The following is a 90610-nucleotide window of genomic DNA, read 5'->3' on the forward strand; positions in this document are numbered from 1 at the left end:
CCGGAGGTCTTCGCCATGTTCAAGACCTGCCGAGTGTCAACAACGCTCGTGATCAATACAGCTAGGCCGGGCGGGTGGCGGGCAGGCGGACCGTGACGAGGAGGCCGCCGGTGGGGCGGGCGGCGAGGTCGAGGGTGCCGTCGTGGGCGCGGACGATGCTGTCCACGATGGCCAGCCCGAGGCCGACGCCGGCGTGCTCGTCGGTGCGTACGCGGTCCGTGCCGCGCCGGAAGGGCTCGGTGAGGGTCGCGACCAGGTCCGGTGGGAGCCGGCGGCCCGTGTTCTCGACCCGCAGCACGCTCGTGTCGCCGTGCTCCTCGGTGCGGACCGTCACCGTGCCGCCGGAGGGGAGGTTGTGGACGACGGCGTTCTGGACGAGGTTCGTCACCATCCGCAGCAGGAGCTCCGCGGAGCCGCTGGTCCGGGCCGCCCCGCCGGTGACGTCGAGCGTGATCCGGCGCTGCTCGGCGAGGGGGAGCAGCGTTTCGGCGGCTTCTTCGGCGACGAGGGACAGGTCGACGCTCTCGCGGCGGAAGTCTCCGCGGTCGCTGCGGCCGAGCAGCAGAAGGGCCTCGGTGAGGTCGATCGCCCGGGTGTTGACGGCGTGCAGGCGTTCGATGAGTTCGCCCCGGTCCCGGGCGGGGTCCTTGCGGGCGACGTCGAGGAGCGTCCGCGAGATCGCCAGCGGGGTGCGCAGTTCGTGGGAGGCGTTCGCGGCGAACCGCTGCTGCTCTGCGACGTGGGACTCGAGGCGTTGGAGCATCGAGTCGAACGCGTCGGAGAGTTCGCGGAACTCGTCCTGGCGGCCCTTCATGCGGATCCGGTGGGACAGCGACCCGTTGCCGGCCTTCCGGGTCGCGTCGGTGATCTGTGTGAGCGGTGCGAGCATCCGGCCGGCGAGGATCCATCCCCCCGCGAGGCCGAACACGAGCAGGAACGCCATCGCCACGGCCGCGGCGGGGGCGAAGGTCCGCACCAGGAGGTAGCGGTTGGGTGAGATCCCGAGCAGCCCCTTGGAATTGTCGGGTACGTAGCGCAGCAGGAACACCCACACCACGGCCAGCAGGAGGGCGCCCGCGACGGCGAGGAACCCGGCGTAGCTGAGGGTGAGTTTCAGTCGGGCGCTGAGCCCCGGGCGTCTAGGCACGCGCCGTGCCGGTATCGATCCGGTAGCCGACGCCGGGCACAGTGGCGATGATCCATGGTTCGCCGAGCCGTTTGCGCAGGGCGGAGACGGTGATGCGCACGGCGTTGGTGAGGGGGTCGGCGTTCTCGTCCCAGGCCCGTTCCAGCAGTTCCTCGGCGCTGACGACCCCGCCCTCGGCGGCGACGAGGACCTCCAGCACGGCGAACTGCTTGCGGGTGAGCGCGACGTAGCGTCCGTCGCGGAAGACCTCCCGGCGGAAGGGGTCGAGCCGCAGTCCCGCGATCTCGCGGACCGGGGGGCGGGCGTACGCGCGTCTGCGGTCGAGCGCCCTCAGCCGCAGGACGAGCTCCCGCAGCTCGAACGGTTTGGTGAGGTAGTCGTCGGCGCCGAGCCCGAACCCGGAGGCCTTGTCGTCGATCCGGTCGGCGGCGGTGAGCATGAGGATCGGGATGCCGCTGCCGGAGGCCACGATGCGCCGGGCGACCTCGTCTCCGGAGGGGCCGGGGATGTCCCGGTCGAGGACCGCGAGGTCGTAGGAGTTGACGCTGAGCAGTTCCAGGGCCGAGTCGCCGTCGCCCGCGATGTCGGCGGCGATCGCCTCCAGCCGCAGACCGTCACGGACGGCCTCGGCCAGGTAGGGCTCGTCCTCCACGATCAGTACGCGCATGTCCGCAGCCTAAGCAGCCCGGCCTGCGGCCGGTGCATGCGGGGACGCGGACACACCGGGCGCACGGCTCGGCGCCTGCGCCGCGGTGCGCCACCGGCGGCGCGACGCCAGCCCGGCCAGCACCGCGCCCGCGGCGTTGACCAGGACGTCGTCCACCGACGACACCCGGTCCAGCTGCAGGACGTACTGGGCGCTCTCCACCAGGACCGAGCAGCCCGCCCCGAGCGCCAGGATCCGCGGCACGGACGCCAGCGCCGCGAAACGCATCGGGGCGAAGAACCCCAGCGCCGCAAAGACCAGCAGGTTGCCGCCTATCCCGAGGGCCCCCATCGTGACCAGGTCCCGCAGCGGTACCAGGGACACCCGGGCGGGCACGATGCCGGCCCCGCCGCCCGGCATCATGGTCATCCACACGAACGGCACCGTCCCGTGGACCATGCCCACCTCGGCCAGCGACATCCGCCACGCCGACGTGCCCGCGGCGGCCCGCCGACCGCGTGCCAGGGCCCACGCCACCAGCACGGCCAACGGCAGCGTGACCAGCGTCATGAACACCACGCCGTTGAAGGTGTCGAGGCAGCCGTGCCAGCGCCCGGCCATGCACCGCGGAGCGGACATCATGAGCGGCCGCCGCAGGACGAACAGGGCGCCCGCCGCAGCGAGGATCGCCAGGCCGAGTAGCACGATCCCGCGCGCGCGGCGAGGTGGGGCCGGCAGGGATGCGTTGTGGTTCATGCCCCCATGACAGACGCGGGGCCGTTGCGGTGGCGTATGCGGTTTTCGATACGCCCGCGATACACGGGGATCACCGGCTCGCCCCCGGCCCGTGCCGGACGCCAACTGCCTTACGCATCCCGGACGGTGGAGGCGGTGTCCGTGAGCGGCGCCGAGCGTGCGCGCCGGCTACGGGAGGACCGCGATGCCGTCGAGTTCGATCTGGGCCTGGTCGTCCCAGAGGCGGACCACGCCGATGACGGCCATCGCCGGGTAGTCGCGGCCCGCCGACCGCCGCCAGATGCTGCCCAGTTCGGCCGCGCGGGCCCGGTACGCGGCCACGTCCACCGCGTACACCGTCACCCGCGCCAGGTCCGCCGGGGTGCCGCCGGCCGCCGCGAGGGCCGTCAGGAGGTTGGCGAGGGCGGTCTCGAACTGCTCCGGCAGGCTCTCGCCGACCACCTTGCCCGCGCCGTCCAGAGCGGTCTGGCCCGCCAGGAACACCAGCCGGGTGCCGGTCGCCGCGACCGCGTGCGAGAAACCCGTCGCGGGCGACAACTCCGCCGGGTTGATCCGGTCCAGGCTCATCGCGGCGCCACCGCCCCGTACAGCTCCTTGGCGATGATCGTGCGCTGCACCTCGCTGGCCCCCTCGTAGATCCGCGGTGCCCGCACCTCCCGGTAGAGGTGTTCGAGCAGGTGACCGCGCTGGAGGGCGACCGCACCGTGCAGTTGGACCGCGTGGTCCACCACGTACTGGGCCGTCTCCGTGGCCAGCAGCTTCGCCATCGCCGCCCGGCGCGGGACGTCCGCCGCCCCGCGGTCGTGGGCCCCGGCCGCCGCGTACACCAGCAGCCGGGCCGCCTCCGTGCGGGTGGCCATCTCGGCCACCCGGTGCGCCACCGCCTGGAGGTCGCTCAGGGTTCCGCCGAACGCGGTCCGGTCCGCCGTGTAGCTGAGCGTCGCGTCCAGCGCGGCCCGGGCCATGCCCACCGCGAAGGCGCCGACGCTCGGCCGGAAGAGGTTCAGCGTGTCCATCGCGACGCGGAAGCCCCGCCCCGGCTCACCGAGCAGGTCCCGCGGGCCGACCGGCACCCCGTCGAAGGCGAGGGAGCCGATGGGGTGCGGGGAGAGCATGTCCAGGGCCGCGCCGGACAGCCCCGGGCGGTCCGCCGGGACCAGGAAGGCCGAGACCCCCTTCGCGCCCGGCCCCTCGCCCGTTCGGGCGAACACCGTGTAGAAATCCGCCTCGGGGGCGTTGGAGATCCAGCACTTCTCACCGCTGAGCCGCCAGCCTCCCCCCTCCGCCGGATCGGGCGTCGCAGCCAGCGCCAGCGCCGCCGCGTCCGAGCCCGCCCCCGGCTCGCTCAGCGCGAAGGCCGCCACCGCCCGCCCGGCCCGCACCTGCGGCAGCCACCGCTCCCGCTGCGCCTCGCTGCCCGCCTGCAGGACCGGATACGCGCCCAGCCCCTGCAGGGCGAGCGCCGTCTCCGCCTCCGTGCAACCGTAGGCGAGGGACTCCCGCAGCAGGCACAGTTCCAGCGCGCCCGAGGCGAACACCCGCTCCAGCAGGCCCAGCTCCCCCAGTGCCGCCAGCAGCGGCCGGTTGACCCGCCCCGGTTCCCCCTTCTCGGCCAGCGGCCTCAGCCGCTCCGCCGCCAGTGCGCGCAACTGCCCGCACCACTCCTCCTGGTCCACCCCGAGCGCGAATCCGGTCATCCGAACATCCCCGCATCTATCGCGTCCTGTTGACTGCCGTCACCATCACGATACGCTCCTGGGAGGACCTTCCGGCCGCGGCCGGGGGAACTACCGCACGGCCGGCTCCACCCCACCCCGGACCGCTGCAAGGGGGGCGACCCGCCTTGGACCTCAAGCCTTCCGCTCACACCGACACCTTCGCCCGTGACCATCTGCCACCCGTGGACACCTGGCCGGAGCTCGTCTTCGATCTGCCCGAACTGGCCTACCCGGACCGCCTGAACTGCGGGGCCGAGCTGCTGGACGCCACGATCGCCCGGTTCGGTCCCGCGGGCGCCGACCGCCCGGCCTTCCGCAGCGGGGCGGGCGAGGTGTGGACGTACGGCGGGCTGCGCGAGCGCGTGGACCGCCTCGCCCACACCCTCACCGCCGACCTCGGCGTGGTCCCCGGCAACCGGGTGCTCCTGCGCGGGCCCACCGGCCCCTGGCTCGCGGCCTGCTGGCTCGCGGTGATGAAGGCGGGCGCGGTGGCCGTCACCGTGCTGCCCCAGCAGCGTGCGCAGGAGCTGGCAACGGTGTGCGCGATGGCCCGGGTGGGGCACGCGCTGTGCCATGCGGACGTGCTGGACGACCTGGTCAAGGCGGAGGTCCCCGGGTTGCGGATCACCGTGTACGGGGGCACGTCCCCGGACGATCTGCTCCGGCTGGCCGAGAGACATCCGGAGCCGTTCCCGGCCGCCCCGACCTCCGCGGACGACGTGGCCCTGATCGCCTTCACCTCAGGGACCACCGGACGGCCCAAGGGCTGCATGCACTTCCACCGCGACCTGCTCGCCGTCGCCGACACCTTCTCCCGCAACGTGCTGCGGCCCCGCCCGGACGACGTGTTCGCGGGCAGCCCGCCGCTCGGGTTCACCTTCGGCCTGGGCGGGCTGGTCGTCTTCCCGCTGCGGGCCGGGGCCTCGGCGCTGCTCCTGGAGGAGGCGGTGCCGCGCCGGCTGCTGCCCGCGCTCGCGGAGCACCGGGTGACGGTGCTGTTCACCGCGCCCACCGCCTACCGGACGATGCTGGACGCCCTGGGCCCGTACGACGTGGGCATGTACGACCTGTCGGCGCTGCGCCGCTGCGTCTCGGCCGGGGAGAACCTGCCGGCCGCCACCTGGCAGGCCTGGTACGAGCGCACCGGGCTGCGCATCATCAACGGCATCGGGGCGACCGAGCTGCTGCACATCTTCATCTCCGCCGCCGACGAGGACATCCGGCCCGGTACGACGGGCCGGGTGGTCCCGGGCTGGGAGGCCCGGGTGGTGGACCGGGCCGGCCGTCCCCTCCCGGACAACGAGCCGGGACTGCTGGCCGTGCGCGGCCCGGTGGGCTGCCGCTACCTGGCCGATCCGCGGCAGGGGGAGTACGTACAGGGCGGCTGGAACCTGACCGGTGACACCTACGTACGCGATCCGGAGGGCTACTTCCGCTACGTCGCCCGGGCCGACGACATGATCATCTCGGCGGGCTACAACATCGCGGGCCCCGAGGTGGAGGACGCCCTGCTGCGCCACCCGGACGTGGTGGAGGCGGCCGTGGTGGGCCTCCCGGACGAGCGACGCGGGCAGATCGTGGTGGCGTACGCCGTGGCACGCGACGGTGCGGTGCTGACGGAGGAGATCCTGCGCACCTTCATGCGGGCCGAGCTGGCCCCGCACAAGTGCCCGCGGTCCTTCGTCTTCCTCCCCGCCCTCCCCCGCACCGCAACGGGCAAACTGCAGCGCTTCCGGCTGCGCGATCCCGGCGCCCGGCAGGATCCGCAAGAGACGGCCTAGAGTGAACACGTGGTCGAGCAGCACACTCCGCGATCCCTGATCGTCACGTTCTACGGAGCCTACGGGCGGGCCTTCGAGGGGCCGGTCCCGGTGTCCGCGCTGATCCGCCTGCTGGGCGCGGCCGGCGTGGACGCCCCGTCGGTCCGCTCGTCGGTGTCCCGGCTGAAGCGGCGCGGCTTCCTGGTGCCCGGCCGCGCGGCGGACGGCTCCGCGGCGTACGGGCTCTCCGAGGAGGCGCGGCAGCTGCTGGACGACGGCGACCGGCGGATCTACGGCAGCCCGCAGCTGTCGGACGAATGGCTGGTGGCGGTGTTCTCCGTCCCGGAGCAGGAGCGGCACAAACGGCACCTGCTGCGCTCGCGGCTGGGCCGGCTCGGCTTCGGCGCGGTGGCACCTGGCGTGTGGATCGCCCCGGCCCGGCTGCACGAGGAGACCGCGCACACGCTGGAGCGGCTGCACCTGACCCCGTACGTGGAGCTGTTCCGCGGGGCCCACCTCGGTTTCGCCCCGACGCCCGAGGCGGTGGCCCGCTGGTGGGACCTGGCGGCCCTGGCCAAACAGCACGAGGAATTCCTCGACCTGCACGAACCTGTCCTGCGCGCCCTCCAGTCGGGACCGGAGCCGAGCCCGGAGGAGGCCTACCGCGGCTACCTGCTCGCGCTGGACACCTGGCGCCGGCTGCCGTACGCCGACCCGGGCCTGCCGCGCGAGCTGCTCCCGGCGGGCTGGCCCGGCGACCGGGCGGCTGCCGTCTTCGCCGAGCTGCACGAGCGGCTGCGGGACGTCGGGGCCGGTTTCGCGCAACCGTAGGCGGCCGGGGCCGCGTCACGAGGTGTCGTGACGCATTCCGATCTCCCTCCGCATCCCCCGCAGTCGCCGTCCTCGGCGCGGCCCCCGTACCGGTCGCAGACCTGGTACCAGGCGCCCTGTGCCGTTCCTGCTCGTGCTCGCGCTGGTGGTGCTCGTGTTCTTCGCCACGAAGGGGACGCTGGACGGATACCCCGGGAACCCGGAGCGGTGCGGGCCGGACAACGTGCCGCCGTGGTGGCCGGAGTGGCTGCCCGCGTAGGGGCAGTCCCGTCGGGTTGCCCGCCGGGTTGCTTGTCGGGGGCCGATCGGGGGCCGGTGGAAAACGGGGTGCGGGTGCGCCGTGCGCCGCGCCAGGATGGGCCATGACCTGGACCTTCACCACCGACCTGGCGGCCTACTTGAGCGCCGCGGGACCGGCCGTGGCCGCGCGGCCCGTCTCCCACACCATGATGCTGACGGTGACCGACGCCCTGCTGCGGCGCGGGACCGGCGCCTACGGCGACGCCACCCCCTTCTTCGGCTGGTGGACCGGCCCCGACGGCACCGTCGCCGGCGGCCTGTTGTGCACCCCGCCCTTCCCGGTGCTCCTTGCCGTCCTGCCCGAGGAGGCGGTCCGGGAGCTCGGGGCCGCGCTCGCCACCGAACCGCTGCTCGCCGGGGCCCACGGGTTCAACGCCCTGCGCCCGGACGCGGAGGTACTGGCCGAGGCCTGGGGGCGGCCCACCCGGATCGCCGAGGAACTGCGCCTGTACCGGCTGGACGGCCTGGCCGCCCCGGACCCGGCCCCGGCCGGGAGGGTACGGCCCGCCACCGAGACGGACCTCCCGCTGCTGCTGGAGTGGCTCACCGCCTTCAACGCGGAGGCGGGCGTTCCGGGCAAGGCCTCCGAGACCTTCCTGCGCGACCGGATCTCCTACGGCGGGATCCTGCTCTGGGAGCACGCCGGCGCTCCCGTCTCCCTGGCCGCCTTCTCCCGCACGATCGGCTCGGCCGCCCGCGTCGGCCCGGTCTACACCCCGCCCGGGCACCGCGGGCGCGGCTATGCCGCCGGGATCACGCACGCGGCGAGCGAGGCGGCGTACGCGGCCGGGGCCACAGAGGTCCTGCTGTTCACGGACCTGGCCAACCCCACGAGCAACGGCATCTACCTGCGGCTGGGTTACACCCCGGTGGAGGACCGCGCCGAGATCGTCCCGGCGTGACGGGCGGGCCGGGCCGGGCCGGCCGCGACAGGGCCCGTCACCCGCAGGGGAGCCGGGTCTTGACCTCAAGGGCACTTGAGGTCGGATCGTGATCCGCATGACGACAGAGAGCGCAGCCCGGACCACCGACATCGAGGCCATCCACCGGGTGGTGGCCGCCGTCGAGGCCTCCCAGCAGGCCAAGGACCCCGACGCCTTCCTCTCCCTGTTCCACCCCGACGCCCTGTGGACCACCGGCGGCGGCAAGGTCCTCATCGGCCTAGATGCCATCTCCGGGTTCACCCGCGAGGTCCTGCCCGGCGCGAGCTGGGAGGGCCGGGTCAGCTACACCGTCACCCATGTCCAGTTCCTCCGTCCGGACGTGGCCGCGGTCAAGGTCAGCCAGCTGTACCACTCGGCCGACGGGCCCGGGGACGAGGGCGTGCCGACGTACGTGATGACCAAGCAGGACGATGGCCGCTGGCTCCTGACCGTCTGCCAGAACACCCAGGTCCAGAAGGACCGGGTCCACAAGACCTGACCGGCCGGGCCGCAATGATCGGGGGGCGGGGGACCTCCCCCGTATTCGGGTGAACCTCGGCCCGGGCGGCGGTGCGGGGACGGACCTACCGGCGTGGCGCGATCCCTGCCGCGGGATACAGGGCGGGAACCCCCACAGAGAGGCCCACGTTCCCCATGCGCCGTCGTTTCCTGCTCCCCGCCTCCGCCGCGGCGACCGCCTTCACCGCCACCGTCTCGCTCGCCCTGACCGCACCCGCCGCCTCCGCCGGGACGGGCGGGGGCGGGCACGAGCACGAGCCCTGGGTGGTGCGCTCCGCCGCGCAGCGCACGGACGCCGAGGCGCTGCGTTCACTGTGCGGCGAGCAGAAGGAGGGCAGACCCGAGCGCCGCACGTTCCCGCTCTTCGGGCGTGGCAAGGGCTTCACCGCGGTGCAGGACTTCCAGCGCCAGGAGCCGGACGGCACGGTGTACTGGGGCGGCCACGACCCGAAGAACCCGCAGAACACCATCTCCGTGTCCGCCATCGGGGCCTGCACCGAAGGGCCGGTCACCCTCTCCGGCGTCATCACGATCGGCTTCCGCCAGTACGCGTACCAGCCGCTGGCCAAGCGCCCGGGCTGGTACGAGCTCCAGGAGATCGACTCCCTCGCGCTGCCGCCCAGCGGGCGCGGCATCGACACGGTCGAGGTCCGCCGGAAGAAGCCGCACCACCCGCACAAGCCGCACAAGCCGCAGAGGCCGGGCCTGAGGGCCGCCACGCCCAACGACCCGGCCGCCATCGACATCGTCGTCGCCTACACGCCGGCCAGCGTCGCCGTGATGGGCAGCGTCCAGGCGGTCCTGGGGCAGATCACCTACGGCGTGAACCAGCTCAACAGGGCGCTCGCCACCGACAACGTGCCGGCCAGCGTGCACGTCGTCAACACGTACCGGACCGCGGCGACCGGTGTCCCCCGCGAGAACGTGAACACCCTGCTCGAGATGATCCGCAACCCCGCGAACACGGTCCTCGGGGCCACGGCCGCCGCCCAGCGGCAGACGTACGGCGCCGACCTCGTGGCGCTGCTCGCCTCCGTCCCCTTCGAGGACAGCTCCGGGGCGGCGACCCTGCCCGAACCGGGCCCGTCGTCGACGACCGACAGTGCCGCGTTCTCGGTCACCAGCATCGGGTCCGTGACGGCCTGGGAGAACCTCGCGCACGAGATCGGCCACAACTTCGGTATGAAGCACGACCGTCTGACGGTCGCGCGCCAGAACGGAACCACCCCTCCGGGCACGTTCAACTACGGCTGGGTCACGCCCAACGGCCAGCACCGCACGCTCATGGCCTACTCCAACGCCTGCCCCCAGGCGTGCAACGTGGTCAACTCGTACTCCACCCCCGACCGCACCTGGAACAACCAGCCCCTGGGCAACGCCCTGAACGACAACGCCGCCGTCGCACTGCAGAACGCGGACATCCTGGCCGGGTACCGCGCGTCCACGGTGACCAACCGCGTCTCCCTGACCCTGCTCCACGGCCCCGCGGGCGCGGGCACGGTCCGGGTCAGCGAGTACGGTCCGTACGACCCCGGCACGCAGGTCACCGTCACCGCCGTCCCGAACCCCGGCTTCCGGTTCGACGCCTGGGCGGTCGACGGTTTCGAGCTGGAGGGCAACAACCCGAACTACCAGCTCACCATGAATGCGGACCGGACCATCAACGCCCTGTTCGCGCCGATCGCGCAGCCGTAGGCCCCCGTCCCGGCCCCCGAGGGTGCCCTGCCGATCGGGCCGGGCACCCTCTAGCTAGGGGCGGAGAGCGCCTGGGCCATGGCGACGCCGGTTTTGACGGCGTCGCGCCAGATTCGGCCCGTGGTCAAGACCTGGGCGGCCAGCCTCGTGTACTCGGCGTATTCGTAGGGGTCGCATCCGGGCCGGTTCGGCCGGGTCTGTGTGGCTCCGGGGTTGCGCTCGTGCCACTTGTGCAGGGCGTCGGTGGCCGGCCGGGAAACGTGGTAGCACCCCGCCTTGGCACGGACGACAAGGTCGGCGGGCAGGTCGACCGAGAGCTGCTCGCTGAAGCCGAAGTTCGCGGAGCCGACCCATCGTCCTCGGGACTGGCCCGGAACGGCCGGCAGGTCCTGGCGATCCCATCCCCGTTCGGTGATGACCTGGACCAGTCCGGCGGTGACGAGCGCCCTGCGGCTGTCGAACAGCTGCCCGGCCCGTCGCAGCTGTTCCTTCTGCAGCTCCCACCGGGCCCTGCGGGCCGCAGCCGTGCGGCGGTCGAGACCACACGTGTCGGCCATGTTGTCGGCCTTGGCACGTTTCAGCTCGCCCGTGAAGTACGGCGCGAGGCTGGATAAGCCGCTGAGGGTCCCCTCGGCCAAGTACACCGTGACCTTGATGCTTCCGACGCCGGCCGGAAAGTTCTCCATACCGTCCCCCGCCCTGGTCACGTCTCGATGTGCTTCGCAGAGGGGACGCCGAACAGCTCGCGCAGGGTCTGCAGCGCACGCGAGTGGGCACGCCTGAGTAGGGGCACCGGGATGGACAGCTCCTGGGCAGCTTCCTGGTACGACATCCCGTTGATGTAGATCAAGACGACGGCCTCGCGCTGGCGCACGGGCAAGCTCCTGATCTTCAGGAGCAGCTCCTCGCGGAGGTAGTTCTCCACGACGATGTCCTCGGCCGAGCGCTCGGTCTCCTGCGGCAGGACGTCCCAGTCGTCCCCGATCAGGACCTCGGTGTTCCTCCGGCGCACCCGCAGGAGATCCTTCAGGGCGTTCCTGGCCGTCATGGTCAGGTAGGCGCGAGGGTTGTCGATGTCGCGCTCGGGGCGGAACCTCGCGTAGCGGGCCGCGGCCTGGCTGAGCGCATCTTCGATCAGCGTGTCCTCCGCGGCTTGGCGCCGCAGGTAGTTGCGCAGGAAGTCGTGGTGCTCGAAGAATTCTTGGTACGCCTGCTCCGTCGTCACGTGGGTCCGGCGCTCGGCGAAGTCGCGGGCGGAGGGTTCGGGCAGGGCTGCTGCCCCGACGGCCGGAGCCGTCGGGGCAGCAGAGTGTTCGTTGGCGGGCACGACTACCAGCCGAAGGCGAACCGCGCCTTGCCGTCCGGGCGCTCGAAGACCACGCGCTTGGGGAGCAGGCGCGCGAGGTAGCGGCCGAAGAGGCGCGCCGTGTTGCAGATCATCTCCAAGCTGGAGAGCACGATGGCGACCGCCATGGCGGTGTCCAGCGGGTCGCTCCAGTCGAGCGTGCCGCTCTTCCAGCGCAGCAGCTCGATCACGATGATCGTGATCGAGACGCCGCGCCGGCCGCGTCGGGTCCACGGGGCGGCCTGGGGCTGGGCGCCGCAGGCCGCCGTGTGTACGGCCTGCGGCAGGGTCTTCTTGCCCACGGGTGTCTTCCCTCTGTCGTCGTGTGCCGTTGGGCCGGTGCCGCAGGTGACTTGGGAAGAGTCAGGTACCGGGAGCCGCAGGCGAGTGCGTGGGAAAACTGTGCCACGTCCCCAAGGGGCGGTCAGTACACGGAAAGTGACGCGCCAAAAGGCGGGGAAGTTTGAACGCGGCAGCTCAGCGGCCCTTCGCGCCGCGAGGACTCCCCGACGGGCGCTGAAAACGGTGGCCGACGCCACATCGTGCACTGCTACCACGACAGGGCCCGCCGCCTCGACTCTTCCCAAAGCGGCGGCGGCGGACCCAGAGGGAAGACACCCGCAAGTAGGTGTCTTCGCTCATACGACGCGCCGGTCCCTGCAGACGGGTCGTCAATGTGACTCACATCACTACCAGTTGGCCTACAGTACGTCCCCTTCGATGCCGAAGGCGTCGCCGTCGACGGCCTGACGCACCCCATGGCGGGCCTTGGACCGTGCAGGCGAGCGAAGAAGGCGCAGCTCAGAAGCCTCCAATCCGAGCAGCATGCGAGACCCTCGCCACCGGCCTGCTCCACTACCACGACGTTCGCACAACAGGCTGAACAGCCCTCATGTCGCGTTCGTAGACGGTCTTCCAACTACCGAAACACTCTGGAAGGTCACGCCTGGGTATGCCGGTCCGCACCCGGAAGAGGATCCCGTTGACCACCTGTCGGTGATCGCTCCAACGGCCACCGCGTCGCCCGACAGACGGCGGATGCGGCTCCGGCCGCACCCACTCCGCATTTGTCGGATCACCCCGCCCCATGCCGAGCACAACGACCCACCAGCCCGACAGCCACACGATCCGCCGGACAGAACCTAGCCGCGCCCCGTGGGCGGTGTGCGGCTTCCCGCGCGGTAGGGGGCCGGCCAGACGGCGGCCGGTCCCGCGTAGGACTGCTCGGCGGCCGCGTGCAGGGTCCAGTGGGGGTCGTAGAGGTGCGGGCGGCCCAGCGCGCAGAGGTCGGCGCGGCCGGCCAGCAGAAGGGAGTTCACGTCGTCCCAGGAGGAGATGGCTCCGACGGCGATGACGGGGACGCCGAGCGCGTTGCGGATCCGGTCGGCGTACGGGGTCTGGTACGAACGGCCGTACTCGGGTGCCTCGTCCGCGACCACCTGGCCCGTCGAGACGTCGACGGCGTCCGCGCCGCGGTCGGCGAAGGCGGCCGCGATCCGTACCGCCTCCTCGGGCGAAGTGCCGCCGGGCGCCCAGTCGGTGGCCGAGATGCGGACCGTCATCGGGCGGTCCTCGGGCCACACCGCGCGGACCGCGTCGAAGACCTCCAGCGGGAAGCGCAGCCGGTTCTCCAGGGAGCCGCCGTAGTCGTCCGTGCGGTGGTTGGTCAGCGGGGACAGGAAGCCGGAGAGCAGGTAGCCGTGGGCGCAGTGCAGTTCGAGCAGGTCGAATCCGCAGTCGGCGGCGCGGACTGCGGCGGCCGCGAACTCGGAGCGCAGCGCCGCCAGGTCCTCGCGGGCCAGGGCGCGCGGGAGCGCCGAGACGCCGGGCCGGTAGGGCAGCGCGGAGGCGGCCACCAGCGGCCAGTTGCCTTCCGGCAGCGGGTCGTCCATGCCCTCCCACATCACCCGCGTGGAGCCCTTGCGGCCGGCGTGCCCGAGCTGGACGCCGAGGGCGGTGCCGGGTGCGGAGGTGTGGACGAAGTCGGCGATCCGCTTCCAGGCGGCCGCCTGTTCCTGGGTGTAGAGGCCGGTGCAGCCGGGGGTGATCCGGCCCTCGGCGGAGACGCAGACCATCTCCGTCATCACCAGGCCGGCGCCGCCGAGGGCCCGGCCGCCCAGGTGCACGAGGTGGAAGTCGCCGGGTACGCCCTCCTCGGCCGAGTACATGTCCATCGGTGAGACGACGACCCGGTTGCGCAGGGTCAGCCCCCGCAGGGTGAAGGGGGTGAACATGGGCGGGGTTCGCATCCCGTCCGGCTCGTCCGGTGGGCAGCCGAAGTCCCGTTCCACGGCCCGGGTGAACCGCTCGTCGCGCAGCCGCAGGTTGTCGTGCGTGACCCGGCGGCTGCGGGTGAGGAGGTTGAAGGCGAACTGCCGGGCGGGCTGGTCGACGTAGCCCGCGATCTCCTCGAACCAGTGCCGGCTCGCGGCGGCCGCCCGCTGGGTGCTGGCGACGGCCGGACGGCGCGCCGCCTCGTACGCGGCCAGTGCCGCCGGTACGTCCCCGGGTGCGGCGCCCACGGCCTCGGCGAGCGCGAGCGCGTCCTCCACGGCCAATTTGGTGCCGGAGCCGATGGAGAAGTGGGCGGTGTGCGCCGCGTCGCCGAGCAGGACCACGTTGCCGTGGGACCAGCGCGCGTTGACGACGGTACGGAACTGCGTCCACGCGGAGTGGTTGCCGTGCAACGGGCGGCCGCGCAGGGCCTCGCCGAAAATCTTGGCGCAGCGGGCCGCGGACTCGTTCTCGTCGCACAGGTCGAAGCCGGCCGCCCGCCACACCTCGTCGCGCATCTCGACGATCACCGTGGAGGCGTCGGCCGAGTAGGGGTAGGCGTGCAGCTGCATGACCCCGTGCTCGGTCTCCGCGATCTCGAAGCGGAAGGCGTCGAAGGCGAAGTCGGCGGCGAGCCAGATGTAACGGCAGCGTCCGCTCGTCAGCGTCGGGCCGTAGTGTGCCGCGTCCGCCTCCCGGATGGCGCTGTGCACCCCGTCGGCCGCGACCACCAGGTCGTACGAGGCCGCGAGCTCGGCAGCGGCCGGCGCCCCGGAGCGGAAGCGCAGCCGGACTCCCAGCCCGGCGCAGCGCTCGTGCAGGATCTCCAGCAGCCGGCGCCGCCCGATGGCCGCGAAGCCGTGGCCGCCGGAGGTCAGCAGCCGCCCCCGGTGCACGATGTCCACGTCGTCCCAGCGCACGAACTCCGCGCTCAGGGCCGCGTGGACGAGGGTGTCGGCCCGTTCGATGCCGCCGAGGGTCTCGTCGGAGAGGACCACGCCGAAGCCGAAGGTGTCGTCCGGGGCGTTGCGTTCCCAGACCTCCACCCGGTGGCCCTGCCGGGCCAGCAGTGCGGCGGCGTACAGCCCTCCCGGTCCCCCGCCGACGACGGCGACCCGCATGGCACCAGGAGTCATGTGGCTACCTGCCCTTCCACTCCGGCGGCCGCTTCCCGGTGAAGGCCGCGTGGAACTCCGCGTAGTCCTGGCCGTGCATCAGCAGGGCCTGCGTGTTGGCGTCCAGTTCCACGGACGCGGCCAGCGGCATGTCGAGCTCGGCGGTGAGCAGGGCCTTGGTCTGTGCGTGGGCGAGGGCGGGGCCCGCGGCCAGGTGCGCGGCGAGTTCGGCGGCCCGCACGTGGGCCTTGCCCTCCTCGGTGAGTTCGCTGAGCAGGCCGATCCGCTCGGCCTCGGCCGCGCGTACGGGCTCTCCGAGCATCAGCAGCCGGGTGGCGTGGCCGAGGCCGACGACGCGGGGCAGCAGGTAGGCGGCGCCCATGTCCCCGCCGGAGAGACCGACGCGGGTGAAGAGGAAGGCGAAGCGGGCGGTGGGGTCGGCGATCCGGAAGTCCGCGGCGAGCGCCAGGACCGCGCCGGCTCCGGCGGCCACCCCGTGGACCGCGGCGATCACGGGGAAGGGGCATTCGCGGATGGCGCGCACCACCTGGCCGGTCATCCGGTTGAAGTCGAGGAGCTGGGCGGTGTCCATGGCGAGGGTGGCGCCGATGATCTCGTCCACGTCCCCGCCGGAGCAGAAGCCGCGCCCTTCGCCGCCCAGTACGAGGGCGCGCACGGATCGCTCTCTGGACAGTTCGCCGAGCAGATCGCGCAGGTCGGCGTAGGCGCCGAAGGTGAGCGCGTTCAGCTTCTGGGGGCGGTCGAAGGTGACGGTGGCGACGCCGTCCTGCCGGGTGACCCGGAGGTGGTGCCACCGTTCGGTCGCTGGGGTGGAACCGGTGAAGGGGCTCACGCCATCGAAGGTATCACCAGATCGTGACTGCCGTCACAGAAGCGCAACATCTTCACCCCGGCGGCCGCCCCGGTCGCGCCGGGGTGCCTCAGTGCCGGGGCGCCGGGGCGCCGGGGTCCCTCAGCGCCGGGGTGCCGCACAGGATGAGAATTCGACTTCGTATCGTTGAAACCGGGAGTTCACCCCCGGCCCGCACCCGAACCCGACCCCGGAACGGATGGTCCTTCCTTGCCCGACGACTCCGCCTGGCGGATCGCCCTGCCCCACACGGCGGCCGCCGTACCCCTCGCCCGCGCCCTCGTCCGTACGGCGCTGGCCGAGACCGACGCGCCCGCCGACCGGGACACGGCGGAGCTCCTGACGGCGGAACTGGTCGCCAACGCCGTGGCGCACACCCGCTCCGGCGCCCCGATCGAGCTGGTCGTGGAGCTGCTGGCGAACGGCTGCCAGGTCGAGGTCCACGACGGCGATCCGAACCCGCCCGGCGGCCTGTCGGCCCGGCCGGACGCGGCCCGGCCCGACGACCGGCCCGACGACCGGCCCGACCCCTGGCAGGAGCACGGCCGCGGGCTACTGCTGATCCGGAGCCTGAGTTCCGGCTGCGGGCACCGCCCGACCGCGCACGGCAAGGCCGTGTGGTTCACCCTGCCCGCGCAGCGGACCCGCCCCACCGGGGCATGACCCGGCGTATGACTATGCGTCACCCCGGCCCGGCCGGCCGAGGGTGGCGACGAGTACGGCCTTGATCGTGTGCAGCCGGTTCTCGGCCTCGTCGAAGACGACGGAGTGCTCCGACTCGAACACCTCGTCCGTCACCTCCAGGGATTCGAGCCCGTGCCGCTCGTGGATCTCCCGGGCCACCTTGGTACCGAGGTCGTGGAAGGCCGGCAGGCAGTGCATGAACTTCACGTCGGGGTTCCCGGTGGCGCGCAGCACGTCCATGGTCACCGCGTACGGGGACAGGGCCGCGATCCGCTCGTCCCAGACCTCCTTGGGCTCCCCCATGGACACCCAGACGTCGGTCACGACGAAGTCCGCCCCGGCGACCCCCTCGGCGACGTCCTCGGTCAGGGTGATCCGCGCGCCGCTCTCCGCCGCGAGCTCCCGCGCCGCGATCACCACCGGCTCGGCGGGCCAGTACGAGCGGGGCGCGACGATCCGCACGTCCATGCCCAGCAGCGCACCGGTCACGAGGTAGGAGTTGCCCATGTTGAAGCGGGCGTCGCCGAGGTAGGCGAAGGCGATCCGCTCCAGCGGCTTGGCGGTGTTCTCGGTCATGGTGAGCAGGTCGGCCAGCATCTGGGTCGGATGCCAGTCGTCGGTGAGGCCGTTGAAGACGGGTACGCCCGAGTGGGCGGCGAGCTCCTCGACGGCCTGCTGACTGTCACCCCGGTACTCGATCCCGTCGAACATCCGGCCCAGCACCCGCGCGGTGTCCTTGACCGACTCCTTGTGCCCCATCTGGGAGCCGGCGGGGTCCAGGTAGGTGGTGTGCGCGCCCTGGTCCGCGGCGGCGACCTCGAAGGCGCAGCGGGTCCGCGTCGAGGTCTTCTCGAAGATCAGCGCGATGTTCCTGCCCTGGAGCAGACGCTGCTCGACCCCGGTCTTCTTGGCCGCCTTCAGGTCGGCGGCGAGCTCGATCAGGCTGCGGAACTCGGCGGCCGTGAAGTCCAGCTCCTTGAGAAAACTGCGGCCTGCGAGGTCGGTGGCCATGGGGTCGCTCCAGCGTCACGGTGACAGGGATGCTGGAAGTCTATACGATCCTCTGTATTGATATACAGACCGGGGTTCTCCCGGGCCCTCCCCGGCCCTCCCCCGCCTCCCCGGTCCTGCCCGGGTCCGGAGCCCCTCCCCCGGACCCGGCCGGCTTCAGACGGCGTCCCGCTCGACGGGACAGCTCATGCAGCGCGGCCCGCCCCGGCCCCGCCCCAGCTCACTGCCCGGGATCTCGATCACCTCGATGCCCATCTTGCGCAGGTGCGTGTTGGTGGTCACGTTCCGCTCGTAGGCGACCACCACGCCCGGCTCCACGGCCAGCACGTTGCACCCGTCGTCCCACTGCTCGCGCTCCGCCGAGTGCACGTCCTGCGTCGCGGTCAGTACCCGGATCGAGTCCAGTCCGAGCGCCCCCGCGATGGCCCGGTGCATATGGTCCTCCGGGTGGTCGGTGACCTTCAGCTCGTGCGGGCCGCCGCCGGGCTCGATCGTGTACGAGGGGAGCATGCCGAGGCCCGCGTACTGAGTAAACGTATCTCCGTCGACCATCGTCATCACCGTGTCCAGGTGCATGAAGGCTCGCGACTTCGGCATGTCGAGGGCCACGATGGTCTTCGCCGAACCGGCCGCGAACAGGCCCCGGGCCAGCATCTCCACCGCCTGCGGGGTGGTCCGTTCGCTCATCCCGATCAGCACGGCGCCGTTGCCGATGACCAGCACGTCCCCGCCCTCGATGGTCGAGGGGTAGTCCGCCTGCCCCTGCGACCAGTAGTGGAAGGCGCCGGAGGTGGTGAAGAGCGGGTGGTGCTTGTAGATCGCCTCGAAGTGGACCGTCTCGCGCTGCCGGGCGGGCCAGCGCATCGCATTGATGGACACCCCGTCGTAGATCCAGGCCGAGGTGTCCCGGGTGAAGAGGTGGTTGGGCAGCGGGCCCAGCAGGAAGCCGTCCAGGTCCAGCGCGTGGAAGCGCACGGACACCGGTTCGGCGTGCCGTTCCAGGAACTCCCGCTTGGTCATCCCGCCGACCAGCGCCTCCGCCAGATCGGCCGAGGACAGCCCGTCGAAGGCCGACCGCAGGTGGTCGGTGGCGAGCGGGCCGTACTCCTTCTCGTCGAAGACCCGGTCCAGAACGAGGTGTCTCGCCTCCGGGATGTCGAGGGCCTCGCACAGGAGGTCTCCGAAGAGGTGGACCTCCACGCCCCGGTCCCGCAGCACGTCCGCGAATCCGTCGTGCTCCTGGCGGGCCCGGCGCACCCACAGCACGTCGTCGAAGAGGAGTGCGTCCTTGTTGCTCGGTGTGAGCCGCTTCAGCTCCAGGTCGGGCCGGTGGAGGATGACGCGGCGAAGCCGCCCGGTCTCGGAGTCGACATGGAATCCCATGACGTACACATTCCCAGACCGAACGGCTTTTTGACGTGGCGTCTGCTCAGCGGGGAGTGGTGAGGCCGAGAAGTGCCGAGGGGGCGCCGGTGAGTTCCGGGGCGGTCAGGCCCAGTTCGGGCGCGGTCAGGTTCGGCACACCGGAGTTGGAGGCGTCCGGCATCGTCAGCAGACCGCCGGCGACCAGCCCGGGGGTCCGGGCCAGCAGGTTCGTGGCCGGGGCCTCCACGGAACCCTCGCCGTCCGTCTCCGGCTTGCCCAGCAGGTTCGGCACCGGGGAGGTGACGAGGGTGCTGCCGAGCTCGGTGCCGAGCGGGACCGAGGGGAGCAGTGGGGTCGGGAGCATGTTCCCCTTGTGGAAGCGGGGCGCCTCGGGCGCTCCCGCGACCGGCACCGGCACGCCGGTGCCCACGCGCGGGGTGTCCACGCCCAGCGTGGTCTTCACGGCGTCCAGCGGGACACCGACCGGCACCGACTGGGCCACGGCCGGGGTGGCCGCGCCGGCCGCGGCCATACAGGTCATGAGCGCCGCAATGCTTCCGCGCGCGGTCATCTTCATAAGTGACGTTCCGTCCTTCCAGGGTCGCGGACATTCCGCTGCCCTGGATGAACGATCCCGCCGGTGGTTTTCCCGGCGTTCTCCGCGAAAGTTCCCCCATACGACCTAATTAGCGGCCGTACGGGGGCCACTCCTTTACGGACCGTGCTGACGCGGCCGGCCCCGGCGACCGTCCCGGCTCACAGCCGCGGGTCGACCGGCTCCGACTCCAGCGCGAGCACGGCGAAGACCGCCTCGTGGACCCGCCACAGCGGCTCCTCGGCCGCGAGCCGGTCCAGCGCCTCCAGCCCGAGCGCGTACTCGCGCAGGGCGAGCGAACGCTTGTGCCCGAGGGACCGGTCGCGCAGCCGCTCCAGCTGGTCGGGACGGGTGTACTCCGGGCCGTAGATGATCCGCAGGTACTCGCGCCCGCGCACCTTCACCCCGGGCTGGACCAGCCGGCCCCTGCCGTCCCGGGCGTACGCCTGGAGCGGCTTGACGACCATGCCCTCGCCGCCGGCGGCCGTCAGTTCCAGCCACCAGTCCGTGCCGGCGCGCACGGAGTCCTCGTCCGCGGTGTCCACCAGGATCCGGCCGGTGCGGCGCAGCAGTCCGGTGCCGGCCGCCTCGTCGGCGGCGACCATGCGGTCCAGCCAGAACAGCTGCTCGTCGTGGGGCACGGCGGCCAGCGACCGCCCGGCCACCGCCAGCAGCTGGAACGGTGCGAAGCGTACGCCGTCCAGCCCGTCGGTGGTCCAGCAGTAGCGGCGGTAGGCTTCGGTGAAGGCGGCCGCGTCGGTGGCCCGGCCCCGCTGGCGCTCCAGCAGTTCGCCGGTGTCGACGCCCCGGGCGGCGGCCGCCTCCAGGGCGGCGAGGGCGCCCGGGAAGACGGCGCCGGAGGCCGCGCCGACGGCGGCGTACTGGTTGCGCAGCAGGCCGGCGGACTTCAGGGACCAGGGCAGGATCTCCCCGTCGAGCAGCAGCCAGTCGGTGCCGAGTTCCTCCCAGAGGCCGGCGTCGGTGACTGCGGAGCGCAGCCGGGTCAGGACCTCCTCGGTGACCGCCGGATCCTTGAAGAAGGGCCGCCCGGTGCGGGTGTAGACGGAGCCGGTCGGACCGTCGACGCCGAAGCGGTTCCGGGCCGCGTCGGCGTCCTTGCAGACCAGGACGGTGGCGCGGGAGCCCATGTGCTTCTCCTCGCACACCACTTGGGCGATGCCGTCCTTGCGGTACTGGGCGAAGGCCTCGGCCGGGTGCTCCAGGAAGTACCCCTCAGCGGCTCCGCCGCGGGCCTCCTCGCGGGAGGTGGCCGTGGGCGCCATGGTCGGCGGCAGGTACGGGACCAGGCGCGGGTCGACGGCGAAGCGGCTCATGACCTCCAGGGCCGCAGCGGCGTTCTCCTCGCGCACGTTGACGTTGCCCAGGTGCCGGGTCTCCACGACCCGGCGGCCGTGTACGTCGGCCAGGTCGAGCGGGCGGCCGTCGTGTCCGCCCGGCGCCTCGGCGGCGAGCGGCTTGACCGGCTCGTACCAGACCTTCTCGGCCGGTACGTCGACCAGTTCGCGCTCGGGCCAGCGCAGGGCCGTCATCCGGCCGCCGAAGACGGCGCCGGTGTCGAGGCAGATGGTGTTGTTGATCCAGGTCGTGTCCGGGACCGGGGTGTGGCCGTAGACCACGGCGGCCTTGCCCCGGTAGTCCTCGGCCCACGGATAGCGCACGGGCAGGCCGAACTCGTCGGTCTCGCCGGTGGTCTCCCCGTAGAGGGCGTGCGAGCGGACCCGGCCGGAGGTGCGGCCGTGGTACTTCTCGGGCAGCCCGGCGTGGCAGACCACCAGCTTGCCGCCGTCGAGGACGTAGTGGCTGACGAGTCCGCGGATGAACTCCCGTACCTCCTGGACGAACTCCTCCGGCTCCCGCTCCAGCTGCTCGATGGTCTCGGCGAGGCCGTGGGTCCGCTGGACCTTGGAGCCCTTCAGGTAACGGCCCAGCTTGTTCTCGTGGTTCCCCGGCACACACAGGGCGTTGCCGGACTTGACCATGCCCATGACGCGGCGCAGGACGCCGGGGCTGTCGGGGCCCCGGTCGACGAGGTCGCCGACGAAAACGGCGGTGCGGCCCGCGGGGTGGACCCCGTCCTCGTAGCCGAGCTCGGCGAGCAGCGTCTCCAGCTCGGACGAACAGCCGTGGATGTCACCGACGATGTCGAAGGGGCCGGTGAGGTGGGTGAGGTCGTTGTACCGCTTCTCCAGGACGACCTCGGCGGTCTCGGCCTCCTCCACGGAGCGCAGCACGTGGACCTTGCGGAAGCCCTCGCGCTCCAGACCGCGCAGGGAGCGCCGCAGGTCGCGGCGGTGGCGCTGGATGACGGCGCGGGGCAGGCCGGCCCGGTCGGGGCGGCCGGCGTTGCGCTCGGCGCAGACCTCCTCGGGCAGGTCCAGGACGATGGCGATCGGCAGGACGTCGTGCTCGCGGGCGAGCTGGACGAGCTGCCGGCGGGCGTCGGCCTGGACGCTGGTGGCGTCGACGACGGTGAGGCGGCCGGCGGCGAGGCGCTTGCCCGCGATGTAGTGCAGGACGTCGAAGGCGTCGCGGCTGGCGCTCTGGTCGTTCTCGTCGTCGCAGACCAGTCCCCGGCAGTAGTCGGAGGAGATGACCTCGGTGGGCTTGAAGTGCTTGCGGGCGAAAGTGGACTTGCCCGATCCGGTGGCCCCGATCAGGACGACGAGGGACAGGTCGGTGACGGGAAGTGTGCGCGTACGGGGGCTCTTGGTGCCGGTCATGCTGCCTCGCCCTCCTTCGGGGTGTCGGTGTCTGCGGCGGCGGTGGTCGTACCGGGGGTGTCGGTGGTGGTACCCGTGGTGTCGGTGGGGGTGTCGGTGGTGTCGGTGTCGTGCTGGGTGAAGACGGCCATCTGCGTCGGCGGCCCCACCTCTGGGTCGTCGTCGCCGACGGGCACGTACCGCACCCCGTAGCCGTGGCGCCGGGCGACCTCGCCGGCCCAGGCGCGGAACTCCTCGCGGGTCCACTCGAAGCGGTGGTCGCCGTGGCGGACGTGCCCGGCGGGCAGGGTCTCCCAGCGCACGTTGTACTCGACGTTCGGCGTGGTGACGAGCACCGTCCGGGGGCGGGCCGAGCCGAACACCGCGTACTCCAGCGCTGGCAGCCGCTCCGGGTCCAGGTGCTCGATGACCTCGCTGAGCACGGCCGCGTCGTAGCCGGCCAGCCGCTTGTCCGTGTAGGCGAGCGAACCCTGCAGGAGCTTCAGGCGCGAGCTCTGCCGCTCGCCCATCCGCTCCAGCCGCAGCCTCCGGGCCGCGATCTGCAGAGCCCGCACGGACACGTCCATGCCGACGATCTCGGAGTACGCCGGGTCCTTCAGCAGCGCCTGGAGCAACTGCCCCTGGCCGCAGCCGAGGTCCAGCACCCGCTGGGCACCGGCGACCCGCAGGGCGGCGAGGATCGCCTCGCGCCGCTGCACGGCGAGCGGCACGGGCCGCTCCTCCGTGTCGCGGTTCTCGTCCACGGCGTTGTCGAGCTCCTCGACCTCGCTCCCGTCGGCCTCGGCGAGGCGGACCAGTTCCAGGCGCTCGATGGCGTCCTGGGTCAGCCGCTTGTGGCGGGCCAGGTAGCGGGAGGTGATCAGCCCGTGCTCGGGGTGGGCGGCGAGCCAGCCGTCCCCGGCGCGCAGCAGCTTGTCGACCTCGTCCGGGGCGATCCAGTAGTGCTTGGCGTCGTCGAGCACCGGCAGCAGCACGTAGAGCTGGCGCAGGGCGTCGGCGAGGCGCAGTTCGCCCTCCAGGACGAGCCGTACGTAGCGGGAGTCGCCCCACTCGGGGAACTGCTCGTCGAGCGGTACCGCCTCGGCCTGTACGAGGTCCCAGCCGAGCGGCCCGAACAGCCGCCGTACCAGCTCGGCCCCGCCGCGGGCGGGCAGTACCGGAACCTCGATGCGCAGCGGCCGGGCCTGCTCCGCGAGCTCCGGGCGGGCGGTGCACTGCCCCTTCAGGGCGGTGCGGAACACTCCGCCGAGCGCGACGGCGAGCAGCGAGGACGCGGCGTACGGCCGGTCGTTCACGTACTGCGCGAGCGCGGCGTCCGGCGCCCCGCCGCGGCCCTTGCCCCGGCCGTGCCGCACGAGCGCGACGGGGTCGACCTCCAGCAGCAGGGCCGCCGTGCACCGCTGGACCGAGGCCTCGGGATAGAACACGTGGGCGTTGCCGTGGGAGGTGGAGAACGCCTGCGTCTTCCCGGGATGCTTGTGCAGCAGGTAGCCCAGGTCGGTGGCGGGTCGTTCGGGGGAGCCGGTGGTGGAGATCGTCAGGAACACGCGACCGATTCTCGCTGGTCACCCTCCCTGCCTGCCTCTGCTTTTTCGGTCCCCTAGGGCCGCCGGTCCGGCAGCAGGGATCCGAGGGCGGCGATGTGCTCCGGGCCGATGCGGCAGCAACCGCCGATCAGGCGGGCGCCGGCGGCGTGCCAGGCCTGCAGGGGCCAGGGGGGAGGGGCTTCGGGGGTGTGCCAGGTCCCGGTGGCGGCGTTCCAGACGGAGCCGTCGTTGGGGTAGGCCAGCAGCGGTTCGGTGGTGACGGCCGCCGCCGCTCGGAGGGCGGGCAGCACATCGGCGGGGTCGCAGCAGTTGACACCGACCGCGATGACCTGCGGGGACGCGGCGGCGAGGGCGAAGGCCTCCGGAAGGGGGCCGCCGGCCCGCGTACGGCCGGCGGCCACCGTGTACGAGAGCCATGCGGGGGCACCGGTCTCCGCGAGGACGGTGAGCAGCGCCTCTGCTTCGTCTGCGTCCGGGATCGTCTCCACGGCCAGCACATCGGGGCCGGCGGCGAGCAGGGCCTCGATCCGGGGACGGTGGAAGGCGGCGAGTTCGCGGACGCTCAGGCCGTACCGGCCGCGGTACTCGGAGCCGTCCGCGAGCACGGCACCGTACGGGCCCACGGAGGCGGCCACCCACACCTCGTGGTCGGCGGCCTCGGCGGCCCGGGCGGCCAGGCGCACGCTGCGGTGCAGCAGGGCGGTGGTCTCGGCGCGGTCGTGGCCGCGGGCCGCGAAGGCCTCGTAGCCGACCTGGTAGCTGGCGGTGATCAGCACCTCGGCGCCGGCCCGCGCGTAGGCCGTGTGGGCGGCCTCCACCTGGTCCGGGCGCTCGGCGAGCACCCGGCCGGACCAGAGGCCGCCGGACAGGTCGCAGCCCTGGGCGGCGAGCTGGTTGCTGAGCCCGCCGTCCAGGAGTACGGCCCTGCGGGCCAGTGCTTCGGCGAGCGGGCCGCAGGCGCGTGGCACGGCTTCCCCTTCAGTGGCGGAGCTGGGCGAGGACCTGGGCGGAGATCAGCTCCAGGTGGTCCAGGTCGTCGAGGTCGAGCAGCTGGAGGTAGATGCGGGAGGAGCCGGCGGCGCCGTAGGCGCCGATCTTCTCCACGACCTCGGCCGGGGAGCCGGCCAGGCCGTTGGCCCTGAGCTCGTCGACGTCGCGGCCGATGGCGGCGGCCCGGCGGGCCACTTCGGCGTCGTCCTTGCCCACGCAGACGACGAGGGCGTTGGAGTAGCGGAGGTCGTCGGCCTTGCGACCGGCCTCCTCGGCAGCCTCCCGGACCCGGCCGAACTGCCGCTCGCTGTCCGCGATCGACGCGAAGGGCATGTTGAACTCGTCCGCGTACTGCGCTGCGAGCCGCGGGGTGCGCCTGGCGCCGTGGCCGCCGATGAGTACGGGGATCCTGGTCTGGGCGGGCTTGGGCAGCGCGGGCGAGTTCTCCACCCGGTAGTGCTTGCCCGCGTGGTCGAAGGAGGCGCCGGGTTCGGTGGCCCACAGGCCGGTGACGATGGCCAGCTGCTCCTCCAGCCGGGACATCCGGTCCTCCGGGAAGGGGATGCCGTACGCCTTGTGCTCCTCCTCGAACCAGCCCGCGCCGAGCCCCAGTTCGACGCGGCCGCCGGACATCTGGTCGACCTGGGCCACCTGGATGGCGAGGACGCCGGGCAGCCGGAAGGTGCCGGCCGTCATCAGCGTGCCGAGGCGGATCCGCTTGGTCTCCCGGGCCAGGCCCGCAAGGGTGATCCAGGCGTCGGTGGGTCCGGGCAACCCGTCGGCGGATCCCATCCGCAGGTAGTGGTCGGAGCGGAAGAACGCGTCGAATCCCAGGTCCTCGGTGGCCTTGGCGACGGTCAGGAGGGTTTCGTAGCTCGCGCCCTGCTGGGGCTCGGTGAAAATGCGGAGATCCATACCCCCATCCTGCCCTCCCGCCCTGGCAGGGTGAATCTTCGTCAACCGGACGGTCCACCCCCCGGCGCGCCAGTGACCGGCCCGGACGGAGATCGTTTGCTCGGACGGAGCCGGACCGCCCGGCCCGCGCGCCGGCGGCGTCCCGCCGGTGCGTCCACCGCCCCTTCCGCCCCGGAAGGGCCAGGGCCCGAGGAGGCCGCCATGTCCCACGAGGCCGTGCCGGATACCCGCCGACACACCGGACCGACCGGACAGGCAGCACACGACGAAGCAGGTCAGGAGCCCGCGGTGCCCGCTCAGGGCGGCGGCGCGCCGAAGGGCTTGCTGCAGCAGATGGAAGAACTGATGGCGGCGCTGAACGCCGACCTGTCACAGCTCGACGCCGATCTCCAGGCCTCCACGGACCGCACCCCCGAGGGCGAACGCCCCTCCTCCCGGTCGTCCTGACCGTGCGGGTCCCGCCCTGCACGGCGGGACCCCACCTGTGTCGCGCCTCAGGCCACGCCCGAGGCCGACCCCCGCTCGCGGACCGTCATGCGGCGCAGGATCGCCCGCACCCGGTCGCTCGACTCGTCCGCCGCGTCGATCGACTCTATGCACTGCCAGTACAGGGATTCGTCGTCCGTCCCGCAGGCCACCCCGACCAGGGCTATGCCCACTTCACCCAGCAGTGCCTGGAGTCCGAGCAGTGCCTGCCGGATGTCCGACACCTCGCTCAACTGCGCCGCCCGCGGCGGATACTCGGGCGCACTGCCCTCTCCGCGCAGAGCCGCCCGGTCGAGCACCCCGCAACCTCTGCTTCCCGCTTCCCCCAGTCCCCGTGCCTCCGATCTCAGCTCCGGCGGTCCGGTGACCGCCAGATAGCTCCCTACGCCCTGTGCGAGCGCCTGGGCCTGCCAGGCCTCGCTCACGATGTCCCACGCAGCCCCACTCTGTGCCAGCGCGTGCCGGCCGGCCGCGATGAGCCGTACCGCATCCATATGCCGTCCCCCGTCCGCACGACATCCGCCATCCTCACCACTACCCAGAGTGAGGGCAACGGGCCAGTAAAGCCAGGGGTATTCGGAAAATGTGGACAGAAACGTGATTGTGGATGAGTCCATCACTCCGAAGAGTGACGATTCGGCCTCGATGGGCCCGGAGCGGGAAAGCGGAGTTCGTTCCTCTCGATCTTCGCGGCGAGCGCATCCAGCACATCCACCCCGAGAACCTCACAGAACTGCAGCAGATACGCCAGTACGTCGGCCACCTCATCGGCCACGCGATGGGCGGATTCCGGCTTCTCCATGACCTTCGCCGACTGTTCGGGAGTCAGCCACTGGAAGATCTCGACCAGTTCGGACGCCTCCACGCTCAGCGCCACCGCCAGGTTCTTGGGCGTGTGGTACGGCTCCCAGCCGCGCGCCGCCGCGAACTGCGCGAGCCGGCGCTGCAGTCGGTCCAGCCGCTCCTCGGGCCGCTGCCCCGACAGCTGCGGCGGCCCCGACGACTGCGACGGCTGCGACGGTTCCGGCGGCCGGGGCGGCTCCTGCGTCTCGTTCATGCCCCCAGGTCTACCATCGCGACGCCCGGGAGGTCGCGGGCTGCGGCCGCGGTCGCCTCCCCCACCGCCGCCACCAGCCTGATGTGGCCCCGGCCGCAGGACAGCAGGGCGAGCCGCAGCAGTTCGGCGCCCTGCCGCCGGTCCAGGCCGCGGTCGAAGTCGTCGGCCAGCACCGTCAGCGCCTGCCGCGCGGAGAGCAGCTCGGCGGCCGGGTCCACGGCCAGCACCCCCGGCCCGGTGAGCAGGACCAGCGCCAGTGCCAGGAAGCGGAGTTCGCCCGCACCGAGCCGGCCCAGTTCCGTGGCGGGCCGGTCCGGCCCGCGGTCCAGGACCGCCGCGACGGGGCCGCCGCCCGCGGGAGCCCGTACGTCCAGCCCCGCGACGGGCCCCGCGCAGCCGGTACGGGCCGCCTCCGCCAGCAGCGCGTGGCGAGTGCCGCATTCGCTGCGCGTCCGGCGCAGCACGTCGGCCAGGTTGGCGCAGTCGCCCAGCAGCCGCCCCTCGCCCGCCGGGACGGCCCCGCGCATGCGGTCCGGGCGGGGGTCGCAGGGGAACACCGCGCGCAGGGCCACGACCACCTGCTCCGCGGCGGCCAGGACCTGGCGCTGGCCCGCCGTGGATCCGGCGACGCGCAGCGGGAGCAGTGCCGTGCCGAGCCGGTCGTCGGGCAGCGGGGCCCGGGTGACGCCGACGGTCCCGCCGGTCAGCCAGGCGGCCTGGACCGAGCTCCTGCCGGGGTCGCGCAGGGCGGTGGCGAGCAGGATCTGCCCGTCCTGCGAGAGCCGTTCGCCGACGATCCGCAGGGTGGGCTCGGCCTGGACCGCAAGGTCGAGCCGGACCGGGCCAGCGGGGCCGTCGACCGTGACGCCGAGGCGGAATCCGCGGCGCCGCTGCGCGTCGGGGACGGCCCGGTCGGGGATGCGGGCGCACGGATCCGGGAAGGCCTCCTCCAGCGTGGCTCCGGAAGCCAGCGCGGCCAGGGCCTCGTAGGCCTCCAGGGCCTGGGACTTGCCGCTGCCGCTCGGTCCGGCGAAGAGGGTGAGGGGGCCCAGCGGGAAGACCGCCGAGCGGTGCGGCCCGAAGGCGGAGAGCCGCAGCTCGGTGACCACGGGCCGCGGATACCGCTGCGCGGGCTCGGCAGGGCGGCCGGCGCCACGGGGACCCGCCTGCACCGGCACGACCGGGTCACCGACGGGCCCGGCCGGTGCCGCGGGAGGCCCGCCCGGCGTCGGGACCGCGGAAGCGGCCGGCGCGCCGGGCACGCCGGGCACGCCGGGCGGAGCGGGCGGAAGGGGCGGAACGGGCGGGGCCGTCGGCACCGCGGCGGGCGCCCCTCCCGCAGCACCGGCCGGGCCGGCCTCGGAGGGGTCGGTGCGGGTGTCGGCTAACGCGACGACGGCGGTCGTGCCCACGGCCGTCGTGTCCGGAGTGGCGTCCATGCGCGGGACGGTACGGCCCGCCGGACCCCCCGCGGCCCCGGCGAACCGTTCCGTCGCGCGGACCTTCCTACGATCGGGGGACGGCCGCGGCCGCAATCCCCTCGACCTCGGTCCCCACCGGTGCGAGCAGGAAGACGTTCCGGTCCACCCGGTGCATGCCGCTGCCCAGACCGAAGACCACGCCGCTGCTGAAGTCGAGGATCCGCTTGGCCACTTCACTGTCCGCACCGGTGAGGTCGAGCAGTACCGGGATCTGCGCGATCAGGTACTCCGCCACCTCCCGCGCGTCCGCGAAGATCTGGACTCTGATCACCACGAAGCGCCGCTGCTCCGCCGCCGACGCCCCGGGCACCGTCGGAATCGTGCGGTGGTCCACCCGGGAGGGCCATTCGTTGCGACTGCGCAGGGGGACCACCTGCGCGAGCCCCTCCCACTGTTCGTCGGTGACGTCGTACCTGCTCACCGGGCCGCCTCGGCCGTGCGCTTCATGTGCATCCCCCCATCCTCTCGCGTTTCACCCGTTCAGCCCAACAACGACACGAGCAGGCCGGGTACTCTCGAAGAGCCAGATAGGTTAGGTTAGGCATACCTAAGTCACCCGGACGATGGAGAAATCCGCATGCGCCTGTTCGGTGCCCCCGCCACCCCGGCCGCCCGGCCCACCGATGCCGAGCGGATCCGTTCGATCCTGACCGCCGCCCACTCCATGAACGTGGTCACCGACGGGCTGCGGTCGGAGGTCCGACACCTCGACGGCAGCGACCCGATGGGACGGTTGCACCTGCACCCGGCCGAGCCCGGCGCCGAGTCCGAGTACCGGCCCGCGATCCGGCTGGAGTTCACCGACGTCGCCCCCACCCCCGTACGGGACCGGGTGCGCGCCCGGGTCACCGTGCTGGGCCGCCTGCTCACCCCGTACTCCGACCTGGCCGACGACACCGGCGTCAACTCCACCTGCATGGAATTCGACCGGGCCGTCCTGGAGACCCCGGAGGGCCGCTCGCACGTCGGCCTCGAAGAGCTCGACGCCGCCTGCCCCGACCCGCTGGCCCCGTACGAGGCGGGCATGCTCACGCACCTCCTCGACGACCACCAGGACCTGGTCACCCTGCTGCTGCGCCTGGTCCGGCCGCTGCCCACCGCCGCCGTGCTGCGCGCGCTGCCGGTCGCCATGGACCGGTACGGGATCACCCTGCGGCTGGAGGAGCGGCGCGGCCACCGCGACATGCGGCTGCCCTTCCCCTCGCCCCTCGACGACGTCGAACAGGCGGGTGCGCAGATCCAGGCGCTCTTCAGCGCCGCCCGCCGGAACTCGCACCGCAACACCCTGCCGGCCTGACGGGCCGGAATACCCGGCTGCAGCCCCGCGTTGGGGACGATCATGAAGGCCATCACATACAGCGCAAATGGAACTCCCGCCACCCTCAAGCTCGTTGATGCACCGAAGCCGAAGGTGGGCCCGGGCGAGGTGCTCGTCCGCGTCAAGGCCGCCGGGGTCAACCCGGTGGACTGGAAGCTCGCCGCCGGATATCTCGACCCGATCATGGAGGTCCGCCACCCGGTCATACCCGGATGGGACGTGGCCGGAGTCGTCGAGGCGGTCGGCGAGGACACCTTCGACCACTCCGTCGGCGACGAGGTCTACGGCTACGTCCGCAAGGAGTGGGTCGAACTCGGCACGTACGCCGAGCTGGTGTCCGCCCCCGTCCGCACCCTCGCCCGCAAGCCCGCCGGGCTGACCTTCGAGCAGGCGGCGGGCATCCCGCTGGCCGGGCTCACCGCCTACCAGTCCCTCAAGCGGGCCGGTCTCAAGGCCGGGGAGACCGTGGTCATCCACTCCGCGGCCGGCGGCACCGGGTCGTTCGGCGTGCAGATCGCGGTCGCGCTCGGCCTGCGGGTCATCGGCACGGCGGGCGCGCACAACCACGACTACCTGCGCTCCCTCGGCGCGGAGCCCGTGCTGTACGGGGAGGGCCTGGCGGACCGCATCCGCGAGCTGGCGCCCGAAGGCGTCGACGCGGGCCTCGACTTCTACGGGGACGGGGTCATCGAGACGCTCCAGTCCCTGGTCAAGGAGCGCCACCGGGTGGTCTCCATCGCCGACTACGAGGCGGCCGCCAAGGGCGCCCACCAGCTGTGGGTGCGCCCCGACACCACCGACCTCACCTTCCTGGCGGAACTGGCCGAGGCGGGGAAGCTCACGGTCAACGTGGAGCACGCGCTGCCGCTCGCCGAGGCCGCCAGGGCCTGGGAGCTGAGCGCCTCGGGCCGCACCCGGGGCAAGATCGTCCTGACGGTCTGAGCACCGCCGGAGGGGCGGGCCGGCCGGGGTCCCGGCCGGCCCGCCCCTCCTCCCCCACGGTCAGGACGTGATCGGCGGCGCCGCCGGCGCCAAGGCCGGGCCCACCGCCCGTAGCGCACCGGGCGTCCGCCCCTCGCCCCAGCCGATCTCCCGCCGGTAGCTCCCGAGCAGCCCGCGCCCCACCAACTCCGCCTCGTCCCGTACGGCCGGGTCCTGCGGCAGCGGCCGGGTCATCGGGGACACGTACAGCGCGTCCACCGGGCAGTTGGCCTCGCACAGGAAGCAGGTTTGGCAGTCCTCGTGCCGGGCGAGCAGCGGAATCCCGTCCGGCCCCCGCTGCGGCCGGGGCCGCCGGCCGGGTCCACACCCGGTCCAGGCCGCCCACCAGGATCCGGTGGTGCTGCTGCGGGTCCTGGTGCGGGTGGTCCAGGCGCTTGGCCATCCCCCGGCTCTCGGTCCGGGCGAGCGCGGCCGCGTACATCCACCGCGCGTGCGCCGTCATCGCCGCGGCCTGCCGGGCCCTGACCAGCTCCGCCCCCTCGCCGTGGAGCGTGGCCCGCAGCTCGGACCAGGCTGCGTCGAGGGTCCGCAGCGAATCCGCCAGGACCCGCCGCGGCGCAGGTAGTTCTTGTCGTACGGAAGGACCTGCGCCTGTACGAGTTCCACGGCCGCCCGGTGCCCGCCGGGGCGGGTCCGGTGCCCCGTCGGACGCAGCCCCGCCCCGCCCGCCCCGGTGACGGTGCGGCGCGCGGCGCGGCCGGAGCCCGGGGCCAGGGCGTGTCCGGCGGCGCCCCGGCCGGCCCAGCTGCCCGACGAGATGGCCCAGGCGGCGTTGTGGCTGCCGCCTGCTGTGGTCGAGGACGCGGACCCCGGCCCGGCGGATCCGGATGCGCATCCGCCGCATGTACTCGGGGCCCTGCAGGCCGCCGCGCAGCGGTTGCCCGTCCGGGCCGCTGGGGAAGGGGTAACGGCCCTGCGTGGCGAGCTCGTTCACCCGGTCGTAGGTCTCGTCGAGGACCCGGGCCATCCAGCGGCGGTCGGCGAGGTACCCGCCGAGTGCCTCCCGGGAGGCCATGGCGGCCTCCCGGGCGGCGGGTTCGGGCGGGACGTACCAGACACCGGTACCGCCTGCGGCCGTGGCCCCGCTCGTCCCGCAGTAGCCCTTGTCGGCGAGGACGACGCGGGCCCCCGCCTCGGCGGCCTTCAGGGCGGCCCAGGTGGCGGCCGGGCCGCCGCCGACCACGAGGACGTCGGTGTCGAACCCGGTCATGAGGCCGGTCATGAGGCCGGTCATGAACTCTCCCGGGCGTACCGGTTGACCGGGCGGGCCAGGCCGTAGTTCTCGCGGAGGGTGGTGCCGGCGTACTCGGTGCGGAAGAGACCGCGCCGCTGGAGGATCGGCACGACGTGGTCGACGAAGGCGGTCAGGCCCGTGGGCAGGACCGGCGCCATGATGTTGAAGCCGTCGGCGGCGCCCTCGGTGAACCACTCCTGGAGCTGGTCGGCGATCTGCTCGGGGGTACCGGCGAAGACGCGGTGGCCGCGGCCCGCGCCGAGGCGGGCGATCAGCTGCCGCAGCGTGAGCCCGTCGCGGCGGGCGAGCTCGGCGACGAGGGTGAAGCGGCTCTTGTTGCCGTTGACGTCCCGCTCCTCGGGCAGGTCCGGGAGCGGGCCGTCCAGGGGCAGCCCGGTGAGGTCCACGTTCAGCATGCCGGAGAGCTGGGCGAGCCCGTACTCCGGCACCTGGAGGTCGGTGAGCTGCTGCTCCAGGGCCTTCGCCTCGGCCTCGGTGGATCCGATGACGGGGGCGATGCCGGGCAGAACGAGGAGGTCGCTCTCGGCGCGGCCGTACCTGGCGAGGCGGGACTTGAGGTCCTTGTAGAAGGTCTGGCCGTCGGCGAGGGTCTGCTGGGCGGTGAAGACGGCCTCGGCGTACTGGGCGGCGAACTCCTTGCCGTCCTCGGAGGAACCGGCCTGCACGAGCAGCGGGTGGCCCTGGGGCGAGCGCGGGACGTTCAGCGGTCCGGCGACCCCGAAGTACTCGCCGCGGTGGGCGGCGGGGTGCAGCTTGTCGGTGTCGGCGTAGATGCCGCGCTCCCTGTCGAGGACGATCGCGTCGTCCTCCCAGCTGTCCCAGAGCTTGGTGGCGACGTCGAGGAACTCGCGGGCCCGCTCGTAGCGCAGGTGGTGTTCCAGGTGCTCGTCGCGGTTGAAGTTGCGGGCCTCGTCGACGGTGCCGGAGGTGACGATGTTCCAGCCGGCGCGGCCGCCGCTGATGTGGTCGAGCGAGGCGAACTTGCGGGCCAGGTTGTAGGGCTCGTTGAAGGTGGTGGAGACGGTGGCGATCAGCCCGATGTGCTCCGTGACGGCGGCGATGGCGGAGAGCAGGGTGAGCGGCTCGAAACCGCCGAGGGCGTTGTGGCGGGCCTTGCCCCAGAGGGCGACCCCGTCGGCGAAGAAGATGGAGTCGAGCAGGCCGCGCTCGGCGGTGCGGGCCAGGTCCTGGAAGTACCGCACGTCGGTGATCAGGTCGGGCCGGCTGTCGGGGTGCCGCCAGGCCGCGTCGTGGTGACCGGCGTTCATCAGGAAGGCGTTGAGGTGGAGGGTCCGGTTCGCGGTCATGGCTGTTCCTCGTGTTCGGTGGTGGTGCGGAGGTGGCGCCGGGCCGTCCGGCGCGGGTCAGGCGGGGACGCGCCAGGTGCTGAGGCGGCGTTCGATCGTGACCAGCAGCTGGTTGAAGGCCACGCCGACGGCGGAGATGGTGATGATCCCCGCGTACATCTGCGGGATCGCGAAGTTGTACTGCGAGGCGTTGATCAGGTAGCCGAGGCCCGCCTTGGCGCCGATCATCTCGGCGGCCACCAGGACGAGGATGGAGACCGCGCCGGCCAGGCGGATGCCGGTGAAGATGGCCGGCACGGAGGACGGCAGGATCACCTTCTGGAAGAGCCTCGGGGTGGACAGGTCCATCGAGCGGGCCAGTCTGACGAGGGTGGGGTCGGCGTTGCCGACCGCGCTGATCGTGTTCAGCAGGACCGGCCACACGCAGGCGTAGACGACGATCGACACCTTCGAGGTCTCGCCGATGCCGAGCAGCAGCACGAAGACCGGCAGCAGGGCCAGCGCGGCGGTGTTGCGGAACACCTCCAGCAGGGGGCCGAGCAGCGCGGCGACCGGCCGGTACCAGCCGATGAGCAGGCCGAGCGGGACCGCGACGGCGACGGCGATGCCGAAGCCGCCGAAGGAACGGGCGAGGCTGGCCCGGGTGTGCTGGCCGAGCTGGCCGTTGCCCAGCAGCTCCCACCAGGCCGTGGCGACCTCGCTGACCGGCGGCAGGAAGGTGGCGTCGACCAGGCCGAGGCGGGGCGCCGTCTCCCAGAGGGCGAGCAGGGCGACGAGGGCCGCCGAGCGCACGGCGGCGGCGCGCAGCCACCGGCCGAGGGCCCGGGCGGCCTGCCGGACGGCGGACGGGGCGCGGCCGGTGCGGCCGGTGCTCCGGCCGGCGCCCGGGGATGCGGCTCTCGATGCCGGCGCGGCACCGGTTCCGGTTGCGGGAGCCTCCGCGAGGGCGGACGCGGGAGCCGTGGGAGCGGCGGGCGCGGAGTCCGCCCGGGCCGTCTCCTGCCCGGCCGGGGCATCGGTGGCGGGGGTGGTGACGTTCGTGGTCATACGGTGGCCTCCTCCTTCTCCAGTTGCTGAGCACGGGCCACCTCGCCGTGGAGCAGGGTCCAGATCTCGTGGCGGTAGCGGGCGAACTCGGGGCTGGAGCGCAGGTCCTCGCCCTGGAGGCCGGCGCCGCGGGCCCCGAAGGAGACCGGAACGATCTCCTTGACGCGGCCGGGGCGGGAGGTCATGACGGCCACCTTCTGGCCGAGGTAGACCGCCTCCTCGATGCCGTGCGTGATGAAGACGACGGTCTTGCCGGTGCGCTGCCAGATGCGCCGCAGCTCGTCCTGGAGGGACTCGCGGGTCTGCGCGTCGAGGGCGGCGAACGGCTCGTCCATCAGCAGCACGTCCGGGTCGTAGGCGAGCGAGCGGGCGATGGCGACGCGCTGGCGCATCCCGCCGGAGAGTTCGTGCGGGTGCCGGTCCTCGAAGCCGGTGAGGCCGACGAGGTCCAGGAACTCCCGCGCCCTGTCCTTGCGTTCGCGGCGCGGGACGCCGGTCGCCTCCAGCCCGAACTCCACGTTGCCGAGCGCCGTCCGCCAGGGCAGCAGGGCGTACTGCTGGAAGACGATGCCCCGGTCCAGGCCCGGCCCGGTGATGGGCTTCCCGTCGAGCAGGATCCGCCCGGACGTCGGCCGGGTCAGACCGCCGAGCAGGTCCAGGAGGGTGGACTTGCCGCAGCCGCTGGGACCCACGACGACCACGAACTCCCCTGCCCCGATCTCCAGGTCGATGCCGTCGAGCGCGGTGAACTCCTCCTTGTTCCTCCTGTTCTTCCTGTCCTTGGTCGGGAAGGTCTTGGTCACTTCCTCGAACACGATCTTCGCCATGCCGGTCAGCCCTTCCCGAAGCCGTTGAACTCGTTCGTGTAGAGGTCGGCGGCCTTCAGCTGCCCCTGCTTGATGTCGCCGCGCTCGCCGAGCCAGTCCAGCCAGAGCTGGAACTCCTTGTCCTCGATCCGGCCGCCCTGCTCGGCGACGCCGTACGAGCGCCAGTACTGGAGGGTCGAGGTGTCCTCGTTGCGGCCGCGCTTCTTGACGATCTCGGTCTGCCGCGCGATGACCTCCTCGCGCGGGGTGGTGCGGGCCCACTCGATGGCCTTGGCCACGCCGGTCACGAAGGTCCGTACGGTGTCCGGGTTCTCCTTGATGAACCGGTCGGTCATGATGTAGGAGCCGGCGCTGAACTTGCCGAGCAGGTCGAAGTCGCTGAACAGCGGTCTGATCCCGCCGGCCGCGACGGCCTTGTCGCGCAGGACGCCGCCCAGCACGCCCACGTCGATCTGCTTCTGGCGCAGCACCTGGTCGGTGTTGACGGGCGGCACGACGAGCGATTCGACCTTGGACGAGTCGGCCTTGGCGAGGCCGTTGCGGCTGAGGTAGATGTCGAGGACGGCCTGGGAGTGCGCGCCCAGGGTGTTCATGCCGACCTTCTTGCCGAGCAGGTCGCGGGCGGAGCGGAGCGGGCTGTCCTCCAGGACGTAGTAGCCGCTGTACGAGTGCTCGTCGACGCCGTAGTAGGAGATGACGGCCTTGATGGGGGCCTTGCTGGAGGCGAGTTTGACGATCGCGCCGTTGAAGGCGCCGCCGAAGTGGGTCTGGCCGGTGGCGGCGGACTGGATGTCCTGCGGACCGCTGATGGTGTTGCCGACCCACTCCAGCTTGAGGTCGCCCAGGTGTCCGAGATCGGCGGCGAGTTCGGGGAGGGTGACGGCGCCGACCGAGCCCTGGTACTTCAAAGTCTTGACCTGAGCGCCGGAACCGCCGCCGCGCGCGGTGGCCGTACCGCAGCTCACCGCGGCCGCCGAGATGCCGAGCAGGGCGAGGAACTGGCGTCGGGAGGTGGTGGTCGAGGTGAAGGCTGCGGGCATGACGGATCCTTGTCGGTGCGGGGTACTGGGTGGCGGCGGTGCTACGGGGTGGTGGTGAGGGCGGCGGACGCGACGGCCACGGGGGCGGAGCGCAGGGCCGCGGCGAACTCGTCGACGGCCTGGTAGAGGTCGAGTTCGGCCTCGGGCCGCAACCGGTCGGGGCCCGATCCGCGTTCGACGGAGGAGTCCAGGACGAACCGGCCTGCGGTGACGTGCCGGGCGCCGAGGGCGGCGAGCACGGGACGCAGCGCGTAGTCGATGGTCAGGACGTGGGCGAGGCTGCCGCCGGTGGCCAGCGGCAGGACGGTCTTGCCGTCGAGGCCGTCCTGCGGGAGCAGGTCGAGGAAGGCCTTGAGCAGTCCGGTGTACGAGGCCTTGTAGACCGGGGTCGCGATGACCAGGCCGTCGGCCTCGGCGACGGCTTCGAGCGCCCGGCGGATCTCGGGCTCACCGCGGCGGGCGGCGAGGAGGTCGGCGGCGGGGAGCTCGCGCACGGACAGGTGGGCGGTCTCGAAGCCGGAGTGGGACAGGCGGCGCAGCACGTGGTCGGCGACGACGGCGGTGCGGGAGTGGGCGGAGGGGCTGCCGGTGATGGCGAGCAGGTGGGGCACGGTGGCGCTCCTTCAAGGTCAGGCGCTGGCGGACGCGGACGCGGTGGAGGTGGAGGCGCCGGAGGCGATGCCGAAGGCGGGGTCCGGGACGCCGTCCGGGCTGATGAGGCGGGAGGGCTCGCCGTCGGGGCCGACCGGGACGTCGCCGTCGACGGTGACGCGGCGCAGGGTGCGCTCGTGGTCGCCGGAGTCGTCCACGCCGTAGTGCTGGGTGGCGCGGTTGTCCCAGATCGCGACGTCGCCGGCTCGCCACTGCCAGCGGACGGTGTTCTCGGGGCTCTCGATGTGCGACTGGAAGAGGTCCTGCAGGGCACGGGAGTCGTGGCCGGTGAGGCCGTTGATCCGCTGGACGAAGTTGCCGAGCAGCAGGGTGCGTTCGCCGGTCTCGGAGTGGACGCGGACCACCGGGTGCTCGGTGAGGAACTTGGTGGAGGTGAACACCTCGCGGTACTGGGCCAGCGCCTCGGGGAGGGCATCGGGCTTGAGGGCGGCGTAGTCGTACTCGTTGGAGTGGACGGCGCGCAGGCTGTCGGCGAGGGCGCGGAGCGGCTCGGGGAGGTTGCTGTAGGCGGTGGCGGTGTTGGCCCAGAGGGTGTTGCCGCCGTACGGGGGGATGGTGACGGCGCGGAGGATGGAGAAGGCGGGGTAGGCGGGGACGAAGGTGACGTCGGTGTGCCACTGGTTGGCGCGGGCGCCGTGGTGGGAGTCGATGCCGAGGGCGTAACGGCCGTCGGCGGAGGGGACGGTGGGGTGCGCGACGGGTGCGCCGAGCAGCTGGGCGAAGGCCTCGTGCCCGGCCTCGTCGAGGTGGTCCTGGCCGCGGAAGAAGACGACCTTGTGGGCGAGGAGGGCGGCGCGGATCTCGGCGACGGTGCCGTCGGACAGATCCCCGCCGAGCTGTACGCCCCCGATCTCGGCGCCGATACGACCGCCGATCTTGGTGACGGTGATGGTGGCAGTGGCAGTGGCAGTGGCAGTGGCAGTGGCCATGAGGACTCCCCGGTCGGGGCTGCGGCTATTTTTTCCGCAGCGGAAGAAATGGACTTACGAAGCGCCGCGGTGTTCGCTGCGCCGTGCGGTGCGGTTGTTCCGTGTGCAGTGCGGGTACGCGGTGGTGCGGGCTCGGCCGGCCCGTGCGGGCTGTGCTGCGCCCTGCGGTGCGGACTGGGCTGGGCTGGGCTGCTGGGACGAGGTCGTGCGGGCTCGGGCCGTGATGCCTACGACGGCCCCGTGGGACCGCCCCGGAGGACACCCCGTGGAACGCCCCCCGGACGACACTTCCGCGGGGAGCGCCGGTGGGTACCCGGGGGACGTCCCTGCGCGGAGGGCTCGGAGGGGCCGCCGACCGGGTCAGCCGCAGGAGGACGCCGCCGATCCGGCCTCGCCGGCGTTCGAAGCGGTCCTCCGGCCCGCCGACGCTCGACGCGCGCTCCCGGTGGCTCCCGACGGCCCGCCCCAGGGGTTTCCCGGTGGACGCCGCCCGAGAGCATGCCCGTGAGGGGCGCCGCGAAAGGCTTGGTCGAAGGACGTCGCCCCCGGGGATCCCCGGGCCGGACGTTCCCCGAGGCCCTCCCGGAAGGCGCCCGGGGGGCGTCGTCCGGGAGGGGCCGGGTGGGGCGCCACCCCTGGGGGTGCCCCGGGACGGGAACGGATCGGTGGGCCGCCGCCCGGTCAGGTGGCCCCGGTGGGGCACCACCTGGAGGTGGCCCGGTCAGGCGTTCCGCCGGATCGGTGGGGTCAGGGGTGGCCGGGGGCCGGACAGCGGCCCGGACACTCGCCCGGCTCGGTACAGAGGCCGGGGGTGTGGAGCCGCGGGGCGAGGTATGCGTTCGCGGACATGTCCCGGAGCGTGTCAGCGGCTCCGGCCCCCGGTCAACCCCCGTCCGCAGCCACCGAACGCTCCCGCACGCGGGCCCCCGGCCCACCCCGATCACCCCCTACGACCTGCACTTTCGTCCGTACCCCGAACCGCCCACCACCCCCTTCCGACGGCCGAAAACCGTGGCCGGATTTCATGCCCCCGCAACGCGGCCGCCACGCGTTCGCCGGGGTACCGGGCCGCCGGGGTGGACCCGGCATGATCGGAGGGCACACACCCCATCCCCGAGGAGACCGCGTGACGCGTATGGCCGGCGACAGCCGGGCCTCCGCCAATGCCGCCACCGTGCTGCGGACGGTGCTCGACCACGGCCCGGTCGCCCGCAGTGGGATCGCCCCGCTGTCCGGGCTGAGCCCCGCCGCCGTGTCCCGGCAGACCACCGGGCTGCTCCGCGGCGGGCTGCTGCGCGAGCTGCCCGGGCCCGGTGGCGGCGTGGGGCGGCCGCGGATCCCGCTGGACCTGCACACCGGCGCCGTCGGCGGGCCGGTAGCCGCCGGGCTGCACATCGGGGTGCCGCATGCGACCTTCAGCCTCGTCGACCTGCGGGGGCAACTGCTCGCCCGCCGGGCCTTCCCGCACGAGGGGCGCCCCGCGGCGGACCTCTTCCCCGCCATCACTGCCGAACTCCGCCGCTTCCTCGACGCGTTCGACTCCGGGCGGCCGCTCCTGGGCGTCGGCGCCGCCCTGGGCGGTTGGGTCAGCCCGGACGACGGGACCGTCGTACGCCACCCCGCGCTGGGGTGGAGCCGCAAGCCGCTGGCCGCCGAGCTGTCGGCCGCGCTCGGACTGCCGGTGCGGGTGGACAACCACGCCCGGGCCGTCGCACGGGCCGAGATCCTCTTCGGCCGCCCCGCGGCCCGCCGGAGCCTCGTGCACCTGTTCATCGGCCGGGTCGTCGACGCCGCCTTCGGGATCGAGGGGACCGTGCACCAGGGTCCGGGCGCGGCCGCCGGCGACGTGGCCCATCTGCCGGTGCCGCGGTCGGACGTCCCGTGCGCGTGCGGGCGTACCGGCTGCCTGGAGGCGACCGCGTCCGACACCGCGCTCGGCGCCGAGGCCGTGCGCCGGGGCATCGTGCCGGACCCTTCGGTCAACCTGCTGGTGGACGCGGCCGCCACCGGTGACCCCCGGGCCGACGGGCTGCTGCGCGAGCGCGCCCGTGCGGTGGGCCGCGCGGCGGCTCTTCTGTTGGATGTCTTCAATCCGGCGGTCATGGTCGTGACCGAGCTGGCGAGCGTCCTGGACGAGGGGTACCTGCAGGAGATCAGGGACGCCGCGATGGAGCTCTCGCACGTGTGCGACGACCCCGAGCGGATCGTCGGCCCGCACGCGGGTCCGGCCGTCCTCCCGGAGGCGGCGGCAACCGTGCTGCTCAGCCAGGTGTTCCAGGATCCCTTCGGCATGGCCCGAGAGGGCGAGATCACACCCACCGGTATGGTGCCACCTGAGCACCCTCCCATAGATTCGAGCCATGACGGTCCTGCCTGACGACGGGCTCTCCCTGGCCGCCGAGTTCCCTGACGCGACGCATGAGCAGTGGCAGCGCCTTGTAGAAGGCGTACTGCGAAAGTCGGGCAAGGAAGTCTCCGGCGAGGCCGCAGAAGACGCGTTGTCCACCCCTATCGAGGACGGGCTCACCACGCGCCCGCTGTACACCGCGCCGCCCGACGGGACGGCTCCCGACACCGGTTTCCCCGGCTTCGCCCCGTTCGTCCGCGGAGGCAGGCCGGAAGGCACCACCGCGAACGGCTGGGACGTGCGCCAGCGCTTCGCGGGCGCCGATCCGGTACGGCTGAACGAGGCGGCCCTCGCCGACCTGGAGAACGGGGTCACCTCCCTCTGGCTCACGGTGGGCCGGGGCGGTCTCCCGGTCGAGGGCATCGCCCGGGCCCTGGACGGGGTCTACCTGGACCTCGCCCCCGTCGTCCTGGACGCCGGAGCGCAATACGCCGAAGCCGCCCGCGCGTTGCTGCGCCTGTTCACCGAGCGCGCGGTGGCCCCCGAGGCCGCTCGGGCCTCGCTGGGCGCCGACCCGCTGGGCCACGAGGCCCGCACGGGTGAGGCACTGGACGCGGCCGGCGCCGTCGAACTGGCCCGGGAGGCCGCCGCCGGCTGGCCCGGGGTGCGCGCCCTGACCGTCGACGCGCTGCCCTACCACGAGGCCGGCGGCAGCGCCGCCGAGGAGCTGGGCCTGTCCCTGGCCACCGGTGTCGCCTACCTGCGCGTGCTCACCGAGGCCGGGCTGAGCACCTCGGCCGCGCTCGGGCAGCTGGAGTTCCGCTACGCCGCCACCGCGGACCAGTTCCTCACCATCGCCAAGCTGCGCGCCGCGCGCCGGCTGTGGGCCCGTATCGCCGAGGCCTCGGGGGCCCCGGAGGCGGGTGCCCAGCTCCAGCACGCGGTGACCTCGCCGGTGATGATGACCCGCCGCGACCCCTGGGTGAACATGCTGCGCACCACCGTGGCCTGCATGGCCGCGGGGGTGGGCGGCGCGGACGCGGTGACCGTGCTCCCCTTCGACAACGAGCTGGGCCTGCCGGACGCCTTCGCGCGCCGGATCTCCCGCAACACCTCCACCATCCTGCTGGAGGAGTCGCACCTGGCCCGGGTGATCGACCCGGCCGGCGGCTCGTACTACGTGGAGCGCCTCACCGACGAACTCGCACACGCTGCCTGGGAGTTCTTCCAGACCCTGGAGAAGGCCGGCGGTCAGGCCGCCGCCCTGCGCTCCGGGCTGGTCGCCGAACGGCTCGCCGCCACCTGGGCCGAACGCTCGAAGAAGCTGGCCAAGCGCCGCGAACCGATCACCGGCGTCAGTGAGTTCCCGCTGCTCTCGGAGAAGCCGGTGGTCCGCGAGCCCGCGCCCGCCGGCCCCACCGGGGGACTGCCCCGCGTCCGGCGCGACGAGGCGTACGAGGCCCTGCGCGCCCGCAGCGACGCGCACCTGACGGCGACCGGGGCCCGGCCGAGGATCTTCCTCGCCGCACTGGGCCCGGCGGCCGCGCACACCGCGCGCGCCACCTTCGCCTCGAACCTGTTCCAGGCGGGCGGCATCGAACCGGTGCACGATCCGGTGTCGGTGGATCCGGCGACGGCCGCCGAGGCCTACGCCGCGAGCGGCGCGGACGGCATGGCCGTGCTCTGCTCCAGCGACGCGCTGTACGAGGAGCAGGCCGCGGCGGTGTCCGAGGCGCTGCGCGCCGCGGGCGCCACGACCGTCTTCCTCGCCGGCCGGCCGGGCACCGCAGAGGCTTCCGTGGACGAGTACGTCTTCGCCGGCTGTGACGCCGTCGCCGTGCTGTCCTCCGTACTCGACCGGATGGGAGTGCCGTCTTGAGCATCCCCGATTTCTCCGAGCTCGCGCTCGACCCCACCGCCGTCGCAGGGGTGTCCGAGGAGCAGTGGCGCTCCGCGGTGAAGGAGTCCACCGGCACCGCGGCCGCCGACCTGCTGTGGGAGACCCCCGAGGGCATCGGCGTCAAGCCGCTGTACACCGGGCGGGACCTGGAGGGCCTGGACTTTCTGCGGACCTACCCGGGCGTGGCCCCGTACCTGCGCGGGCCGTACCCGACGATGTACGTCAACCAGCCCTGGACGATCCGGCAGTACGCCGGCTTCTCCACGGCCGAGGAGTCGAACGCCTTCTACCGGCGCAATCTGGCGTCCGGCCAGAAGGGCCTGTCGGTGGCCTTCGACCTGCCGACGCACCGCGGCTACGACAGCGACCACCCGCGGGTGACGGGCGACGTCGGCATGGCGGGCGTGGCGATCGACTCGATCTACGACATGCGGCAGCTGTTCGACGGGATCCCGCTGGACAAGATGTCGGTGTCGATGACGATGAACGGCGCGGTGCTGCCGGTCCTCGCCCTCTACATCGTGGCGGCGGAGGAGCAGGGCGTCTCCCCCGACAAGCTCGCCGGGACCATCCAGAACGACATCCTCAAGGAGTTCATGGTCCGCAACACCTACATCTACCCGCCCAAGCCCTCGATGCGGATCATCTCCGACATCTTCTCCTTCACCTCGCAGAAGATGCCGCGGTACAACTCGATCTCCATCTCCGGCTACCACATCCAGGAGGCCGGGGCCACGGCCGACCTGGAGCTGGCGTACACCCTCGCCGACGGCGTGGAGTACCTGCGGGCGGGACAGGCCGTCGGGCTGAACGTGGACGCGTTCGCGCCGCGCCTGTCGTTCTTCTGGGCGATCGGCATGAACTTCTTCATGGAGGTCGCGAAGCTGCGCGCGGCCCGCCTGCTGTGGGCGCGCCTGGTCAAGCAGTTCGATCCGCAGAACGCCAAGTCGCTCTCGCTGCGCACCCATTCACAGACCTCGGGCTGGTCGCTGACGGCGCAGGACGTCTTCAACAACGTGACGCGCACGTGCATCGAGGCGATGGCCGCGACCCAGGGCCACACCCAGTCGCTGCACACCAACGCCCTCGACGAGGCCCTCGCGCTGCCGACGGACTTCTCGGCGCGCATCGCCCGCAACACCCAGCTCCTGTTGCAGCAGGAGTCGGGGACCTGCCGGTCGATCGACCCGTGGGGCGGCAGCGCGTACGTCGAGAAGCTGACGTACGACCTGGCGCGCCGCGCCTGGCAGCACATCGAGGAGGTCGAGGCGGCCGGCGGTATGGCGCAGGCCATCGACGCGGGCATCCCGAAGCTGCGCGTGGAGGAGGCCGCGGCCCGTACGCAGGCGCGGATCGACTCGGGCCGCCAGCCGGTGATCGGCGTGAACAAGTACCGCGTGGCCAGCGACGAGGCGATCGACGTCCTCAAGGTCGACAACTCCTCGGTGCGCAGCCAGCAGATCGCCAAGCTGCGGCGGCTGCGCGAGGAGCGCGACGAGGCGGTCACCCAGGACACCCTGCGGGCGCTGACGAACGCGGCCGAGCGCGGTGACGGCAACCTGCTGGCCCTGGCGGTGGACGCGGCACGCGCCAAGGCCACCGTCGGTGAGATCTCGGACGCACTGGAGAAAGTGTACGGACGGCACGCGAGCCAGATCCGTACGATCGCGGGCGTGTACCGCAACGAAGCAGGCGAGTCCCCGTCCGTGGAGCGCACCCGTGCGCTCGTCGACCGGTTCGAGGAGGCGGAGGGCCGCCGTCCGCGCATCCTGGTCGCCAAGATGGGCCAGGACGGGCACGACCGCGGGCAGAAGGTGATCGCGACCGCGTTCGCCGACCTGGGCTTCGACGTGGACGTCGGCCCGCTGTTCCAGACCCCGGCGGAGGTGGCCCGGCAGGCCGTCGAGGCGGATGTCCACGTGGTGGGCGTCTCGTCGCTGGCGGCCGGCCACCTGACCCTCGTACCGGCGCTGCGCGAGCAGCTGGCGGAGGAGGGCCGCGAGGACATCATGATCGTCGTGGGTGGGGTGATCCCTCCTGCCGATGTCCCGACGCTGCTGGAGATGGGCGCGACGGCGGTCTTCCCGCCGGGCACGGTGATCCCGGACGCCGCCCACGACCTGGTGACGCGGCTGGCCGCGGACCTGGGCCACGAGCTGTAGGCGGCCGCCGGTGCCGAAGATCGACATCGAGGCCTACGCGAAGGGGGTCCTCGACGGGAAGCGCGCGTTCATCGCGCGCGCGATCACCCTGGTCGAGTCGACCCTGCCCGCTCACCGGGTGCTGGCGCAGGGCCTGTTGACGGAACTGCTGCCGCACGCGGGCCGGGCCCGCCGGATCGGCATCAGCGGTGTGCCGGGGGTGGGCAAGTCCACCTTCATCGATGCCTTCGGCACGATGCTGACGGGGCTCGGCCACCGGGTGGCGGTGCTCGCGGTGGACCCCTCGTCGACGCGCACGGGCGGCTCCATCCTGGGTGACAAGACCCGGATGGAGCGGCTGTCGGTGGACCCGGCGGCGTTCGTTCGGCCGTCCCCCTCGGCGGGCACGCTGGGCGGGGTCGCCAAGGCGACCCGCGAGTCGATGATCGTGATGGAGGCGGCGGGCTACGACGTGGTCCTCGTCGAGACGGTCGGCGTGGGCCAGTCGGAGACCACGGTGGCGGGGATGGTCGACTCCTTCCTGCTGCTCTCCCTGGCCCGTACGGGCGACCAGTTGCAGGGCATCAAGAAGGGCGTCCTGGAGCTGGCGGACGTCCTGGCGGTGAACAAGGCGGACGGCCCGCACGAGCGCGACGCGAAGGCCGCGGCCCGGGAACTCTCGGGCGCGCTGCGGCTGATGCACCCGGTGGACGCGGCCTGGACCCCGCCCGTGCTGACGTGCAGCGCGCGGGAGTCGACCGGGCTGGACGAGGTGTGGAACCGCCTCGAACAGCACCGGACCCTGCTGGAGGCGGGGGGCCGGCTGGCTGCGAAGCGGGCGGCGCAGCAGGTGGAGTGGACCTGGTCGATGGTCCGCGACGAACTCCTGGAACGCCTGCGGGCGGACCCGGCGGTACGGGACCTCGCGCCGGGCCTGGAGTCCGCGGTCCGGGCGGGCACGGTCACGCCGACCTCGGCGGCGGACCGCATCCTGTCGGCGTTCGGGAGCCCCGGCAGCTGACGTCGGGCCGGCGTCCGGTGGGCGCCGGCCCGTCACAACCAGGTCAGTCGCACGGAGGGCGGCAGGACCTCGGCATCACGGACGAGGTCACGGCTCCCGTGGACAACGACCGACTCCAGCTCGGGGAGTTCGGCCAGGGGGGCGAGGTCGATCTCTCCGGTCGCGTTGAAGTATCCGACGAATCGGAACTCGTTCAGCCAGGGAAACGCTGCGGGCAGTCGCCGGATGGCGGCCTGTACGGCTCCTGCCCCGCTGTCGCCCCTGAGGGTCAACCTGGCGACGTCCGGCAGCTTCGCATCTCCGGGAAGGGCCTGGAACGAGGAGGCGGACACCCCGAGATCGACGAGGGTGGGCAGGTCACGGACCTCCTGCCAGTCCGCCTCCGAGACCGGGCTGGACGCGGCGTTGAGTCGCAGTTTCATCAGCCCGCGCAGCGCGCCGAGTCCTTGGAGCCCGTCCGCGGGACTCGCCTGGCCGGACACACTCAACGCACGCAGCGGGGCAGCGATCGGCAGTGCCCGTACGGACCAGGTCACGCGGGCCTGGCCGCCCACGACGAAGGATTCCAAGTCCTGCAGATGGGCGACGGGATTCAGATCGAGGTCGGGGCGGTTGCTCGTGATGCGCAGTCGCCGGATCGGCAGACCGCTGATCGCGGAGATGTCCGTCAGTTCCGGGCAGACGTGGATGTCGAGGGTCTCCAGGGAGGACTGGCCGCGCAGGAAGCCCAGATCGGATACCGCGCCATGGGCGAGCGTGAGCTCCTTGAGGCCGTACCGGTCGACGTACCGGGCCAGGGCTTCCACGGACACGCCGCTCCTGGCGTCCAAGCGGTTCGGCCGGTCTTCGAGGCGTTCCAGTTGATGCAGCTGCTCATCGGAGCGGACACTGTAGAGCAGGCCGGACGGATCAACGCGTGCGATCACCTCCTCGGCGTAGTCGGCGCAGTCGAAGCGGGACCAGGCCCAGAGGAGCTGGGTACGGACCGGAAGCCCGGGGTGTCGGGCGAACTGTCCGAGGAAGGAAACGGCCGCGTCCGATTTGACGTGTGAGGCCGCGATCACCACGTTGTACGCATCCCAGTCGTCGAGTCCTTCGGGGCCGGGGAGAAGCCCCAGGACCAGCGGACCGACTTCGGCGAGTGCGCGGGCCTCCTCCTCGTCCGACGGCGGGATGAGGGTGGCGGTGCGCTGCTCCACGGCGGCGCGCGTATCGGGGTCGAGGCTGGTGGCATGGTCCAGGCAGGCGGCTGCGAGCAGGTAGACGCGGGCCCGGGTGCGCCGGTCGGAGGATGTGTCTCCCAGGGCGATCAGGTCGTGGAAGAGCGCCCGGCGCTCCCCCGGCCGGGCGAGGGCGACCGCCATCCGGATGACGTCCTCCCACTGGTCGTCGCCGGCGTGGGAGATGAGGAGGCCGAAGTCGCCCTCCTCCACGGCGGCCCGTGCCCCGAGGAAGTCCTGGAAGGTGCGGTGGACGAAGACGACCGTGCCGGGTGCCGGTTCCTGGAGGAGCCCGCTGCGCTGGAGGAAGTGTTCGAAGACCGCGGACGCGTCGCCCAGGGAGGCCGCCTCGGGGACCGAGGGCAGGGCCCGGGTGAGGATGCCCTCGGCGCGGGAGCGGTCCATTTCCGTACGGCCGTTCTTGATCAGCCAGTACGCGAGGCGCTGCAACAGGTCGAGTTGCGGCTCCTCCCGCAGATCCGGGACCTTCATGTCCCGTTCCCGGTCTCGGCGGCTCAGCAGCATGGAGAGCGCCGCCTCGTAGAGGTCCTTGCGCCCGTGGGGGAGGTAGCCGCGTCGGTCCCGGTGCAGGGCGCAGATCAGCCCGCACATCAGGGGGTTGGTGGCCAGCCCTCCGAGATCGGATTTGATCCGCACGGCGGTGAGCAGCTGGGCCTCGTACGTGTCGAGGGCCGCGTCCTCGTCCCCACCGTCGCGGGCCGCGTCGTGCCACCGCTTGATGAAGGTGGCGATGTTCGCGGGTCCCATGGCGGAAAGCGTCAGCTCGGTGAAGCCCTCTTCATCGAGCCAGTCGGCTCCCACGGCGGAGGGACGGGAGGTGACGAGCCAGCGGTTGTCGCCGCCGTAGGTGTCCATCAGGTCCCGCAGCCAGCGGCGGGCCCGCTCGCGTTCGGCGTCGGGAATCTCGTCGATGCCGTCGACGAGGACCAGGCCGCGGCCCGCCGTCAGGACGCGGTGCGCCCAGCCACGGGGTTGCTCGGCACCGAGCGGGCAGCCGGAGGAGGTCAGGAAGTCCGCGGGAGCGGGCAGCCGTTCACCGTGGCGGGTGAGCGTGCGCAGGGGCAGGACGAAGGGAATCCGGTCGTAGAGGTAGTCCATCTGCGGGGTGAGGTCCTGGCGGGCGGCCGTGACGGCCAGCCACTGCACGAGCGTGGACTTCCCGGAGCCGGCTTCGCCCCTGAGCAGCACGCGGGGGCTGCCGGCGAGGGCCTGATCGGCGGGTCGCGGCTCGAGCATCGCCCGGAGCCCCTGCGTCACCGCGCGCAGGAGCACCGGATCAGGCGCACTGAGCAGGTCCGGGAAGGGAACGACGTGCGCTGCCGCGTCGGCGGCGACGGCGGCTGCCGACATGTCCTGAGGCTGCGCGTGGCGCTCGCTCCGCAACCGCTGCCCCGGCAGGGACGTCGCCTCCAGGCTCAGGTACGCCGTGTCCAGCGGCCACCGCGTCGGGGAGTTGCTGAGGTCGATCCCGTAGATGGTCAGCTTGCCGTGCTTCTTCTCCACGTAGGGGAGGTACAGCTGCTCGAACGCGGCATCCTCCGCGCCGGGCAGCGGATCGCGGCGGATCAGTTCGTCGACCTTGGCCGTCAGCTCGGCGATCCCGCGGGTCTGCTGCACCAGCGCGTGGGCCACGAACGTCGAGCGCTGCGTGAAGAACTGCAGGATGTGCAGGCAGGCTGCTTCGACGAACCGCTCGTGGAAGTACGTGGCGTCGGCGCTGAGTTCCCGCTCCGGGCGGCCGCTCACGGCGCGCAGCTCCCGGGCGAAGGCGGCGGAGCCGAGCCGGACGGCGTCCAGGTCGGTCATCGTCAGCTCGCCGAGCCCCCGCAGGGTCTGCGCGAGGGCGTCGGTGACGGCCTGCTGCTCGTCCTCGGGGATCGGGCGCTCGCCGGTGCGCAGGGCCTGTTTCACCAGCTTGGCGGCCAGCGTCCGCAGGTCGGCTTCCGTGAGTGTGCGCTTCTCGCCCGTGAAGGACACATAGCCCGAGATCCGGATCGGTCGGTCGACGAGGCCCGCCCCGCCGCTCTCGGTGACGAACAGTTTCTTGACCAGGGGCCCGATGGCCGCCGAGGCCAGCCGGATGCCGATCGTCCCGGGCTCCATGCAACCCCCCGCAGCGTAGCGACCGTTACCCGGATCGTAGCGGCCGCACACGCTGCCCCGGAGGGTTATGCCCTGCCTCCTAGGCTCCGACGAGTACCGAGCCGCTCGCGCCCAGCGCCTCGCGCAGGATGCGGGCCTGCTCGACCTTGTTGTCCGTGGCGAGCAGCGCGGACAGGACCGCGATACGGGCCTGGCCGGCGCGCAGGGTGCCGGTCGGGACGGCTCCGGCGGCCACGAGGTCCACCGCGCCGCCGTGCGTGTAGATCTCGGTGACCGGTCCGGCCATGACCCGGGTGGTCAGCGCGACCAGGACCCCGCGGCCGACTGCGGCGCGGACGGCGTCCACGATCTCCGGGGTGGCATTGCCCGCGCCGGTCCCGACGAGGACGATGCCGCGCGCGCCGGCCTCGACGGCGGCGTTCAGCAGGACCGGGTCGCCGTCGGCGTGGTGCACGACCACGTCCACGCGCGGCGGGAGCTCCGGCATCGCGGGCAGCGGGAGCGGTGCCGGGCGCTGCGGGGTGCGCAGGATGGTGACCTTGCCGAAGCCGATCTTCCCGAAGAGTGCCTTCGAGGGGTCGGCGAACGCGTCCAGTTCCACGGCCTGGGTCTTCACGGTGCCGCGGGCGGCGTGCACCCGTCCGGCGAAGGCGATGAGCACGCCGAGTCCGCGCGTGTTCGCGGCGGTGAGCAGGGCGTCGTAGAGGTTCCCCGGACCGTCGCCGTCGGCGGTGCCCATGGGGCGCTGCGAACCGGTGAAGACCACGGAGCGCGGGTCGTGGTGGTGGAGGTCGAGGAGAAAGGCCGATTCCTCCAGGGTGTCGGTGCCGTGCGTGACGACGATGCCGTCCACGCCGGGGTCGGCGAGCACCTCGTGCACGGTGCGCAGCAGGGTGAGCTGGTGTGCGGTGGTGAGTCGCGGGCTGTTCACGCTGAACAGGTCGACCAGTTCGACGCTGACGCCCTCGGGGAGCGGTGCGGTGGCGATCACCTCGTTCCCGTCGGCGTCCGCGGCGAAGCCGGAACCCTGCCAGCGGCTGGCTATCGTCCCGCCGGTGCTGATGACGACGATCCGTCCCATTGGCCGTGGCCCCCTTCACTCGTGTCACTCGTATGTCACTCGTACATATGTACTCAAAGCAGCAATGATAGAGCGATCTACGCGCAATGTGATTGCGTTTTCCCCCAACGCCGTTCATACACGCCGGGTGATAATTGCGTCATGGATGCCATTGACCGAGATATCTTGCGCGAGCTCCAGGCCGACGGCCGTCTGAGCAACCAGGAGCTCGCCCAGCGGGTGGGACTGACCCCCTCGCCGTGTATGCGCCGGGTGCGCCAGCTGGAGCAGGACGGGGTGATCCAGGGCTACCGGGCCGTGATCTCCCCCGAGGCGGTCGAGCGGGGGTTCGAGGTGCTCGTCTCGGTCGAGGTGCGCCGCGACCGGGAGGCGGTCGAGGCCTTCGAGGCGGCCCTCCAGGACATCCCGGACGTCATCGAGGCCTACCGCCTCTTCGGGAGCCCGGGCTGCCTGCTGCGGATCGCCGTCGCCGACCTGCGCGCGTACGAGCGCCTGTGGATCGAGAAGCTGACGGCCCTCACCGGCATCACCGAGGTCAACTCACAGATCATCATGAAGCGTGTCAAGGAGGCGAAGGGCCTGCCCGTCGACCACTGACGCACGCGGGGACCGCCGTACGCGCGCCCGGGCACCCGCGCGGGGAGCGGAAGGGCCCGTACACCGGCGGCTCGTGGCCGTCGGCGTACGGGCTGTGCACTCCATGGGCTGTGCGCTCCGTGGGCCGTCAGCCCTGGATGCGGGCCTCCCGCTCCCCGCGCTGCTGGGTGGGCAGAAGCGGGGTGGCGCTCGCACCGCCGAGCTTCTCGCCCTCGACGTCCATGTTCGGCAGCAGTCGGTCGAGCCAGCGGGGCAGCCACCAGGCCGACCGGCCCAGCAGGGCGAACAGGGCGGGCACCAGGGCCATGCGGACGATGAAGGCGTCGAAGAGGACGGCGATCGCAAGGCTGAAGCCGACCATCCTGACGAAGACGTTCGCCTCCATGATGAAGCCGGAGAAGACGCTGACCATGATGATCGCGGCGGCGCCGACCACCCGTCCGCCGTAGCGGAATCCGGTGACCACTGCTTCGCCGGGCCGGGCACCGTCGACGTAGGCCTCCCGCATCCGGGTCACAAGGAAGACCTCGTAGTCCATCGCGAGACCGAACACCACACCGATCATGAAGATCGGCAGGGTGCTCATGATCGGGCCGGGCTGGTCGACACCGAAGACGTCCGCGAGCCAGCCCCACTGGAAGACCGCCACGACCGCGCCGAGGGCCGCGCCGACGGAGAGCAGGAAGCCGAGGGCCGCCTTGAGCGGGACGAGCAGCGAGCGGAAGACGAGCACCAGCAGGAGGAAGGCGAGTCCGACCACCAGGCCCAGGTACGGCAGCATCGCGTCGTCGAGGGTCCGGGAGAAGTCGATGAACAGGGCGGTCTGACCGGTCACGAGGATCTCGGCGCCGTGGTCGGCCCCGAGGCCGTCGGCGATGCCCCTGATCCTGCCGACCAGTTCCTCGGTCGCAAGCTCGGCGGGGCCGGTCTCCGGTATGAGGGTGAGGACCGCGGTGTCACCCTTGTCGTTGGGCGTGGCGGCGGTCACCGCCGCGACACCCTCGACCTTGCCGAGCTCCTTGCCCACGTCGGCGGCGGTGGCCGCCGCGTCCCGGGCCTGGACGGTGACCATCAGCGGCCCGTTGAAGCCGGCCCCGAAGGACTCGGACATCAGGTCGTACGCCTTGCGCTGCGTGGTGTCCGCAGCCATGGTGCCCTCACCCGGCAGGCCGAGCTGGAGGGAGGCGGCGGGCACCGCGACGACGCCGAGGCCGACGACGCCGAGCAGCAGGACGGCCAGGGGGCGGCGGACGACGAAGGCGGCCCAGCGGGTGCCCAGGTTCGGCTTCTGGCGTGCGGCGCGCTTGTCGGCCTTGCTCTGCTGACGCCGGGTCAGGGGCTTGCCGTAGTACTTCCTGCGCTCCCTGCGGGGCATGACCTTGATCGGCGCGAAGCCGAGGAGGGCCGGGACGAGGGTGATCGCGATGAGGACGGACACGGCGACCGTGCCGGCGGCGGCGAGACCCATCTTGGTGAGCATCGGTATGTTCACCACGCCGAGGCCTGCGAGGGCGACGATGACGGTGAGGCCGGCGAAGACGACGGCGGAGCCGGCCGTGCCGACGGCCCGTCCCACGGCGTCCCGGCGCTCCCGACCCTCGGCCAGTTCGGAGCGGTAGCGGGAGACGATGAACAGGGCGTAGTCGATGCCGACCGCGAGGCCGATCATGAGCGCGAGGGTGGAGGTCGTGCTGGACAGGCCGAGCGTGCTGCCCAGTGCGGTGATGGCCGCGCCGCCGATGGCGACGCCCGTGATGGCGGTCAGCAGGGGCATGCCCGCGGCGATCATCGAGCCGAAGGTGAGGACCAGGACGACGGCGGAGACGAGGATGCCGATGCCTTCGGCACCGCCGCCGGGTGCTCCCTCCACCTTGACGGCGTCACCTCCGGCCTCGACGACCAGCCCGGTGGTCCGGGCATCCTCGAGCACCTTGTCGAGGCCCTTGTGCGCCTCGTCGGACACCTTGAGGGCGGAGACCTCGTAAGTGGCCACGGCGTACGCCGTGGTGCCGTCCTGACTGAGGGCGTCGGCCTTGAAGGGGTCGGAGGCGGAAACGACGCCCGGCGCCTTGGAGAGCGCACCGACGAGGGTTTCGACCTTGGCCCTCTCGGCGGGATCGGAGAGCTTCGCGCCGGCCGGTGCCCGGACGACCACGCGGGCGGTCGCGCCGTCCACGCTCATCGTCGGGAACTTCTCCTCCAGCAGGTCGAAGGCCTTCTGCGACTCCGTGCCGGGCATCGAGAAGGTGTCGGCGGGCGGAGGCGGAGCGGTGGCGGCGGCGAATCCGACCCCGACGAGGACGGCGAGCCAGAGCAGTGACACCAGGCCTCGTCGCCGGAAGGCGAATCGGCCCACTTTGCAGAGGAAGGTGGCCATGGAGAAAGCACTCCTGTTCCGTTGGGGCGGTGCGAGCGAAGCGCTGCGACTGACACCATCGTGGCACATTTGTGGCGCCACTGTCGCGCCATATCGGCGCCAGTGTGCCACCTGCCCGAAAATCGCCGCTAACGATGCAGGCACACACGCCCCGGCAAGCCATCGAATCCCGCCTCCACCTGGCCCTTTGCCGGACGACCCGCTCGCAGGACACCAGTCGTTCGAATGGAAGCGGCTGTGCTTATCACCTCAAGGCGTCGACCATCCAGGTGTCGACTTCAGCTGCACGGCACACATGGGGCCATCATGGCGCCACCGCGGCGGGGGGGGAGGAGGAGAACCGCCCGCCCCGGCCGAAAGCGCTCCTCCGTTCGCGGACGGCGGGAAACGACGCCGGAAAACCGGGCTCGCGAACCGGGTTCAGGACATCAAAAATCTGGTGCAGGGTGTCAGTGCCGTCCCGTCAACAGGACCGCTGGGGAGCCGGTGGACGGCTCGATGGGGAGTGGATTCATGAGCAGCAACCCGTTCGACGACGGCGATGGCCGGTTCTACGTCCTGCTGAACGACGAAGGACAGCACTCGCTGTGGCCGTCTTTCGCCGAGGTTCCCGCCGGCTGGCGGATCATTTTCGGCGAGGAGAGCCGCCGGCTGTGCCTGGAGCACATCGAGGCGAACTGGACCGATCTGCAGCCGAAGCGGCTGCGGGGCGGCGCGACCCCGGACCGGGGCTCAGTCGCCACGGCATGAACGCGAACGGGCTGCCCGACGGATCGGGCAGCACGTTCACCTGGTGCTTTCGTACGCCGCGCCGCTAGATCTTCGCCTCGCGGTGGAAGGCCGAGCGGGCCCACAGGAAGCCGAGGACGCTGAGGACGACACCCCAACCGAGCGCGAGCCATGCGCTGTCGCCGATCTCCGTCCCCATGAGCAGGCCGCGGAGGGTGTCGGTCATCGGGGTGAAGGGCTGGTACTCGGCGAACCAGCGCAGTCCGACCGGCATGGACTCCGGCGGGACGATCGCGCTGCCGAGGAAGGGCAGGAAGGTCAGCGGCATGGGCGCGTTGCTGGCCGCTTCCACACTGCTGGAGCCCAGACCGATCGCCGCGGACAGCCAACTGAGGCCGAAGGCGAGCAGGGCCAGGATGCCGAGGGCGGCGAGCCACTCGACGACGGTGGCGTTGGGCCGGAAGCCCACCAGGAGCGCGACACCGATGACCAGGGCCAGGCTGATCATGGTCTGGATGACATTGCCCACCACGTGCCCGGTCAGCACGGAGGAGCGCGAGATCGACATGGTGCGGAAGCGGTTGATGATGCCTTCGGTCATGTCCGTGCAGACCGACACGGCGGTCGAGACCGCTCCGGCGGTGGCTGCCATCAGGAGGATGCCGGGGGCCACGAAGTTGGTGTAGTCGCCGCGGCCACCCGAACCGCCGCCCGGAAGTTCGATGCCGGCGCCGAGCGCTCCGCCGAAGACGTAGACGAACAGCAGGAGCATCAGGACCGGCATCGCGACGATCGAGATCGTCATCGACGGGTAGCGCCGTGCGTGCTTGAGGTTGCGGCGCAGCATCGTCATCGAGTCGCGCATCGCGTACGTGGTGCTCATCGGCGGGCCTCCTGCGCCGTGTCGGCGGGGCCGGGAACGGTGGTCGCGTGGTGGCGCGACCCGTCACCGGTGAGGGCGAGGAAGACGTCGTCCAGGTCGGGCGTGTGGACGGTCAGTGCGTCCGCCGAGACACCGGCGCCCTCCAGCAGGTCGAGTACGGCGCGCAGTGCGGGGATGCTGCCGTCGCTCGGGATCTGCAGGGTGAGCTTCTCCTCGTCGCGGGCACCCTCGTCGAGTTCGAGCCGGCGGGAGGCGGCGTCCAGGCTGAGCACGTCGGAGAACTGGAGGCGGATGTGGCCGCCGGGGATACGGCGCTTGAGCTCGTCCGCGGTGCCCTCGGCAACGATCCTGCCCTGGTCGAGGACGGCGATCCGGTCGGCGAGCCGGTCGGCCTCCTCCAGGTACTGCGTGGTGAGGAAGATCGTCACGCCCTGGGCGGTGAGCTGCTGGATCAGGTGCCACATGGTGCGGCGACTGCGCGGGTCGAGGCCGGTGGTCGGCTCGTCGAGGAAGATCAGGCTCGGGTTGCCGACGAGGGTCATCGCCAGGTCCAGCTTGCGGCGCATGCCACCGGAGAAGGTGGAGGCCATCTTGCCGGCCACGTCGGCGAGTTCGAACTGCCGGAGTAACTCGGCGGTGCGGCGCTTGCCCTCTGCGCGGTCCAGGTGGTGCAGGTCCGCCATGAGCAGCATGTTCTCCTCGGCGGTCAGCAGCCCGTCCACCGCGGCGAACTGGCCGGTGACACCGATCCGGGCACGGACGGCGTCCGCGCTCCGCTCCAGCGAGTGCCCCGCCACGGTCGCCTCGCCGGCGTCGGCGGCGATGAGCGTGGAGAGGATCTGGACCGTGGTGGTCTTCCCCGCCCCGTTCGGGCCGAGCAGCGCGAAGATCGTGCCCGCCTGCACGTGCAGGTCTATCCCGTCGAGTACGACCTTCTCGCCGTACGACTTGCGCAGGCCGACTGCTCTGATCCCCTGGGGCGGGGCCATCCGTTCGGTCGCGGCACTCATTGCGCCCCCTCCGTTTCGTAGCGGTCTCGAGGCAGAGCTCCCACGTCAGGCGCCCGGCGCACGCTGGATGGTGATGTCACCGAGGCTGGTCCTCGCGTGCACCTTGACGGTCTCCGCACCCGCTGCGGGGCCCTCGGCGGACCCCAGGGCGCTGTAGACCGTCCCGGCCTGGGAGTTGATGTCGAGCCAGGCGGCAGTCCCCTGGCGGATCCCGACTTCGACGTTGCCGGCTTTGGTCTGGAGCTCGACCGTGCCGCGTGCCACTTCCTCGATGCGTACGTTGCCGTTCGAGCTCTTTGACGACACCGACCCTTGCGCCCGGCCGACCGTGATGTTGCCATTGGCGACCTTCAGCCGCAGATCGCCCGCCACGTCGTCCAGCCACGTGTTGCCGTTGGAGTTCTTGATGTCGGCATCGCCGCCGACCGTACGGATTCGCACCTCGCCGGACCCGGTGGTGATGTCGACGTCACCCGCCGCCGTGTCGAGGTGCACGTCCCCGTGCTGCGTCTTGAGTCGCGCCGCGCCGGCCCGGTCGAGCCGGATGTCCCCGGCGCTGGTACGGACCTCGCACTCGCCCAGCGTCCCCTTGCAGCTGATGTCACCCATCTCCAGCGTGCCGTGCAGCCGCGATCCCTCGGGCAGGGCGACATCGACCGTGACGGAGCCCCGGGCGGAGAACAGCCCGCGCGCCCTCGGGGTCCGGATCGACAGCGTGCCGTCGGTGAACTCCACCCTGGTCTCCTCGGCGGCGCGGATGTCGTCCTTGTCGCCGGCGGTGCGCGGCTGGATCTCGACCACCGTGTCGGTGCGCTCCGCCGCACTGATCCGGGCGACTCCGACCTCCACGTGGATGGTCGCGGTGATGGGTCCCTTGGTCTCGTAAGAAGGCATGGCTGTCCCGTCCTCGTGAGTCTGGTGATCGCCCCCGCGCCGGGGACGTGAAGAAGTGAGCGAGAGCGATCGGCCTCTCGCACGCCGAAACGGTGCTCCGGCGGAGCTGGACGGCCTAGCTCACCCAGCCCGTGAAGCTCTTGCGCCCGCCGCTCCGCTGGGCCTCCGGCCGGTCGCCCTGCCGGCCGCCACCGGGCTCAAGGGCCCCCGAAACGGCCCTGACGAGCCACGCGTTGAGCGACAAGCCCTCCCGCGCGGCCACCTGCTCCGCACGCGTCTTGACGTGGCCCGGGAGGCGGAGATTGATCCGGGCGGTACTGCTGTCCTCCCCTTCCGGCACGACGGGCACGGCGGGCAGGGCGTGCGCCTCGTCGAAACCCTGCGCCACGAAGGGCTCTTCCCTCGGCGGCGCGGTCACGACGAACTCGGGCTCCAGCCCCCGCAACCGCACGTCGACCGAGCCCGGAGCGAGCTCCCGGGTGACCTCCCCCATCGCGTCCGACAGGGCGTTCAGCAGGGTGAGTCTGGCTGCCGACTCCAGCGGCGCGGTGATGCGCTCGGCAAGAGCGCGAGCTTCTTCGCCACCCGCTTGGGCGGCGACCGCGAGCTCGTTCCGAAGGCTTGCGACATAGGGCGTGAGGTCCATGTCCCCCAGCATGACACACACCTGGCACCACGTCGAGCCAATCTGGCGCCACAATCGCCGAGGTTCACAAAGGTGCAGGTCAGCGCGTGTGCCACACATGCGCCACTCTGAGCCACCCAGACGCCATGCGCCGAAGAATCAGCCCACTGTCCGCGCACGGGACAGGCACGTCTTCCGGCCTTCGCGAATGCCGCGCCCGCCGCCTGAGAAGGAAACGGGAAACCGTACCGATCACCTCGTCCGTCCGGACGGGGTTGCCGCACTCTTTCCTCGGCGCCGACGGGGCGTTGACCGCCCTGGTCACCGCGCCTTCCGACGCCACACCTTGCGGTCGAAGCCGTGCTCGACCGTCCAGCACGACCAGGAGCGGCTCGACAGGCTCGCCGAGGTACGCAACGACAAGGCGGTCTGGGGGCACCGATGCACGTACGAACAGAGCAAGCGCCAGTACCTGGGCGAGGACGTCCTGAAGGACACGGGCAGCGCCGCGGTCCGGTGGCTAGCCAAGAACGACGAACATGTGGAACGGATGGTGGCGGACCTGGGCCTGCTCGCCCGGCGCACCTCCGCGGCCAATGACACCGAGGTTCCCGAGCGCCAGCATGGTCCGCCGGTCGTCCTCACCCGTGAATCCCATGGCGTCGAACAAGCCGGCCAGATGGTCCGCGGCGGTGCGCTGCTGTTCTGCGGGGGCCGGGGACTCCGTCTGGCAGTCCGGGCCGGTCGGCTGCTCGGGGCTGCTCCCTGAGGAGTTCTCGCAGACGAGCACTCTGGCCGCGTCGGGGGCGCCGGGGGCGTCGACGCTGCTCGGCCTCATGGTGACGGACTCCTGGACGCACGCCCGTGGCCTCGTCGCACGGCGCTTCGCACACACCACCACGGGCGGCGCCACCGTCACCGGCCTGGACGACGCCCGGGCCCGGCTCCTCTCCGCGGACACCGCACAGGAGGAGCAGACCGCCCTGGACATCGCTCTTCACCTCCGCCGAGCGGTCGACTCCGGAGACCTCACCGCCGACGAACTGCGCGCCCTCTCGACCGCGCTGGAGCAACTCGCCGCGCCCCCGCCGGCGCACCCGGTCACCGTGCACAACGAGATCACCGGCGGCACCCAACACGGCCCCGTCATCCAGTCGGGCCGCATCACGGGCCTGTCCTTCGGCGGCAGGGAGCCGTGGACGTGATCCCCCCGGGCAGGGCGGCCCGCTCGGTCGGCCCGGTTGCCCGCCGCCCCGTGGTCGCGCAGAAAAGCCCGGTGCGTCGATGAGGGGAGGCGGAGGGTGACGCCGGCCGGACCGCCCGGGTACCCCGGACCCGGCGCATCCGTCGTATCAGCTCAGCGCCGCTGTGAACAGGAAGTTGCGCGGGACCTGCGGTACCTGGCGCGGCAGCACGAGGTAGGGCCAGCGGCCGGAGTCCTCCTCACCCGGCTGCTTGATCTCCTCGACGGCCCAGCCGCACTCCTGGAGCAGCTCCTCCGGTGCGTCGGTGCCGAACAGCCAAGGGGCTCCGTCCTCCTCGAGCGCCTTGATGAACGGCCGGGCCACCGGGTTGTTGAGCGCCGCGGTGCTGATGAGGTCGCCGGCCACCCGGGCTCCCGGGCCGGAGAGCCCGGCCAGGGTCTCCAGGAGTCCGCGCACGGCCTTCTCCTCCAGGTAGTACAGCAGGCCCTCGACGATCCACAGCGTGCGCGCCTCGGTGCTGAACCCCGCTTCGCGCAGCGCCGCTTCCCAGGAGCCTGCGAGGTCGACGCCGACGGTGACGCGCGTCAGCCCCGGGGACGGGGTCGCATCGGCAAGCAGCTCCGCCTTGACGTCCAGCAGCGCGGCGCGGTCGAGCTCGAAGACGCGGACTTCGCGGCCCCAGGCGAGCCGGTAGGGGCGGGTGTCCATACCGGCGGCGACGAGGACGACCTGGTCGATGTCGTGCTTCTCCAGTGCGTTCAGCAGCACCTGGTCGAGATAGGCCGTACGCAGCGCCAGGTAGTCGACCGTGACCGGGCTGGCGTACCGCTTGAGCAGTTCGAAGCCCTTGTCGCCGGCCACTGTGCGGGCGTACGGGTCGTTGAACAGCGCGTCCTCGCGTTCCGTTTCGAGCGCGCGGGCGGCGGCGGTCCACTGGGCGGTGTAGGAAACGGCTTCCATGGCGGTGTGCTCCTCAGGAGGGTGCGGGCCGGGTGTCACTGTGCACCTCGGCTTCCTTCAAGGTCGGGGCGGCCCAGCAGCGTCGACAGCACGGTGGACAAGGTCCTGCCGGGGTCCGGTACGGCGTCCTGTGCACGCCAGGCGACGAACCCGTCGGGCCTGGCCAGCAGTGCGCCGGCGGGGCCGGTGCCGGCGACCCGCGTCCAGTCGGCCGTGGGGTCCTGCGTCTGCGCGCCGGCATCGCCGATTCGGTGGACGGCGAGGTCGAGGCCGGCCGCTTCGGCCTGTTCGGCGGCCGCGTCGCACCAGTCGCCACCGTCGGGTCCGGCCAGCAGGGTCCAGCGGGCCGTCGCCAGGTCGAGTGTGGAGATGCGCTCGCCGGCACGGGTCACCCAGTGGTGCGGCAGCCGTGAGCCGGGAGTGCCGTCCAGGCAGGCGGCGACGTCCTCGGTGGAGGGCAGCTCGGCGCCGCCGTCGACGACGGCGGCCGAGTCGTAGCGGTACCCGAGGTGCACGACCGGGGTGTTGGCCACCCCGGCCTCCTGACGCTGTGCGCCGGCGAAGGGGTTCCAGTGCAGGGCGGGGTGGCGCAGCCTGAGCATTGCCTGGCGCAGGGTGAAGGCGGCCACGGGGTGCCGCTCGGTGTGATAGGTGTCGAGGAGCGCTTCCGCCGCCCCGCCGTGCAGCACCTGGGCCAGCTTCCAGGCGAGGTTGTGGGCGTCTGCGATCCCGGTGTTCATGCCGAACGCGCCGAGCGGCGGAATGGTGTGGGCAGCGTCCCCGGCGAGGAAGACGCGTCCCTCCCGGAACCGTTCGGCGACCCGGGCGGTCAGTCGCCAGGGGGCGGCGCTGAGGACCTCCACGTCGACGGCGGGGTCGCCGATCGCGGCGCGCACGAGCTCCGCGCAGCGCTCGTCGGTGAAGTCCTCGGGCCCCTGACCGGCCTCGGGGTCGAAGTCCACGTGCAGCATCCAGCGTTCTGCGGCGTCGACGGTGATCAGTACGGCCCATGCACCGGGTGCCGTGATGTCGGTCATGAACGGCACGCTGCCGAACCGCCCGTACAGATCCGCCCGGAAGACGATGTTCATCTTGGGCACACCGAGCACACCGGGGCCCTCGACCGCGATGTCCAGCCCGCGGCGCACGGTGCTCGACGCCCCGTCGGCCGCGACCACGAAGTCGGCGTGCACCGTGCTGCCGTCGGCGAACCGGGCGACGGCTCCGTCCGACCGGGACTCCACCGAGGTCACGGCGGCGTCGTAGCGCACCGTGGCGCCCGCGGCGCGGGCGGCGGGCAGCAGCAGCGCGTCGATCCGGTCCTGGGGGCAGTTGCCCACCACCTCCACCGGGGTCACCGCGGCGAGGGCCGGGTTGCGGAAGTCCAGGTGACCGCCGACGGGCGGGAACGCGGACTCCGCCAGAGTGGGTACGGAGTCCTTCCACACGGCGGTACGGGGCCGGACGGATGCGGCGCGGACGGCCTCCTCCAGGCCGGCCTCGCGGAAGAGTTCCATCGTGCGCTCGTTGACGCCGAGCGCCCGGGGGTGCTGCATCGGTCCCGGCTGCCGCTCCACCACGAGCGCGGGCACGCCGTGCCGGCCGAGGAAGAGCGCGGCGGCGAGTCCGACGGTGCCACCGCCGACGACGAGAACCGGAACTCGGGTGGGGACGCGGGTGTCGATCATGGGTTCCTCACTGGTGGCCGGCGGGCGCGGGGCCGCCCTCGGGAGAGGACAGGCCGGCCGGCGGCATTCCGGGGGGCTTCATTCCGGGCGGCGGACCGGGGCGGCGCATCTCCTTGGCCATCCGTGTGCTCACCAGAATGCCGAGCACGCAAATGATGGCGGTGACCATGAAGACGGTGGTCAGTGCCGAGCTGAGGCCGGAGCGGAGCAGCTCGACGACGTCGGCGGGGAAGGCGGACTGCTGCGAGAAGAGCATTTCGCTGACGCCGCGCGGACCGGCCTGGTGCACGAGCTCCGCGGCCTGGCCCTTGAGCTGCTCGGTCTCGTTGACGAAGAGGTAGTACTGGAGCACGCCGAGCATGCTCACGCCGATCATGCCGCCGAACTCACGGGCCAGCTGGGTGATGGACGACCCGATGCCCATCAGGTGCGGCGGCAGCGCCGACTGGACCGCGATCATCAGGACCGGCAGGCCGACGCCGGTCCCCGCGCCGATCAGCAACGTGTAGGACGCCGTGACCCACGCGGAGGTGTGGGTGTCCATCGTCATCAGCGTGCCGAACCCCACGGCGAGCAGGAGCATGGAGAGCATTCCCATGACCCGGATGCCCACCTTGAAGATGGCTCGGCCGGCGACGAGGCTGCCCACGATGCTGGCGACCTGGAAGGGGAAGAGGGTCAGTCCGGTCTTCCCGATCGAGCCGCCCGTCACGCCTTGGGCGAAGACCGGCACGAAGAAGATCGCGCTGTACATCACCAGGCCGATGACGAAGTTCACCACGAACGCCGCGCTCAGGGCGCTGTTGGAGAACAGGGTCAGCGGGATGATCGGCGACTCGTGCCGCCGCTCGACGCGGATGAAGAAGACGAACGCGGCGATGCCGGTCAGCAGGGCCGCCCACACCGACCACTCCCCCAGGTCCCGCTTCTCGCCGGCCTCGTAGAGGGCGTAGAGCACCCCCGCGATGGCGTACGTGACGAGGACGGCACCGAGGATGTCGACCTTCTGCCCGGAGGCCTCGGTCTGGTGCTCCCTGTAGTTGCGGTGGATCAGCCAGGCGGCGAGCAGCAGCAGCGGCGGGTTGATGAAGAATGCCCAGCGCCAGCCCACGTACTCGCCGATTCCACTGCCCACCAGCGGGCCCAGGAGGCTGCTCAGGCCGAAAACGGAGGCGAATACGCCTTGCAGCCGGCTGCGCAGCCGCGGCGGGAACTGGAGGCCGATCGCCGCCATTCCAATGGGAAACAGCGCGGCCGCGCCCAGTCCCTGGAGCCCGCGCGCCGCCACCAGCTCGGGCATGCTCCGAGCGAATCCACACCAGAGGGAGCCCACCAGGAAGATGGCGATACCAATATTGATCATGCGCTTGCGGCCGAAATGGTCGGAGAATTTTCCGTACAGCGGCAGCAGGGCGGTGAGCGCCAGCATATAGCTGCCGAAAACCCAGGCCGATAACTCAACATGACCGAACTCGGCAACAATGGTGGGCGTGACGGTTCCCGCGATGGTCGCGTCGAGCGCCGAGACCGTCATTGCCAGGATAAAACCCCATACCGGGGTGAGTAGATGACCGATGGGTTCTTTCTCGGCAGTCGTCGCAGCACTCATCCGTAACGGTTTCCTTTCCCCTGCCAACATGTCCTGACGGACCTCCCCCCAGCCTGCAGGAGGCTCGCCGGCGACTCAATTTCCCAACGGTGCAGCCTTGTTGCTCCCCCTTCCCGGTTGCGCACTCGGGCGTCCGGCCGGCGGCGTGCCGACCATCACTTACCGGACAGTCAGGGACGAAAGGGGCTGCGCGACGATGACGGACCTCGCCGGCACGCGCACCCGGGGCACGCTCGGCAGGCGGACCCGTTCCAGGTCCATCGAAGCCACGGACCGAGAAGGGAAGAAGGACGATGACCGGGTACTGAATCCATCCCGCCGCCTGCAACTCTTTCACGGAGTCCGGCTGAATCTCTCTTCCCAAAGACGCAAACAACGACGTTTCCCGGCCAGGATGTGCAGCAGAACAACATTGAACCGCGGCCAATACTGGATCCCATCAGCCAGTGGAGGAGCAGGTTTCAGTGGACGTCATACGCGACCGGATGATTGCGGGCCAGTCCTCCATCCTGGGGGTCTACAACTTCCTGGAGGAGAACGAAGGGCTGCCCGATGAACAACTCGCGCTGCGACAACGCCATCTCATGCACCATCAGCTCAAGTGGGCGCGGACGAAGTCCCCCTACTTCGCGAACATCCTGCGCCACCACCGGACCGAGGACCTGCTGGGCCGGCCGGAGATCTGGGGCGACCTGCCCTTGATGGACAAGTCCGTCATGCTCAAGAACTTCGACGAGATCAGGACGCGCAGCGACATCCCGTTCGCGGAGGTCGAGCGGTACCTGTCCGACCGGTCCCTGGTCGACCGGCCGTTCAACGGCTCGGACCTCCTGGTGGTCAGCACCGCGGGCACCTCGGGGAAGCCCGGGTACTTCGTCTACGACCGCGACGAACAGGCCCACATCAGAGCCCAGTACTTCCGGTTCATGCGGGCGATCCTGGCCTCGATCACTCCTGAGGGACCGCTGCGGTCCGCGGCCATCATCGTCACCGGCGCCCACATGATCGGGTACAAGATGCAGCAGCATCTGCCCCCGGAGTTCTTCCGCATGCTTCCCGTCCTGCGGGAGGGCCGTGCGGTGACGGTCGAGGAGACGGCCGCCGAGCTGGAGGGCTTCAATCCTCAGATCCTCACCTGCTTCGGTTCGACGCTGCGCATGCTCACCGAGTACAAGGAGGCCAACCCTGGCTTCTCCTGGCGGCCGCTCGCCCTGATCAACACGGGCGCAACGCTGGAGCGCGACGTACAGCAACGGGCCCTCGCCGCCTTCGAAGGCGTCCGCATCTTCGACCTGTACGGCTCCACGGACACCGGCTACATCGGCTGGACGTGCGAGCGGGGATCGATGCACCTCAATACGGACTGCATGCGCATCGAGATCCTCGACGAGGACAACCGGCCGGTGAGCGAGGGCGAGTTCGGCTCGATCACCATCAGCACCTACTGGCACCGCACCCTGCCGGTCATCCGCTACCGACTCGGCGACCTGATGTCGGTGAGTACGGAGCGCTGCGCGTGCGGCCGCAGCCTCCCGGTGGTCAAGGAGCTGCTGGGCCGGGAGAACACCCTGCTCTACCGGCGTACGGGAACCGGCCTCGCCCCGGTGCCCCAGGGCGTCTTCATGGAGATGTTCGAGACCATCAGCGGCGTCAAGCGCTTCCGCCTGGTACAGGAGTCCCCGGACCGCGTGACGGTGTCCGTCGTGCCTTTGCCGGACAGCGCACCGGGGCTGGCCGAGCGGGTGGCCCAGCAGGTCACCCCGGCCTTCGGCGAGGGCGCTTCCGTGGAAGTCCGCCTGGTCGACGCCCTCGTACCACCCGCCTCGGGCAAGCTCCTCCCGGTCGAGAGGCTCTTCGACCCGGCCGCGGAACGCGCCAAAGCGCCATGAGCGCGGTCAGTGACACAGGATCCCGCGGCTTCGGCACCCCGAAACCGCGCAACATCAAGGGGGAACCAGCTTTGAACGAGGGGAAGAGTCTGCGCGCACGCCGGTTGATGTCCGCGTCGGGACGGTCGCTGATCGTCCCGATGGACCACGGCATCAGTGTCGGCGCGACCACAGGTCTCCGTGACATCGCCGCAACGGTCGGACAGGTGTCGGACGGAGGCGCCAACGGAGTCGTCCTGCACAAGGGCCTGGTGCCCACCGTGCAGAAGAGCCTCCGCCCGGATACGGCGCTGATCGTGCACATGAGCGCCTCGACCTCCCTGGGCGACCACATCAACCGCAAGGTGGCGGTGTGCACCGTCGCCGAGGCGGTACGGCTCGGCGCGGACGCGGTGAGCCTGCACATCAACGCCGGCACGGAGACCGAGCCGGAGCAGATCGTCGACACGGCCAAGATCGCCGAGGAGTGCAATCTGTGGGGCGTGCCCCTGCTGGCCATGGTCTACGTGCGCAGCTCGCCGGAGGACGAGTTCAACCCCGTGAAGGTGGGTCACGCGGCACGGATGGCCGCCGAGCTCGGTGCCGACCTCGTCAAGTGCCACTACACGGGGGACCCCGACGCGTTCTCCGAGGTCGTCGAGGGATGCCCGGTACCCGTCCTGATCGCGGGCGGGGCTGCCCACGGGGACATCCGCAAGCTCTTCACGACCGTGGCCGAGGCGCTCGACGCCGGAGCGGCGGGCGTGTCGATGGGACGCAACATCTTCGAGTCGCCCGACGCCACGGTCCTGACCCGCCACCTCGGGAAGCTGGTCCACCAGGGCTGGTCCGCGGACCGCGTCTACGACGCCTATCAGGAGCACCTCGCGTCCCGGCAGCTCGCGGCCGTCTGAGTGTCACTCCCCGCTCCGCACACTCCACTCACCGAACAGAAGGCGAACATGAGCGACGTCATCGAGGACAAGCCCAAGGCCACCTCCACCAAGCAGCGGGCGCAGGAGCCGCCCAGGAAGACGGCCGCCCCGGAGCCGGCCCCCGTACAGGCGCCGCTGCCTCCCGGCGAGAAGTACACCTGGCACGACTTCCGCAAGGCCGCCGGCCGGCCCGACACCGCAGAGATCTTCGAGGCCGTACGCCGCCTGCACGCCGGCGGCGCGGTGGTCGTCGACGAGGAGCAGCTCGCCCTGGTGCCCGCGGGCCTGCGGAAGGTCAAGCTGTTCTCCGGCGTTCCGTCGCCGGAGAAGCTCGTGAAGATCCGCAAGGAGTACGACGTACTCGTCCTGGACGCGGACGTCGTGGCGAGCAACTGGTTCGTCGAGAACGAGGCGAAGATCGGCATCACGGTCGGCGCCGCGGTCGATGTCGTCGACCCGCCCTCGCTCCAGCGGGCCGTCGAGATGACCCGCGAGGTCAAGCTGCTGCTCGTCACCTTCAAGGACTCCACCAAGATCCCGCTGGAGATCGTCCTCGCCGACGCGCAGAACCACGGCTGCCAGACCGTGATGGGCGTCCACGACAGCGTGGAGGCGAACGTGGTCTTCGGTGTCCTGGAGATCGGCGCCGACGGCGTCCTCGTCGACGTCGACGACCTCACCGCGGTTCACCGCCTGCACGAGGTCCTCGTGGCCGCGCAGCGCACGCACGGGCAGCAGCTGCAGAAGCTCACGGTCCTGGAGACCAAGCACGTGGGCATGGGCGACCGGGCATGCCTCGACTTCACCTCGTACCTCGGGCTCGACGAGGGCGTGCTCCTCGGCTGCTTCTCCGGCGGCGGCATCCTCGCCACCAGCGAGACGCACCCGCTGCCGTACATGCCCACGCGGCCGTTCCGGGTCAACGCGGGCGCTCTGCAGATGTACGTGCTCGCCCCGGACAACCGCACGTGGTACCTCTCCGACCTGCGCGCGGGCATGGAGGTCCTCGCGGTCCGCACCGACGGAACCGCACGGCCGGTCACCGTGGGGCGCGTCAAGATCGAGCGGCGCCCCATGCTGCAGATCACCGCGGAGGCGGAGGACGGGACCCGGATCACCACGATCATGCAAGAGGACTGGCACGTCCGGGTCTTCGGCACCGACTCCAAGCCGCGCAACATCACCGAACTGAAGCCCGGTGACGAGCTCTTCGGCTTCACCCAGGAGCCGGGCCGGCACGTGGGCGTCAAGGTGGATGAGCTGATCATTGAGCAGTGATCCCTGGGACGGCGTGGACGTGGTCGATGCCCATGCCCACGCCAACCCAGCTCTCGTGCCGCGCCTGCTCGCCACCATGGCCGCAGAGCGCATCTCCTCGGCGTTCCTGGTCGCCGGCGGCGTGGTCTCCCCTGCCGAGCTGTCCCACACCATCTTGACGGAGGGCCCGGGGCGGGACGTCGACGCCGACAACAGCGCGCTGCTGGACGCGATCCGGGGCGAGCCCTCACTGGCCGCCTTCTACTTCGCCAATCCGCACCGGGTGGCCGGTGAGGCGGACGACCTCCTGTCCGCGGAGTGCGCCGGGATCAAGTTCGCCCCGGGTGTCCACGGCATCGGACATCTCGACCCGCGGGTCCAGTCGTACGTCGACATCGCGGCGGAGCGGGGGCTGCCCGTGTACTCGCACTGCATCGGCAAGGGGGCGCTCTCCGTCGAGGAGTACGCCCGGCTCGCGCGCCGCAACCCCGGGGTGACCTTCATCCTGGGCCACGCGGGGCGCGGCAACTTCGATCTGGACGCCGCCCAGGAGATCCGCGACACGCGGAACGTGCTGTTCGAGACGTCCGGCGGTTTCGACTTCGTGATCAAGGACGCGGTGGAGACCCTCGGTGCCGAACGCGTGGTGTTCGGCTCCGAGTTCCCCATCCAGCACCCCCGCGTCGAGCTGACCAAGCTCGCGCTGGCCGTGGCAGAGGCGGATCTCCCCGCCGTGCTCGGCGGCAATATCCGGCGCGTCACCACCACGAGGAAGGGAGGAAGCACATGACGGGCCACGACGCGACGGCCGCCATCGTGGCCCACGCGTACCGCAACTCGCCGTACCTGCGGTCCAAGTACCGGGCCGCGGGAGTCGATCCGACCTCCTGGTCGGACGAACTGTTCGGCCGGCTGCCCTTCACCACGAAGGACGACCTGCGGCTCGCCTACCCCGACGGCCTGCTCGCCGTCGACCCCGGCGAGGTCGCCGTCATCCACGAGTCCAGCGGTACCACCGGGGAACCCACCCCGGCGTACTTCACCCGGGGCGACATCGACGAATGGCTGGACCGGATGCTGTTCAACGGCGTCGGGCTCTCCGAGCGGGACGTCGTGCTCGTCAAGACGCCGTACTCGATGCTCACCACCGCCCACCAGATGCACGGCGCGGCGCAGCGGGCCGGCGCCACCGTCATCCCGGCGGGCAACCGGACCGAGCTGATGCCCTACAGCCGTGCCCTGCGGCTGCTTCGTGACTACCGGGTGACGGTCGCCTACTGCATGCCCGTGGAGCTGATGCTCTTCGCACGGCGCGCTCTCGCCGCGGGTCTCGACCCGACGAAGGACTTCCCTGCCCTGCGGGCCGCGGTCGTCAACGGCGAGGTGCTCAGTCCCGCCAAGAAGCGCTTCCTGGAAGAGCTCTGGTCCATCACCCTCTTCCCGGACTACGGCTCGACGGAGACCACCACCCTCGGCGGCGCATGCACCGCCGGGGCCCTGCACCTGTGGTCCGACCGCTTCCTCTTCGAGGTCCTCGACGAGGCCACCGGCCGCAGTTCCCCGTACGGCTCGGGGGAGCTGGTGGTCACCTCGTACCACCGCCGGGCCATGCCGATCGTGCGGTACCGGATGGGCGACATCGTGACCGTGCTGGACGGGGCTTCGTGCCCGTGCGGCAGCGACCGCCCCCGGGTCACCGTCCACGGCCGGGCCGCCGACAGGTTCACCGTCGGCGGTCGGCAGCTGTTCCCCATCGACGTCGAGGACGTCGTGTACGGGGAACTGTTCGGCTGCGAACCCGTCTTCTGGTCCGGCGAGGTGGACGGCGACCGACTCGCGCTGGTCCTGGAGGCCACGGACTCCGGCGCGGCCGAGGTCCGCCGGCGCGCCGACGGTCTGGCCGCCGCGGTCGACAGCCGGCTCGGGATGCGCTCCGCGATCAGCGTGGTCCCGCCCGGTACCAGCATGACGCTCGACCGGCAGGCCGAGCAGGAAGCCATGTTCAAACCCGTCTATCTGCGCATGCGCGGCCAGAACCGACGCGGCCTCGACTACAGCGGCCCCTCCCAGGAGAACTGACGTGACGGACATCAACAGCCGGCCGGCGATGACGGCCGAGGCAAAGGCCGAGATGTGGAAGGCGATGTACTTCCGTGCCCAGGCCGGCATGGAGCGCTACATGGTCTCCCACTACGGCTACGGCGCCATCGACGAGTGGATCGACTTCTCGGCCGAGGCCACCGCCAAGCAGTCGGACCGCTACAGGACGGAGGGCGCGATCCCCTTCACCGAGAACCTGTCCCGGATCCTGGGAGACTGCTGGGGTTCGGACGTCACCGTGCGCTCGGCATCGGTCGACGGGTCCGAGGTGGACATCGAGAACTGCGGCATCCTCTCGTACCGGCAGGGCGCCGCGAAGCTGGGCATCGAGCTGACCTTCGACGACCCGTGCCGCGAGTACTGCACGAAGCTCCAGTCCTCCATCGCCGCCAAGCAGGAACTCACGGCCACGTTCGAGCTCAAGCCCGGTGGCTGCACCTGGTGCTTCACCCGTAACCCGGCACCGGCCGCGGAGGCGTCATGACCTCGGCCACCACGGCACGACACGAGGTCCCGGCCGGCGTGACGGATGCCGACCGGCTGCGGCTCCTGCGCACCACCCTCGTCCAGGCCGCGAAGTCGCCGTACTACGCCCCCGTGCTCGGGGGCCTCGGCGCCGAAGCCCTGCGCGAGGCCGACTTCGACCTCCTGCAACGGCTTCCGTTCACCGACAAGGAGCAGCTGCGCGAGGCGGGGCTGCGCGTCCTGTCCGTGCCCCTGGCCGAGACCGTCCGCTACTACGAGTCCTCGGGGACCACCGGCACACCCACGCCGACGCCGAAGACCAAGAAGGACATCGCCGCCAACACCCGGGGACTGCTGCTGAACTGGCGGCGCATCCTGCGGCCTCGCGAGGACAAGGCGATCCTGCTCGTCCCCTCCGACATCGCACCGGTCGCCGACGCCATGGTCTACGGCCTGGAGGCGATGGACGTCTTCAGCGTCCGCGCGTTCCCCTTCACCCGGGGTGTCTCCGGGTGGGATCAGATCGTGCGGATATGCCGGGAGACCGGTATCACCACGGTCCTCACGACTCCGGGCCTGAGCCTGCACTTCTACGCGGAGCTCAAGACCCGCGGACTGGACCCGACCGCCTTCGGCATCCGCACCGTCCTGCTCCTGGGCGAGCTCCTCACGGAACCCATGCGGGCCATGCTGGAACGGTTGTGGAACGCACAGGTCTACATCAACTCCTACGGCTCTTCCGAGATGGGAACCTGCTCCACCTCCTGCCCCGAGAAGCGCATGCACCTGCTGGAGCACATGTACCACTTCGAGTGGGTGGACCCGCAGACCGGAGCTCCCACCACGGCGGAGACCGCCGAGCTCGTCGTCACCACGCTCACCGCGGACGCCCGGCCACTGCTCCGCTACCGCACCGGTGACCTGGTCAGGCGTGTGTCCGGCGACTGCGCCTGCGGCCTCGCCCTGCCGATGGTCGAGGTACTGGGCCGGGTCACCGACGAACTGGAGATCGCCGGGCGGCGCCTGCGTCCGTACGACGTCGAGGAGATCGTCTACGCGATCCCCGGCCTGCTCGGCTACTGCATCCGGTTCGAGGACGACGGCCGGCCGCTGCTCTGCCTGGAGGTGGAGCGCGACCACCAGGACCCGGCCAGCTGCGCCGAGATCACCCGGCTCGCCGAGGAGGCGCTGCTCGTCCGGGACCTGCCCCTGGAGGTCGAGCTGTCCTTCGACTTCAACGAACTCACCAAGCGGGGAGGAGGGTTCAAGAATTGGAAACTCACCCACGTGGTGCGGAACTGACCGTCCGGAACACCTGGCGGCTCGATGGCTGGGTCACGGCCGTGCGGCTGCGCGACGAACAGGTCGCGGCGGCCGTCGCCCCAGGGCGCCTGGCCCTCGGTGGCTGGGGCAGCGCCGCACCGGACCGACTCATCGACTGCGACAGCGCCATCACCGATCTCGCCGCCCATCCGGACGGCTGGCTGCTGTCCCTCGAAGCGGGAAGCCTCGTACTCGTCTCCGGGCGGGGTGAGGTACTGGAGCGGCGCGACGGAGTGGGCGGCTGGCGGCTGGCCGGCGAACCGCGCGGGTTCGTTGCGGTCGACCGCAACGGCTCGGTCGCCCTGGTCGATCACCGGCTGGGGCCGCTCTGGGTCGAGTCCGGCCCCTCGGCCTGGGACATCTGCCTCGGGCACGGCCTCGTCCTCACCCCGAGCATCGAGGGCTCCGTCAGCTGCCGCGCGGCCGCCACCGGAGAGCTGCTCTGGCAGCACACCGAGCCCTACCCGGTGTACGGATGCGCTGCCGTCGACGGGGGCTTCGCAGTGGGGACCGCCGAAGGATCCCTGGCCGTCCTCGACCCGTCGGGCACGGTGGTGCGCCGCCGGGCCGCCCACGCCGTGCGCATGACCGCCCCCGGCGGCACCGGCGAGCTGCTGGCCGCATGTGTCGACGGGACGCTGCGCTCGTACGACACCGAGCTCACCGAGCGCTGGCGGTTCACCACGGGGTCCTGGGTCAAAGGGGTGGACGTACGGCCGGACAGCATCGCCGTCGCCTCGGCCGACCACCACCTCTACCTCCTGGACCGCGACGGCCGTGAGCTGGGTCGCCACCGGTCCGGTCACACCATGCTGTCCGTCGCCCGCGAGGACAGCCGGCTCGCGGCGGGCTCGGCCGACGGACTCCTCTACTTCCTGACCTGCGATCGAAGGAGCACCATCCATGTCTGAGTACCCAGCGTCGAAGGTGGACGTCTGTGTCGTCGGCGCCGGACCCCACGGCCTCGCCTTCGCGAAGGCCCTCCTGGACGCCGGCCACAGCGTCGCCGTGGTGGACCGCGAGACCGACCGCTCCGGCAAGCGCCAGACCATGCTCATCCAGCCGGGAGCCATCAGCGTGCTGGACTCGCTGGGGGTCCGCCCGGCGGTCGAGAGGCAGACCCACCGCCTCGACGGATACGACTACTACGTCGACGGCGACCGCATCGCCGCACTGCGCTACGCCGACATCGAGGACAGCCCGTTCGGTTACGGACTCGGCGTGCCGTACCGGGTCATGCAGCACGCGTTCCTCGACGAGCTGGTCGCACACCCGGACTTCGAGCTCTTCGACGGGGCCGGGGTCGACGCCCTGCTCAAGGACGCGTACGGCACCCTCAGCGGTGTCGCCTTCACCCAGAACGGCGTAGAACGTTCTCTGGAGTGCCGCCTGTTGGTGGCCGCCGACGGCGAGGGTTCGCCCACCCGCGACCTGGCCGGCATCTCCGTACAGCCCGCCACCTGGGACTACGAGGCGATCACCTTCCTCGCCCCGCGCCCGGACGGCTGGCCTTCGGTGCTGAGCAACTACCGTGCCAGTGACAACCGCTACCTGGGACTGGCGGCCTACTCCCCCGACGAGCTCAGCGTGCTGTGGGGAATCCGCAGCGGCTCCTTCGAGGAGGTCAAGGCCCAGGGCTTCGATGCGCTGCTGGACCGGATCCTGTCGGTGGAGCCCCGGCTGCGCCCCGCCCTGGAGGGGATCAGCGGCTGGGAGGACGTACGCCACCATTCCTTCCCCGGGCACATCGCGGAGACATGGGTGTCGGACGGGGTGATGCTGATCGGCAGTACGGCGCACAGCCTGACCACCTTCGGCGGCCAGAACATGAACCTGGCACTGTACGACGCCCAGGCCGCGGCCCGGACCGCCGTACGCGCCCTGGCCGAGAAGGACCTTACCGCCGCTTCGCTGGCCGAGTACGAGAAGGAGCGTCGGCCCCTGGTGGAGAGCATCGCCAAGTTCCAGTCCCAGGCAGCGGCCCCGGACACCACCGGTTCGGGCGGTCCCGCGGCCGAGGCGGTCGCCGCCGGTCTGCGGCAGATGTTCCGGTCGATGGCGCTCGGCCCGAGCGCTTGGCAGGGAGCCCCTGCCGGCCCGCCGGCGGGCTCGGGCCGGGGCCCCGGGGCGTTCGACCCGTCGATGATCCCGACCGAGATCTACCGGTTCGACTTCCGTTACGACGCCGCGCTCAACTGGGCCTGGAAGAAGGCCCCCAAGAACGATCCGGTGATGACCGAGATCGGCATGTACGCCTGGGAGAAGAACGTACCGATCATCGGCCCGTTGTCCGGCCGGCTGCTGTGGCAGCTGGCGAAGATCTCCGGTGCCAGGCGGGTGTTCGAGTTCGGTTCGGCGGTGGGGTTCTCCACGATCTGGCTGGCACGGGCGGTCGGTCCCGGGGGCAAGGTCTACTACACCGAGTCCGACCCCGAACTCGCCGCCAAGGCCGCGTCGTTCATCGAGAAGGCGGGGGTCTCGGACCGGGTCGAGCTCTTGGTCGGGGACGCGCTGGAGTCCTTCCGTGCGGTCGAGGGCGACTTCGACCTCATTCTGTGCGACATCGACAAGCGCCTCTACCCGGAGGTGTTCGCCATGGCCCTCCCCCGGCTGGTCAGCGGCGGCCTGTTCGTCGCCGACAACATCTTCTGGAACGGGGACGCGCTGACCGGCTACACGCGTGATCCGCTGGGCCGGGCGATCGGCGAGACCGTGGACGCCATGCTCGCCGAGGAATCGCTCTTCACCACCCTGATCCCGCTCGGGGACGGGCTCGCGGTCGGATACAAGGAATGAGCGTACGGCTGGTCGCGATCGGCGGCAGCATCGGGGCGTCGGGCCGCCCCTCCCGGACCGAGACGGCCCTGCGGCGATCGGCCGCCGCGGCGGTCGCCGCCGGCGCCGAGGCGGAGTTCTTCGTCGGGGAACAGCTGAGACTGCCGCTGTACGACCCCTCGTCCGCGGTCCGCGACCTACGGGCCCAGCAGCTCCTGGAGGCCGTACGCCGGGCCGACGCGGTGCTGATCGCGTCACCTGCCTACCACGGCGCGGTCTCCGGGCTGGTGAAGAACGCGCTGGACTACTTCGAGGACCTGCGCGAGGACTCCAGGCCATATCTGGAGCAACGCGTGGTCGGCTGCATCGGAGTGGGGTCGGGGCCGCAGGGCCCGGCCGCCGCGCTGCGCAGCCTGCGGGACATCGTGCACGCCCTGCGCGGATGGCCCACACCGCTCGGCGTGGTGGTCGGCGCAGCGCCGACCGACCTCTCCGGCGGCCCGGACGACCGCACGGCGGCGCAGTTGGACGCGATGGGGACCGAGCTGACCGACTTCGCCCGGATCCGGACAGCGGCGCGGCCGCTGCTCGGCTGACCGAACAGGGACGGCCGCGCGCCACGGGCAGTCCAGCCAGCGGAAGGAGCAGGAAGTTCGATGGAACACCCCATCATCTACGGTGTGTGCCACGACATGCACGTGGCACGGGTGACGGTCGCCGGCGTGCCGCCCCGGCCGGGCATCGCGGCGGAGGTCTTCCGGCGTCTCGCCAAGTCCCACGTCATGTCGGACATGGCACAGAACACCGCCGCGCCCGGCGGCCGCAATGACCTCTCCTTCGTCGTCCGCGAGTGCGACTCGGCGACGGCGTTGGCCGTGCTGGCGCAGGCGGAACAGGGCATGCGGTTCGACTCGGTGAGCGTGGACGTCGGGATCGGCAGGGTGGCCGTGGTCGGCGCCAGTCTGCGCTCCAACTCCGAGGTCATCGCCCGGTATTTCGAGTCGCTGCGTGACGCGGACGTCGCGGTCGAGATGGTCGCCGTCACGGACACCCGCATCTCCGCGGTCACCCGGGAGCGGGACGCGGGGCGGGCGGCCCAGCACCTCAAGTCCACGTTCCAGCAAGGCGATCCGAGTCCGCTGCACCATCAACGCGCGCCGAAATTCGTTATGTTGGGCAAGGGCGCGGACGGGGCCGCCACATGATCGGTTCATGACGAGGGGCTTGAATGCGAGACCAGCACAGCACCGAACGACGGGTCCGGGTACTGATCGTCGGAGGGAGTCTGAGCGGCCTGTCGGCCGCCATGTTCCTGGCCGCGAGAGGCGTCGAGTGCCTGGTGGTGGAACAGCGGCCGGGGACGTCCGTCCATCCCCGGGCGCGACTGGTGACAGCCCGTTCCATGGAGCTGTTCCGTTCCGTGGGGATCGAGGAACAGGTCCGCAAGGCCGGCGATCCCGGGCCCATCGGCTTCGTCGTGGTGAACACGCTGGCAGACCCGCACTACGTGCCGACCGGCAACCACGTGGACGAGACCCTGGACATCAGCCCGACCGGCATGCGCCTGTGCGATCAGCAACAGCTGGAACCGCTGGTGCTGGCGCGGGCACAGGAGCTGGGCGCGGAGGTCCGGTTCGGGACCCGCTTCGAGAGCCTCACCCAGGACGCGGGCGGGGTCACCGCGACCCTGTCCCGCGTCGACACCGATGAGCACTGGACGGTGCACTGCGACTACCTGCTGGCGGCGGACGGCATCCGCAGCCCGGTACGGGAAGCGCTGGGGATCGGCCGGCACGGCCCCGGAGCGCTCGGCCGCTCGGTCAGCGCGATCTTCGACGCGGATCTGGAACCGGTGATCAAGGGCCGACGGGCCATGGCCGTGATCGTCAAAGCGGCCGGCGCCTTCCTCTTCGCCCGCGGCAGCAGCGAGGCCCGCAGGTGGCAGCTCGGCTTTCCGATGTTCGAGGGCATGGACTCCTCCCCGGAGGGGCTGCGGGAGCGGACGCGGGAGCTGGTGCGGGTGGCCGCCGACAGCCCGGACCTGGATCTCACCGTGCACAGCGCCATGGCCTGGGAGAGCGCGGCCCTGGTCGCCGACCGGTTCCGGGCGGGCCGGGTGTTCCTGGTGGGCGATTCCGCGCACGCGATGCCGCCGGCCGGCGGATTCGGTGGGAACACCGGGGTCCAGGACGGCCACAATCTCGCCTGGAAACTGGCCGCGGTCCTGGACGGGACCGCGGGCGAGGAGCTGCTCGACACGTACGACGCCGAGCGGCGCCCGGTCGCGGACTTCACCGTGGAGGAGACCATGGCGCGGATCGGCCAGTCTTCGGCCGAGTCCCGGGCGACGGTGCAACTCGGTTACTGCTACCCGTCGCTGTGGGCCTCGGTCCCCGGCAAGGACGCCCGCGACACGGTGGACGGCGAGGCCGTGATCGCGGAGAACCCTCTCCAGCCGTCGGGCCGTCCGGGGACCCGGGCGCCCCATGTGGTGCTGGAGCACGAAGGACGGAGCATCTCCACGCTGGACCTGTTCGGCGACGGCTTCGTCCTGCTGGCCGATGCCCGCGCCGAGATGTGGCGGACCGCGGTCCCCGGCCTGACGGTGCGGTACATCGTGGGCCCGGACCGGAACGCGTCGGGCCAGGGCCCGGGCTGCACGGACGTCCACGGGACGTTCCTGTCGGCATACGGGATCGGTCCCGGCGGAGCCGTGTTGGTCCGCCCGGACGGTTTCATCGGCTGGCGGACGACAGACGGGTCCGCGACCGCACGTGAGCGGCTCGGTGCGGCGGTTCTGGCCCTGACCGGCCGGGCGGCACCCGGCGGCGGTCCCCGCTGAGCGGGTGCCGCCGCCGCGGCGCGTGCGGGCCGGGGCCTACATCATGATGAAGGTCTGATCGAGGTCCTGCGCGGCGAGCGCGAGCACGAAGGCCAGGATGCCGCGGGTGCGCACCGGATTGATCCCTGTCAGCTGCTCGATCTTTTCGAGGCGGTAGGTCAGGGTGCGCCGTGCCACATTGAGCCGGCGTGCGGTCCTCGTCCGGTCCAGGTCCATCACGTAGAGGGTGCGGAGCGTCTTGAGGAGTTCCGGAGCATCCGCGATCGGGGTGATCAGCGAGATCAGCTCGCGGCGGTAGTCGCCGTCGCGGGAAATGGCGAGCTCGCTGATCACCTGATTGCTCTCGACCGTCTTGCCCTCGAGCCCGGCAGCGTTGGCAAGAGCCTCGATCCTGGCGGCCTCCTGGATGGCCGCCGAGAGTTCGGTGCGGGCCGCGGTGACCGTGCCGGCCGGAGCGGCGAAGGACACGCCCACCCGCTTGAGCTCCTCGACGACCCGGCCCACCAGTTCGACCGGACTCCGGTGCCCTCGGATCGGTACCAGGATGCACAGGTGGTTGCCGACCTGGCAGCTCAGCCCCAGGTCTTCGCCGGTCAGCGCCGCCGAAGCCCGGGCGACGGTCGCGACGCCGGGTACGGCCTCGTCGACGACCCGGCCGACGACGACCGCGTACTGGTCCGCCGGTGCGTGGTGCGCGGCGGCCGCGAGTTCGTCGGTGGCGGAGCCGTTGAGCATGAGGTCCGCCAGGACTCGACGCGAGGTGTCCAGGCCGGCCTGCTTCTGCGCGTGCACATAGGCGAGGCTGATGGCCGCAATGATCTCTTTCACGGTCGTGGACGCCCACTGTGTCAGCGACACGAGGTCACCCTGTTCGCCGGGCCTCGCCGATACCCAGCAGGCCGCGACGGCTACCGAGCAGCCGACTTCCCAGGCGTGCAGCAGGGGCATGATGCGCTCGCCCCGCTCGGCCAGTTGCACTGCGACCGCAGCACACTGCGCGAGAACGTCCGCCGGCAGTGAGCCACCGCCCCGATAGAGCTCAAACCCCCGACCCAGGACCGCACACAGAATCTCCACATATTCTTCAGATTCGAGCGAGCCGCTGCTCTCGACGTATACCTGAATCTTTAACCAGATCTCCTTGGCGATTTCCTCCGTACGTTCGACGAGCCTGTCCAGTACGTCATCGCGAGACATCTCCAACGTGCTCACCATCACATGCCCCCCTTGCATGCAGAACACGCTCCGGCACGTAATCCCCGGCAACGGCGGGGCAAGCACGGAGCGCATAGCCAAGCAGCGACAAATCTCTCATAGATTCGCGCCACACTCCACGAGTCTTCCGGCCACGCCCCCGAGCGTGGCGTGATCTGAATCACATCCAATTCCTTGCGACACCCGGGAATGGGCCTTCGTGCGGGCTTCTGCCGACACTGTGTCTCACAGTTCGGTCAATGGCGACCCCGGACCCGGGCTACCCCCCGGCACTTCCCACATGTGCACACTCCACTGTCTTGTTTCGACACTGAGCACATGTTCCGGCGCCTGTTGAAGCCGATAGTGGAACCGATGCGGCGGCCGCATCGGCGAGGGGAGACCAGTGTTCCTGGATCACGTCACTTTTGCTGTACACGACCTCGACGAAATAGTCCTTCAGATAGAAGGAGCACTGGGTTCCGAATTCGAGGTCCCGACCCGCACCATCCCCGGGATCACGGGCCGGGTCATCGCATTGAACGGCACATTCCTGGAAGTCATGGCGGTGTCGGATCCCGAACAGGCGGGCCTTTCCCCGTTCGGCAAGAAATTCGTCCAGTACCTCGACGAACGGGGCTCCGGAATCTTCTCGGCCACATTGTGCACCAGGGACCTCGCCGGGCTCCAGGAGAACCTGCCGGAAACCGTAAAGAACTGCGGACCCATTTCCACCTGGGTACCCCAGCCCGACGGCTCCAAAATCCAGTTCTCCTCGCTCTTCTTCGGCCAGTACCACCTGATGCCGTGGGTCATCGAGTATCACTCCGAGCTGCCCGACGTCGCCATCGATATGCGCCTGCGCTCCGCCACGATCCAGGTGTCCGACCTGACCGCGGCCGTCGGGCGGTACCGCACGGTGTACGGAATCCCCGAGAGCCGGGTGCAGCGGACCGGGGGCGCGGCCCGGCTGGAACTGGAGAACAGCTTCCTGGAGTTGAAAGAAGCCGACCCGGAGGGTCTGTCGACGGTCGAGATCGAAGCCCCGGGCAGGATCATCCGGCTGGCCTTCGACAACAACTCCGTCGAGTTCGCCGAACTGAGCATTCCGTAGCGTAAGGGCTGTCCCGCTCGGCGCCGTCGAGGTGCACATGCAGCGCGGCCGGGACGTCCTTGGACGCTCTGCTCCTCCGTGACTGCCGTGTCAGAGGTGACGGTGTCCACCACGCCATGCTGGGCATCGCCCAGCTGCAGAATCTCGCCCTGACCCAGTGACCGCGAGGGTCAACCCAGCTCAGCCACGTCAGAGCCACCGGACTTCGGGGGTCTCTGGTGACCGCATTCCAGTCGGGTTCCGTTGGCGTCCGTCACTGTGTACTCCAGGACAGTCTTGGTCGGGTCGCCGTCCTCATACGGCCACACCGTGATGCCTCCCTCCCAGACGACGGTGGAGAACCAGACATCGTTCCCCTCGGCTTCGGGCGCGACCGTGAAGACCTCCCCGGGCTTCAGACAGAAGTCCTCACCGTACGGCTCGATGAAGAGACAGAGATCGCCATTGCCTGCGTTCTCCACAGGTAGCCTGCTGCGTCCCACTCGTCCCCCCAAGACCGCTACTCCGATGAGCCGTTCCACAGCACCCGTGTCTGCCAGGAGCTTCGCGTGCTTGTCTCCCGGGACTACCGGGCGTCGCGCCGCCGACGCGCGCGCTCGAACTCGGCGACATCCGACATCCAGGGACCGTGCTGTTCGAGTGCGGCGCAGCCGCCGCGGACGAAGGCGCTCACCAGGTTCCGGTACCCGCCGATCCCGTCGACCAGGCTGTACTCGACCCGGTACTCCGGATCCGACCCGCCTTCGCCCTCGCTCAGCGTCGTGATCCGGGCGAGGGAATCCGCGTAGAAGTGGAGCTGGATCCCTTCGCCCATCTCCTCGTCCTCGATGGTGCACACTTCGTTGTCCGCGGCAGAGCGATCGCCGACGAACTCCCAGAACTCCGCTGCGGCAGTGCGGGGACTGTCCCGTAGCCACTTCTTCTCGACGCCCTTGTCGTCGGTGAACGACAGGACCGTCTTCCTCGCACTCCCGCCGAAGTCGGCGCGGTGGCCGGCAGCCTCCTCGTCATCCTCCATGGGTGTGCTCCTGGAGCGGTCCGCGGCCTCCGAGCACATCAGGAAGCTCACGGTGCGCAGCGCGTCATCACGGCATCGGGCATCCGCCTCGGAACCGTCGCGCCGTGCAGATACTGGCCCGTGTACCTCAAAATCGCGGCGTCGAGTGGACCGAGCACTGCTCCGCGCTCGGCGCGACGGCGGTCCGCGTGGTACTCCTGGGCTCGCTTCCCGTTTGATGTCTCTGTCGCCGCGCGCATCGCCGGGTCCAGGAGCGCGACGGCAGCGTTCTCGTCGAGTCGACCCCGGGTACCGGCGGCGTCGCACAGCGGAAGGGCCGCACTCCACAGCAGCAGCTGTCTGGCCAGGTCCTCCCGGATCACTGCAAGATGGGCTTCGCTCATCGAGAACGTGAACGTGCGAGGCTCGTGGTTGGCGTCGGCCCCGGCACCGAGCATCAGCTTCAGCTCGCCGTCCTCGCGGATCACGTTCGGGATCCAGCCGCTCTTGCGCGTGAAAACGATGTCTCTCATGGACTCGGTCTTTCCGCGGAACGGCACCGGCCGGCATCACGGCGATGTTGCAGCGCTGCCCCGCACCATGTGTTCACGACCACCGTGCGAATTCGATGTCGAGGCGGGTGTCGGTGCGCACCCAGACTTCGCCCCCGGCGGCCTCGGCCGGGGCGTCGACTCGTTCGACACCGAGGAACTCGATCAACTTGAGCAGTTCGGCTCGTTCGGCTCGGTCATCGTCGACACCGTGCGAGTCGAAGAAGACGTAGTACTGGTCGCTCGGGTCCACGTAGCCCGAATCTGCCCAGATCCGAGCGACTTCCTCGATCGCCGCTGCTTCCGTCGTGATCGCGGCGGCGCGGGCGGCACCGCGAGTCTCCGGGGACGCGTCGAGGTCGGCGAGGTCGGAGAACCACTGGCCGAAGCGGTCGAGGCCGGCGTATCCGTTCTCGAAGAACAGCATCGCGCTCGGAAGGTAGCGATTGGCCCTGTCGACCTGGAGGTATTCCGACCGAGGTCGGTCCGCATCTTTGATCCGGGAGATCACGCCTCGCCCGGGCATGAGTACCAAACTCTGCCCCGACGGTTCATCATTGATGGTGTAGGTGTCAGAATCTCGATCACGGAAGAACGCAGAGAACGCTACGTAGGCTTCCTGAGGGTCGCCCACGGAGACCTGCTGGTCGTTGCCATCACCGGCGGCGAAGACGAACTGTTTCGGTCCGGGGCGGTAGGGGCGAGCCATTCGCGTCCTTCGTTCACGTGTGGTAGTTCCACCAGCGTAATCGAAGCAGAGCACACGGACCTGCCGTCCGACCTGCGGTCCGCGGGCAGCAGGGCCGGGGCACGCACCCGCTGGAAGAGAGACCGTTTCGGCCACGCCTCCTACGCGCTGGGACCGCTACGTCGACCAAATCGCCCCCGTCACCCGCTCGTCCCGCTCCCGCCCGCCGGCGGACCCGGACCGCCGGGAGCCGGTGGCTCCCCCGGCCCGGTGCCCGTGGACGGGCGGTCCCGCCGGGGGTCCCGGTATCAGCCGCGCTGCGCGGGCCACTGGGTCACGCTGGTCTGCCGGCCGCAGTTCGTCCTGCTCTCGTCCTGGCAGATCTGCACGTAGCTGGTGGTGGTGAGCGCATAGGAGATCTTGGTTTCGACGGGCTGGCTGCCCGATCCGCACTGGGTGGCCAGCTTGCGGACGGGGCCGGGGACGAAGTCCCTGACGGTCACGGACCACAGCGAGTAGCAGCCGGGCCCGGTGTTGCGGAGCTCGCCCTTGACCACCAGCGACGAGCCCGGCTCCAGCCAGCGGGTGCCGTCGGCGGTGGCGGTGCCGTGAGAGACCGACCACGGTATCGGGGCCGCCGACGCCGGGGCCCCGGCCAGGAGGAGACCGGCCGCCGAGGCGGCCACGACGGTCAGGGACTTGAGGACGCGGTTACGCATGGAACAGGTCCTTTCGGAAGGGTCATGTGACATGAAAGGTGCAGCAGTCGGTGTTCCCGGACACGATGTGCCGCGCCGGGACGGGACGGGACGGGGCAGCAGGTCCGCGCGAGCACGGGGCTACCCCGGTCCCTGTGCTCCCCGCAGCGGCGCCACCGGCAGGGACGGCTCCCCCGGGGGCGTCAGCAGACGGGTCAGGTGTTGTGCCGAGGCCTCCCAGGACCAGGACTCCTGGGCCCACCGGCGACCCGCGGCACCCATGCCCGCCGCCCGTTCGGGGTCGAGCAGCAGCTGGGTCAGGGTGCCGGCGACCACCTCGGCGTCGGTGCCGTCCACCACCCGGCCCGTGCGGCCGTCGAGCACGGTGTCCGGGGCACCTCCGGAGTCGCCGACGACCACGGGCAGGCCGCTGGCGGCCGCCTCCAGGAAGACGATGCCGAGGCCCTCCGCCTCCAGGCCGCCCCTCCGGGTCCGGCAGGGCATCGCGAAGACGTCCGCGGCCGCGTAGTACGCCGGGGTCTCGGTGTGGCGCTTGCCTCCGACGAACCGCACGGCGTCGGCGTCGTGGCGCAGGGCGAGCTTGCGCAGCCGCTCCTCGTCTGGCCCCTGGCCCACCACCAGCAGGATCGCGTCGGGCACCTGACGGCGGATCATCGGCATCGCCTCGATCAGCTTGTCCTGGCCCTTGCGCGGCACCAGGCGGGCCACGCACAGGATGACCTGCTTGCCCTCCAGCCCCAGTTCGGCGCGGAGGGCGGCTCCCGCCGCGGCGTCGGGGCGGTAGACCTCCGCGTCCACGGCCGGGACGAGCCGGCTCAGCTCGGCACGCGGGCCGAGGGCGGGCCCGATGCGGGCACGCGTGTAGTCCCCGAGGTAGGTGACGACGTCCACGCCGTCGCCGATGCGGCGCATCATGCGGCGCGCACCCGGGACGCGGGACCACCAGATCTCGTGACCGTGCGTGGTGGCGACGATGCGTCGCACCCCGGCGTCACGCCGAAGGGCCGGTGCCATCAGCGCGAGTGGGGCCGCGGCCCCGAACCACACCCGGTCGCAGCCGTGGGCGCGGGCCACCTCGACGGCCCTGCGGGTGACGCGGGAGGTCGGCAGGAGCATGCGGGTGGAGTCACGGACGACGGGGAAGGGGAGCGTCGCGTCGTAGGCGGTGTCGCCCGCCTCGTGCGAGGTGTAGACGACGACGTCGTCGGCGGGCACCCGGGTGGCCATGGCATGCACGAAGGTCTCTATGCCGCCCTGGCGGGGCGGGAAGTCGTTGGTGATGACAAGAGTGGAACCCATGACAGGGCAAGTTCCTTCAGTCGTGGGTGGGCGGACGAGTCGTGAAGAGGTAGTTACGGAAGTCGTCCGTGACCGCGGCCTCGGGGTGCCATCCCCCTTCGCGCCAGCGGTACATGGAGTAGCCGAGCCCTCGCAGGCCCGCGACGAGGCCGGCCGGGCGGGCGTCGTACTTGGCGAGGTGACGGTCCTCGATCTCCAGCAGCAGCGACGGACGGTGCCGCAGCAGAGTGCGGCGGGCGCCCGCGAGCACGGCGGCCTCGGCTCCCTCGACGTCGGCCTTGATGAAGTCGACGCGGTCGAGGCCCAAGTGGTGGCACAGGCCGTCCACGGTCCGGACGGCCGTGGCCACGGAGCGGGACCGGGCGAACTCGGTGTTGGGCCCCGGGCCGTTGGCCCCCTCCGTGAGGTACGCCCGCCCGTGCACCGGCAGCAGACGGCGTCGGGGCAGGCTCATCGTGCCGGGCTGGGCGCGAGCCGCCAGGGCCACGCGGTGCACGGTGACGTTGTCGCAGCCGAAGGCGGATGCGGCGGTGCGCAGCCAGGCCGCCGGACCGGGCAGGGGCTCGATGCTGTGGACGGAGCCTTCGGGTCCGCTGAGTGCGGACAGGGCCCAGGTGTAGAGGCCGTACTCGGCACCGATGTCGAGGCAGACGGCACCCGGCCGCACGAAGGGCCGCAGACCCGCCACTTCGTCCTCGACGAAGGAGAAGCGCGACGAGGCCCAGGAGAGCCCGCCCGCCACGGCCGATACCCGTACGCCCGCACGCGCGGGGGCCGGACGTACGGGTTCGGACGGATACGGCGGCCGGGGTAACCGGCCGGTGGCCGAAACCCTGTTCGTCGCCATGTGATCAGACTCCTACGTTCATCAACGCACGGGGTGCGGCGTACCGCTCGGAAAGGATCTGCGCGTTCGCGCTCTCGCCGATCAAACTATTGATCACACCCTCCGATTGTCATCAGTCCGCGGATGTAACCCCGGAGAACGACAGGCCGGAGCGGATCGGTCGGCCGGAATTCACGTCGCGCGCATCCGAATGGGGATTTCACTCGGCCGAGGCACCGGACGACCGGTCGTCGCCGCGGTCTCCCGGAACGGGAAACCGCTCCCGGTCGGGGGTTTGTCGTGGCGGTGACCGGCCGACGAGCGGGGTGTTTCGGCGGTGTCGGGAAATCAGGAGTCCATCGCTCCGGAAAGGAGCGGCGGGGATGTCTGCCCGTACGCGAACGCATGCCGATTCCGGAGGCCCCCGTGCGCGCGGCCCGTGCTCTTCGCCGAGGGCCGCACGTGGAACGGGAACCCTCGCCGTCGAGGTTCCGAGCGCCGCTGGGCCGTCTCTTCCGGATCCTGCCCGGAGTCGCAGCCCGGTCCGGTACCGGCCACGCGCGGGCTCCGAGGGCGGTGCAGGCGCTCGATCGCCGTCGGGGGTGCGGTCGGCACGCCGGGGTGCGCCGTGCCGGGCACACCGGCCGGCCCTGCGGGCAACGGGCCCGAGGGCCGGCCGGAACCGCTCGGGGGCCGACCGTCAGCAGGCCGCCCGGTGCCCCTCGGGCTGAGCCCCTTCGTCCAGCTCCCGCGCGAACTCCATCCAGGTCTCGGCGACCTGGCGCGCGAGGTCGACCACCAGGGCGCCACAGTGCGACGGCACCACCGTGGTCAGTTCGGACCACTCCCTGGTCCCGATGGCGTTCTGCTGGAGCAGCCTCAGCAGTTGCCGCCCCTCCTGCTTGTGCCGCAGCGACGGGTCCCGCAGCAGCCTCTCCACGACGGCGGCCGGCGGAGACGGCACCGGAGGCATCCCACGCACGGTTCTCGGCCTGTCGGCCCGGGCTGCTCCGCTCATGCCGGTCGCTTCGGCCGCAGCGGGCGGCTGTCCTGAGGCGAGCCGCTTGCGGACGTCGCTGACGGTGGCCGGCGAGATGCCCGCACGCCGCGCGACCTCGCGCAGCGACGTCATCGGATCCTCGGTGATGATCTCGGCGGCCCGTCTGCGGCCCTCCGCACTGTTCAACGGGCGTACCTTGCCGTCGAGTCCGACACGGGCGACCGGCTGCTGCCCCGGCCCGGTCATCTCGCGCCGGATCTTCGCCACGGTCCGCGCCCCGAGGCCCGCGGACCGCGCGATCGCCCGGTCCGAACTGCGCGGGTGGGACCGTATGATCCGCTCCGCGGCTCTGCGCCGGTCCGCGTGCGGCAGCGGCAGGCCGTGCGCCACGTTCGCCTCGACGGCGCGCAGGAACGCTTCTTCAGCAGTGCCGTCGAAGAACTCGACGTCGATCGACTCCTGGCCCTTGAGCGTGGCGGCCATCAGGCGGTGCGTTCCGTCGATCACGCGCATCGTGCGGCGATCGACCAGGATCGGAGGCAGCGGGGCGTCGAGTTCCGCCAGTCTGGCGGCGTGGTCGGCGTCCTTCCCCTGCGACCGCGGGGAGTCCCCCGAGAGAATCAGACCGATCGGCACGGTCACGACGTGCGGGAGGGCAGCGCCTTGCGCTGCTGGGAATGTGGGACCGGTTTCGGTTGCCGCCCCATCGGATGGGCGGGCATAGGACATGCTCAAGTAGTTCACCCCGTTGAATAGCCTGGTACATCTACTGCTCGCGCAGCTCACGGCCCTGGAGTCGACCGCGGGCCGGCAGCGCGGTTCCCCTACCGCACCACGGTCCCGCTCGATCCGGCGCTCGGGCAGTCGTCGGACATGGCCAGTCCCCCCGCCATCCGACCGCCCTCTACACCACCACTCCCTTGGTCGTCGAGAGTGTTGCTCCAGGTTGTGATCAAATCACAACCGGTATCCCGGCGGTACGTCAAATCCGCCTACGCGCGCATGCCGAAGCGCTGCCTGGGCAGGCCGGCTTCCGCGCCCACGGGGCGCATGTTCTCGTCGAGCTCCTGGGCGAATTCCATCCAGGTCTCCGCGTACTGGCGCGCGAGGCCGACAACGCTGTCCCGGGCGTGTGAGGGCACGACGGCGGCCAGTTGGGCCCACGCCCGGTCGCCGAGCGCACCCTGCTGGAGCAGGCGCAGCAGCTGGCGTCCCCCCTCCTTGTGTCGCAAGGAGGGGTCGCGCACCAGCTTCTCCATCAACTGGACCGGGTCGAGCTGCACCGGTCTCGCCTTGCGGACGGGCCGCGCTCTGGACATCTGCCTGGGGATGGACGGCAGGGTCCCGTCCACGTCCGGCGCGAGGGCAACGGGCCTGCGCTCCGCGACGGGCTGCTGCCCGGCCAGCAAACGCCTGCGGACGTCACTCACCGTCGCGGGCGAGATCCCCGCACGCCTCGCCACCTCGCGCAGGGAGGCTTCCGGGTTCTCGGCGATCAGTTCGGCGGCCTTCCGGCGGCCCTCGGCGCTGCTCAGCGGCCGGACCCTGCCGTCCTGCCCGATCCTGACGGCCAGTTGGCCCGCCTCGCCGGCGGAAGCCCGCCGGATGGCGGCCACCGATTTGGCGCCCAGGCCCGAAGCCCGGGCGATGGCGCGGTCCGACATCTGCGGGTGGGCCTCGATGATGCGCGTGGCAGCAGCCCTGCGGTCCTTCTGGGAGAGCGGGAGGCCGTGCGTCACGTTCGCCTCGACCGCGCGAAGGAACGCCTCCTCGGGCGTTCCTTCGAAGAGTTCCGCGTCGATCGACTCCTGGCCCCTGAGACAGGCGGCCAGCAGCCGGTGCATTCCGTCGATCACGCGCATCGTGCGGCGGTCCACGAGGATGGGGGGTAACGGAACGTCGAGCTCCGCCAGCCGGGTCACGTGCTCCGCGTCCTGCCCGTCCAGACGGGGCGACTCTCCGGGAACGAGTAAGGCGATGGGCAGGGAGACGATCTCCCTTCCGCGCGCGTCGGCGCCTGCGGCGGTTCTGCCCGAGTCGGTGGCCGAACCGGGTCCCACGGAATCCATCCCACTTGGGCAGGCCGGACTCATTCTCGTATCCCCCATTGAGTAGACAGGTCCTTCTCTGCTACGAGCACGCCGGGCGCCTGACTGTCAAGCGGTCAGACCTTCGGTCACCAACGGCGCCCGGGCGTGCGACAGCAACGTCCATCACTGTCATAAATTCGACAAAAAGCGCAGGTAAGCCAAGGCTCACCTAACCCCGGATCGCATAAGCAATGTGCGAACTCCGTCATCGTCACCCGCGAGTCATTGCACTGTCGAGAGCTGATCGATCGAAACTTGATCGAACGAACAGCCTTCACATCGCAGCCCGGCCCCCGCGCCCAAGCCGCGTTCGAATGAAATTCGCCATAGGGGATACATCGCGCCAATCAAAGGCGCGTTCAACTGTCGCTTCGCGCTGGTTGAACACCGCTCGTGCCCACGGCACACGGCCGTGGGCCCGATGGCGGTCCACCCGGCGCCCGTAGTGCCGATGCCGTCGGCCATCCGGGGATGGCCGACGGCATCGGCACGGCGGGCTACTTCTGCGCCGCCATCGCCTCGATCAGGCTCTTGGGCCGCATGTCGGTCCAGGACTTCTCGATGTGGTCGAGGCACTCCTGGCGTCCCGCCTTCCCGAACACCGACTCCCAGCCTTCGGGCACGTCGACGAAGACGGGCCACAGCGAGTGCTGGCCCTCGTCGTTGACCAGGACCAGGTACTCGGCATCGGGATCCTCGAACGGATTTGTCACCACGCCGTCCTTTCTTGGGTACATGGGATGCATGGCATCGGTGGACGCGCTCCCGGGCACTTCTCCCGGCCTCGCCCCCACCGCGGACGGCCGTCCGGCGCGGTGCCGGGCCAGCCGGGGGCCACTATGACCTGAAGCCCTGTCGGCGCGTCAATCAGGACTGCGGACGCTGCGCTCCGGGCTGTTCAACTGCCCCCAGCGCGCTGGTTGAACAGGGCCGAGGCGCCGGGCGGCCAGGTCTCACCTGCCCTTGATCGACGCGTCCGCCCGGTGCCATCGTGGAACGCTGGCATGCCACATCACCACCGCGCCGTGTCCCCGTCGGCACTCACCGCCGAGCGCTGGAACGCCCGTACAGGCATGGCCGGGGCGCATCTCGATCTCCGGCTCCGGACCCTTCGCCCCCGAATCCTTCTCCTCGACTTCCAGGAGGCCGTCTTGCCCATGCCCACCGCCCATCAGGGAGCGCCGCCATGCCGTTCGTGAGCACCAACGGGATCCGGCTCTCCTACCAGCGGTCAGGCCGAGGGGAGCCGGTGCTCCTCATCATGGGCTCCGGCGCCGCAGGCCGCGTGTGGACGATGCACCAGACACCCGCTCTGCACCGGGCGGGCTACGAGACGATCGTCTTCGACAACCGGGGCATCGCGCCGTCCTCCACTCCGCCCGGCGACTACTCCCTCGCGGACATGACCGCCGACACGATCGGACTGATCGAGGCACTGGACATCGGGCCGTGCCGCATCGTCGGCACGTCGATGGGAGCCATGATCGCCCAGGAGCTCGCGCTCGCCCGCCCCGAACTGGTGCGCTGCGCCGTCCTCATGGCGACCCGGGCCCGGTCCGACGCCGCGCGGCGCATGATGCGGGAGGCGGACCGCGAACTGCGGGCCTCCGGTATCACCCTCCCGCCCAAGTACGAGGCCGTCCGCACCGTGCTGGAGATGCTGTCCCCGACCACGCTGAACGACGAAGCCGCGGCCTCCGGTTGGCTGGAGATCTTCGAACTGACCTCGGGCAGCTCCGCCCCGGGCCAGGACTCTGTCGACACGTTCGGCGACCGCCGCGAGGCGCTGCGCGAACTCACGGTGCCGTGCCGTGCGATCGCCTTCTCCGACGACCTCATCTGTCCTCCGCACCTGGTCGCCGAGGTGGCGGACGCCATCCCGGACTGCGACTACGTGGAGATCCCCGGCTGCGGTCATCTCGGGAACCTGGAGAACCCGGACGAGGTGAACACCGCGGTCATCGAGTTCCTCGGAAAGTACTGACCGCCCCTCACGAGCACGAAGGACGTTCCATGGCAAGGAAAAAGAGCGCGGCCGAAGACAAGGCGCGACTACGGTTCGACGACGGCTCGATCACCCGTCGGCGGATCAAGCAGGGGACGTTCCGGCGCATCCTCCCCTACGCCCTGACCTACCCCTGGCCGATGACACTGCTGGTGATCAGCACGGTCGTCGATGCCGCGGCCACCGCAGCGGGCCCCCTGCTCCTGAAGATGGTCATCGACGACGGCATCCTGCCCGGCCGGACCGACACGGTGATCTGGCTCTGCCTGGGCGTGACCGGCCTGGCGCTGGTCGAGGGTGCCGCCATGTACGTACAGGCCTGGGCCTCGGGCCGGATCGGCGAAGGAGTCGTCTACGACCTGCGCAACAGGGTGTTCACGCACATCCAGAAGCAGTCGCTGACCTTCTTCACCCGCGCGCAGACCGGAGCCCTCGTCAGCCGGCTGAACACCGACGTCGTCGGGGCGCGGCAGGCGGTGACCGTCCTGCTCTCCCAGACCCTGTCCGTGCTCCTCTCGCTGGCCCTGGTGCTGGCCGCGATGTTCTACCTGTCGTGGCAGATCACCCTCGCCGCCCTGGCGATGATCCCGCTCTTCCTGCTCCCGGCGCGTCTGGTCTCGGGCCGGCTCCAGCGCCTCACGCGGGAGCGGATGGAGCTCGACGGCGACATGAGCTCCCTGATGAGCGAGCGTTTCAACGTCTCGGGCGCCATGCTCGCCAAGCTCTACGGCCGCGTGGAGGACGAGTCCGGCCTGTTCGCCCGCAAGGCGGGCCGCGTGCGTGACATCGCCGTGCTGGGGATCCTCTACGGGCGCACCCTCAGCATCGTCGGCACCGTGCTGACGGCGATCACCACGGCCCTGGTCTACGGACTGGGTGGCGTCCTCACCATCGACGGCACCCTGGCCCTGGGCACGCTCGTGGCCATGGTCGCCCTGCTGATGCGGCTCTACGGGCCGATCAACCAGCTCTCCAGCATGCAGGCGACCGTGATGACGGCCCTGGTCAGCTTCGACCGGGTCTTCGAGGTCCTGGACCTCGAGCCGAACATAGCGGAGCGGCCCGGCGCCCGGGACCTCGCCGACGCCCGGCCCGCGGCCGGGAGCGGCGAGGCGCCGGACATCACCTTCGAGGGGGTCAGCTTCCGCTATCCGAGCGGCGACGAGGCCGCGCTCGCCTCGCTCGGGCCGGCCGGCGGCGATCGCCCCGGCGGGGCGGACGAGGCGTGGACCCTGCAGAACCTCGACTTCCACGCCCCGGCCGGGAAACTGACCGCGCTGGTCGGCCCCTCGGGCGCCGGCAAGACCACCATCACCCAGCTCGTGCCCCGGCTCTACGACCCGGATCGGGGCACCGTCCGCATCGCCGGCCAGGACGTCAGGGACCTCACCCTGCAGTCGCTGCGCGACACGATCGGCGTGGTCACCCAGGACGCCCACCTGTTCCACGACACCCTGCGGGCCAACCTGGAGTACGCGCGGCCCGGTGCGAGCGAGCAGGAACTGATCGACGCCTGCGAGGCGGCGCTGATCTGGGACACCGTCCGCGCCCTCCCGGACGGCCTCGACACCCTGGTCGGCGACCGGGGCTACCGGCTCTCCGGCGGAGAGAAGCAGCGGATCGCACTGGCCCGGCTGCTGCTCAAGGCCCCGTCGGTCGTCGTCCTCGACGAGGCCACCGCGCACCTCGACTCCGACTCGGAAGCGGCGATCCAGCGTGCGCTCAAGACGGCGCTGGCCGGACGCACATCGCTGGTGATCGCCCACCGTCTGTCCACGATCCGCGAGGCCGACCGGATCCTGGTCGTCGAGGCCGGACAGATCCGCGAACAGGGCACGCACAAGGAGCTGCTGGCCGCCGACGGCCTCTACGCCGCCCTGTACCGAACCCAGTTCGCGCAGGACGAACCGCTCGAGGAGGCTGCGGTGCTCGACCCGGCGTAGCACTGACGTGGCTCCCGGGCACGACGAAGCTGCCGTCCG

80 protein-coding genes and 4 pseudogenes are annotated in these 90610 nt (G+C 71.4%); 34 read left to right on the forward strand and 50 right to left on the reverse strand.

Going from position 1 to position 90610, the window contains the following annotated elements; genetic code table 11:
* Positions 1-61: 61 nt before the first annotated feature.
* The 5 genes from IE257_RS35075 to IE257_RS35095 all read right to left on the reverse strand — a co-directional run bounded on the left by IE257_RS35075 (position 62) and on the right by IE257_RS35095 (position 4246).
* Positions 62-1147: a sensor histidine kinase gene (locus IE257_RS35075; RefSeq protein WP_189973892.1), complete on the reverse strand. Its 1086-nt coding sequence runs from the start codon at positions 1145-1147 to the stop codon at positions 62-64.
* A complete protein-coding gene (locus tag IE257_RS35080) occupies positions 1140-1814 on the reverse strand; it encodes a response regulator transcription factor (RefSeq protein ID WP_189973893.1) in 675 nt (224 codons plus the stop codon). The genes IE257_RS35075 and IE257_RS35080 overlap by 8 nt, the downstream gene beginning before the upstream one ends.
* A 9-nt stretch (positions 1815-1823) precedes the next feature.
* Positions 1824-2549 carry a VanZ family protein gene (locus IE257_RS35085; protein WP_189973894.1) on the reverse strand — a complete coding sequence of 242 codons (726 nt, stop codon included), beginning with the start codon at positions 2547-2549 and terminating at the stop codon, positions 1824-1826.
* Between the two features lie 168 nt (positions 2550-2717).
* Entirely contained in the window at positions 2718-3116 is a 399-nt protein-coding gene (locus IE257_RS35090; RefSeq protein WP_189973895.1) for a RidA family protein, read from the reverse strand.
* On the reverse strand, positions 3113-4246 hold the full coding sequence (locus tag IE257_RS35095) for an acyl-CoA dehydrogenase family protein (protein ID WP_189973896.1): 1134 nt from the start codon (positions 4244-4246) through the stop codon (positions 3113-3115). The genes IE257_RS35090 and IE257_RS35095 overlap by 4 nt, the downstream gene beginning before the upstream one ends.
* A 146-nt stretch (positions 4247-4392) precedes the next feature.
* Here IE257_RS35095 and IE257_RS35100 point away from each other — a divergent pair, with 146 nt between their 5' ends.
* The 6 genes from IE257_RS35100 to IE257_RS35125 all read left to right on the forward strand — a co-directional run bounded on the left by IE257_RS35100 (position 4393) and on the right by IE257_RS35125 (position 10295).
* Positions 4393-6048 carry an AMP-binding protein gene (locus tag IE257_RS35100; RefSeq protein WP_189973897.1) on the forward strand — a complete coding sequence of 552 codons (1656 nt, stop codon included), beginning with the start codon at positions 4393-4395 and terminating at the stop codon, positions 6046-6048.
* A 9-nt stretch (positions 6049-6057) separates the two neighbouring features.
* Positions 6058-6858, forward strand: coding sequence for a PaaX family transcriptional regulator (locus IE257_RS35105; protein WP_189973898.1), 801 nt, complete (start codon positions 6058-6060; stop codon positions 6856-6858).
* A gap of 118 nt (positions 6859-6976) precedes the next feature.
* Positions 6977-7117, forward strand: a complete 141-nt coding sequence (locus IE257_RS35110; protein ID WP_189973899.1) for a hypothetical protein — start codon at positions 6977-6979, stop codon at positions 7115-7117.
* A gap of 103 nt (positions 7118-7220) precedes the next feature.
* Complete coding sequence (locus tag IE257_RS35115; protein WP_189973900.1) at positions 7221-8060, forward strand: GNAT family N-acetyltransferase; 840 nt, start codon at positions 7221-7223, stop codon at positions 8058-8060.
* A gap of 97 nt (positions 8061-8157) precedes the next feature.
* Positions 8158-8580: an SgcJ/EcaC family oxidoreductase gene (locus tag IE257_RS35120; protein ID WP_189973901.1), complete on the forward strand. Its 423-nt coding sequence runs from the start codon at positions 8158-8160 to the stop codon at positions 8578-8580.
* Positions 8581-8735: 155 nt separating this feature from the next.
* On the forward strand, positions 8736-10295 hold the full coding sequence (locus IE257_RS35125; RefSeq protein ID WP_189973902.1) for a M12 family metallo-peptidase: 1560 nt from the start codon (positions 8736-8738) through the stop codon (positions 10293-10295).
* Between the two features lie 50 nt (positions 10296-10345).
* Here the strand turns inward: IE257_RS35125 and IE257_RS35130 are convergent, their stop codons facing one another.
* From IE257_RS35130 to IE257_RS35155, 6 genes and pseudogenes are all read right to left on the reverse strand, one after another.
* Positions 10346-10981, reverse strand: a complete 636-nt coding sequence (locus tag IE257_RS35130) for a hypothetical protein (RefSeq protein WP_189973903.1) — start codon at positions 10979-10981, stop codon at positions 10346-10348.
* A 17-nt stretch (positions 10982-10998) separates the two neighbouring features.
* Positions 10999-11622 (reverse strand): RNA polymerase sigma factor, encoded by a 624-nt coding sequence (locus tag IE257_RS35135; protein ID WP_189973904.1) that lies wholly within the window; start codon positions 11620-11622, stop codon positions 10999-11001.
* Positions 11623-11624: 2 nt separating this feature from the next.
* The gene (locus tag IE257_RS35140; protein ID WP_189973905.1) at positions 11625-11942 is read right to left on the reverse strand and encodes a hypothetical protein; all 318 of its coding nucleotides are present in this window, start codon (positions 11940-11942) and stop codon (positions 11625-11627) included.
* A 586-nt stretch (positions 11943-12528) separates the two neighbouring features.
* Positions 12529-12729, reverse strand: a pseudogene (locus tag IE257_RS35145) (transposase); the annotation flags it as partial.
* A 53-nt stretch (positions 12730-12782) separates the two neighbouring features.
* Positions 12783-15050, reverse strand: coding sequence for a bifunctional salicylyl-CoA 5-hydroxylase/oxidoreductase (locus IE257_RS35150; RefSeq protein WP_189973906.1), 2268 nt, complete (start codon positions 15048-15050; stop codon positions 12783-12785).
* 4 nt (positions 15051-15054) lie between these two features.
* Positions 15055-15882, reverse strand: a complete 828-nt coding sequence (locus tag IE257_RS35155) for an enoyl-CoA hydratase family protein (protein WP_189973907.1) — start codon at positions 15880-15882, stop codon at positions 15055-15057.
* Positions 15883-16110: 228 nt separating this feature from the next.
* Between IE257_RS35155 and IE257_RS35160 the strand changes: the two genes are divergently transcribed.
* The gene (locus IE257_RS35160; RefSeq protein ID WP_189973908.1) at positions 16111-16563 is read left to right on the forward strand and encodes an ATP-binding protein; all 453 of its coding nucleotides are present in this window, start codon (positions 16111-16113) and stop codon (positions 16561-16563) included.
* Positions 16564-16575: 12 nt separating this feature from the next.
* On the opposite strand, the gene argF is transcribed toward IE257_RS35160, so the two are convergent.
* The 7 genes from argF to IE257_RS35195 all read right to left on the reverse strand — a co-directional run bounded on the left by argF (position 16576) and on the right by IE257_RS35195 (position 25748).
* Complete coding sequence (gene argF / locus IE257_RS35165; RefSeq protein ID WP_189973909.1) at positions 16576-17595, reverse strand: ornithine carbamoyltransferase; 1020 nt, start codon at positions 17593-17595, stop codon at positions 16576-16578.
* A gap of 156 nt (positions 17596-17751) precedes the next feature.
* Positions 17752-18978, reverse strand: a complete 1227-nt coding sequence (locus IE257_RS35170; protein ID WP_189973910.1) for an arginine deiminase — start codon at positions 18976-18978, stop codon at positions 17752-17754.
* 46 nt (positions 18979-19024) lie between these two features.
* Positions 19025-19531 carry a hypothetical protein gene (locus tag IE257_RS35175; RefSeq protein WP_229920848.1) on the reverse strand — a complete coding sequence of 169 codons (507 nt, stop codon included), beginning with the start codon at positions 19529-19531 and terminating at the stop codon, positions 19025-19027.
* Between the two features lie 185 nt (positions 19532-19716).
* Entirely contained in the window at positions 19717-22296 is a 2580-nt protein-coding gene (locus IE257_RS35180; protein ID WP_189973912.1) for a polynucleotide kinase-phosphatase, read from the reverse strand.
* Positions 22293-23843, reverse strand: coding sequence for a 3' terminal RNA ribose 2'-O-methyltransferase Hen1 (locus tag IE257_RS35185; protein ID WP_189973913.1), 1551 nt, complete (start codon positions 23841-23843; stop codon positions 22293-22295). Before IE257_RS35185 ends, IE257_RS35180 begins: the two co-directional genes overlap by 4 nt.
* 53 nt (positions 23844-23896) lie before the next feature.
* The gene (gene mmuM, locus IE257_RS35190) at positions 23897-24811 is read right to left on the reverse strand and encodes a homocysteine S-methyltransferase (RefSeq protein ID WP_189973914.1); all 915 of its coding nucleotides are present in this window, start codon (positions 24809-24811) and stop codon (positions 23897-23899) included.
* A gap of 10 nt (positions 24812-24821) precedes the next feature.
* On the reverse strand, positions 24822-25748 hold the full coding sequence (locus IE257_RS35195) for an LLM class F420-dependent oxidoreductase (RefSeq protein WP_189973915.1): 927 nt from the start codon (positions 25746-25748) through the stop codon (positions 24822-24824).
* A 201-nt stretch (positions 25749-25949) separates the two neighbouring features.
* Between IE257_RS35195 and IE257_RS35200 the strand changes: the two genes are divergently transcribed.
* Positions 25950-26195, forward strand: coding sequence for a hypothetical protein (locus IE257_RS35200; RefSeq protein WP_189973978.1), 246 nt, complete (start codon positions 25950-25952; stop codon positions 26193-26195).
* 47 nt (positions 26196-26242) lie between these two features.
* On the opposite strand, the gene IE257_RS35205 is transcribed toward IE257_RS35200, so the two are convergent.
* The 4 genes from IE257_RS35205 to IE257_RS35220 all read right to left on the reverse strand — a co-directional run bounded on the left by IE257_RS35205 (position 26243) and on the right by IE257_RS35220 (position 29193).
* Positions 26243-26728 (reverse strand): DUF6099 family protein, encoded by a 486-nt coding sequence (locus IE257_RS35205; protein ID WP_189973916.1) that lies wholly within the window; start codon positions 26726-26728, stop codon positions 26243-26245.
* Positions 26729-26850: 122 nt separating this feature from the next.
* Positions 26851-27291, reverse strand: a complete 441-nt coding sequence (locus IE257_RS35210; protein WP_229920849.1) for a nucleotide pyrophosphohydrolase — start codon at positions 27289-27291, stop codon at positions 26851-26853.
* A complete protein-coding gene (locus IE257_RS35215) occupies positions 27288-28730 on the reverse strand; it encodes an AAA family ATPase (RefSeq protein ID WP_229920850.1) in 1443 nt (480 codons plus the stop codon). Before IE257_RS35215 ends, IE257_RS35210 begins: the two co-directional genes overlap by 4 nt.
* 67 nt (positions 28731-28797) lie before the next feature.
* A complete protein-coding gene (locus tag IE257_RS35220; RefSeq protein WP_189973917.1) occupies positions 28798-29193 on the reverse strand; it encodes a cell division protein SepF in 396 nt (131 codons plus the stop codon).
* A 156-nt stretch (positions 29194-29349) separates the two neighbouring features.
* Here IE257_RS35220 and IE257_RS35225 point away from each other — a divergent pair, with 156 nt between their 5' ends.
* Both IE257_RS35225 and IE257_RS35230 read left to right on the forward strand, forming a co-directional pair.
* Positions 29350-30069, forward strand: coding sequence for a DUF2470 domain-containing protein (locus IE257_RS35225; RefSeq protein ID WP_189973918.1), 720 nt, complete (start codon positions 29350-29352; stop codon positions 30067-30069).
* A 42-nt stretch (positions 30070-30111) separates the two neighbouring features.
* Positions 30112-31032: an NADP-dependent oxidoreductase gene (locus tag IE257_RS35230; RefSeq protein ID WP_189973919.1), complete on the forward strand. Its 921-nt coding sequence runs from the start codon at positions 30112-30114 to the stop codon at positions 31030-31032.
* Between the two features lie 60 nt (positions 31033-31092).
* Here IE257_RS35230 and IE257_RS38725 read toward each other — a convergent pair whose 3' ends face one another.
* The 8 genes and pseudogenes from IE257_RS38725 to IE257_RS35265 form a co-directional block, all read right to left on the reverse strand.
* Positions 31093-31290 carry a hypothetical protein gene (locus IE257_RS38725; RefSeq protein WP_209468463.1) on the reverse strand — a complete coding sequence of 66 codons (198 nt, stop codon included), beginning with the start codon at positions 31288-31290 and terminating at the stop codon, positions 31093-31095.
* Positions 31291-31444: 154 nt separating this feature from the next.
* A pseudogene (locus IE257_RS39560) lies at positions 31445-32326 on the reverse strand (FAD-dependent oxidoreductase); the annotation flags it as partial.
* A complete protein-coding gene (locus tag IE257_RS35240; protein ID WP_189973920.1) occupies positions 32323-33654 on the reverse strand; it encodes an LLM class flavin-dependent oxidoreductase in 1332 nt (443 codons plus the stop codon). The gene IE257_RS35240 and the pseudogene IE257_RS39560, both read right to left, overlap by 4 nt.
* Before the next feature lie 57 nt (positions 33655-33711).
* The gene (locus IE257_RS35245) at positions 33712-34701 is read right to left on the reverse strand and encodes an ABC transporter permease (RefSeq protein WP_189973921.1); all 990 of its coding nucleotides are present in this window, start codon (positions 34699-34701) and stop codon (positions 33712-33714) included.
* Positions 34698-35528: an ABC transporter ATP-binding protein gene (locus IE257_RS35250; RefSeq protein WP_189973922.1), complete on the reverse strand. Its 831-nt coding sequence runs from the start codon at positions 35526-35528 to the stop codon at positions 34698-34700. The genes IE257_RS35245 and IE257_RS35250 overlap by 4 nt, the downstream gene beginning before the upstream one ends.
* A 5-nt stretch (positions 35529-35533) precedes the next feature.
* A complete protein-coding gene (locus tag IE257_RS35255) occupies positions 35534-36568 on the reverse strand; it encodes an ABC transporter substrate-binding protein (protein ID WP_189973923.1) in 1035 nt (344 codons plus the stop codon).
* A 41-nt stretch (positions 36569-36609) separates the two neighbouring features.
* Positions 36610-37179 (reverse strand): NADPH-dependent FMN reductase, encoded by a 570-nt coding sequence (ssuE, locus tag IE257_RS35260; RefSeq protein WP_189973924.1) that lies wholly within the window; start codon positions 37177-37179, stop codon positions 36610-36612.
* 18 nt (positions 37180-37197) lie between these two features.
* Positions 37198-38169, reverse strand: a complete 972-nt coding sequence (locus IE257_RS35265; RefSeq protein ID WP_189973925.1) for a TauD/TfdA dioxygenase family protein — start codon at positions 38167-38169, stop codon at positions 37198-37200.
* Positions 38170-39304: 1135 nt separating this feature from the next.
* Here IE257_RS35265 and IE257_RS35270 point away from each other — a divergent pair.
* From IE257_RS35270 to meaB, 4 genes are read left to right on the forward strand one after another with little or no spacing between them, the layout of a single operon-like run.
* Positions 39305-40546, forward strand: a complete 1242-nt coding sequence (locus IE257_RS35270) for an ROK family protein (protein WP_229920856.1) — start codon at positions 39305-39307, stop codon at positions 40544-40546.
* Complete coding sequence (locus IE257_RS35275; RefSeq protein ID WP_189973927.1) at positions 40530-42395, forward strand: methylmalonyl-CoA mutase family protein; 1866 nt, start codon at positions 40530-40532, stop codon at positions 42393-42395. The genes IE257_RS35270 and IE257_RS35275 overlap by 17 nt, the downstream gene beginning before the upstream one ends.
* A complete protein-coding gene (gene scpA, locus IE257_RS35280; protein ID WP_189973928.1) occupies positions 42392-44578 on the forward strand; it encodes a methylmalonyl-CoA mutase in 2187 nt (728 codons plus the stop codon). Before IE257_RS35275 ends, scpA begins: the two co-directional genes overlap by 4 nt.
* 10 nt (positions 44579-44588) lie before the next feature.
* A complete protein-coding gene (gene meaB, locus IE257_RS35285; RefSeq protein WP_189973929.1) occupies positions 44589-45578 on the forward strand; it encodes a methylmalonyl Co-A mutase-associated GTPase MeaB in 990 nt (329 codons plus the stop codon).
* Between the two features lie 32 nt (positions 45579-45610).
* On the opposite strand, the gene IE257_RS35290 is transcribed toward meaB, so the two are convergent.
* Both IE257_RS35290 and IE257_RS35295 read right to left on the reverse strand, forming a co-directional pair.
* A complete protein-coding gene (locus IE257_RS35290; RefSeq protein ID WP_189973930.1) occupies positions 45611-48922 on the reverse strand; it encodes an NACHT domain-containing protein in 3312 nt (1103 codons plus the stop codon).
* Positions 48923-49001: 79 nt separating this feature from the next.
* The gene (locus tag IE257_RS35295; protein WP_189973931.1) at positions 49002-50003 is read right to left on the reverse strand and encodes an asparaginase; all 1002 of its coding nucleotides are present in this window, start codon (positions 50001-50003) and stop codon (positions 49002-49004) included.
* Positions 50004-50144: 141 nt separating this feature from the next.
* Here IE257_RS35295 and IE257_RS35300 point away from each other — a divergent pair, with 141 nt between their 5' ends.
* Positions 50145-50600 (forward strand): Lrp/AsnC family transcriptional regulator, encoded by a 456-nt coding sequence (locus IE257_RS35300; protein WP_189973932.1) that lies wholly within the window; start codon positions 50145-50147, stop codon positions 50598-50600.
* 127 nt (positions 50601-50727) lie between these two features.
* On the opposite strand, the gene IE257_RS35305 is transcribed toward IE257_RS35300, so the two are convergent.
* Positions 50728-52977 carry an MMPL family transporter gene (locus IE257_RS35305; protein ID WP_189973933.1) on the reverse strand — a complete coding sequence of 750 codons (2250 nt, stop codon included), beginning with the start codon at positions 52975-52977 and terminating at the stop codon, positions 50728-50730.
* A 513-nt stretch (positions 52978-53490) separates the two neighbouring features.
* Here IE257_RS35305 and IE257_RS35310 point away from each other — a divergent pair.
* Positions 53491-53727 carry an MbtH family protein gene (locus tag IE257_RS35310; protein ID WP_189973934.1) on the forward strand — a complete coding sequence of 79 codons (237 nt, stop codon included), beginning with the start codon at positions 53491-53493 and terminating at the stop codon, positions 53725-53727.
* 64 nt (positions 53728-53791) lie between these two features.
* Here IE257_RS35310 and IE257_RS35315 read toward each other — a convergent pair whose 3' ends face one another.
* The 4 genes from IE257_RS35315 to IE257_RS35330 form a co-directional block, all read right to left on the reverse strand.
* Positions 53792-54589: an ABC transporter permease gene (locus IE257_RS35315; protein WP_189973935.1), complete on the reverse strand. Its 798-nt coding sequence runs from the start codon at positions 54587-54589 to the stop codon at positions 53792-53794.
* The gene (locus tag IE257_RS35320) at positions 54586-55599 is read right to left on the reverse strand and encodes an ATP-binding cassette domain-containing protein (RefSeq protein ID WP_189973936.1); all 1014 of its coding nucleotides are present in this window, start codon (positions 55597-55599) and stop codon (positions 54586-54588) included. Before IE257_RS35320 ends, IE257_RS35315 begins: the two co-directional genes overlap by 4 nt.
* Positions 55600-55644: 45 nt before the next feature.
* Positions 55645-56493, reverse strand: coding sequence for a DUF4097 family beta strand repeat-containing protein (locus tag IE257_RS35325; protein ID WP_189973937.1), 849 nt, complete (start codon positions 56491-56493; stop codon positions 55645-55647).
* A gap of 115 nt (positions 56494-56608) precedes the next feature.
* Positions 56609-57139, reverse strand: coding sequence for a hypothetical protein (locus IE257_RS35330; protein ID WP_189973938.1), 531 nt, complete (start codon positions 57137-57139; stop codon positions 56609-56611).
* Between the two features lie 325 nt (positions 57140-57464).
* Here IE257_RS35330 and IE257_RS38730 point away from each other — a divergent pair, with 325 nt between their 5' ends.
* Both IE257_RS38730 and IE257_RS35340 read left to right on the forward strand, forming a co-directional pair.
* Positions 57465-57887, forward strand: coding sequence for a hypothetical protein (locus IE257_RS38730; RefSeq protein WP_229920851.1), 423 nt, complete (start codon positions 57465-57467; stop codon positions 57885-57887).
* Positions 57888-57954: 67 nt separating this feature from the next.
* Positions 57955-58323: a hypothetical protein gene (locus tag IE257_RS35340; RefSeq protein WP_189973939.1), complete on the forward strand. Its 369-nt coding sequence runs from the start codon at positions 57955-57957 to the stop codon at positions 58321-58323.
* A gap of 147 nt (positions 58324-58470) precedes the next feature.
* Here IE257_RS35340 and IE257_RS35345 read toward each other — a convergent pair whose 3' ends face one another.
* Genes IE257_RS35345 through IE257_RS35355 form a run of 3 tightly spaced genes read right to left on the reverse strand, consistent with a single transcriptional unit; the run spans position 58471 to position 62580 of the window.
* The gene (locus IE257_RS35345; RefSeq protein ID WP_189973940.1) at positions 58471-59283 is read right to left on the reverse strand and encodes a class I SAM-dependent methyltransferase; all 813 of its coding nucleotides are present in this window, start codon (positions 59281-59283) and stop codon (positions 58471-58473) included.
* Positions 59284-59318: 35 nt separating this feature from the next.
* Positions 59319-60971 (reverse strand): FAD-dependent monooxygenase, encoded by a 1653-nt coding sequence (locus IE257_RS35350; protein WP_189973941.1) that lies wholly within the window; start codon positions 60969-60971, stop codon positions 59319-59321.
* A gap of 7 nt (positions 60972-60978) precedes the next feature.
* Positions 60979-62580 (reverse strand): MDR family MFS transporter, encoded by a 1602-nt coding sequence (locus tag IE257_RS35355; RefSeq protein WP_189973942.1) that lies wholly within the window; start codon positions 62578-62580, stop codon positions 60979-60981.
* A 464-nt stretch (positions 62581-63044) separates the two neighbouring features.
* Here IE257_RS35355 and IE257_RS35360 point away from each other — a divergent pair, with 464 nt between their 5' ends.
* From IE257_RS35360 to IE257_RS35415, 12 genes are all read left to right on the forward strand, one after another.
* On the forward strand, positions 63045-64469 hold the full coding sequence (locus tag IE257_RS35360; RefSeq protein WP_189973943.1) for a phenylacetate--CoA ligase family protein: 1425 nt from the start codon (positions 63045-63047) through the stop codon (positions 64467-64469).
* Between the two features lie 71 nt (positions 64470-64540).
* Positions 64541-65362 carry a class I fructose-bisphosphate aldolase family protein gene (locus IE257_RS35365; protein WP_209468462.1) on the forward strand — a complete coding sequence of 274 codons (822 nt, stop codon included), beginning with the start codon at positions 64541-64543 and terminating at the stop codon, positions 65360-65362.
* A 48-nt stretch (positions 65363-65410) separates the two neighbouring features.
* Positions 65411-66661, forward strand: a complete 1251-nt coding sequence (locus IE257_RS35370) for a 3-dehydroquinate synthase II domain-containing protein (protein ID WP_189973945.1) — start codon at positions 65411-65413, stop codon at positions 66659-66661.
* Positions 66651-67430, forward strand: a complete 780-nt coding sequence (locus tag IE257_RS35375; RefSeq protein ID WP_189973946.1) for an amidohydrolase family protein — start codon at positions 66651-66653, stop codon at positions 67428-67430. The genes IE257_RS35370 and IE257_RS35375 overlap by 11 nt, the downstream gene beginning before the upstream one ends.
* Positions 67427-68719 (forward strand): phenylacetate--CoA ligase family protein, encoded by a 1293-nt coding sequence (locus IE257_RS35380; RefSeq protein ID WP_189973947.1) that lies wholly within the window; start codon positions 67427-67429, stop codon positions 68717-68719. Before IE257_RS35375 ends, IE257_RS35380 begins: the two co-directional genes overlap by 4 nt.
* Position 68720: 1 nt before the next feature.
* Positions 68721-69224, forward strand: a complete 504-nt coding sequence (locus tag IE257_RS35385) for a hypothetical protein (RefSeq protein WP_189973948.1) — start codon at positions 68721-68723, stop codon at positions 69222-69224.
* The gene (locus tag IE257_RS35390) at positions 69221-70507 is read left to right on the forward strand and encodes a phenylacetate--CoA ligase family protein (protein ID WP_189973949.1); all 1287 of its coding nucleotides are present in this window, start codon (positions 69221-69223) and stop codon (positions 70505-70507) included. The genes IE257_RS35385 and IE257_RS35390 overlap by 4 nt, the downstream gene beginning before the upstream one ends.
* Positions 70477-71439, forward strand: a complete 963-nt coding sequence (locus IE257_RS35395) for an outer membrane protein assembly factor BamB family protein (protein WP_189973950.1) — start codon at positions 70477-70479, stop codon at positions 71437-71439. The genes IE257_RS35390 and IE257_RS35395 overlap by 31 nt, the downstream gene beginning before the upstream one ends.
* On the forward strand, positions 71432-73324 hold the full coding sequence (locus tag IE257_RS35400) for an FAD-dependent monooxygenase (RefSeq protein ID WP_189973951.1): 1893 nt from the start codon (positions 71432-71434) through the stop codon (positions 73322-73324). Before IE257_RS35395 ends, IE257_RS35400 begins: the two co-directional genes overlap by 8 nt.
* Positions 73321-73899, forward strand: a complete 579-nt coding sequence (locus IE257_RS35405) for an NADPH-dependent FMN reductase (RefSeq protein WP_189973952.1) — start codon at positions 73321-73323, stop codon at positions 73897-73899. The genes IE257_RS35400 and IE257_RS35405 overlap by 4 nt, the downstream gene beginning before the upstream one ends.
* Positions 73900-73959: 60 nt before the next feature.
* Entirely contained in the window at positions 73960-74508 is a 549-nt protein-coding gene (locus IE257_RS35410; protein ID WP_189973953.1) for an ACT domain-containing protein, read from the forward strand.
* Positions 74509-74531: 23 nt separating this feature from the next.
* A complete protein-coding gene (locus tag IE257_RS35415; RefSeq protein ID WP_189973954.1) occupies positions 74532-76145 on the forward strand; it encodes an FAD-dependent monooxygenase in 1614 nt (537 codons plus the stop codon).
* A 36-nt stretch (positions 76146-76181) separates the two neighbouring features.
* Here the strand turns inward: IE257_RS35415 and IE257_RS35420 are convergent, their stop codons facing one another.
* Complete coding sequence (locus IE257_RS35420) at positions 76182-77360, reverse strand: PucR family transcriptional regulator (protein ID WP_189973955.1); 1179 nt, start codon at positions 77358-77360, stop codon at positions 76182-76184.
* 385 nt (positions 77361-77745) lie between these two features.
* On the opposite strand from IE257_RS35420, the gene IE257_RS35425 reads away from it, so the two are divergent.
* Both IE257_RS35425 and IE257_RS35430 read left to right on the forward strand, forming a co-directional pair.
* Complete coding sequence (locus tag IE257_RS35425) at positions 77746-78453, forward strand: VOC family protein (protein ID WP_189973956.1); 708 nt, start codon at positions 77746-77748, stop codon at positions 78451-78453.
* Between the two features lie 71 nt (positions 78454-78524).
* A pseudogene (locus IE257_RS35430) lies at positions 78525-78614 on the forward strand (IS5/IS1182 family transposase); the annotation flags it as partial.
* 9 nt (positions 78615-78623) lie between these two features.
* Here the strand turns inward: IE257_RS35430 and IE257_RS35435 are convergent.
* From IE257_RS35435 to IE257_RS35475, 9 genes and pseudogenes are all read right to left on the reverse strand, one after another.
* Positions 78624-78914, reverse strand: a complete 291-nt coding sequence (locus IE257_RS35435; protein ID WP_229920852.1) for a hypothetical protein — start codon at positions 78912-78914, stop codon at positions 78624-78626.
* Between the two features lie 104 nt (positions 78915-79018).
* Positions 79019-79983, reverse strand: a pseudogene (locus IE257_RS35440) (DUF6357 family protein).
* Between the two features lie 73 nt (positions 79984-80056).
* On the reverse strand, positions 80057-80710 hold the full coding sequence (locus tag IE257_RS35445) for a DUF6357 family protein (protein WP_189973957.1): 654 nt from the start codon (positions 80708-80710) through the stop codon (positions 80057-80059).
* 287 nt (positions 80711-80997) lie between these two features.
* Complete coding sequence (locus IE257_RS35450) at positions 80998-81408, reverse strand: hypothetical protein (RefSeq protein WP_189973958.1); 411 nt, start codon at positions 81406-81408, stop codon at positions 80998-81000.
* Positions 81409-81528: 120 nt separating this feature from the next.
* Positions 81529-82707: a glycosyltransferase family 4 protein gene (locus tag IE257_RS35455; RefSeq protein WP_189973959.1), complete on the reverse strand. Its 1179-nt coding sequence runs from the start codon at positions 82705-82707 to the stop codon at positions 81529-81531.
* Positions 82708-82723: 16 nt separating this feature from the next.
* Positions 82724-83554: an FkbM family methyltransferase gene (locus IE257_RS35460; protein WP_189973960.1), complete on the reverse strand. Its 831-nt coding sequence runs from the start codon at positions 83552-83554 to the stop codon at positions 82724-82726.
* Between the two features lie 679 nt (positions 83555-84233).
* A complete protein-coding gene (locus IE257_RS35465) occupies positions 84234-85175 on the reverse strand; it encodes a ParB/RepB/Spo0J family partition protein (RefSeq protein WP_229920853.1) in 942 nt (313 codons plus the stop codon).
* A gap of 350 nt (positions 85176-85525) precedes the next feature.
* Positions 85526-86593: a ParB and winged helix-turn-helix domain-containing protein gene (locus tag IE257_RS35470; RefSeq protein ID WP_229920854.1), complete on the reverse strand. Its 1068-nt coding sequence runs from the start codon at positions 86591-86593 to the stop codon at positions 85526-85528.
* A 527-nt stretch (positions 86594-87120) separates the two neighbouring features.
* Positions 87121-87336: an MbtH family protein gene (locus tag IE257_RS35475; RefSeq protein WP_308279507.1), complete on the reverse strand. Its 216-nt coding sequence runs from the start codon at positions 87334-87336 to the stop codon at positions 87121-87123.
* A gap of 473 nt (positions 87337-87809) precedes the next feature.
* Between IE257_RS35475 and IE257_RS35480 the strand changes: the two genes are divergently transcribed.
* Positions 87810-88607, forward strand: a complete 798-nt coding sequence (locus IE257_RS35480) for an alpha/beta fold hydrolase (protein ID WP_189973962.1) — start codon at positions 87810-87812, stop codon at positions 88605-88607.
* 29 nt (positions 88608-88636) lie between these two features.
* The gene (locus IE257_RS35485; protein WP_189973963.1) at positions 88637-90571 is read left to right on the forward strand and encodes an ABC transporter ATP-binding protein; all 1935 of its coding nucleotides are present in this window, start codon (positions 88637-88639) and stop codon (positions 90569-90571) included.
* Positions 90572-90610 lie beyond the last annotated feature (39 nt).

This window comes from Streptomyces avidinii, from assembly GCF_014650695.1.
In the GTDB taxonomy this organism is placed as follows: domain Bacteria; phylum Actinomycetota; class Actinomycetes; order Streptomycetales; family Streptomycetaceae; genus Streptomyces; species Streptomyces avidinii.

Coding starts and splice junctions, on each gene's coding strand:
- IE257_RS35080 (WP_189973893.1), bottom strand. CDS start 1,814: ATGCGCGTACTGATCGTGGAGGACGAGCCCTACCTGGCCGAGGCCGTC.
- IE257_RS35085 (WP_189973894.1), bottom strand. CDS start 2,549: ATGAACCACAACGCATCCCTGCCGGCCCCACCTCGCCGCGCGCGCGGG.
- IE257_RS35090 (WP_189973895.1), bottom strand. CDS start 3,116: ATGAGCCTGGACCGGATCAACCCGGCGGAGTTGTCGCCCGCGACGGGT.
- IE257_RS35095 (WP_189973896.1), bottom strand. CDS start 4,246: ATGACCGGATTCGCGCTCGGGGTGGACCAGGAGGAGTGGTGCGGGCAG.
- IE257_RS35115 (WP_189973900.1), top strand. CDS start 7,221: ATGACCTGGACCTTCACCACCGACCTGGCGGCCTACTTGAGCGCCGCG.
- IE257_RS35120 (WP_189973901.1), top strand. CDS start 8,158: ATGACGACAGAGAGCGCAGCCCGGACCACCGACATCGAGGCCATCCAC.
- IE257_RS35125 (WP_189973902.1), top strand. CDS start 8,736: ATGCGCCGTCGTTTCCTGCTCCCCGCCTCCGCCGCGGCGACCGCCTTC.
- IE257_RS35130 (WP_189973903.1), bottom strand. CDS start 10,981: ATGGAGAACTTTCCGGCCGGCGTCGGAAGCATCAAGGTCACGGTGTAC.
- IE257_RS35150 (WP_189973906.1), bottom strand. CDS start 15,050: ATGACTCCTGGTGCCATGCGGGTCGCCGTCGTCGGCGGGGGACCGGGA.
- argF (WP_189973909.1), bottom strand. CDS start 17,595: ATGGCCACCGACCTCGCAGGCCGCAGTTTTCTCAAGGAGCTGGACTTC.
- IE257_RS35170 (WP_189973910.1), bottom strand. CDS start 18,978: ATGGGATTCCATGTCGACTCCGAGACCGGGCGGCTTCGCCGCGTCATC.
- IE257_RS35175 (WP_229920848.1), bottom strand. CDS start 19,531: ATGACCGCGCGCGGAAGCATTGCGGCGCTCATGACCTGTATGGCCGCG.
- IE257_RS35180 (WP_189973912.1), bottom strand. CDS start 22,296: ATGACCGGCACCAAGAGCCCCCGTACGCGCACACTTCCCGTCACCGAC.
- IE257_RS35195 (WP_189973915.1), bottom strand. CDS start 25,748: ATGGATCTCCGCATTTTCACCGAGCCCCAGCAGGGCGCGAGCTACGAA.
- IE257_RS35200 (WP_189973978.1), top strand. CDS start 25,950: ATGTCCCACGAGGCCGTGCCGGATACCCGCCGACACACCGGACCGACC.
- IE257_RS35205 (WP_189973916.1), bottom strand. CDS start 26,728: ATGGATGCGGTACGGCTCATCGCGGCCGGCCGGCACGCGCTGGCACAG.
- IE257_RS35210 (WP_229920849.1), bottom strand. CDS start 27,291: ATGAACGAGACGCAGGAGCCGCCCCGGCCGCCGGAACCGTCGCAGCCG.
- IE257_RS35215 (WP_229920850.1), bottom strand. CDS start 28,730: ATGGACGCCACTCCGGACACGACGGCCGTGGGCACGACCGCCGTCGTC.
- IE257_RS35225 (WP_189973918.1), top strand. CDS start 29,350: ATGCGCCTGTTCGGTGCCCCCGCCACCCCGGCCGCCCGGCCCACCGAT.
- IE257_RS35230 (WP_189973919.1), top strand. CDS start 30,112: ATGAAGGCCATCACATACAGCGCAAATGGAACTCCCGCCACCCTCAAG.
- IE257_RS35240 (WP_189973920.1), bottom strand. CDS start 33,654: ATGACCGCGAACCGGACCCTCCACCTCAACGCCTTCCTGATGAACGCC.
- IE257_RS35245 (WP_189973921.1), bottom strand. CDS start 34,701: ATGACCACGAACGTCACCACCCCCGCCACCGATGCCCCGGCCGGGCAG.
- IE257_RS35250 (WP_189973922.1), bottom strand. CDS start 35,528: ATGGCGAAGATCGTGTTCGAGGAAGTGACCAAGACCTTCCCGACCAAG.
- IE257_RS35255 (WP_189973923.1), bottom strand. CDS start 36,568: ATGCCCGCAGCCTTCACCTCGACCACCACCTCCCGACGCCAGTTCCTC.
- IE257_RS35265 (WP_189973925.1), bottom strand. CDS start 38,169: ATGGCCACTGCCACTGCCACTGCCACTGCCACTGCCACCATCACCGTC.
- IE257_RS35270 (WP_229920856.1), top strand. CDS start 39,305: ATGGCCGGCGACAGCCGGGCCTCCGCCAATGCCGCCACCGTGCTGCGG.
- IE257_RS35275 (WP_189973927.1), top strand. CDS start 40,530: ATGACGGTCCTGCCTGACGACGGGCTCTCCCTGGCCGCCGAGTTCCCT.
- IE257_RS35290 (WP_189973930.1), bottom strand. CDS start 48,922: ATGGAGCCCGGGACGATCGGCATCCGGCTGGCCTCGGCGGCCATCGGG.
- IE257_RS35295 (WP_189973931.1), bottom strand. CDS start 50,003: ATGGGACGGATCGTCGTCATCAGCACCGGCGGGACGATAGCCAGCCGC.
- IE257_RS35300 (WP_189973932.1), top strand. CDS start 50,145: ATGGATGCCATTGACCGAGATATCTTGCGCGAGCTCCAGGCCGACGGC.
- IE257_RS35305 (WP_189973933.1), bottom strand. CDS start 52,977: ATGGCCACCTTCCTCTGCAAAGTGGGCCGATTCGCCTTCCGGCGACGA.
- IE257_RS35310 (WP_189973934.1), top strand. CDS start 53,491: ATGAGCAGCAACCCGTTCGACGACGGCGATGGCCGGTTCTACGTCCTG.
- IE257_RS35315 (WP_189973935.1), bottom strand. CDS start 54,589: ATGAGCACCACGTACGCGATGCGCGACTCGATGACGATGCTGCGCCGC.
- IE257_RS35320 (WP_189973936.1), bottom strand. CDS start 55,599: ATGAGTGCCGCGACCGAACGGATGGCCCCGCCCCAGGGGATCAGAGCA.
- IE257_RS35325 (WP_189973937.1), bottom strand. CDS start 56,493: ATGCCTTCTTACGAGACCAAGGGACCCATCACCGCGACCATCCACGTG.
- IE257_RS35330 (WP_189973938.1), bottom strand. CDS start 57,139: ATGGACCTCACGCCCTATGTCGCAAGCCTTCGGAACGAGCTCGCGGTC.
- IE257_RS35340 (WP_189973939.1), top strand. CDS start 57,955: ATGGTGACGGACTCCTGGACGCACGCCCGTGGCCTCGTCGCACGGCGC.
- IE257_RS35345 (WP_189973940.1), bottom strand. CDS start 59,283: ATGGAAGCCGTTTCCTACACCGCCCAGTGGACCGCCGCCGCCCGCGCG.
- IE257_RS35350 (WP_189973941.1), bottom strand. CDS start 60,971: ATGATCGACACCCGCGTCCCCACCCGAGTTCCGGTTCTCGTCGTCGGC.
- IE257_RS35355 (WP_189973942.1), bottom strand. CDS start 62,580: ATGAGTGCTGCGACGACTGCCGAGAAAGAACCCATCGGTCATCTACTC.
- IE257_RS35370 (WP_189973945.1), top strand. CDS start 65,411: ATGAGCGACGTCATCGAGGACAAGCCCAAGGCCACCTCCACCAAGCAG.
- IE257_RS35380 (WP_189973947.1), top strand. CDS start 67,427: ATGACGGGCCACGACGCGACGGCCGCCATCGTGGCCCACGCGTACCGC.
- IE257_RS35390 (WP_189973949.1), top strand. CDS start 69,221: ATGACCTCGGCCACCACGGCACGACACGAGGTCCCGGCCGGCGTGACG.
- IE257_RS35400 (WP_189973951.1), top strand. CDS start 71,432: ATGTCTGAGTACCCAGCGTCGAAGGTGGACGTCTGTGTCGTCGGCGCC.
- IE257_RS35405 (WP_189973952.1), top strand. CDS start 73,321: ATGAGCGTACGGCTGGTCGCGATCGGCGGCAGCATCGGGGCGTCGGGC.
- IE257_RS35410 (WP_189973953.1), top strand. CDS start 73,960: ATGGAACACCCCATCATCTACGGTGTGTGCCACGACATGCACGTGGCA.
- IE257_RS35415 (WP_189973954.1), top strand. CDS start 74,532: ATGCGAGACCAGCACAGCACCGAACGACGGGTCCGGGTACTGATCGTC.
- IE257_RS35420 (WP_189973955.1), bottom strand. CDS start 77,360: ATGGTGAGCACGTTGGAGATGTCTCGCGATGACGTACTGGACAGGCTC.
- IE257_RS35445 (WP_189973957.1), bottom strand. CDS start 80,710: ATGGCTCGCCCCTACCGCCCCGGACCGAAACAGTTCGTCTTCGCCGCC.
- IE257_RS35450 (WP_189973958.1), bottom strand. CDS start 81,408: ATGCGTAACCGCGTCCTCAAGTCCCTGACCGTCGTGGCCGCCTCGGCG.
- IE257_RS35455 (WP_189973959.1), bottom strand. CDS start 82,707: ATGGGTTCCACTCTTGTCATCACCAACGACTTCCCGCCCCGCCAGGGC.
- IE257_RS35460 (WP_189973960.1), bottom strand. CDS start 83,554: ATGGCGACGAACAGGGTTTCGGCCACCGGCCGGTTACCCCGGCCGCCG.
- IE257_RS35480 (WP_189973962.1), top strand. CDS start 87,810: ATGCCGTTCGTGAGCACCAACGGGATCCGGCTCTCCTACCAGCGGTCA.
- IE257_RS35485 (WP_189973963.1), top strand. CDS start 88,637: ATGGCAAGGAAAAAGAGCGCGGCCGAAGACAAGGCGCGACTACGGTTC.